Here is a 113,215-nt window from a genome sequence, read left to right on the forward strand (position 1 = left end):
TTACCGTGGTCGACGTGACCCATGACGGTCACGACGGGCGGACGGGTGACCAGACGGTCCTCGTCCACCGCGGCGTCGAGGTCGATGTTGAACTGCGCGAGCAGCTCACGGTCCTCGTCCTCGGGGCTGACGATGCTCACCGTGAAGCCCAGGTGCTCACCGAGCAGCAGCAACGTGTCGTCGGAGCACGACTGCGTGGCCGTCACCATCTCGCCCAGGTTGAACATCTCCTGGACCAGCGAGCCGGGGTTCGCGTTGATCTTGTCGGCGAAGTCGGAGAGCGACGCGCCGCGGGAGAGCCGGATCTCCTGACCCTGACCACGCGGGGCGCCCGAGCTCATCTGCGGAGCCGACAGGTTGTCGAACTCCTGACGCCGCTGCTTCTTCGACTTGCGACCGCGGGTCGGCCGGCCACCGGGACGCCCGAAGGCACCCGCGGCACCGCCGCCACGACCGCGACCGCCACCACCGGGACGACCCGGAGCACCACCGGCCGGAGCACCGCCACCGGGGCGGAAACCGCCACCGGCACCGGCACCGCCGCCGCCACCGGGGCCGCCACGGTAGCCACCGCCACCGCCGCCACCACCGGGACCGCCACGGTAGCCACCGCCACCGCCGCCGCCACCAGCGCCGCCGGGACGGAAACCGCCACCGCCGCCACCGGGACCGCCACGACCGCCGCCGGGACCACCGGGACGACCGGCGCCACCGCCGGGACCGCCACGGCCGGGACCGGCCGGGCGCTGCGCCGGCATGGACGCGGGGCTGGGCCGCGGCGGCATGGACGCCGGGCTCGGCCGCGGCGGCATGCCGGGCTGGTTGGGCCGGGGCATCGCGCCGGGCGTGGGACGAGTCCCACCGCCGGACACCCCGAACGGGTTGTTACCGGGACCGCGCTGCGGCGGACGCGGAGCGCCACCACCGGGTCCGGGACGCGCCCCACCCGGAGCACCGGGAGTCGCGGGACGAGCCGCGGGCGAACCCGGGCGCGGCGGAACCGAGCCGGGGCCCGGGGTGCGCGGACGCGAGCCACTGTCGGCCGGCGGCTGCTGGGCGCGACGCTCGGCGTCGCGGGTGCGGGCGGCCTGTGCGGCCTTGACCGCGGCCTCCTGCTCGGCCTTGAGGGCCGAGGCACGGGCCTCGGCCGCCGCGACCTCGATGTCGTGGGCGCTCGCCGGCTTGGCGACCGGACCGGGCCTGGGACCCGGCCGGGCGGCCGACGGCTTGGGACTGGCGAAGGGACCGGGTGTCGGCGCCGGGGACGTGGGGGCGCTGGGCGCACCCTCGGCCGGGGCGGCGGTGGGCCGACGGGGCGGCTGGGGCCGCATGCTCGGCGGGGCCGGGCGAGCGGAGGCGGGCGCGGATGCGGGGGCAGCCGCCGCGGCGGGAGCCGCCGGAGCGGAACCTGCCTCGAGGGCACCACGCAACCGCCGGGCCACCGGGGCCTCGACCGTGCTGGATGCGGACTTGACGAACTCGCCCATCTCCTTGAGCTTGGCGAGAACGGTCTTGCTGTCGACCCCGAGCTCCTTCGCGAGCTCGTGTACGCGGGCCTTTCCTGGCACTGCACTCCTCACTTCGAGGTCGTGCGAGCGCACCCGCAACGACCTCACTCGTGCACTAGAAGCCTGTTCATTTCAGGGACTTCATCGTGTGCTCATCTTGGTCGTCCTACCTTGCTGGGTCGTGATGCGGCCACCATGGCCACATCATCGGTCGTTCCGTGAGGCATGGCCCCACGGATGTGCTCGGCCAGCAATCCGGTGTCAGCAACACCGGTGAGTCGCAGCGCTCGCCCGAAGGCTCGACGCCGCTCCGCCAGCGCGAAGCAAGCCGGATCAGGGTGCAGATGCGCTCCCCGGCCCGGCAGTCGGCGGCCCGGATCGGGCTGGAGCCGGAGGTCAACCCCGGAACCGGCCACGACGAACCGAACCAACTCGGTGGCCGGCGCCCGCTTGCGGCAACCGACACACGTCCGCATGAAAAGACCGCGCGTCAGGCCGACCACTGGAAAGTCTACCCCTCGTGCGTCCGGAACGCGTATCCGGTCAGCTTCCGGCCTCGGCCGCATCGCGGTCACCCGAGGTCGGAGGGCTCGCCGGCTCGTTGTCGGGGCGGATGTCGATGCGCCAGCCGGTGAGCCGGGCGGCCAGCCGGGCGTTCTGCCCCTCGCGGCCGATCGCCAGCGAGAGCTGGAAATCGGGCACCGTGACCCGGGCGGTGCGGGTGGCCGCGTCGACCACCTCGACCCGCAGGGCCTTGGCCGGGGAGAGCGCGTTGCCGACGAACTGGGCCGGGTCCTCCGACCAGTCGATGATGTCGATCTTCTCACCGTGCAGCTCGCTCATCACGGCCCGGACGCGCTGACCCATCGGGCCGATGCAGGCGCCCTTGGCGTTGACCCCGGGCACCTTGGAGTGCACCGCGATCTTGGTGCGGTGTCCGGCCTCCCGGGCGATGGCGGCGATCTCGACGGTGCCGTCGGCGATCTCCGGCACCTCGAGCGCGAACATCTTCTTGACCAGGGCCGGGTGTGACCTGGACAGGGTCACCTGGGGACCGCGGAAACCCTTGGCCACGTGCACCACGATCGCCCGCAGCCGGGTGCCGTGCTGGTAGGGGGCCTCGCCGGGCACCTGCTCGGACTGCGGGAGCACGGCCTCGATCTTGCCCAGGTCGACCAGCACGATGCCCTTCTCGGCCCGCGCCGCGTCGGCCTGCACGATGCCGGTGACCAGGTCGCCGTCGCGTCCGGCGTACTCGCCGAAGTGCTGCTCGTCGGTGGCCTCACGCAGCCGCTGGAGGATCACCTGCTTGGCGGTCATGGCGGCGATGCGGCCGAAGTCGTGGGGGGTGTCGTCCCACTCCCGGTCCACCGTGCCGTCGGCGTCGAGCTCCTGCGCCAGCACCGACGCGACACCGGTCTTGCGGTCGATCTCGACCCGGGCGTGGCTCTGCGCGCCCTCGGTGTGCCGGTAGGCGGTCAGCAGCGCCGTCTCGATGGCCGCCAGAATGGTCTCGAACGGGATCTCCCGCTCGCGCTCCAGGGCGCGCAGCGCCGCGAGGTCGATGTTCATTCCTCGCCCTCCCCTTCGTCTTCGTCGTCTTCTTCGTCGTCGCCGAAATCGGCTTCGTCCAGCCGCTTGAACTCGATCTGCACCTTGCCGGCGCCGAGCTCGTCGAACCGCAGCTCGCGGGGCTTGCCGTCCACGTCGAGCACGATGCCCTCGTCGTCGGCGGAGGTGATCCGGCCGGTCAGCCCGTTCACCGCGACCAGCCGGCCGCGGTTGCGCCGCCAGTGGCGGGGCAGGGTGAGCGGCCGGTCGATGCCGGGCGAGCCCACCTCGAGCTGATACTCGCCGGCCAGCACCTCGGCCCCGCCCTCCTCGGCCGCGTCGAGCGCGCCCGAGATCTCGCGGGAGACGACGGCCACGTCGTCCAGGCTGATGCCACCATCGGTGTCGACCAGCACGCGCACCAGGTGGCGGCGGCCGGCCCGGGAGACGGTCACGTCCTCCAGGTCGTAACCGGCCGCGGCGACGACCGGCTCGATCACCGTGCGCACCCGGGCCCGGGCCGCGGTCAGATCGATCCGCGGGGCCGCGGGGGCGCGGGATTCCTGGGCATCGCCCGGCTCGGCCGCTTGCCCACGGCGCCCACCGGGGCGCTGTCCAGGCCGGGCGCCGGCGCGACCACGCTGCGTCATCGGTGCTCGACCTTCCTGCAGAAATCGGACAAACGACTTTATGCCGCCGGGCCGGATCGGCCCCGCGGCTGAGACAGAGCGTAACGCGCCCCGGTGAGGGCGGGTCCGGCGCCGCACCGATTCGGCGCCATCCGCAGCTCACAGCCGGTAGCTCATGGTGTTGACTGGCGCGGTGCGGATGAGTGGGACGCGACACAGCCGGAGGCGGGTGCTCGGCACCGTCGCCGGCCTCGGTGCCGCCGGCCTGGCGGGCTGCGGGCTCTTCGACGACGATCCTGAGCCGCCCCGGGTGCCCGACCCGTTGCAGCCGCTGCTCGACGAGGCGATCGCGCTGGCCGCGTCCTACGATCGGGCGATCGTGACCCAGCCCGGCCTGGCCGCCCGGCTCGCTCCGCTGGCCGACGACCACCGCGCCCACGCCACCGAGCTGGCCCGCCTGATCGGCCAGGCGCTGCCGTCGACCGGGCCCGCGAGCGCCCCGGCCGCGAGCGCCCCGGCCGAGGCGGCGGCTCAGACAGTGGCCACCCTGCGCGCGGCGGAGCAGGCGGCGCAGAAGTCGGCGGTCACCGCGTGCAAGGCCGCGCCGCCCGAGCGGGCGGCCCTGGTGGGCTCCATCGCCGCCTGCCGGGCCACCCACGCGGAGGCGCTGAGGTGATCCCGCAGCTGGGCGCGGCACTGGCCGCCGAGGAGGCCGCCATTTACGCGTACGGGGTGATCGGGGTGCACCTCAACAGCCGGGGCGACGAGACCGAGGCGCGCACCGCCGAGCAGGCCCACCGCGGCCGCCGCGACTACCTGGTGGCCCGCCTGTCCCAGCTGAAGGCCAGCTCCGCGCCGTCGCCCGCGGGTTACGAGCTGCCCTTCCCGGTGACCGACCGGGCCACCGCCCTCAAGCTGGCGATCCGGATCGAGGACGGCGTGGCCCAGTCCTGGCGGCCGGTCCTCACCGTGACCACCGGTAACGACCGCGGCACGGCCCTGGCCGCGATGACCGGGGCCGCCGTGCGCGCCACCCGCTGGCGGCGCCTGGCCGAGGTGACCCCGGTGACGCTCGCCTTCCCGGGACGTCCCTGACACCGAGCAGGTCGGGGGAGCCGGCCCTCAGGTGGGGCGGGCCGGTCACGCGTCAGACCCCGATCAGCACGCCAATCCCGTACGTGGCCACCGCGGCCAGCGCACCCAGCGCCAGCTGACGCAGCCCGCCGAGCCACCACGGCCGGGCTGTGAAGCGCCCGATCAGGGCGCCGGCCACGAAGAGGCCGAACCCGCCGACTCCGAGAGCGAGCCCCAGGCTGTCGAAGCCGAGCAGATAGGTGAGCAGCGGGATCAGCGCGCCGAGAGCGAAGCACACGAACGACGAGCCCGCCGCCGTCCACGGGCTGGGCAGCTCGTCCGGCACCACGCCCAGTTCCTCCTGGGCGTGCACCCGGAGCGCCTGGTCGGGGTGCACCTTGAGGATGTCGGCGACCTGGCGGGCCAGCGACTCGGGCAGCCCGCGGGCGACCCACCGCTCGACCTGCTCGTCGGCCTCGCCCTCCGGGTTCTGGGTGAGCTCGCGCAACTCCTTGGCCAGCTCGGCCTCGACCTGCTCGTTCTGGGTCCGCACGCTGGTGTACTCGCCGATGCCCATCGAGATCGCGCCGGCCACCAGACCCGCCACCCCGGTCAGCACCAGGACGTGCCGCCCGGCTCCGCCACCGCCGACGCCGGCGATCAGTGCGATGTTCGTCACCAGGCCGTCCATCGCGCCGAAGGTGGCCGCCCGCAGCCACCCGCCGGAGACGTCGGCGTGGTGGTGCTCGCGCACCGGTGTCACGGGAGGGTCAGGATCTCGTAGCCGTCGTCGGTGACCACCAGGGTGTGCTCGAACTGGGCCGTCCACCGGCGGTCCTTGGTGACCACCGTCCAGCCGTCGCCCCACACCTCGTACTCGTAGGTACCCAGCGTGATCATCGGCTCGATGGTGAAGGTCATGCCGGTTTCCATCACCGCGTCGAGGCGCGGGTTGTCGTAGTGCGGGATGTAGAGCCCGGAATGGAACGTCTCACCGATGCCGTGACCGGTGAAGTCGCGGACCACGCCGTAGCCGAACCGGCGGGCGTACGACTCGATGACCCGCCCGATCACGTTGATCGGCCGGCCCGGCGCGACGGCCTTGATACCCCGCATCATCGCCTCATGGGTGCGCTCGACCAGCAGTCGCGCCTCGTCACTGGGCTCGCCCACCAGGAAGGTGGCGTCGGTGTCGCCGTGCACCCCGTCGAGATACGCCGTGACGTCGACGTTGATGATGTCGCCGTCCTCGAGCACCGTCGAGTCGGGGATGCCGTGGCAGATGACCTCGTTGAGCGAGGTGCAGCACGACTTGGGGAAGCCCTTGTAGCCCAGGGTCGACGGGTAGGCGCCGTGGTCGCAGAGGAACTCGTGCACCACCGCGTCGATCTCGTCGGTAGTCACGCCGGGCTTGCAATGCTCCCCGGCGAGCTGGGTGGCCTGCGCGGCCAGCCGCCCCGCGACCCGCATCTTGTCGATGGTCTCGGCAGTCTGCACATGCGACCCGCGCCACTCTTTCGGGCGCTTCTTGCCGACATACTCCGGCCGGACGATCGGCGCCGGGACCGCCCGCCAGGGCGACTGCTTTCCCGGCGCCAGCGGGGCGCGAACGGTCATGGCTGAACCTCCTGGGGCATGCCCTCCTGGCCCTCGCCTGCGAGGCCGTAGGTGTGCGCGGCCGTGTGCCGCTCGGTGCAGTCGGTCATACCGAAAGCCTATAGCCGCCCGGACGACCCGCTCGGTGTGCCGCCGGTCGCACCATAACGGCTTCATCGAGCCTTATCGGCCGGTTCTTGCCGCTCCCGGGCCCCTGTGTAATCGTGTCAGCGTGGATCAAGAGCAAGCGGACGAGAACTTCACGGCCACGTCGGCCGTGGAGGGAAGCCGGGTCGTCGTGACCGTGGCCGGCGAGGTGGACATGTCCACCGCGGACGCGATGTATCAGGCGGGCACCAAGGACGGGGTGCCGGCGGCGACGCTCGACCTGCGGGAGGTCACGTTCTTCGACTCGGCCGCGATCCACGCGCTGCTGCGCCTGGCCGAGCACTACGGCGACCGGTTGATCGTGCGTCCCTCGTCCCAGGTCCGGCGGGTGCTCGAGATCTCCGGGCTCTCCACCCAGCCCTGGCTCAGGGACTGAGCCGCCGGTTCAACGTCACCGACGTGCCCGCCTCGGAGCGCGTCACCGACAGCTCGGTGAGCGCGCCGATCAGCGCCAGCCCGCGCCCGCGGAACCCGCCCGACTCGCTGGGACGCCAGGTGCCGGTGTCACGCACGGTGACGATCACCGATTCCCCGGTCACCGCCGCCTCCACGGTGACGATCGCCTCGGCCGGCTCGATCGGGTGCTCAATCGCGTTCGCCGCCGCCTCCGACACGGCCACCGTGAGGTCGAAGACGTCCGCCTCGGGCACGTCGTTGCCGGTCAGGAAGTCCTCCAGCCGGCGGCGCAGCACGCTGAGCCGGGCCGGCTCGGCCGGCAGCCGCAGCACGAGCTCCCGGGGCTCGGTCGCTTCCATCGCGAGCAGCGCGATGTCGTCCCGCCGGGGCCGGCGGGCGGCCTTGGTCAGCAGCGCGTCCAGGAGGTCCTCCACGTGTTCGGCCGGCTTCGCGGCGTCGTTGATCAGCTCGGCCAGTCCGGCATCGATGCCGACCTGCCGATCCTCGACCAGGCCGTCGGTGTAGAGCAGCAGTCGCGAGTTGCCGGGCAGGTCGGCCGCGAGCGTCGGATAGTCGACATCGCTGAGCGCACCGATCGGCGGTCCGAGCGCCGACGCGTACAAGAACGAGCCGGCCTGGCCGGGCGGTACGAGCACCGGGGGCGGGTGACCGGCCGACGAGTAGTGCAGCCGGCGCCGCCGGGGGTCGAAGCGCACGCAGACCACGGTCGCGAACTGCCGCCGGCCCAGGTTGTCGACGAGCCGGTTGAGCCTGGTCAGCGCGGCCCCGCAGTCGAAGCCCTCGAGGATGTAGGCCCGTAGCGCGTTGCGGAGCTGACCCATGACGGCGGCCGCCTGCACGCCCTTGCCGACCACGTCGCCGATGACCAGGAACAGCTGGTCGTCGGCGACCGCGATCACGTCGAACCAGTCACCGCCGACCTCGGCCTCACTGCTGCCGGGCAGGTAACGGCTGGCCACGACGGTGCCCGGCACCCGGGGCAACGTCTCCGGCAGCAGGCTGTGCTGCAGCGTGCTGGCGATCCGGTGCTCGGCCTCGTAGAGCCGCGCGTTCTCCAGCCGCAGCCCGATCAGGCGGGCCAGCTGGGTGAGCACCGCCGGCTCGGGCGTGCCCTGCGGGGAGGCCCAGACCCGCAGCTCGCCGACGGTCGCGCCGGCGGTGTCGGGCAACGGCAGCACCACCTCGGGCCGGGTCCGGTGGTCGGCCCCGCCGTCCACCTCGGCCCGGGCGCCGGGCACGGTGATCACCACCCGGCCGGCCGTGGTCATCTCGCGGACGTGCTGGGCCGCGACGTCGAGCACCTCGGCCGTGGTGCGCACGGTGTTGACCGCGGCAGCCGTGTCGACCAGGCCCCGGAGGCGGCTGATGATCTCGCGCCGGGCCTGACCGAGGTCGAGGTTGGCCCGCACCCGGGCGGTCAGATCACGCGCCGAGAACGGCTTGACCAGGTAGTCGTCGGCGCCGGCGGCCAGGCCCTCGCTGGACGCCTCCTCGCCCGCCCGCGCCGAGAGCACCACGATCGGCACCTCCCGGGTGCGCTCGTCGGCCCGCAGCGCGGCGATCAGGCCGAAGCCGTCCAGCCGCGGCATCATCACGTCGGTCAGCACCAGGTCGAAGTCGTGCTGCCCGGCCAGGTCGAGCGCGGCCCGGCCGTCGACCGCGGTGGTCACGTCCCAGATCGGGCGCAGCAGCCGGGCCAGGTGGTCACGCAGGTCGGCGTTGTCGTCGACGAGCAGGATCCGGCCGCGGGGCCGGCCGGTGGTGTCGGCCGCGAACGGCAGCGGCGGCTCGTCACCGGTCCACCAGTGCTCGGCCTCCTCGACGTAGGGCCGGGCGTCGATCGCCGGCGCCGGGCGCTCGCCACCCTGGGCTATCCGGTCGGCCGGCAGGTGGGCCGTGCCGAACGGGACGGTCACGGTGAAGACGCTGCCCTGGCCGGGCTCGCTCTCGGCGCCCGCCGAGCCGCCGTGCAGCTCGGCCAGCTCGCGGACCAGGGCCAGGCCGATGCCGGTGCCCTCGTGGCTGCGCGACCAGGCCCCGGTGACCCGGTGGAAGCGGTCGAACAGCAGCGGCAGCTGATCGGCCGGGATGCCGACCCCGGTGTCGTGGACGCTGAGCTCGGCGCCGCGGTCGGCGGCCCGGACGCGGACCGTGACGCGCCCGTGCGGGGTGAACTTGACCGCGTTGGAGAGCAGGTTGAGAACGATCTTCTCCCACATCTCGCGGTCGACGTGGACCGGTGCGGGCAGCGGCGGCGCGTCGACCGTCAGCTCGAGCCCGGCCCGCTCGGCGGCCGACCGGAACGTGCTGGCCAGCCGGGCTGTGTAGTCGGCGAGGTCGGTGGGGCGGTAGGCGGCACGCAACCGGCCGGACTCCAGCCGCGAGAAGTCGAGGACCGTGTTGACCAGCTTGAGCAGCCGCAGGCCGTTGCGCTGCATGGTCATCAGTCGCTCGCGCTGACCGGCCGGCAGTTCCGGGTCGTCGAGCAGGTCCTCGAGCGGGCCCAGGATCAGGGTCAGCGGGGTACGGAACTCGTGGCTCACGTTCGAGAAGAAGTTGGTCTTCGCGCGGTCGAGGGCGGCCAGCTCGACGGCCCGGGCCCGCTCCTGCTCGTACGCCCGGAGGTTGCCCACAGCCCGCGAGATCTGCGCGGTGGCCAGCTCCAGGAAGTCGCGGTAGCCGCCACCCAGGGCCAGGAAGCGGCTCACCCCGACGACCAGGGCCCCCGCCCGCTGGGTGCCCACGGTGACCGGCAGCACGAGCGCGCGGTCGGCCGCCGCCGGGGGCGCGTCGGTGATCTCGCGCAGGATGACCGTGCCGGGCTGCCCGGTCGCGATCACCCGGCCGACCGCCGGATGGCTCACCGGCGGCTCGTCGTCGTCACCGTCGAGGATCAGGCGGGCGTACGGGACGTCGGCCGCGTTCCCGGCGAAGACCGCGGACACCTCGGCCGCCAGGGCCGCCTGGTCGGGGCAATCGGCCAGCCGCGAGCCGAGCGCGCTCAGCGTGCGCACCCGCCGCTCCCCCAGCACCCGGGCGGTGGTGTCGCTGACGATGCACAAGATGCCGTCGATCCGGCCCTCGGCGGTGCGGATGGGGTCGTACGAGATGTCGAAGTACGTCTCTTCGAGAAAGCCGTGCCGCCTCAGCATGAACGGGTGGTCGCCGGCCCAGAAGGCCTCGCCGTCGGCGCGGACGCCGTCGAACAGCTCCTCGAGCACCGACCAGGCCTCGGCCCACATCTCACGGCCCGGCCGGCCCAAGAAGGCGGGGTGCTTGTCGCCTATCGCGGCGATGTAGGCGTCGTTGTAGAGAGCGCAATACTGCGGGCCCCAGAAGACCACCATCTGGGCCCGGGAGGCCAGCATGGTGGCGACCGCGCTGCTCAGCTCGGGCGGCCACTGGCCGGGGTGACCCACCGGACTGGCCGACCAGTCGAGGTCGAGCATGCGGCGGCCCATCTCGCCGCCGCGCTCGAACGCCACGCGCAGCCGGCTCGGGAGGACACCGTCCGAGCTCTCGCTCATGACCCTCCCACGTGCTCAACTCCGCCTTCGGTTGAGCACCGTAACACCGTGGCCGGATCAGGCGGCGAAGGCCGGCTTCAACCCGGAGCGCTTCGCGGCCGCCTCGACCAGCGCGGCGAAGACCCGGAGATCGCGGGTGCGCTCGGGGTGCCACTGCACACCCAGGGCGTACGCGTAGGACGGGTCCTCGATGATCTCGATGACCCGGTCGTCCGGGCACCAGCCGGTCGCGGTGAACGAGCCCGGGTCGTCGACCGCCTGGTGGTGGAACGAGTTCACGACGGTGTGCGACCCGAGCAGGTCGCGGGCGATCGAGCCGGGCTCGGTGATCAGGTCGTGCCGCCCGTACGCGGAGGCGTCCGCGGCCAGCGGGTCGGTGCCCGCGGCGGCCCGGTGCCGTTCGTGGCCGATCACATCGGGCAGGTGCTGGTGCAGCGAGCCACCGCCGACGACCGCCATCACCTGCATGCCCCGGCACACGCCGAGCAGCGGCAGGTCGGCCTCGAGCGCGGCCCGCATCAGCATGATCTCGGACTCGTCGCGCTCCTTGTCGACCTCGGTCTCGGGGTGGCGCTCGGCTCCCCAGTACGCGGGATCGATGTCGTTGCCGCCGCAGAAGACGATGCCGTCGAGCGAGTCGAGGACGTCGGTGCCGGGGTCGTCCGGAGTGATCAGCACAGCGCGACCGCCGACGGCGTGGACGGCTCGCACGTACGTCATGGGGAGCATGCCCGCCACGAGGTCGTTGCTGTTGTATTGCACTTGCTGGGCGTACGCCGTCATGCCGATCAAGGGCCTGCGCATATGGTGCTGTCCTCCTCGTGTTCGTTACTGACGTGCCGCTTCGATGAGTGCGCCGAAGAGTCGTTCGTCGCGGACGACCTCGGGGTGCCACTGCACACCCAGGACGAACCGCCGGTCCGGATCCTCGACTGCTTCGGCGAGTCCGTCCTCGGCGCGTCCGGTGACTGTGAGCTTTCCGGCATCCGCGACGCCCTGGTGGTGGAAGCACCGGATGGCGAGGTCGTCGCCCATCAGGCCGGCGATGCGGCTGCCGGGCACGAACGACGCGTCGTGCTCGCCGTAGACGCCGGGCGCCGGGCGGTGCTTCTCATGTCCGAGGACGTCGGGCAGGTGCTGGTGCAGGGAGCCGCCGGCGGCGGCCACGAGCAGTTGCATGCCACGACAGATGCCGAGAAGGGGTACGTCTCTGTCCAACGCCCGGCGGACCAGGAGCATTTCCGCCCGGTCCCGATCGGGGTGGGTGACGGTCAGCGGTCCGGGCTCGGCGCCATAGAGCTCGGGGGTCAGGTCGGGACCGCCGGTCAGCACCAATCCGTCGAGCACGTCCAGCACATCGGTGTCGTCGTGCGGAGGGATCAGGACCGGTCGGCCACCCGCCTGGGTGACCGCCTCGGTGTAGTCGTGCGGGACCAGAGTGGTGGGCAGATCCCGCCAGACACCCCAGGTGGCCGGTTCCACATAGGTCGTGATGCCGATGATCGGACGCATCACTTCACCGTATCCGGATCGTGTTTCGGATCAACCGCTGAACGGAGGAGGGAGGGGTGCGCGGCGTCGCTCTCGAGGAGAACGGCGCCGCGCCCAAGGTCCCTCTGTCCCACCCGCACAGGGATCGACCTGCGCGGGCGGGGATTCGACCCCTTCACCCGGCGATTCGGGTGTAAGGGGACGGTTCCCGTGTAAACGGAGTCCTAAACAATCACAGCGGAGTTACATAGGCTCCGGTGATTCCGCCGTCGACCACGAACTGCGATGCGGTCATGAACGAGGCGTCGTCGCTGGCCAGGAAGGCGACGGCGGCGGCGATCTCGGCGGGCTCGGCGAACCGGCCCATCGGCACGTGGACGAGCCGGCGGGCGGCCCGCTCCGGATCCTTGGCGAACAGCTCCATCAGCAGCGGGGTGGCCACCGGCCCGGGGCAGAGCGCGTTGATCCGGATGCCCTCGCGAGCGAACTGCACGCCCAGCTCCCGGGTCATCGCCAGCACCCCGCCCTTGCTCGCGGTGTAGGCGATCTGCGAGGTCGCGGCGCCCAGCAGCGCGACGAAGGACGCGGTGTTGATGATCGAGCCCTTGCCCTGCCGCTGCATGTGCGGGATCGCGTACTTGCAGCAGAAGAAGACCGAGGTGGTGTTGACCTTGAGCACCCGCTCCCAGGCGTCGAGGCCGGTGACCAGGATCGAGTCGTCGTCCGGGGGTGAGATCCCGGCGTTGTTGAACGCGATGTCGACCCGGCCGTGCCGCTCGGCGACCCCGTCGAAGAGCGCCTTGACCTGCTCCTCGTCGCTGACGTCGCAGGCCACGAACTCCCCGTTGACCTCCTTGGCCACGGCCGCGCCGGCGTCCTCCGAGATGTCGACGGCGATGACCTTCGCGCCCTCGGCGGCGAACCGCCGGGCGGTGGCCAGCCCGATTCCACTGCCGGCGCCGGTGATGACGGCGACCCGGTCCTGCAAACGCTCCACTTAATCTCCCATGGCCAGGAACACGTTCTTGACATCGGTGAAACTGAGCAGCGCGTCGGGCCCCAGCTCGCGGCCCAGCCCGGACTGCTTCATGCCACCGAACGGGGTCCAGTAGCGCACCGACGAGTGGCTGTTGACGCTGAGCGCGCCGGTCTCGACGGCCCGGGACACCCGCAGCGCCCGGCCGAGGTCCCGGGTCCACAGCGAGCCGGAGAGCCCGTACTCGGTGTCGTTGGCCAGCCGGACCGCGTCGGCCTCGTCCTTGAACGGCAGCACCGAGAGGACCGGCCCGAAGACCTCCTCGCGCCAGTGCCGGTCGCCGGTCGAGTGCGCGAGCAGCACGGTCGGCGGGAACCACCAGCCGTCACTGTCCGGCGACTGCCCCCGGAAGGCGACGTCCGCCCCCTCGACGTACGAGGCCACGGCCGCCCGATGACCGGCGGAGATCAGCGGCCCCATCTCGGCCGTGTCGTGCGACGGCTCCTCGACGCGGAACGCCCGCACCGCGGGCTCGAGCAGTGACAGGAACTTGTCGTAGACCGACTCCTGCACCAGCAGCCGGGACCGGGCGCAGCAGTCCTGCCCGGCGTTGTCGAAGACGCTGCCCGGGGCGGAGGCGGCCGCCTTCTCGAGGTCGGCGTCGGCGAAGACGATGTTCGCGCTCTTCCCGCCCAGCTCGAGGGTCACCCGCTTCACCTGGTCGGCCGCGCCCGCCATGATCGACTTGCCGACCTCGGTCGAGCCGGTGAAGCAGACCTTGCGGACGGCCGGGTGGGTGACGAACCGCTGCCCCACGACCGAGCCCTTGCCGGGCACGATCTGGAACACGTCCTCCGGGAGGCCGGCCTCGAGCGCCAGCTCGCCCAGCCGGATCGCGGTGAGCGGGGTCAGCTCGGCCGGCTTGAGGACGACCGTGTTGCCGGCCGCCAGCGCCGGGGCGAACCCCCAGCCGGCGATCGGCATCGGGAAGTTCCACGGCACGATGATGCCGACCACGCCGAGCGGCTCGTGAAAGGTCACGTCGAGGCCACCGGCGACCGGGATCTGGCGGCCGCTGAGCCGCTCGGGCGCCCCGGCGTAGTAGTCGAGCACGTCGCGCACGTTGCCCGCCTCCCAGCGGGCGTTGCCGATGGTGTGACCGGAGTTGCGCACCTCGAGCGAGGCCAGCTCGTCGAGGTGCTCGCCGACCACCGCGGCGAAGCGGCGCAGCAGCCGGGCCCGGTCGCCCGGGGCCACCGCCCGCCAGGCCGGGAACGCCCGGGCCGCGCGCTCGATCGCGGCGTCGGTCGCGGCCAGATCCAGCGACGGCACGGTGGTGAACACCGCACCGGTCGCCGGGTTGATCACGTCAGTCGTCATCACAGCCCCATGATCACATGCGTTCGAAGCCGCGGCGCAGCTCCCAGTCGGTGACGGCCGCGTCGAAGGCCGACAGCTCGACCTGGGCCATGTTGGCATAGTGGCCGACCACGTCGGCACCGAAGGCGGACTGCGCCACCTCGCTGCCCAGCCACAGCTGCTGGGCCTCCCGCAGCGTGGTCGGCACCCGGTCGGCCGCCGCGTCCTCGTACGCGTTGCCCGGCGTCTCCGGCTCCAGCTCGAGCTCGTTCTCGATCCCGTGCAGCGCCCCCGCCACCAGCGCGGCGATCGCCAGATAGGGGTTCACGTCGCCGCCCGGCACCCGGTTCTCCACCCGCATGCCCTGGCCGTGACCGGCGATCCGCAGCGCGCAGGTCCGGTTGTCGACGCCCCAGCGCAACGCGGTCGGCGCGAACGACCCGGGCTGGTACCGCTTGTACGAGTTGATGTTGGGCGCGAACAGCAGGCTGAACTCCCGCATGGTGGCCAGCAGCCCGGCCAGCACCCGCTGCCCGGTGTCGCTGAGGTGGGCCGGCCCGTCGCCCAGCATGGCCGACTTGCCGTCCCGCCCGCGCAGCGAGAAGTGGATGTGGCAGGAGTTGCCCTCACGCTCGTTGGGCTTGGCCATGAAGGTCAGCGCCATGCCCTCCTGGGCGGCGATCTCCTTGGCCCCGTTCTTGTAGATGACGTGGTTGTCGGCGCAGGTCAGCGCGTCGGCGTAGCGGAAGGCGATCTCGTGCTGGCCGAGGTTGCACTCGCCCTTGGCGCTCTCGGGGAGCAGACCGGCGCCGTACATCTCGTTGCGGATGCGGCGCAGCAGCGGCTCGACCCGGGCCGTGCCGAGCATCGAGTAGTCCACGTTGTACTGGTTGGCCGGCACCAGACCGCGGTAGGCCTTGGTGAACGCCTCCTCGTACGTGTCCTTGTAGAGCACGAACTCCAGCTCGGTCCCGGCGTACGCGGTCAAGCCGTGCTCGGCCAGCCGGTCGAGCTGCCGCTGGAGGATCTGGCGGGGTGAGGCGTAGACCGGCTCCCCGCCGGGCGTCTCGAGGTCGGCCAGCACCATCGCGGTGCCCTCCTGCCAGGGCACCCGGCGCAGCGTCGTGAAGTCGGGCTTCATCACGAAGTCGCCGTATCCGCTGGCCCACGAGGACATCGCGTAGCCGTCCACGGTGTTCATGTCGACGTCCACCGCGAGCAGGTAGTTGCACCCCTCGCTGCCGCCACCGACCACCTCGTCCATGAAATAGCGGCCGTGCAGGCGCTTGCCCTGCAGCCGCCCCTGCATGTCGGTCAGCGCCAGCAGCACGGTGTCGATGCTGCCGTTGTCGACGGAGACGTCCAGTTCCTCGAGATCCATCAGGGTGTCCCCTCGCAGGTGGAGAGGGGCCGGGCGGGTACCCGTCCGGCCCCTGGGTGCGTCATTCGGTGGGAAGCGTCGGCTCCCCGTGGGCAGCTTTCTCGATCAGGTTCTGCTTCGGTCCGGTGAACCACTTGCGGGCGCTCACGAACCACCAGATCGTGGCGAAGGCGATCACGATCAGCACGGCGAAGATCGTGTAGTTGAAGTTGCTCGCGGTGATCGGTCCGGCCGTCGGCAGCACGAAGAGCACGCAAATGATCACCACCCAGACGATCGCGATCCAGCCCACCGGCGCGCTCCACTTGCCCAGACTCCACGGCCCGGGCTGGAAGTCGGGGCTCATCCGGCGCAGGAACACCGGTCCGACGTACGCGATGTAGAGGCCGATCACCGCGATCGAGGTCGCCGCCAGGTAGGCCGTCGTGTTCCACAGCGACGGCAGGACCAGCAGGGTCGACAGGGTGACGCAGAGCCAGATCGAGTTCGTCGGCGTACCGGTGCGCGGGTTGACCTTCTTCCACAGCCGCGAGCCCGGCAACGCGCCGTCCCGGGCGAAGGCGTAGGACATCCGCGAGTTGGCGGTGACCGAGGCCATGCCGCAGAACCACTGCGCGACCATGCAGATGAACAGCAGGAACGTGCCGGTGTTGTGGCCGGCGGCGTCGATGAAGATCTGCGCGGGCGGCAGGCCGAGCTCGGTCGTGCGCTGGGCCTCGTAGTCCTGGATCGACCAGGTGATCGCGGTGAGCAGCACGAACCCGGCGATCACCGAGACGACGACGGAGAGCACGATGCCGCGCGGGGCGGCCCGGGCCGCGTCGTGCGTCTCCTCGGCCACGTGGGCCGAGGCGTCGTAGCCGGTGTACGTGTACTGCGCCATCAGGAGTCCGATGAGGACGGCGTAGACGCCTGCCCCGGCGAAGGTGAAGCCGGTGGCGTTCTGCACCTCGAAGAACACCTCGGAGATCGGCTTGTGGTTGTCCGGCACGATGGCCAGGACGCCCACGATGACCGCCACGCCGACGAGGTGCCACCAGGCGCTGACGTCCGACAGCAGCCGGACGAGGTTGACGCCGAAGGTGTTGAGCAGGCCGTGCACGATGATGATGACCAGGAAGATCAGGAACGTCCGGCCGGTGGTGACCTCCATGTCGAAGGTCAGGCTGAGGAAGGCCGAGGTCGTGATGGCCGCGCCGAAGTCGATGGCCGCGGTGACCGCGACCTCGCCGAGGAAGTTGAACCAGCCGATGAACCAGGCCCAGGCGGGTTTGTTGCGCTTCGCCAGCGCCGCCGCCCACCAGTAGAGCGCGCCGGCGGTCGGATAGGCCGAGCACACCTCGGCCATGGCGAGGGCCACGAAGGTCACCATGATGCCGACGAAGAGCCAGCCGAGGGTGATGGCGATCGGGCCGCCGGCGGTCATCGCGATGCCGTAGGAGGTGATCGCGCCGGCCAGGATGGAAATGATCGAGAAGGAGACCGCGAAGTTCGAGAAGCCGGACAGTCGGCGATGCAGTTCCTGCTCATAGCCGAGTTGGGCAAGACGTTCTTCGTCGGTGGTGGGTGCGGGGTTGACGCTCATGTGCGGCTCCCTTACCGAAGGGTGCTGTGACCGAGGCCACGCGTGCCGTGATGATCTACCCGCTGTGTTACGTCAGTCAATGCACTCGGTTAATTGCGTTGCCGGTCGATCGCCGGGCGCCGCACACTCATAGCCGGACGCGGGCCCTCGGCAGGCTCCGCGAGCACCTCGGGGCAGCCATCGGCGCCCCGGCCCGCGGCGGCGCGGGGCGCGGTCACCTCTCTCTCGCGGCATCGCCGCGGCACGCGCCCGCTCCGCGCCGCCGCTTCACCACACCACACTTCACCTGCAACAACTTTCATGCCTTCGGCGCTATGTCCGAAAAATCTGCAGCGGTGGTACTAGAAATTCGGCCGTCGTCGGAATAAAGTATGTGGCGTCGGCCACGCACAGCCGACACGCAACTGGCAATGACCCGGAGTTGGCTAAGGAGGACGAGATACCGCAGCAACGCGTAAGCGCAACGTCCCCGACCCGACAAGAGGTGATCGCAGCCGATGCCCATCACTCCGGTGGTCCGCTAGCGGCACGCAGGCGGACGACCGCATGCGCCGGCGACGGCCGGCACCAGAATTGAAAAGCCAGGGCCCCGGTTACCCGCCGGGGCCCTGGACTGTGCTCCGGTGATCCCGGACCCCTCGGCTTCCCCCCGGAAGGGCACGATGAGCACGACCTTCGACGACGCCGACTTCCCGGCGTACACGATGGGCCGCGCCGCCGACATGATCGGCGTGACGCCGGCCTTCCTCCGCAGCCTCGGCGCCGCGGGCTTGATCGAGCCCCAGCGCTCCCACGGCAACCACCGCCGCTACTCCCGCCACCAGCTGCAGCTCGCCCTGCGCGTCCGCCAGCTCCTCGACGAGGGCATTCAGCTCGGCGCCGCCTGCCGCATCGTCACCCTGGAGGACCGGCTGGACGCGGCCCACCGGCGCATCGTCGAGCTCGGCGGCACCCTGACGTCGTCCGACGACGCCGACCTCCCCACCCAGACCCACCCGGACATCGCCAAGACCCAGTACTTCCGCGCGCCCTGATGCCCAAGTGAGCGTTGTGGCAGCCTAGGGGCCATGCGCAGCCTCGACGACTGGCAACGGCCCGGCCCCACCCCCCGGCAGCGCCGCAACGACGTCGTCATCGCCCTCGTCGTGATGGCCGGCGCGCTGCTCAACGTGATGCTCAGCCGCAGTGTCGGCCAGTTCGTCTGGGGCGTCGAGCGCAGCGCGGCCGAGCAACTCGCCTTCGCGTTCGCGATCACGTTCCCGTTGATCTGGCGCCGCGTTCACCCCGACGTCGTCCTGGTCGTCTGTGCCGCGGTGTTCATCGCCGGCCAGGTGCGCGAGGCCCAGGAGATCCAGTTCGCGTCGGGCGCGATCTTCGCGGCGATCTACGCCGACGGCGCGTGGGGGCGGGATCGGGCGCGGTCGCGCTGGCTGCGGACGGCGGTCATCGGCGCGATGTTCGGCTGGCTCGCCATCGCCTGGCTGGTCGCCGTCGACACCATCGGCGAGAACGCCTTCCCGGACGCCACCGGTGAGCTGCCCCCGCTGCTCTCGGCGCTGGTCAGCCAGGTCCTGATGAACCTGGTGGTTTTCGGCTTCGCCTACTTCTTCGGCGAGACGGCCTGGCTGTCGGCCCGGCGCGAGGCCGTGCTGGTCGAGCAGACCGAGCAGTTGAGCCAGGCGCGGGTCGCCGCCGAGGAGCGCGCCGTCGTCACCGAGCGGCTGCGCATCGCCCGCGAGCTGCACGACGTCGTCGCCCATCACGTCTCGGTCATGGGCATCCAGGCCGCGGCGGCCCGGCGGGCGATGGATCGCAACGCCGGCACCGCGCGCGACGCGCTCACGTCGGTCGAGGAGAGCGCACGGACCGCGGTGGACGAGTTGCACCGCATGCTGGGCGCGCTGCGCACGGCCGACGAGCCCGCGCCGCAGCCGACGGCCGGGGTCGAGCGGGTCGGTGAGCTGCTCGACCGGGTCCGCGACGCCGGGCTCACGGCCGAGTTCGCGGTCTTCGGCGAGGCTGTCGCGCTGCCCGAGTCGACGTCGCAGGCGGCGTACCGGATCGTGCAGGAGGCGGTGACCAACGCGCTCAAGCACGCGGGCGCGTCCACTGTCGACGTCCGGCTGCGGTATCTGGCTCGCGAACTGGAGGTCGACGTGGCCGACGACGGGCGGGGCGCCACCACCACGACGAAAGAGGGCGGGATGGGGCTGGTCGGCATGCGGGAACGGGTGGCCCTGCTGGGCGGCACGGTCGAGACCGGCAACCGGTCGGCCGGCGGTTACCGGGTGCGGGCCCGGCTGCCGCTGATTCCCGCGCAGCGGGTCGGGGCGTCGTCGTGATCCGGGTCCTCCTCGCGGACGACCACCGGCTGGTCCGCACCGGCTTCCGGGTGATCCTCGGGCTCGAGGACGACATCGAGGTCGTGGGCGAGGCCGAGAACGGTGCCCAGGCCGTCGCGGCGACCGCCGAGCACCGGCCCGACGTGGTGCTGATGGACGTCGAGATGCCGGGCATGGACGGGCTCGAGGCGACCCGCCACATCGTCGCGGCCGGCGGTGGCCCGTCGGTGCTGATCCTGACCACCTTCGACCGGGACGACTACCTCTTCGCGGCGCTGGAGGCGGGCGCGAGCGGCTTCCTGCTCAAGAACAGCTCCCCGGAGTCGCTGGTCGAGGCCGTCCGGGTGGTGGCCCGGGGCGACGCGCTGCTGGCTCCCGAGATCACCCGGCGGGTCATCGCGGCCTTCGCCCGGCCGGGCGCCCCGCGGTCCGAGCCCCCGGCCCGTCTCGACGAGCTGACCCCGCGCGAGCACGAGGTGCTGGTCCAGCTGGCCGGCGGCGCCACCAACGCCGAGATCGCGCTGGCCCTGCACCTCGGCGAGACCACGGTCAAGACCCATGTGAGCCGGGTGCTGACCAAGCTGGGGGCCCGCGACCGGACGCAGGCGGTCGTCCTGGCGTACGAGCTCGGGGTGGTCCGCCCGGGCGGGTAGTCCTCCGCGCGGAGGACCCGGCGGATCGTGCCTCAGCCGGACGCTTTCGCCGGCCGTTCTCCGTAGCGTCGAAGGCATGCTGAACGTCGATTCCGTCAGCCGCAGCTTCGGTGACCGGGCGGTTCTGAAGAACGTCACGTTCCCCGTCGGGAGCGGCAAACTGACCGGCTTCGTCGGCGCGAACGGCGCCGGCAAGACCACCACCATGCGGATCATCCTGGGGGTGCTGGCCGCCGACACCGGCCAGGTGACCCTGAACGACAAGCCGCTGACCCGCGAGATCCGGCAGCGCTTCGGCTACATGCCGGAGGAGCGCGGGCTCTACCCGAAGATGACCGTGCACGACCAGGTCGTCTATCTCGGACGGTTGCACGGTCTGAGCAGCGCCGCGGCCGAGGAGCGCACGACGAAGCTGCTCGACCAGCTGGGGCTGGGCGACCGGGCCGGCGAGAAGCTGGAGAAGCTCTCGCTCGGCAATCAGCAGCGCGCCCAGGTCGCCGCCGCGCTGGTGCACGACCCGGAGGTGCTGGTGCTCGACGAGCCGTTCTCCGGCCTCGACCCGATCGCGGTCGAGACGATGGTCGACGTGCTCCGCGACCGGGCCGCCGCGGGTGTGCCGGTGCTCTTCTCGAGCCACCAGCTCGAACTGGTCGAGCGGCTCTGCGACGACCTGGTGATCATCGCGGACGGGTCGATCCGGGCCGCCGGCGACAAGGCCGCGCTGCGCGCCCAGCACGCGCTGCCGCGATACCAGCTGGTGGTCGACACCGACGCCGGCTGGCTGCGCGACGAGCCCGGGGTCACCCTGCTCGACCTCGACGGCCCGCGCGCGATCTTCGACCTCGACACCGGCGACGATCAGAAGGTGCTGCAGGCCGCGCTCGAGCGGGGCCCGGTGCGGGCGTTCGGCCCGGTCGTCCCGTCCCTGACCGAGATCTTCCGAGAGGTCGTCCGATGAGCACCTACGCCGCCGCCAAGATCGTGGCCGCCCGCGAGATCCGGGTGAAGCTGCGCGACAAGACGTTCATCTTCAGCACCGTGTTCTTCCTGATCTTCGCGATCGGCATCACCGTCCTGCCGGTCCTGTTCTCCGGCGGCCCGTCCTCGGTCGCGGTCGCCGACCAGGCCACCGCCGCGCGCCTGCAGCAGGCCGACCTGGAGGTGCGGGTGGTCGCCGACGACGCGGCCGCCGAGAAACTGCTGCGCGACGGTGACGTGGACGCGGCCGTGATCTCCGGCCCCGAGGTGCTGGCGATGGACGACACCCCGGGCTCGGTCGTCGACGCGCTGAGCACGGCTCCCCCCGTACGTCTGCTGGACCCGGCCGCGGTGGACCCGTTCCTGGCCTACATCGTGCCGTTCGCCCTGGCCTTCGTCTTCTTCTTCACGTCGTTCCTGTTCGGCCTGCAGATCGCCCAGAGCGTCACCGAGGAGAAGCAGACCCGGATCGTCGAGATCCTGGTCGCCAGCGTGCCGACCCGGGCCCTGCTGGCGGGCAAGGTCGCGGCGCTCGGCCTGCTGGCGTTCGTGCAGGTGGCGCTGATCGCGATCGTGACGCTGATCGGCGCGCGGCTCGCCGGGCTCGACCGGGGCGTGCTGCACCTGCTGGAACCGGCGATCGGCTGGTTCGTCGCGTTCTTCCTGATCGGCTTCGTGATGCTGGCCGCACTGTGGGCCGGGGTGGGCGCCCTGGCGTCGCGGCCCGAGGACCTGAACGGCGTCTCCCAGCCGGTGCAGATGGCGGTCATGCTGCCGTTCTTCGCGGTCATCTTCCTGGGGGAGAACGAGCTCGCGATGCGGATCCTGTCCTACATCCCGTTCTCGGCGCCGATCGCGATGCCGACCCGGATCTTCAACGGCGACGCGGCCGGCTGGGAGCCTTTCCTGGCGCTGCTGATCATGGCCGTGACCGCCGTCGTGCTGCTGGCCGTGGGCTCGCGGGTCTACGAGGGCTCGCTGCTGCGCACCAACGGCAAGACCTCGTGGGCCACGGCCTGGCGGTCGAGCACTACGTCGTAGTTCCGCCGGCCCGGCGCACGATCGCGAGCAGTGACTCCTCGACCTCCTCGATCGGGCGCTCGGGCATGAAGACCAGCCAGTCGACCGCCACCACCAGGCCCACCCCGAACAGGGCCGAGGAAGCGACCCGTACGTCCAGGCCGGCGGGCAGATCGCCGGAGTCGACGCCGGCCTGGACGGTCTCGGCGATCACCCCGATCGCCTGCTCGCGGAGCAGCAGCAGGGTCTGCTGCCACTCCCGGTTGGTGCGCCACATCTCGCTCAGCAGCAGCTGGGCGAAGGCACGGTAGCGGCGGATGTAGTCGAGCTCGCTGCGGACCAGCGCGGCCACCGCCTCGCGCGGCGGCAGCCCCCGCACCGCGGCCCGGAACTCGTCGGTCAGCAGCCCGATGCCGTGCCGCAGCAGCTCCTCGAAGAGGTCGGTCTTCGACTTGAAGTTGTAATAGACGGTGCCCTTGGCGACCTGGGCCCGCAGCGCGATGTCATCGACCGTCGTCGCCGAGAAGCCCTGCTCGGCGATGAGCTCGACCGCCGCCTCGAACAGCCGCTGCCGAGTGTCCTCCCGCCGCCGGGTCCGCCCGTCCGTCACCGGGACAGTCCACCACAGGCGCTCACAGCACCAGCTCCGGGTGCAGGTCGCCGGGGGTCAGGCGGCGGCTCCGGCGGGCGGTCAGCACGGTCAGGGCGAAAGCTCCCAAGCCGTACGCGACGAGCACCAGCACGCCTTGGACCACGGACCCCCACGGTCCCCCGTCGATGACGTGGCGGGCGGCCTGCACGACGTAGGTCATCGGCAGCACCGGGTGGATCGCCTGGAAGAAGCCGGGCGAGGTCTGCACCGGATAGGTGCCGCCGGACGACGTCAGCTGCAGCATGAGCAGGGCCAGGGCGGCGATGCGGCCCGGGGCGCCGAGGGCCGCGCCGAGCAGTTGCATGATCGCGGCGAAGACGGTCGCGGCCAGCCCGAGCAGGCCCCAGGTGGCGAGCGGATGCACCGGGTCCAGCCCCAGTGCGAAGTGCACCACCAGGAACAGCAGCGTGGCCTGCACCCAGCCGATCGCGACCGCGGGCAGCAACCCGGCCAGCGCGACCCGCGTGCTGGGCGCCTCCGAGACCAGATGGCGGCGGTTGAGCGGGCTCAGCACCATGAAAGTGATCATCGCGCCGACCCACAGAGCCAGGGCCAGGAAGTACGGCGCGAAGCCGACCCCGTACGTCCCGGCCGGATGCCGCACGCTGCGGTCGAGCGCGACCGGGTCGGCCAGCACGCCGGCGCGGTGACTGGGGTCGTCGCCGTAGCCGGGGATCTGACCGGCCCCGTCGGCCAGGCCCGAGGCGAGCTGCTCGGCGCCGCCCTGGAGCTGACCCAGGCCGTTCGCGAGCTGGTGACCGCCGCCGGCCAGCGTGCCGAGCCCACCGGACAACTCGCGCGCGCCCGAGGAGAGCCGATAGAGGCCACCCCGCAGGTCGACCGCACCCTGGTGGGCCTGGGCGGTTCCGGTACGCAACTGAGCCGCACCCGTGGCCAGCCGGTCGAGCCCGGCCGAGAGCTGATCGACCCGCGAGCGCGCGGCCTGCACGTCGTCGGCCAGGTGCGGGGCCGCGGCGGCGATCTGCCGCGCGGTGGCCGCGACCTGCCGTAGCTGGGTCCGCAGCGCACCGAGGTCGGAGTCGCTCACCGTGTCCCGGACGCGTTCGGCCGCGGTGACCAGCCGCGCGGCGAGCGCCTTGGCGTCGGCCAGGCCCTCGGTGCCGGCGGGCAGCTCGTTCAGATAGGACTGCAGCTGCCGGGCGTTGCGGACGGCCTGGTCGGCGGCGTTGTCGATGGCCCCGATGTTGGCGGCCAGGGTGTCGGCGCCGCGGGCGACCAGGGTGGCCGCGTTCGCGATCTGCCGGGCGTTGTCGCGCAGGAGCGGCTCCGCCTTGTCGGCCGCGGCGTCCACCGCACCGGCGAGTTGCCGGCCACCGGTGGCGGCCTGCTGGGTGCCGGTGGCCAGCTGCTGGGCGCCGGCGTTGAGCTGGGTCAGTCCGTCGGCCAGGTCATCGGCGCCCCGGCCGGCGGTGCCGAGACCACTCTGCAACCGGCCGGCTCCGCCGCGGGCGTCGTCCAGGCCGCCGGCCAGCCGGTCGGCTCCAGACCTGGCGTTGCCGGTGCCGTCCCGGAGCTTGGCCGCGGCGTCGGCGGCCTGCTGGGTCTGCTGCTTGAGGTCGGTGAAGCCGATCAGCATCTTGTCGAAGTAGCCGGCGCTGGCGCTCGTCGCGGCGGCCGCGCGCACCTCGTCGAACGCGGTGCGGGCGAAGACCCCGGTGAGGTAGTTGGTGGCGTCGTCGCTGACCGCGGTGAGCTGCGCGGCCTGCGGGTCCTCGGCCGCGTCGGGGCCGGTCACCAGGTCGGCCGAGAAGTCCCGGGGGATCCGCAGCAGCAACTGGTAACGGCCGTCGGTGAGGCCCTTCTCGGCGCCGGCCTCGTCGGTGACGTGCCAATCGAAGACCTCGCGGCTGATCAGCTGGTCGGCCAGGTCCTGACCCGCGTGCAGCTTGGTGCCGTCGCTCGCGGTGGTGGGCCGATCCTCGACGACGAGCGCGGCCGGGATGTGGTCGAGGCGCCCGTAGGGATCCCAGAAGGCGTAGAGATAAAGCGCGCCGTAGAGCAGCGGGATCACGGCCAGCGCGGCGAGGGCGGCCCGGGTGAGGTGGCCGCGCAGGAATCGCCGCAGCTCGTATCCGGCCAGGGACAAAGTGGACAGGAACGTCATCGCTGCGCCTCTTCCGCGCTCGTGCCGTCCGCCTTCTGCGGCGCCGCGGCAGCTTCCGACTTCGGTTCGACCTCCGGCACGGCGTCCGGCTTCGGCTCGGCGGCCGGCTCGGGCTGGGGCTGGGGCTGGGGCTGGGGCTGGGGCTGGGCGTCCAATTTGGGCTCAACGTCCAGTTCCGGTTCGGGCTCGGGGTCGGCGCTGAATGTGTACTCGGTGTCCGGTTCTGGCTCGGCCTCTGATTCCGGCTCGGCGTCCGGTTCAGGCGTGACGGCAGGCACGGCACCCGGATCGGAGTCGTCCGGGGGTGGGCCTGGGTCTTCGCCGAGGCGGATCACGGTGGTGACGAGGCTGGGGTCGATCTCGCGGACGGTGAGCACGACGGCGACGCCCCGGGCGGTGAGCTCGGTGATCAGCTGTAGCAGGGCGGCCCGCTCGCGGGTGTCGAGGCCGTCGTCGTAGCCGTCCAGCGCGATCACGGACGGCCGGCTGAGCTCCGCGAGGACCAGTCCGAGGACCTGTTTCTCGTACGGGGAAAGGTCTTGACCCCGCTTGTCCGGCTCGAGGCCGTGGAGCTCCACCCGCGCCGCTTCCGACCGCGACCGGCCGAGCAGCATGAGCCGCTCGCGCACGTGCTCAGTGACGGTGAAGACAGATTCGGGCCCGGAGACGTCGGGCACGTAGCCGAGTGACGCGCGGCCCTCGACCGAGCCCGCACTGAGCCGGAACCGGCCGGCCAGAGCGAGCAGCGTCGTGGTCCGGCCACTGCCGGGCGGCCCGACCACCGCGACCAGGTCACCGGCCTCGACCGTCACGTCGAGCCCCTGGAAGAGCCACGGGTCACGGCGACGCCGGCGGCGGACTCCCGCCCCGCGCGCGATCAGCACCGGCATGACAACTCCCGACTTGAACTGACTGGTCAGTGCAAAAACTTACTCCTCACATCGATCGATGCCACATCTTGGTGGTGGACCTCACCCCGTCGGCCAGGCAGGATCATGGTCATGTCGATGCGATGGGGCATGACCGTTCCGCTGAGCGGGATCCCGCTGTCCGAGCACGCCGAGGTCTTCCGGACGCTGGCCGACGCCGGCTTCACCGACCTGTGGACCTCCGAGGTGGCCGGGTCGGACGCCTTCACCCCGCTCACCCTGGCCGCGGCCTGGTCCTCGGGGATGCGGCTGGGCACCGCGGTCGTCCCGGTCTTCACCCGCGGCCCCGGCCTGCTGGCGATGACCGCGGCCGCCCTGGCCGAGATCGCACCCGGCCGCTTCCAGCTCGGCATCGGCGCGTCGTCGCCGGTCGTGGTCGGTGACTGGAACGCCGCCGAGTTCACCGAGCCCTTCCAGCGCTGTCGCGACATGCTGCGCTTCCTGCGTCCGGCGCTGGCCGGCGAGCTGGTCGACGGCCAGTTCGAGACCTTTTCCGTACGCCGCTTCAAGCTCGAGCGCCCACCCGCGACACCGCCGCCGGTGCTGCTCGCCGCGCTCCGCCCCGGCATGCTCCGGCTGGCTGCGGCCGAGGCCGACGGCGTGATCCTCAACTGGCTCTCGGCCCACGACGTCCACACGGCGCTGGCCGAGGTCAAGACCGACAAGCCGGACTTCGACGTGGCCGCCCGCATCTTCGTCTGCCCGACCGACGACGCCGAGCACGCCCGCCGCATCGGCCGCCGCATGATCGCGGCCTATCTGACGGTTCCCGCCTACGCCGCCTTCCACCGATGGCTGGGTCGCGACGAGGTGCTGACCCCCATGTGGCAGGCGTGGTCGGCCGGCGACCGCAAGGGCGCCTTGGCCGCCATCCCCGACAAGGTGGTCGACGACCTGATCGTCCACGGCTCGCCCGACCAGTGCCGCAAGCGGGTGGAGGCCTACGTGAGGGCCGGCGTCACCGTTCCCGCCATGGCCCTGCTGCCCACACCCACGCTGGACTCCGGCGACCCCGCCGCGATCCTGCAACTGCTGACCGCCCTCGGCCGCTGAACCGGCTCCGCCGGCGCGCGCACAACCGACCCGGCGCAGCGCAACCGACCCCGCGCAGCGCAATGACCCCCGCGCAGCGCAACCGACCCGGCGCAGCGCAACCGACCCGGCGCAGCGCGGCCGACCCGGCGCAGCGCAACCGACCCGGCGCAGCGCGGCCGACCCCGCGCAGCGCAACCGACCCGGCGCAGCGCGGCCGACCCCGCGCAGCGCAACCGATCCGGCGCAGCGCAACCGACCCGGCGCAGCGCGGCCGACCCGGCGCAGCGCACACGACCCCCGCGCACAAATCGGATTTATCCGGCTGTCCGTGGGAGCGTTCCCAGTTTTGGCTGGAAAGCGGCTGCCCGTGGCAAGCGCCGGGAAACTACGATGCCGCTCATGGCATTGATCCACAAGGCGACTCTGAGTCCCACCAAAGTTGAACTGCTGGCGGCGTGGCTCCCGGGCCGCCCGTGGTATCAGGGCGAGGCCGGCACCCCGGTCGAGCGGGTGGCGTCCTACCGTTTCGACGACCCCGAGGGCGCCGTCGGCATCGAGACCCTGCTCGTCAAGACCGGGAGCGGCCCGACCTACCAGGTGCCGCTGACCTACCGCGGCGCCCCGGTCGAGGGGGCCGACGAGTGGCTGGTCGGCACGATGGATCACTCGGCGCTGGGCCGGCGCTGGGTCTACGACGGCACCGGCGACATCGTCTATGCCGAGGCGCTCGCCCAGGCCCTGCTCACCGGCAGCGGCCAGGCGCAGGAGTTCATGGAGGTCGACGGTCACCTCGAGCCCCGCCAGCCCAGCATGGCCATCACGACCAGCAACATCTCGACCGACTTCGCCGAGGCGCGCGCCGTGATCGCCATCACCGGCACCACCACGGCCGACCCCACGGTCATCGAGACCGACAAGCTGACACTCACCATCCCCCGCCTGCTCACCCACGCCGTGTCCTTCCCCGGCGCCGTCCTCTTCGGAACGTGGCCGGGTCAGCCCGCCTCCATCCCGCTGGCGTTCGCCAACCCCCGCTGACACTCACGACCCCGCAACGCAGAAACGCACCCCGGAAACCGGGGTGCGTTTCTGCGTGCTGGGTCCGGGCTCACTCACCGTCGGCGAGGATGGCGTAAAGCTTGCGCTTCGTCTCGTTGAGGATCTCGAGAGCCCGCTGACGCTGCTCGGGCGTGCCGTTGAAGCCGACCTGCTTGAGAGCGCCCATGATGCCGACCGCGGCGTCCCGGAAATCCTGCACCTGCGACATCGTGTCGTCGCCGATGCTGGCCCACGGCGGGTTCTCCGCGGCGGTCTCGGCCTCGGCGCGGCCGGCGTCGGTCAGGTGGTAACTCTTGCGGCCACCCGCCGCCTCGGCCTCGATCAGGCCCTCGTCCTCGAGCAGCTGGAGCATCGGGTAGACCGAGCCGGGGCTGGGCCGCCAGATGCCGTTGGTGCGCGAGTCGAGCTCTTGGATCATCTCGTAGCCGTGCATCGGACGCTCGAGAAGGAGCGCCAGGACGGCGATGCGGACGTTGGGACGCGAGCCGCGTCCGCCGCGTCGTGGACCACGCTGGCCGGGGCCGAACGGGCCACCGGGGCCGAACCCGCCGGCGCCGCCACCGAAGTCGCCGGGGCCACCGAAGGGGAAGCCGGGCGGGAAGGTGAAGCCGCGGTGACGGAATCCGTGCGGGCCGTGATGAGGGTTCCTCATGACTGTCTCCGATCTGTTGTCGATAGTTAGACGATATATCGGCAATAGCTCGGCGGCAAGTGATTCTTCGCGAGGAAAGGGTCGCGACGGGTGTGGAGGGTCGGACATCTGGCAATGTGATACCTGTGCTGACGGTGCCGATTCGCCAGCTCGGTGAGTCCGAGCGCGCGCAGGTCGATAAAGTGCTCGACCGCGACCCGTACGCCGGCGCTCAGATCGCCGAGCGGGTGGCGGCCCACGGGCTGAGCTGGTGGCGTTCCGACGGGCGGATCTTCGGGTATGGTCCCGGCCGCCGGGTCGAGTCGATCATCTGGTCGGGCGCTCATCTCGTGCCGGTGTGCTCCACCCCGGCCGCGACCGCGGCGTTCGCCGAGCTGCTCGGGGCCGAGCCACGCATCTGCTCGTCGATCATCGGCCGGTCCGACGCCGTGCTCGACCTGTGGGACAGGCTGGGCGGGCAATGGGGCCGGGCCCGCGACGTGCGCCCCCACCAGCCGCTGCTGGTCGCCGATCGTGACCCGTCGATCGCGCCCGACCCCGAGGTGCGGCTCGTGCGGCCCAGCGAGGTCGACGCGCTCTTCCCGGCCGCCGTGGCGATGTATACCGAAGAGGTCGGCGTCTCGCCGCTGCTCGACGACGGCGGGCGCGGCTACCGGCGGCGGATCGCCGAATTGGTCAAGGGCAAGCGGGCGTACGCGCGTTTCGTCGGCGACCGGGTCGTCTTCAAGGCCGAGCTGGCGATCGTGACAAACCGGACCACGCAGGTGCAGGGCGTGTGGGTCGACCCGGAGTTCCGGGGTCAGGGCCTGGCGGCGCCGGCGATGGCCGCTGTGGTGCGCGACGCACTGCGACGTGTGTCACCCACGGTCAGCCTCTATGTGAACGACTACAACACAGCGGCGCGACGCGTCTACGCGAAGTGCGGCTTCGTGTCAGCCGGCTCGTTCGCCACGGTCCTCTTCTGAGCGACCCCGCCGCCGCCCACCTGCGCACGAGCCGCCGCCCTCCGAAGCGAACGCCGGCCCGGAGACGAAGAAGCCCCGCCGAGGCGGGGCTTCGTTCAGCCGTACGTCAGTGGACCGTGACCGTCGGGCCGGGGATCAGCTCGCGCAGCTCCTCGGGGAGGTCGGCCCCCATCTCGTCGGCCAGGCGCAGAGCCTCCTCGACCAGGGTCTCCACGATGATCGACTCGGGGACGGTCTTGATGACCTGACCCTTCACGAAGATCTGGCCCTTGCCGTTACCGGACGCGACACCGAGGTCGGCTTCGCGCGCCTCACCGGGGCCGTTGACGACGCAGCCCATGACGGCCACCCGCAGCGGCACCGGGAAGCCCTCGAGCGCCGCCGTCACCTGCTCGGCCAGCGTGTAGACGTCGACCTGGGCGCGACCGCACGACGGGCACGACACGATCTCGAGGCCGCGCTCCCGCAGACCCAGCGACTCGAGGATCTGGTTGCCGACCTTGATCTCCTCGACCGGCGGAGCGGACAGCGACACCCGGATCGTGTCACCGATGCCCTCGGCCAGCAGCGCACCGAAGGCCACCGAGCTCTTGATGGTGCCCTGGAACGACGGGCCGGCCTCGGTGACGCCGAGGTGCAGGGGATAGTCGCACTGCTCGGCGAGCTGGCGGTAGGCCCGGATCATGACGACCGGGTCGTTGTGCTTGACCGAGATCTTGATGTCGCGGAAGCCGTGCTCCTCGAACAGTGAGCACTCCCACAGCGCCGACTCGACCAGCGCCTCGGCCGTCGCTTTGCCATATTTCTCGAGCAGCCGCTTGTCGAGCGAGCCGGCGTTGACCCCGATGCGGATCGGCACACCCGCGTCACCGGCCGCCTTGGCGATCTCCTTGACCTTGTCGTCGAACTGGCGGATGTTGCCCGGGTTGACCCGGACGGCCGCGCAGCCGGCGTCGATCGCGGCGAACACGTATTTCGGCTGGAAGTGGATGTCGGCGATCACCGGGATCTGCGACTTCTTGGCGATCGCGGGCAGCGCCAGCACGTCGTCCTGCGACGGCACGGCGACGCGGACGATCTGGCAGCCCGAGGCGGTCAGCTCGGCGATCTGCTGCAGCGTGGCGTTGATGTCGGAGGTCAGCGTCGTCGTCATCGACTGCACGCTGACCGGGGCGCCGCCACCGACCGGCACGTTCCCCACCATGATCTGCCGACTGTGACGACGAGGGGCCAGCGGCGGCGGGGGCACGGCCGGCATACCGAGACTGATGGCGGTCACTTCTGCATCACCTGTTGAAGATCGTGATCGGGTTGATGATATCGGCGGTGGCGGTCAGCAAGGTGAACACACCACCGATCAAGATGACTGCGTAGGTGACAGGGCATCAGCTTGTAGTAGTCGACGCGGCCCGGGTCGGGCCGGCGCATCCGGGCGTACAGCCACGACCGCACCCGTTCGTACCAGGCGATCGCGATGTGGCCGCCGTCCAGCGGGAGCAGCGGCAGCAGGTTGAAGATGCCGATGAAGACGTTGAGCGAGATGAAGACGTTGAGGAACAGCTCGGGCACGCCGTACTGGAAGGCCTCGCCACCCAGGCGGCTGGCGCCGATCACGCTGATCGGGGTGTCGGGGTCGCGCTCGCTGCCGGTGATCGAGTGCCACAGCGCCGGGATCTTGTCGGGGATCCGCTTCAGGGCCGAGAACGTGTTCTTGAACAGGAACCAGCCGTAGTCGGCGGTCGCCGGGAACGCCTCGGCCGCGTTGTACTTGATCTGGGTCGGCAGGCTCTGGACGTCCCAGCCGAGACCACCCACCGAGACCGTGCTCGTCGGGCCGTCCTCGTCGGTGATCGGCTTGCGCTGGGCGGCGATCAGGTTGACCTCGGCCGTGCCGGCGACGCCGTCGCGCTCGTAGCGGAACGGGACCTGGCCGGCCGGGAGGGTCCGGACGATCTCGGTGAGCTGACCGTACGTGGTGATCTGCCGGTCGCCGACCTGGGTGATCAGGTCACCGTCGCGCAGACCGGCCGCATATGCCGGGCCGGCGACCCCGCCGTTCTGCCCGACCACGCAATCCTGCTGAGCGGTCGGGATCTCGATCCAGGTGCACTCGCTGACCGTGATGACCGGCTTTTCCTTGGCCTGGTCGGCATTCGTCTGCGGGTAGGCCGTGTTGGGCAGGCCGATCGAGATGGCGACGAACCAGGCGGCCACCGCGGCCAGCAGGAAGTGGGTGATCGAGCCGGCCGACATGACGACCGTGCGTTTCCACACCGGGAACCGCCACATGGCGCGGGGCTGGTCCTCCGGGGCGACGTCGTCGTCCTGGGGCGTCATGCCGACGATCTTGCAGAAGCCACCGAGCGGGATGAGCTTGAGACCGTACTCGGTCTCGCCGCGGTGGAACGAGAAGATCGTCGGGCCGAAGCCGACGAAGTACTTCGTGACCTTCATGCCGAAGCGCTTGGCCGTGATCATGTGGCCCAGCTCGTGCAGACTCACCGAGATCAGGATGGCCAGCGCGAACGCGGCGAATCCCAGCCAGTAGTACATCAAGCTCCCTTAGCCGCGATAGCGATCAACTGCTGCGCCTGGGCACGCGCCCACGACTCGGCGGCGAGCACTTCCTCGACGGTACTCGGCTCGGCAAAACCGGGGGCCGCGTCGAGGACCCGCTCCAACGTGTCGACGATGCCCAGAAAAGGTAGCCGACCGGCGACGAACGCGGCCACACACTCCTCGTTCGCGGCGTTGTAGATCGCCGGGAGGCAGTGGCCTGTCCGACCCGCGTGCTTGGCCAGGCGGACGGCCGGGAAGGCCTCGTCGTCCAGCGGCCGCAGCTCCCAGTTGTGCGCCTCCCGCCAGTCGACGCCGGCGGCAGCCCCCGGCACCCGCTCGGGCCAGGCCAGCGCGAGCGCGATCGGCAGGCGCATGTCGGGCGGGCTGGCCTGGGCCAGCGTGGAACCGTCGGTGAACTCGACCATCGAGTGCAGCACCGACTGCGGGTGCACCATCACCTCGATGTCGTCGTAGGGCACGGCGAACAACTCGTGCGCCTCGATCACCTCGAGCCCCTTGTTGACCATCGTGGCCGTGTTGATCGTGACGACCGGGCCCATGTCCCACGTCGGGTGCTTGAGCGCGTCCTCCGGTGTGACGTCGGTCAGCTCGGAGCGGCGACGGCCGCGGAACGCTCCCCCGCTGGCGGTCAGCACGAGCCGGCGCACCTCGCCGGCCGAGCCGCCGCGCAGGCACTGGGCGAGCGCGGAGTGCTCGGAGTCGACCGGGACGATCTGACCCGCCCGGGCGATGCGGCGCACCAGCGGGCCCCCGGCGACCAGGGACTCCTTGTTGGCCAGGGCGAGGACGCGGCCCTCCTCGAGCGCGGCCAGCGTGGGGGCGAGACCCAGGCTGCCGACCACGCCGTTGAGCACCACGTCACACGGCTGCCGCGCGAGCTCGGTCATCGCGTCGGGCCCGGCCACGATCTTGGGCAGCTTGAAGTCACCGGTCGCCCACCCGCGGCGCTGGGCCTCGGCATAGAAGGCGAGCTGCAGATCCTGCACCACCGACGAGCGGGCCACGCCCACCACGTCGACCGCCAGCTCGAGCGCCTGGGCGGCGAGGAGCTCGACGTTGCCCCCGCCCGCGCCGAGCGCCACCACCCGGAACTGCTCCGGGTTGCGCCGCACGATGTCGAGGGCCTGAGTGCCGATGGATCCGGTCGAACCGAGCAGTACTAGGTCGCGCATGCCGCCCATCCTCCCGGATCGTCGCCATCGCCCGGCGGCGGCCTGTGGACAGGCGGTATTCGATCTGTGGACAAGTGGGTAAGACGAGGCCATGCCGGGGTGGGTGGCGCGGGCGCGCCGAGTCGTGACTGCGCCGTTCCGGTCGTTGCAGGGGCGAGATCTGGCATTGCACGCGGCCGCGGTGACCTTCTATGCCGGGATCGCGGTGGTGCCGATCGCGCTGCTCGCCATCTGGATCACCGGGTTGATCGCGGGGGCCGACCGGGTGCGGCGGCTGACCGGGCACACCATCGCCGCTCTGCCGGATGCCATCGGCGCGCCCCAGGCGCTGTCGGCCCTGATCGAGGCCGGGTTGCAGCTGACGCCGTTGTTCGCGCTGGCCAGCCTGTTGCCGGCCACCCTTTACGGCGAGGGGCTCCGCCGCGCGTTCGTTTCCTTGCGTACGCCGGGGAACGAGCCCTTGGTCGGCTGGCGCGGGCGCCTGCTGTGGCTCCCGCTGATGGCCGCGGCCCCGGCCCTGCTGCTGGCCATGTTCCTGGCGCTGCCGTCGACGAGCTCGCTCTGGGTACGGGGTGGCTGGTACAGCGTTCTGGGCGTCGTGCTCTCGTTCCTCGCCGCCTGGATCGTGCTCACCCCGGTGGTGATCTGGGTCTACCGCTACGTGGCGCCGGGCCGGCCCCGGTGGCTGTCGACGATCCTGGTGGGGTCGTTCACCGCGGCCAACCTGTCGGGTTTCCTGCACGGCTTCGTGTTGTTCTGCTCGCTGCCGATCAATCTGGGTGCCCCGTTCGGCGGGTTCGACGAGATCGGCGGCACCGTGGCGGTGGGGCTCTGGCTCTATCTCTTCCACGTGATCGTGCTCGCCGGGTACGCCGCCACCCGCAGCGCGAGCGCTTTCCAGACCCGGCGCGAATCTTGAGCTGACCTGCTCACGTACGAACAGTTGAAGAAACTTCACATACCGGCGCGCTACCCTCAGTCGTCATGACCACCCTCCCCGCCCGGTCCGACGTAGTGATCATCGGAGCAGGCCACAACGGCCTCGTCTCCGCCATCCTGCTCGCCCGCGCCGGCCTGAGCGTCGTCGTCCTCGAGGCCACGGACGTGATCGGCGGCGCCGCCCGCACCGAGCACCCGTTCGCCCAGGCGCCCGGCCTCGGCCACTCCACCGGGTCCTATCTGTTGGGGCTGATGCCGCCCGAGCTGCTGCGCACGCTCGACGTGGACCTTCCCGTGCTCCGCCGTGACCCGCACTACTTCCTGCCCACGCCCGGTCCGGCCGGCTCGCCCTACCTGCTCTTCGGGCGCGACCACGCGTCCACCCGGGAGCAGCTCGAGCGCTTCTTCTCGCGCCGCGACCTGATCGCCGACGAGCAGCTCGCGGCCGAGATCGGCGCGCTCCGGGCCGACCTGGCTCCCGCCTGGCTCGAGGAGCCCGGCACGGTCGAGGAGACGGCCGACCGCTACATCCGCCCCCAGCTGCAGAGCACATTCATCGACCTCGTGCGCGGTTCGGTGGCCGACTACCTGGCCCGGTTCGGCTTCAAGAGCGAACTGCTGATGAGCATGTACGCCGTGACCGACGGCCTCTCCGGACTGAACGCCGGCCCCGACGACCCCGGCACGGGTCACAACTTCCTCGCCCACAACATGTGCCGCCTGCCCGGCTCGGACGGCACCTGGATGATCGCCCAGGGCGGCATGGGCACGGTCACCCGGGTCTTCGCCGACACCGCCCGGGCCGCGGGGGCCCAGATCGTGACCGGCGTGCCGGTCTCGTCCGTGACCGTCGACGCGGGCGCGGCCAGTGGTGTCGTCCTGGCCGACGGCCGATCGATCGACGCCCGCGTCGTGCTCGGCTCGTGCGACCCCTACCGGCTGATGGATCTGGTGCCGGAGGGCTCGCTGCCGGCCGAGCTGACGTCGCGGATGGCGGCGGTCAAGCGCACCGGTACGACGTTGAAGCTCAACCTGGCCCTGCGCGGCCTGCCCGAGTTCAGCTGCCTGCCGCCGGGCACCGCGTCCCCGTTCGGCTCGACGATCCACCTGCTCCCCGGCTCGGCCGGTCTGGCCGGCGCGCCCGGCACCGACTCCCCGATGGCGGCGTTGCGTGCCATGTGGGCCGACGTGCAGGCCGGCCGCCTGCCCGCGGAGCCGACCATCGAGTGGTATCTGCACACCACGGTCGACCCCTCGCTGCAGGACGCCGAGGGCCACCACTCGTCCGCGCTCTTCGTGCAGTCGGTGCCCTACGCCCCCGCCGGGTCGTCCTGGGAGGCCGAGCTGCCGGGTTACGTCGACAAGCTGCTCGACATCTGTGAGCGCTACGCGCCCGGGACCCGCGATCTGGTGGTCGACATGATGCCGCTCACGCCACCCGGCATCGAGAGGCACTTCGGCATCACCGGGGGCCACATTCACCACGTCGACAACACGGTCGCCTTCAACGAGCGCATGCCCTACGCCACCGGCCTCGACGGCCTCTACGCGGGCTCCGCGGGCGCCCACCCCGCCGGCAGCGTGATCGGCGCCGCCGGCCACAACGCGGCCCAGCGCATCCTCCGCGACCTCAACGCCTGAGCCCGACAGCCGAACAGCCGCATCCCGTCGGGATGCGGCTGTTTTGTCTTTTCGAGCGCGACCACTCACGCAGGCCGCCCGGGTGGGGTGAGCGCTCTGGACGCGCCAGCGGCCAGCTCGCCCCGCCCGGGCCCTCGGCGGGAGCAGCGATCTGTACCCACCGCCCCGCTACGACATCTCGCCCTTAGTTCTTCTCGGCTCGGATCTTATGACCCACGCTGGTCAGGCACCGCCCGCTCGGGAGGTCGAACTTCCAGCCGTGCAGCTGACAGGTCAGGACGTTGCCGTCGACCACGCCGAACCGGCTGAGATCGGCCTTGAGGTGCGGGCAGCGCCGCTGGACGGTCCAGTCACCGAACTGCGTGTCCTCGGCCTCCACGGCCTTCTCGTGCTCGTCGTACCAGCCCTCGGCATACTGCAGGCGCTCCTCGGAGAGGCACTTGAAGAACGCGTACACGTATTCGTTGTACTGCCCGATGCGGGCGGCGGAGAAGCGGCAGCTCAGGAACAGCGAGTTGACCCAGTCGCCCTCGTCGATGTGGATCAGGTGCTCGATCAGGGCGCGGCCGGTGCGGAAGCGGTAACGCACCTTCTCGTCGTTGTAGGGGCGCACCTGCTTGCCGGGGAAGTCGACCACAATCGACTCGACGACCTTGCCGTCGGTGCCGAACGAGTCGGTCAGGTCGAAGCGGACCGGGCCACCGACGCCCTGAGCCAGGTAGATCGACTCCTCGAGCAGCGGCTCGATGCGCTTCTTGAGCTCGCCGAGCACGTCGATCTCGGGGTGCCGCCAGGACTCCTTCTCGGCGGCGATGACCGGGGCCTTGCGCTCGCGCATCTCCTCGAGGTGCTCGCGCTTGTGGGCGAAGAACTCGTCGACCGGCGTGGGGTGCGTGGTCTCGGCGGACTTCTCGGACAACTCGGTCACGCTGCCCGGAAGGAGGACGATGCCGTTGGTGCCGCCGACCTTCGCGTACTCCTCCATGAACACCGACTGGTCGGGGAAGATGTTGCCCTCGTCACCGAAGATGTCGTTGAACTGCCAGAGCGAGTCGTCGAGGAAGCACGGCGGGCCGGCGATCGGGAAGACGTGGTCGGCCTTCAGGTCGTCGATGTAACGCCAGGTGCGGTCGAACTGGCGGTCGCGTTTCTGCTTGCCGAACGCGGTCTTGGCCGCCTCGGGCAGCTCGTAGACCATCGGATACCAGATCGCGCCGGAGAACTGCAGCATGTGGGCGTGCACGTGGCCGAGGTCGTTGAAGATCTGGAGGTCGGTCGGCCGGGCGTCGTTCTGATTGAGGACGCGGACGCCGTCGTGCTCGACCCAGAGTGACGAGTCGCCGATCGGGCCGTCGGTCGGGCTGATCAGCGCCTGGATCATCACCCGGAGGCCGCCGTCGAGCTCGTGCACCTCGTTCGACTTCGTCTTGAAGAAGCTGGTGAAGCCCAGGTCGCGCAGCTCGTCCTCGAGCTGACTGGTCGGGTACTCCGGGAGGAGCACCGTCGCCTTCTTGCTGATGAAGCTTTTCAGGTGCTCGGCGTCGAAGTGGTCGCGATGCAGATGCGACACGTAGAGGTAGTCGACGTCGCCCAGGGTCTCCCAGTCGAGCAGGGAGTTGTCGGGGAACGGGAACCACGAGGCGAAATACGCCGGATTGACCCACGGGTCGCACAGAATGCTGCCGGCGGCGGTGTCGATCCGCATGCTCGCGTGCCCAGTGCCTGTGATCCGCACCGTTTCACTCCCTCGATCCAAGAACCCGACCGCATCGAAGGTACCGGGTCCGGGTTGGTGGGCCGCGCGCGGAGGCGGCGTGCGAAACTGGACGCGATAAATGGCCCTGGAGAGGAAGGACTGAGGCGTGGCTGCCGATCAAGATCCGGTGTATGCCCCTGACCAGCTCAAGCCGGGCAACCGCAAGCGGGGCCGCAAAGCCGCCATCGTCTGCGCCGTGATCCTGCTGATGTTCTTCTGGGGAAACCACGAGGGCAACACCGAGAACGTCTGGATCATCCTCTTCGTGGTCGGCCTGATCGGCGCGCTCATCGTCGACAGCGTGCTGCGGCGTAACGGGCTGCGACCCGACGACCACTAGCTCCGGAACACGAAAAAGGCCCGCGCGGACGCGGGCCTTTTCCATGTCGTTCTTATCGGCGGCGGGTCAGGATGTCCTTGACCTCACGCAGGGCCGCGTCGACCTCGGCCTCGAAGTAGCCACCCGGCACCAGACCGAACTGCAGCATGTCGAGATCGTTCTCGGGTACCGGCATCGGGCCCCGGCCGGTCATGGCGCCCAGGATGCCCTCGAAGAGCCGGTCGACCTGGGCCGGGTCGTAACCGCTGCCGAAGCGTCGCGGCTGGAACGTGCGCCGCAACTGGTCGACCCGGTAGAGCTCGCCGCCCGGCTCGCCCATCGGCGGGGGCAGCTGGGGCTGCTGCGGCTGGCCACCATACGCACCGGGCGGGCCGCTCATCGGGGCGTTGCCCATCGGCGGGCCGCCCATCGGCGGGCCACTCATCGGCGGGGCGCCGTAACCGCCGCGCGGGTCCTGCTGCTCGCGCTGCGGCATGCGGATCTCGGCGGTCATGTCGGTCTTACCGTGCCGCCCCGCCTCGAAACCGTCGAAGCCGCCGGGCTGCGCGTCGAAGCCACCCGTGTTGTCGAAGCCGCCCGTGTTGTCGTAGCCCTGGTCGTACCCGCGCGCGTCGCGATCGTAGGACGGCGGCGCCGCCGGGCGCTGGGGCAACTGAGGCTGCGCGGGCTGGCCGTAGCCGGTCGGCTCGTCGTAGCGCCCGTAGCCCTCCGACGGCGGCATCTGGCCGCGCTGCGGGGGCTGCTGCTGGAAACGGTCGTCGCGCACCGGTGGGGCCGGCAGACGCTCGGTGGGCGGGGCCATCCGGCCACCCATGCCCTGACCGCCCATGCTCTGGCCGCCCATGCTCTGGCCGCCCATGCTCTGACCCATGCCCTGGCCACCCAGGCCGCCGCTCATCGCCGCGCCCAGGCCTTGCTTGGGGCCGCCGAAGCTGCCGGTGGAGAGACCGCCGCGCAGAGAGTCACGCATCGGGTCGGGGGCGGGCGCGCCCCGGCCGCCACGATCCTCGAGCTCGGCCAGCTGCCGCTCGACCCGGTCGAGGTGGAGGTCGACCTGCCACTCGTCGTAGCCGCCGAAGCGCACGCGGAAGACCACATCGTGCACCTCCTGGGCGCCGACGGGCGGGCCCACCTGCTCACCGGCGAGGGTGGCCTCGACGCGGTCGAGGAAGGTGTCGACCTCGTCGACCTTGTAGCCGCGGCGCAGCGCACGCCGCCGGAAACGCTGCCCCTGACTAGTCACAACGTCTCCCACTCCGCTCGCTGGGACCTGAGCCCAGTCACTGTGCCACCTCCGCTGCGGCGGCGGCGCCCCCAGCGCTCGCCTCCGTGAGCTCGCCCGCAGCCAGCTGGCCGCACGCGCCGTCGATCTCCCGGCCTCGGGTGTCGCGGACCGTCGTCGAAACTCCGGTCTCACGCAGCCGGCGGACGAACTCGCGCTCGACCGGTTTGGGGCTCGCATCCCACTTGCTGCCCGGGGTCGGGTTGAGCGGGATGAGATTCACATGCGCCAGCTTGCCGCGCAGAAGCTTGCCAAGGAGGTCGGCCCGCCAGGGCTGATCGTTGACGTCCCTGATCAGGGCGTACTCGATCGAGATCCGGCGTCCTGTCCGGGCCGCGTATTCGAACGCGGCGTCGAGCACCTCGGCCACCTTCCAGCGCTGGTTGACGGGCACTAGCTCATCGCGCAGATCATCATCGGGGGCATGCAGGGACAACGCAAGGGTCACGTTGAGGTCTTCGGCCGCCAACCGGCGCATCGCGGGCACGAGACCCACGGTGGAGACCGTGATGTGCCGTTGCGAAAGTCCGAGGCCCTCGGGCGCCGGGGCGGTGAGCCGGCGCACAGCCTCGATCACCCGGGGATAGTTGGCCAGCGGCTCGCCCATGCCCATGAAGACGACGCGGGACAGCCGCGGCGGTGACCCGGTGACCGCACCGCTCGCCGCCACCCCGGCCAGATAGACCACCTGGTCGACGATCTCGGCGATCGAGAGGTTGCGGGTCAGGCCCTGCTGACCGGTGGCACAGAACGGGCAGGCCATGCCGCAGCCGGCCTGGCTCGACACACACGCCGTCACCCGGTCGGGGTAGCCCATCAGGACACTTTCCACCAGCGCGCCGTCGTGCAGCCGCCACAGCGCCTTGCGGGTCGCGCCGTCGTCGCAAGCCAGCTCGCGGACCGGGGTGAGCAGCGTGGGCAGCAGGTCACCGGTGAGCCGGGCGCGCGCGGCGGCCGGCAGGTCAGTCATCTCGTCGATGTCGCGGACGAGCCGGCCGAAGTAGTGGGTGGAGAGCTGCTTGGCCCGGAACGCGGGCTCGCCGAGCGCGGTCACGGCCGCCTTGCGGGCCTCGAGATCGAGGTCGGCGAGGTGGCGCGGGGGCATCGACGGGCGGCGCCGGGTGGCTACTGCGTCGGGCTGGTCGGGGCTGGTCGGGATGACCGGAAGAATCGTCATGGCACAACCAGTCTCGCACGCTCGGCCGAGTACGTGCCGGTCACGTGTTCGCGCCGATCAGCGCGAAGAGCAGGTACGCGGTGGGAACGGCGAACAGGATGGAGTCGAGGCGGTCCATCAGGCCACCGTGACCGGGCAGCAGATTGCTCATGTCCTTGAGACCGAGGTCACGCTTGAGCATCGACTCGGCCAGGTCACCGGCCACCGCCACCACCGAGATGAGCGCGCCGAAGAGCAGGCCCCAGTAGAAGGGGATCTCCAGCAGGAAGTGGAGCAGCAGGGCGCTGCCGATGGCCGCCGAGAGCAGCGAGCCGGCGAACCCCTCCCAGGTCTTGCCGGGACTGATCGAGGGGGCCATCTTGTGCTTGCCGAAGAAGACGCCGACCGCGTAGCCGCCGGTGTCGGAAAGCACAACGGCCAGCAGCGTGCAGAGGACCCGCCAGCGGCCGTCCTCGCCCGCGTCGGGCAGTTGCAGCAGCACGCCGAAGCTGAGCAGGAACGGTACGTAGATCGCGATCATGACGCTGGCCACCAGGTCGCGACGGAACGCGGCCGCGCCGTCGGCGATGCGCCAGATCACCGCGGCGGCGATCGTCACCAGCAGCCCCAGCAGCAGCGCGTCGGGGCCGTCGTGCCAGGCCAGGCCCACCATCAGCAGGGAGCCGGCGATCAGCGGGATCAGCGGGGCGTCGGCGCCCGCGGCGCGCAGGGCGCGGACCATCTCGTAGACGCCGACGGCCGAGGCGACCGCGATCACCCCGAGGAACGCGTCGGGCCAGATGACCAGCGAGCCCAGGACGACCAGCACCAGGCCGACACCGACGCCGATGGCGGCGGGAAGGTTGCGGCCGGCCCGGCCGCCGGCGCGTCGTTTGCCCGGTTTCTGCTCGGTCGTGGGGGTCGGGGTGGGGGTGGGGGTGGGAACCAGGGGAAGCTGGCTCGTCTGGGCGTCCTCGCCCGCGTGCCAGGCCGGCACGCCTGTGTCGTCGCCGGCGCTCCGCCCGGCACGCGGATCGAGGTAGGACATCAGACTTCGAGCAGCTCGGCTTCCTTGTGCTTGACGAGCTCGTCGACGACGGACACGTACTTGTGCGTCGTGTCGTCGAGCTCTTTCTCGGCGCGGCGGCCGTCGTCCTCGCCGGCCTCGCCGTCCTTGACCAGACGGTCGAGCTGCTCCTTGGCCTTGCGGCGGACGTTGCGGATGGCCACCCGGCCCTCCTCCGCCTTGCCGCGCGCCACCTTGATCATCTCTCGGCGGCGCTCCTCGGTCATCTGCGGCAGGTGGATGCGCAGCTGGGTGCCCTCGTTGTTGGGGTTGACCCCGAGGTCCGAGTCGCGGATCGCCCGCTCGATGGGACCGAGCTGGGTCGCGTCGTAGGGCTTCACGATGACCATGCGCGGCTCCGGGACGCCGACCGAGGCCATCTGCGTCACCGGCGTGGGCGCGCCGTAGTAGTCCACCAGGATCTTGGAGAACATGGCGGGAGTGGCTCGGCCCGTACGGATCGCGGCGAACTCCTCCTTGGCGTGCTCGACCGCGCTCTCCATCTTTTCTTCGGCCTCGAAGAGGGTCTCGTCGATCACCGGCTCTTCTCGCCTCCTTGCTTTCTTCGGTGGTGCGGGGACGGTTGGGGAGATCAGGCGGTGATCAGAGTGCCGATCTTCTCGCCGCTGACCGCGCGGACGATGGTGTCGTCGCCCTGAGCGCCGAAGACCAGCATGGGCAGGTTGTTCTCCTCACAGAGGCTGAAGGCGGCCTGATCGGCCACCCGCAGACCCTGCTGGATCACGTCCTGGAAAGTGATGCGGTCGAGCTTCTTGGCATCGGGGTCGATGCGCGGGTCGGCGGTGTAGACGCCGTCGACACCGTTCTTGCTCATCAGCACGACGTCCGCGTGGATCTCGAGGGCGCGCTGGGCGGTGACGGTGTCGGTGGAGAAATACGGCATGCCGGCGCCGGCGCCGAAGATGACGGCGCGCCCCTTCTCGAGGTGGCGGATGGCCCGCAGCGGGATGTAGGGCTCGGCGACCTGGGCCATCGTGATGGCGGTCTGCACGCGGGTCTCGATGCCCTCCTTCTCCAGGAAGTCCTGGAGGGCCAGGCCGTTCATGACCGTGCCGAGCATGCCCATGTAGTCGGCGCGGTTGCGGTCCATGCCGCGTTTCTGCAGCTCGGCGCCGCGGAAGAAGTTGCCGCCGCCGACGACCACGGCGACCTGGATGCCGCGACGGATCACGGTGGCGATCTGCCGGGCGATGCCCTGCACGATGTCGGGGTCCACACCGACCGCGCCGCCGCCGAACACCTCGCCGGAAAGCTTCAGGACGACCCGCCTGGGCCGCGTGGACGGCGAGGTCGGATCGTCAACCGGGACTGCCTGCTCGGTCACCATCGTCATGAGACCCGCCTTCCCTTCCATGCTCAGCAGAGACCTTATGGGAGAAGGAGGCCGGACGCAGAATCGCGTACCCGGCCTCCCCTGCCTCCAACGGCGGCCCGGTTACTCCTGGCCGACCTCGAACCGGACGAAGCGGGTGATGTTGACCCCGGCCTCCGTCGCGATCTGCTTCACGGTCTTCTTGTTGTCGAGGACCGAGGACTGCTCGAGCAGGACGTAGTCCTTGAAGAAGGAGTTCACCCGGCCCTCAACGATCTTGGGCAGAGCCTTTTCGGGCTTGCCCTCCTCCTTGGCCGTCTCCTCGGCGATGCGGCGCTCCGACTCGACAACGTCGGCCGGCACCTCGTCGCGGGTGAGGTAACGCGGACGCATGGCGGCGATCTGCATGCCGATGCTGCGGGCGTCGTCCTCGCCGGCCTCGTCGCTCTTGCCCTCGTACTGCACGAGGACGCCGACCTGCGGCGGCAGGTCCTGCGCCTTGCGGTGCAGGTAGACCGCGACGGTGCCGTCGACGATCACGAAGCGGTTCAGGACGATCTTCTCGCCGATCTTGGCCGAGTACTCCTGAATCGTGTCGGCGACCGTCTTGCCGTCGGGCAGCGTGGCCTCCAGCAGAGCGGCGGCGTCGGCGATCTTGTTCTGCTCGCCGAGCTCGACCAGCTGCTGACCCAGCGCGACGAAGTCGGGGGTCTTGGCCACGAAGTCGGTCTCGCAGTTGAGTTCGAGCAGCGCGTTGCCGGAGTGGCTCACGATGCCGTTGGCCGCGGTGCGGCCGGCACGCTTGCCGACGTCCTTGGCGCCCTTGATGCGCAGGAACTCGACAGCCTTGTCGAAGTCGCCGTCCGCCTCGTCCAGCGCCTTCTTGCAGTCCATCATGCCGGCACCGGTCAGGTCGCGGAGCTTCTTGACGTCCGCGGCGGTGTAGTTAGCCATGACTCTCTCTCGATGTCAGCTTCGTCGGAGAATTACTCGGCGGGAGCCGCGGCGGCCGGCACGGGCTCGGCCTCGGGGGCCGCGGCGGCCGGAGCCTCAGCAGCCGGAGCCTCAGCGGCGGGCGCCTCGGCAGCGGGAGCCTCAGCGGCCGGAGCCTCGGCAGCGGGAGCCTCGGTGGCCGTAGCCTCAGCGGCAGGCGCCTCGGCGGCCTTCTTCTCGGCGCCCTCGTACAGGTCGCGCTCCCACTCGGGCAGCGGCTCGCCGGCGGCGACGGTGCCCGGCTCGGGCTTCTCGTCGGCGCCGCCACGGCCACGGCCGGAACGGGCGATCAGACCATCGGCGACGGCGGCGGCGATGACCTTGGTCAGCAGCTCGGCCGAGCGGATCGCGTCGTCGTTGCCCGGGATCGGGAAGTCGACCTCGTCCGGGTCACAGTTGGTGTCCAGCACCGCGATGACCGGGATGCCCAGCTTACGGGCCTCGTCGACCGCGATGTGCTCCTTCTTGGTGTCCACGACCCAGATCGCCGACGGCGTCCTGGTCATGTCCCGGAGGCCACCGAGGGTCTTGGTGAGCTTGGTCTTCTCGCGGTAGAGCTGCAGGGTCTCCTTCTTGGTGTACCCGGCGGCGGTGCCGGTCAGGTCACCCAGAGCCTCGAGCTCCTTCATGCGCTGCAGCCGCTTGTAGACGGTCTGGAAGTTGGTGAGCATGCCGCCCAGCCAACGGTGGTTCACGTACGGCTGGCCGACCCGCGTCGCCTGCTCGGCGATGGCCTCCTGCGCCTGCTTCTTGGTACCGACGAAGAGGATGTGGCCACCCTCGGCGACGGTGTCCCGCACGTAGGCGTACGCCTTCTCGATGTACTCGAGCGTCTGGCGCAGGTCGATGATGTAGATGCCGTTACGCTCGGTGAAGATGAAGCGCTTCATCTTCGGGTTCCAGCGCCGGGTCTGGTGCCCGAAGTGGACACCGCTCTCCAGCAGCTGACGCATGGTCACGACGGCCATGGTGGGTTACTCCCTGTGGTCCCTGGTTGTCACGCTCGCCGGCGGCAAGCGTCCTGGTGCCCGGTCGGCGGCCACGGTCGGACCCGAGTTGATCGAGACCAGGGAGGGCCGTCGCTGCAGGCCTGTGAAGGACCTGACAGAGGGCACGCGAGGTCGACCGCACTGGGCGGTCGCCATCAACCAGCATACGCCAAGCTTCGCCGACGAGTTTCAGGCGACTGCCAGGCCGGCCGCGACCAGCAGAATCAGGCCCGCCGGGAGGTACGCGACCGGTGGGCGCAGCCAGGCCTCACGAGCGATCGGACCGCCGCGGGCCACCGCGAACAAGCCGATGCCGGTGAGAGTGAAGCCGAGGGTGAGCAGGACCGCGGGGACGATGCCGCGGGCGGTCGGGTCGCCGGTGAAGGTGGCGTCAACCAGCAGCCGGACGACCGGGATCATCAGGACGACCATGACGATCGCGACGATGAACGACGTGACCGGACGACGGGTCTGATAGACGCTTTCCTTGCGCTCGCGGTCGGGAATCACCGGCGGGACCAGCGCGGTCGGCTCGGCCATGGGTGGCGGTACGGCGTCGCTGGTGGGCCGGATCGTCGGGTACTCGGGACCGCGTACCGGGACGCGCACGTCGGACTCGGGCGCACGGGCGTGGCTGCCGGCCGTGGTGACCGGGCGCTGCTCCGGGAGCCGGAAGGCACCGCTGGGCCGCTCATGGATGCCCGAGTCGTAGGGGTTGGCCGGGATCGAGCCCGACACCTCCGACTCGAGTGAACGGGAGTACTGGCCCTGCCCGGCATACCAACTGGGCTCGGCGTCATCGGCGTAACGGCGTCCTTCCACGATCTCGAAACTTAGGTGACGGCGGACACGGACGCCACCGCAGGACCCATAACACACCTGGACGGTGACAGAGCGGCTTTCCACAATCGCGCTCCGTCCACAGATCTGGCGACCGGCCGGGTGCGCGGCTCGTCCGGGCGGGCCAGGTTGTCCGGCATGACGACGCAAAGGCGGGCGGTAGGGGCGTACGGCGAACGAGTCGCGGCCCAGCACCTCCAGGAGCACGGCCTGGTGATCCTCGACCGGAACTGGCGCTGCTCCGACGGTGAGGTCGACCTCGTGCTGCGGGACGGCTCCGACATCGTGTTCTGCGAGGTGAAGACCCGGCGTGGCGACGCGTTCGGGTCGCCGGCCGCGGCGGTCACCTATCGCAAGGTGTGCAAGCTGCGGCAACTCGCGCTCCGCTGGATCGCCGAGACAGGCATCCGGCCGCGGGGGATCCGCTTCGACGTGGTCGAGGTCCTGATGCCCGCCCACGGCGCCGGTCAGGTCACCCACATCCGCGCGGCGTTCTGACCCGGGGTTGCGATGAGCTACGCGCGCGTCCTCTGTGTGGGTCTGCTCGGCATGACCGGGCACGTCGTCGAGGTCGAGGCCGACCTCTCCCCCGGCCTGCCCGCTGTCGTGCTGACCGGTCTGCCCGACACGGCTCTCCACGAGGCTCGCGACCGGGTGCGGGCGGCCGTGGTCAACTCCGGCCAGACCTGGCCCAACCGCCGGATCACGGTCAACCTGCTGCCCGCCGCGCTGCCCAAGCAAGGCAGCGGCTTCGACGTCGCCATCGCCGTGGCGATGATGATCAGCGCCGGCGAGTTGCCCCGGGGCGTGCTCGACGGGGTGGCGATCCTGGGCGAGCTCGGCCTCGACGGGGCTGTGCGCCCGGTGCGCGGGGTGCTGCCGATGGTGGCCGCGGCGGCCGGCGCGGGCGTGCGCCGGGTGATCGTGCCGCTGGGCAACGCGCGTGAGGCCACCGTCGTGCCCGGAGTGACCGTGGGAGCCGTCGACAGCCTGCGCCGGCTTGTCGACTTCGTCCGCAACGGCGGCGAGCTGCTGGAGCCGCCGCCGGCCGACCCCGCTCCACCGCCGGCCGGCCCCGACCTGGCCGACGTCGCGGGGCAGGAGATGGGACGGTACGGCCTGGAGGTCGCCGCCGCCGGCGGGCACCACCTGGCCCTGTTCGGCGCGCCCGGTGCCGGGAAGACGATGCTGGCCGAGCGCCTGCCGTCGATCCTGCCCGAGCTCGACGACGCCGCGGCGCTCGAGGTGACGGCCCTGCAGTCGATCGCCGGCGTCCTTCCACAAGATGGGCATCTGGTGCGCCGGCCGCCCTACCAGGCACCTCATCACACCGCCTCGCCCGCGGCGATCGTCGGCGGCGGCAGTGGACTGGCCCGGCCCGGCGCGCTCTCGCTCGCCCATCGGGGCGTGTTGTTCCTCGACGAGGCGGCCGAATTCCCGTCGGCGACGCTGCAGGCGTTGCGGCAGCCGCTGGAGAAGGGCCGGGTCGTGCTGGCCCGGGCGCGCGGCACGACCGAGTTCCCGGCCCGGGTCCAACTGGTGCTGGCGGCCAACCCGTGTCCGTGCGCCAGCCCGGCCGGCGATCAGCACTGCACCTGCGCGCCGGGCGTCCGGCGGCGCTACCTGGCCAAGTTGTCGGGTCCGCTGATCGACCGCATCGACATCCGGCTCACGCTCGCGCCGCTGAGCGCCGCCCAGCTGACGACGGCCACCACCGGGGCGACCTCGTCGGCCGAGGTCGCGGCGCGGGTGGCCGCCGCGCGGGTGGCCGCCGCCCGGCGTTGGGCCGAGGACGGGTGGCGGGTCAACGCCGACGTGCCGGGGCCCGTCCTGCGCCGGGCGCCGTGGCGGCTGCCCGCGCCCGACACGGCCGACCTGCGCGAGTCCCTCGACAAGGGGCTGCTGTCGGCCCGCGGATTCGACCGGGTTCTGCGCTTGGCCTGGACCATCGCGGATCTCGACGGCCGGGATCGCCCGGGGCGGTCCGAGGTCAGTGAGGCCATCCAGCTGCGAATGGGAGAGAGCCATGCCCTCTGACGACGAGGACCGCGCGGCCCGGGTCGCGCTCACCTGGCTGGCCGAGCCGGGCAACCGAGGCGTGTGGTCGCTGGTCGAACAGGACGGGGCGGCGGCGACCCTGACCCGGCTCCTCAGCGGCGACGTGCCCGACGGATCGCTGCGGACCGCGGCCAAGGCCCGATCGGCCGGCCTCGACCCGCGCCGGCTGGCCGAGGTGACGATGCAGCGGGCGGAGCGGCTGGGGGCGCGCATCGTTGTGCCCGCCGACCAGGAGTGGCCGATGCGGGTGGCTTCGCTGGCGACGCTCTCGCTCGAGGCGGCCGGGCGGGTCAACGAGGACGTGCGGCCGCCGCTGTGCTTCTGGGTGCGCGGCGACTGGCCGCTGGGTGAGGTCCTGGAGCGCTCGGTCTCGGTCGTGGGGGCGCGGGCCGCGTCCGGCTATGGCGTGCACGTGGCGAACGAGATCGCTTATGGCCTCGCGTCGCACGACTGGACGGTCGTGTCCGGGGGTGCGTTCGGTATCGACGCCGCGGCGCATCGGGCGGCCCTGGCGGCGGGTGGGCGGACGGTGGCCGTTCTGGCCGGCGGGGTCGACCGGCCCTACCCGGTGGGGAATTCCGCAATGTTCGAGCGGATCGCCGAGACGGGCCTGCTGGTCAGCGAGTGGCCGCCGGGAAGCGTGCCGCTGAGGCATCGATTCCTGATCCGTAACCGGGTGATCGCGGCGGCCACCGCGGGGACCGTTCTGGTCGAGGCCGCGGCGCGCAGCGGGGCACTTCAGACGATGGGCCGGGTGCTGGCGCTGGGCCGGCCCGCGATGGTCGTGCCCGGGCCGATCACCTCGGCCATGTCGGTGGGATGCCACGAGCTGCTGCGTGAGCGGCCGGACGCGACCCTGGTCACCGGGCTGGCCCACGTGCTGGAGGCGGTGGGCCGCATCGGGGAGTACCAGAGCGACCCGGCTCGCGGGCCGGAGCACCGGCGGGACGGCCTCGACGAGGAGTCGGCGCTGGTGCTGGAGGCGGTGCCCCGGCGGGGCACGGCGACCCCGGAGGAGTTGGCCGTCAAGGCGGGGCTGGCCCTGCGGATCGTGTTGCGGCGGCTGTCCCTGTTGGAGCTGGCCGGCCTGATCGAACGCCGGGACACCGGCGTGGCCCTCGTGCGGAAGCCGCGGTGACGCGTCATGGGCAGCATGAAGGAGGGCGCCTCGCGGTCGCCCGTGGTGCCGCGCTGCTCAGCGCCGCGCCTGTCAGTCCTCGGAGTCGTCCAGGTCACGACGGTGCACTTTCATCCACGCCTCGACGTCGTCGGTCGCCCACACCTTGCCCTGCGCGAGGTCGGCGACCGGCTTGGGGAAGTCGGCGCGGCTGGTGATCTGGTACGCACGCTGCCGGCTCACCCCACCCAGACGGATGCGGATCTCGTGCGCCCCCATGAGCCTGATCGGTTTCGCTGCCACATGATCGACCGTAGGCGTGAGACTATTAGTCAATCATCAAGTTGATAGGAGACAGGTAGTCGTATGTCATCTACAGTGTGCTCATGACTAGGCGTCGCCCGACTACCTCGCTCGTCCCCGTGGGACCCCGCCACCGACGTGCGTGGCGGTCGTTCTGGCGCCGCTGCAGCTGCGGGCTGACCGCTCCGTGCGTCGACGCCCTCGTCCCCGCCACACCCCTCCCCTTTCCTCCTCGGGGCGCCGCTCCCTTCCCCGGGTGCGCCGCCCCCTCTCCTGAGTGCGCCGCCCGCTCTCCCCAGCGCGCCGGCCGCCGACCGGGCCTTTCCCCGCCCTCACCAGCCCCCGTGACGGAAAGGAGGTACAGCCAGGACGAGACCCCCATGAGATCGGGCAGAACAGGGAGCGATCCCACCTTCCTGTCACGCTGTCCGCCCGGCGGCTCCCACTCTCCCGTGTGGAGACCCCAGAAGCCGCCGGGCGGCAGTCCGGGCCCCCTCGCCGCACCTCACGACCCGGCGTCAGCGGTGCCGGGTCTTTGCCGGCCCGAATGCAACGGGGGCGGCCGCCGCCGATGGGACTGCGGCGGCGGCCGTGCCACTCATGCGCCGGCCGGCCGAACGCCGCACGGCGAGCACGACGACATCTCGGTCCGCGTCGGGCCCTCTCCTTGAACGAGAGGTCACGAGGACAGGTCGGGCATCAGTTGGAGGCGGCTGACGCCCGAACCACCGGGCATCATCTGGGGGAACCGACATGACCAACAACGAGTTGCTGGACCACTTGAACGACCGGCCCAGCTGGGATTGCGTGGCGTGTGGACAACCGTGGCCCTGCGCCACGGCACAGGACAGACTGGTCGAGGAGTTCCAAGCGTTTCCGTCGGTGCTGACGATCTATATGACTGCTCAGATGTACGACGCCCTGAGCGATCTGATCTCTCAGGGCCGGATAGCGCCGGCTGACCTCTTCGAACGATTTCTGGCGTGGGCTCGACGGGCTGCCGTGCATCCGGACGGCGCCGAACGCTTCGACCTGGACACCATCTCGACGGTCGAGCCGAAGCGAGCGGTGACCCGCTGAACCGGGCGAACGCCGCCACTTTCCCGGCGGTCTGCGCCTGTCTCGACGGGAACGTGTCCGCTGCAGCAAGCGGAAGAACGGGCGACGGCTGCACCGTGCGCCGAGGCGCTCTGGGGCACCTCGTAGTGCGGCTTGACCGCCGCCCGTTCTGCCGCCCGATCGAGTCTCAGCCTTCTCAGTGCGGCAGAATTATCATACCTACATGGCTTCGTACGTACAATCCGATGGAGCATCGTGGTCACGTAGACTGGGTGGCATGATCGATCCCTCGGCGGACCGGGCAGTCTTCCGCCAGCTGGCTGACCTGTTGCGCAACCAGATCGAGTCGGGCGAGCTCGGCCCCGGCGAGCCCCTGCCCAGCGAGCTGCGCCTCGCACAGGAATATGGGATCAGCCGCACCACCGTCCGCCAGGCGATCGGCCAGCTCCGCACCGAGGGGCTGGTGACTGTCGACCGGCCGCGAGGCACCTTCGTCCGCGTGCCCGAGCCGACCGAGCTCATCACCCTGGCCCGTGGCGAACGCGCCGGCGCGCGCATGCCCACCGACGCCGAGCGCCGCAAATACCGGCTCGGCGAGGGCGTCCCGGTGCTCGTGGTGACCGCCACCGACGGCACCGAGACAGTCCACCCGGCCGACCGCGTGCAGCTCACCCGCCCATAGGGCGCCGAGTGTGCGTCAGAAAAGGGTGTAGCGAGACGAGGCAAGGCTGAAGCCGTGGCCGGTCTTCTCGTCCTTGCACGTCAGCCCGGCGTCCGAACTGTCGCAGCGGACGCTTCCGGCCCGCATGGCCTCGCCGTACGCCAGGGTGGTGTCCGATGTGCCCACCAGAGTGTCACCCGCGCAGGTGAAGATGGCTTTGCCGCCGGTGACCACCAGGCCGTTGCCCCAGTCGAGCTCGCAGTCGGCCGGCTTGGCCGGCGGCTTCCACGACTTGCGCACGATGTCGCACCGCACCTCCGACGGCGTCAGCGCGCAGGCGATGTTCTGCGAGGGGGTGCGAAACATCGCCTCGTCGACCACCGTCGCTTCGACCGGCGCGGGTTCGGGCCCGCCGAATCCGGCCTTGGCCGAGGGCACGGTCGAAGTCTTCGCCACGACCGGGCCGTCGTCGGACGGGGTACAGCCGGAGAGCGCGCCCAGCAGGGCCAGGGCCAGGAGGCCGCGGATCATCGGTGCCATGGTGAGCCGCAGTCTAGGAAGGTTTCGCAAGACGCGCGCGTGGCCGCTTGACGATCACCGGAGAAACGAAGACCGTCGACCCGATGGGTACCCGGGAACTGCACGAAGGGCTGCCGCCGGCGCTGCGCGAGGCGGTCGACGAGTTCGGCCATCACCTGGCCCGGGTCGACAACCGGTCGGTGCAGACGATTCGGGGCTACGTCGGTGATGTCATCTCGCTGCTCGACCACGCCGCCGACACGGGCGTGAGCACGCTCGCCGAGGTCGACCTGGTGCTGCTGCGCGGCTGGCTGGCCGCGCGCATGCGGCAGGGCGCGGCCCGCACCTCCCAGGCCCGGCGGGCTGCGGCCGCGCGCGCCTTCACCGGATGGGCCTTTCGCACCGGCCGCATCCCCTCCGACCCGGGCGCGCATCTCTCCAGTCCGAAGCCCCACCGCGGCCTGCCCACCGTGCTGCGCGCCGATCAGGCCGCTTCCCTGGTCGAGAGCCCCGAGGCGGTCGGTGCCGACGAGCCGGAAGGGGTTCGTGACCGCGCCGTCCTGGAGCTGCTCTACGCCACCGGTGTGCGGGTCAGCGAGCTCTGCGGCCTCGACCGGGCCGACCTGGACGAGGCGCGCCGGGTCGTGCGCGTCTTCGGCAAAGGAGCCAAGGAGCGGGCCGTGCCCTACGGCCTGCCCGCCCAGCGCGCGCTCGACGCCTGGCTCCGCCACGGTCGTCCGCACTTCGCCGCCGAGGCCAGCGGTGACGCGCTCTTCCTCGGGGTCAAGGGCGGCCGCCTGCAGCAGACGGTCGTGCGCCGCATCGTGGACGGCGCCGCGCGCGCCGCAGGACTGCCGCACACCAAGCCGCACGACCTGCGCCACTCGGCGGCCACCCACCTGCTCGACGGCGGCGCCGATCTGCGAGCGGTGCAGGATCTGCTGGGGCATGCCTCGTTGTCGAGCACGCAGATCTACACCCACGTGTCCACCGAGCGGCTCCGGGCGGCCTTCAAACAAGCGCACCCCCGCGCCTGAGACCGTACGATCGGAATGTGAGCGCCCCCGAACCGCCTGTGCCCCTTCCCGGCGCCCGCCTCCTGTTCTCGATCGATCCCGGCGTGTCCTATCTCAACCACGGTGCCTTCGGCGCCGTGCCGATCGGTGTGCAGCGCGCCCAGCAGCGCCTGCGCGACGAGATCGAGTCGAACCCGCTGCGCTTCTTTGCCCAGGGCCTACGCGACCGCGTCATCCACACCCGACGCCACCTAGCCTCTTTCCTGGGCGCCGACCCCGAGCTCAGCGCCCTCGTGCCCAACACCACGACCGCCACCTCCCTGGTGCTCAACTCGGTGAAGCTCGAGTCGGCCGACGAGGTGCTGCTCACCGATCACAGCTACGGCTCGGTGGCGATGGCGGCCCGCCGCCGCTGCCACCGATCGGGGGCGACCGTGCGGACCGTCGCGCTGCCGATGCCCGCCTCGGACAGCGAGCTGGTCAGCCGGATGCGCTCCGCACTGCGCCCGGGACGCACCAAGCTGCTGATCATCGACCAGCTCTCGTCGGCCACGGCGATGGCCTTCCCGGTCCGCGAGATCGTCGCGGCCGCCCATGAGCACGACATCCCGGTGCTGGTCGACGCGGCGCACGTCCCCGGCATGCTGCCCGTCGACGTGGCCTCGATCAAGGCCGATTTCTGGGTCGGCAACCTGCACAAGTGGGCCTTTGCCCCGCGCGGCACGGCGCTGATCTCGGTCTCCCCCGAGTGGCGGCGCAAAATCGAGCCGCTGGTCGTCTCGTGGGATCAGGAGCAGGGTTTTCCGCACGCCGTGGAGTCTCAGGGCACGCTCGACTACACCCCCTGGCTCGCCGCCCCGGCCGGCCTCTTCACGTTGCGGTCGCTGGGCTGGGAGCAGGTGCGGACCCACAACGCCGCGCTCGCCGCTTACGGCCAGCGGGTGGTGGCCGAGGCGCTGGGCGTGCCGGCCGGCGAGCTGCCCCGGCCGTCCGTCCCCGACGTCGCGATGCGCATCGTGCCGCTGCCGGCCGGACTGGCCACCACGATGCCCGAGGCGCACGCGCTGCGCGAGCACATCGCGGGCAAGCTGGCCGTCGAGACCGCGGTGAACGCGTGGGGCGGCCGCGGCCTGCTCCGGCTCAGCGCCCAGGTCTACAACCGGCCGGAGGAATACGACCGGCTGGCCGAGCACCTGCCCCAGCTCCTCCACGACTACCGCGCCTGATCGACCGGCAGCAGCCGCACCCGCCCGAGCCCGAGCAGCAGGAGCGGGTCGAAGTAGAGCTGCCCTTGCCGTAGCCCCCAGTGCAGACAGGCGGCCTGTGCACAGCCGACGTGACCCGCCTCGAGCCGCCCGAGCGGATCGCCGCGCACGACAACCGCTCCCACCCGGACCGAAGCGGTCACCGGCTCATAGGTGGTGCGTAGCCCACCGGCATGCCCGACAGTGACGACTCCCCGACCGGCGACCGGGCCCGCGAAGAGAACCGTGCCGGCGCCGGCCGACCGGATGACGGCCGACGGGGATGCGGCGATGTCGACCCCGCGATGACCCGGGAGCCACCGCTGGGCCGGCGGGTCGAAGGGCCGGACGACGGCCGGCGGCGCCACGGGCCACCCGAACGATGCGACAACCAACAGGATCAGCAGACGAAGCATGCCGACCAACCTGCCGGACCGGACCCGCGAAAAACGGGCCTGTGGAAAACTACGGCATCAACCGCCGAAGCCGGGCTCGTCGGGCAGCGAGATGTCGGGCTTCTCGAGCTCCTCGACGTTGACGTCCTTGAAGGTCATCACCCGCACGTTCTTGACGAACCGAGCCGGCCGATACATGTCCCAGACCCAGGCGTCGTGCATCTCGACCTCGAAATACACCTCGCCGTCGGAGTTACGCACGTGCAGGTCGACCTGGTTGGCCAGGTAGAACCGGCGCTCCGTCTCCACCACGTAGGAGAACTGTCGGACGATGTCGCGGTACTCCCGGTAGAGCTGCAGCTCCATCTCGGTCTCGTACTTCTCGAGATCCTCTGCGCTCATCGCTTCTCGCCCTCCATGGCCTCATCTTCCCCCACCGACGGCGACGGCTGAGGCTGGTCGTCCGACGCCACGCCGACGGTACTCCCAGGGGTCTCCGGTAGCACCACAGACGCGGTGGCGGATGCATCAAACAGTACTGGTTGGGCCGCCTCGGGTGACACACGCGGCACCGGTCGGCGAGCCCGTGGCGGACGGTTGCCGCGCCCGGAGGCGGCGGCCACGTTCACGTACGAGAACCGGTGCTCGGCGCACGGCCCGTGCTGCTTCAACGCGGCGCTGTGCTCGTCGGTGATGTAGCCCTTGTGCACGGCGAACCCGTAGGCCGGGAACTGCCCGTCCATCTCCACCATGATGCGGTCCCGGGTCACCTTGGCCAGCACGCTCGCGGCGGCCACACAGGCAGCCACCCGGTCGCCTTTCCACACGGCGAGCCCGGGCGTGCCCAGGCCGTCGACCGGGAAGCCGTCGGTCAGCACGTAATCGGGGCGGGTGGTCAACGACGCCAGGGCGCGGCGCATCGCCGCCAGGTTGCAGACGTGCAGCCCGCGCGCGTCGACCTCGGTGGCCGGGACGATCACCACCGACCACGCCAGCGCCCGCGCGACGACCTGCTCGTAGACGCGCTCGCGAGCGGCCGGGGTGAGCAACTTGGAGTCGGCCAGCTCGTCGATCTCGCCGCGCTTGCCCTCGGGCAGCACGGCGGCGGCGGCCACCAGCGGCCCGGCGCAGGCGCCGCGACCGGCCTCGTCGGCGCCGGCCACCTGGGTGAAGCCACGGCGCTGCAGGGCCCGTTCGAGGGCATAGAGGCCGCCTTCACGGCGGACCACGGTGCGGGGTGGGGCCAGCATCAGGACATCCGCCGCAACAGGCCGGGAAGCTCGGCCGGGAAGACGGACTCGGCCGAGGCCTCGATCTCGTCGGCCGACCACCACCGGTGCGCGGTGATGGTCGCCTTCTCCTCGTCGTCCATGCCGGCGAAGTCGACCTGCCAGCCGGGGACGCGCAGGAGGAAGAAATCCTGCTCCTGGCTGTATTGCCGGCCGCCGTAGCTGAACTCGGTGGTCTGGTGCCAGTAGGGTTCGCCCAGCAGTCCGGGGTCGACCTGAAGGCCGACCTCCTCGAAGAGCTCGCGGGCGGCGCCCTGCGCGGGCGACTCATCGGCCTCGAGCCCGCCACCGGGGGTGAACCACCAGCTGGTGCCGGGACGGGCCGGGTCGCCGCCATACAGCAGCAGCGCCCGTCCGGCCGGGTCGACCAGCAGCACACGGGCGGCGCGGCGTTCGACAACGGTCACGCGAGCAAGCCTATTGCGCGAAAGGTGGATCTTACGAGCGGGTGTTACTTCGGGTCCGGAATCTTGCTGTAGCCGTCCGGCACCGTCAGCCACGTCGCGCGCCCCACCGGCCAGAACACGGTGAAGGCCCGGCCGACGATCGAATCCTCGCTGATCGTCGCCTCCTGCACGTTGTCGCCGCTGTCGTTGAAGTGCTCGAGGGAGTCACCCGAGGCCGAGCGGTGGTCGCCCATCACCCAGAGCCGACCGGCCGGCACGGTCACCTCGAACTCGCGGCTGGCCGGCGGGTCCTGCTGGCCGTCCGCGTCGTGGTAGATATACGGCTCGTCGAGCAGCACACCGTTGATCGACAGCTTGTTGACGTCCGGATCGAACGAGATCTTGTCGCCCGGGATGCCGATGATCCGCTTGATGAAGTCCTCGCCCTCGGCGCCCGACTGCCACTCGGACGGCGCCTCGAAGACGATGATCTCGCCGCGGTGGGGATCGCGGAAGTCGTAGACGAGCTTGTTGACGAGCACCCGGTCGAGCACGTTGAGCGTGTGCTCCATGGACGGGGACGGGATGTAGAACGTCTGGAGCACGAACGCGCGCACCAGAACGGCAACCAGGACCGCCACGCCCAGGAGGATCGGAAGCTCGCGCCAGAACGAACTGCGCCGCTTTTCCGTCTGCTCGTCAATCACGAGGGGAGCCTACGTCGCCTGGTCCCGAACGGCAGTCCGGAACGCGCGGATAACGCCGCACTTAACAGAAAGGGAAAAGCGAAGATCTCGGTCGCCGGAGGCTGCTCGCGCACCGGCACGGTGCCCGGGGCGGCCGCCGTCGGGTGGTCGGCGGCATACGTCTTCCAGACGTCCGGCACGGACAGGCTGGTGAAGCGGTTGCTCGGCCAGACGATCACGAATGCCCGCCCGATGACGTTGCTGATCGGCACCGGCCCTTGGCAACGCGCGTCCTGGGAGACCGCGCGGTGGTCGCCCATGACGAACATCTCACCGGCCGGGACGATCACCTCGGTGAAGCGGCGGCTCGTGCACTGGTTGGGGTTGGGCGGCTGGTTGATGTCGGAGTTGAAGCCGTCGGCGATGTACGACTCGTCGATGCCCACCCCGTTCACCATGATCCGGCCCTTGGCGTCACAGCAGGCGACCTTGTCACCGGGCAGGCCGATCACCCGTTTGATGAAGTCGCGCTCCCCCGGACGGCTGACCCCGACCAGGTCGCCGATCGTGCGCCCGAGCTTGGCCACGAAGGTGTTGCTGACCGGCTCGGTCACCTCGGGCGTCCAGTTCTCGTCGCCGCGGAACACCACGATCTCGCCACGCACCGGGTCGCGCATGTCGTAGATGACCTTGTTGACCAGCACCCTGTCTTTGACCAGCAGAGTGTTCTCCATCGACCCGCTGGGGATGTAGAACGCCTGCACCAGGAACGTGCGGATCAGCACGGCCAGGCAGAACGCCACCACCAGCAGCAGCGGCAGCTCCTGCCAGAGCGGCATCTCTTTCCGCCGCCCCACCATCGACCGCCGCCGAGAGGCCGGGCCGTAGCCCTCCATCGGTTCCACGCTTCGCATCTCCCGCCGCCGACCGGCCGAACCACCCCGGATACAGCACTACCGCCCGAATGGCTCCTCTCGCGAGGACTTACGGGCGGTAGTACTGGAAGGGTTCACACTGATCCCATCCGGCACACGGCAAGAGTAATGCGCGGGTGCTCGAATCGATGGGTATCAGACGGTCTGCTTCTCCCGAAGCTCCTTGATCTTGGCCTTCTTGCCGCGGAGCTCGCGCAGGTAGTAGAGCTTGGCGCGGCGGACGTCACCACGGCTCACGATCTCGATCCGGTCGATCGCCGGGCTGTTGAGCGGGTAGGTCCGCTCGACCCCGACGCCAAAGCTGATCTTGCGGACCTTGAAGGTCTCGCGGAGGCCGGCGCCCTGCCGGGCGATCACGACGCCCTGGAAGATCTGGACGCGGGAACGGTTACCTTCGACAACTCGGGCGTACACCTTCACGGTGTCGCCGGCCCGGAAGCCGGGAATGTCGGTGCGCTGCGACTGGGCGTCGAGAGCGTCCAGCGTGTTCATCGCTGCATCCTCTTTTTGAAGCGCACCGGGAGTTCGATGCGCGGCTTGGGTAATTCTGACCCCCCGCGACTCCAGGGGATCCTCGACCTCACCCCGCGGCGCGGGACGAAATCGGCAACCTCCCTACTTTGCCACAGGAGGAGGCTTGATCAGAAATCCGCCCTCGTCCAGCGCCTTCCGGTCCGCCTTGTCCAACTGCTCAACCGGGTAGGTCTCCAGCATGTCCGGCCGCCGGGAGGCCGTCCGCAACAGGCTCTGATCCCGGCGCCAGCGAGCGATCCGCCCATGATCACCAGACCGCAGGATGTCCGGGACGTCCCGCGAGCGCCACGAGGCCGGCTTGGTGTAGACGGGCGCCTCGAGCAGCCCGGCCGCGTGCGACTCCTCGGTCAGCGAGTCCGCGTTCCCGAGCACCCCGGGCAGCAGCCGGACGATCGCTTCCATGATCACGATGACCGCGACCTCGCCCCCGAAGAGCACGTAGTCGCCGAGCGACACCTCCCGCACCGGCATCCGGGCGGCCGCGTCGTCGATGACCCGCTGGTCGATCCCCTCATAGCGCCCGCAGGCGAAGATCAGGTGGTCGAGCCCGGCCAGCTCGTGCGCGTCGGCCTGGGTGAACGGCTTGCCCACGGGCGACGGCACGATCAGGGTGCCCGCCCCCACCGAGTCCAGCGCCTGACCCCACGGCTCCGGCCGCATGACCATGCCGGGCCCACCGCCGTACGGCGTGTCGTCCACCGTGCGGTGCACGTCGGAGGTCCAGGTGCGCAGATCGTGCACGGCCACGTCGAGCAGCCCGGTCGTCCGCGCCTTGCCGATCAGCGACAGCTCGAGCGGGGCGAAGTACTCCGGGAAGATCGAGATGATGTCGACGCGCACTAGAGATCCAGCAGACCCTCGGGAAGATCCACCACGATCCGCCCGCCGGCCACGTCCACGGCCGGGACGATGGCGCTGACGAAGGGGATCAACGCGGTGCCGCCACCGGTCTTGTCGAGCACGATCAGATCGGAGGACGGCGCATGCTCGATGCGCTGCACCACGCCGTACGCCACGCCGTCGGCCGACTCGACCCGGAGCCCGACCAACTGGTGGTCGTGGAACTCGTCGGGATCGTCCGGCGGTGTCAGCTCCTCGCTGTCGACCTGCAGCAGCACGCCGCGCAGCTCCTCGGCGACGTTGCGGTCGTAGATGTTCTCGAACACTGCGATGCCGCGCCCCTGATGCCAGCGGATCGACTCGAGCACGAGTTGCTTGGGCACGTCGAAACGGACACCGGAGACGGCCGCCGGGCCGGTGCTCACGCGGCGGTCCCGGGGGACCTCCGTCACGAACACCGACCCGGGGACGAAACGATCTTCCGGTTCATCGGTCCGCACGACCACCGAGACCTCGCCCCGGATGCCGTGCGGCTTACCGATCTGACCGACTACCAGGAGCATCTCAGTACGCGTCGACGATGTCGACGCGGATGCCGCGCCCACCGATCGACCCGATGACCTGCCGCAGGGCCTTGGCCGTGCGTCCGCCGCGCCCGATGACCGTTCCCAGGTCCTCCGGGTGCACACGGACCTCGAGCCGCTTGCCGCGACGCGAGTCGACCAGTCGCACCCGGACGTCGTCCGGATTGTCGACGATGCCCTTGACGAGGTGCTCCAGCGCCGGCCGGAGCGCCCCGTCAGCTCGCGTCGGCGCCGGCACCGGCCGGGTCCTCTGCGGTCTCGGCGACAGCCTCACGGTTGGGCTCGGCCCGGTCGGCAACCTTGGTCTGGTCCGGCTTGGCCTCGGCGGCCTCCGGAGCAGCGGCAACCTTCTTGGCCGGCTTGGTGCTCTTGGCCGGGGTGTCGGCGACACCGGCGGCCGACTTGGCCTCGGCCTCGTACACCTCGGTGCGGCTCTGCTTCGGCTCCGCGACGAGCAGCGGCGGCGGGGCGGGAAGGCCCTTGAACTGCTGCCAGTCACCGGTCTTCTCGAGGATGCGCTGCACGGCCTCGCTCGGCTGGGCGCCGACGGAGAGCCAGTACTGCACCCGCTCGGACTTGACCTGGATGATCGAGGGGTGTTCCTTCGGCTGGTAGATGCCGACGTACTCGATGGCGCGGCCGTCGCGCTTGGTGCGCGAGTCGGCGACGACGATGCGGTACTGCGGGTTGCGGATCTTGCCCATCCGCAGGAGCCGGATCTTAACGGCCACGGTTCTCTTCGCTCCTGAATGACTACGAGGCGAGGCGGCGGCTCTCACGTGGGGACATGAGGAGCCGAAGCTTCATGGACTGGCGTCACCGAGGGGTTAGAGGGCGCCTCAAGCGAGCCGGATACCAGGGGACCATTCTGCCAGACGGGAGGGGGTTACTCCCAATCGGCCCGGGAAAAGGCAACTTCCAGGTCAAGAGCCGGTCGTAGCGGGGTGGTGGGTACGGACCACTGCTCCCGCCGAGGGTCGCTTCGCTCCACGTGCGTGAGCGGTTGCGCTCTCACAATCAAGATCAAATGCGGGCGACCACGGGGCGGTCCCAGCCCGGGGGCAGCTCGGTGGGGGTCGGCCAGGACCGGTCGGGCTGGAAGTCGCGCCAGGTGCCGTCGAACGGGAAGTCGCCGGCCTCGATGAGCTTGACGACCCGGCGGCCCTCGGCCCACACCGTGGCCTCGTCGGGGACCCAGTAGAGGTCGGGGCGGGCCAGGCGCTCGGCGAACTCGTCCTCGTCCTTCCAGTGCCAGGTCAGGTCGGGGAAGGCGACGATGTCCAGGTCCTGGTCGACGACGTCGATGCCGGCCGCGGGGCCGTCGTCCCAGCGGACGGCGGTCTCCTCGAGATTGACGTAGTAGTTCTTGAAGGCGCCGGCCTCGGTGCGGAACAGCCAGACGGAGTGGTCGGCGTCCGCGGGGAAGAAGCGCAGCAGGCCGGGGCCGCGCCATGTGGTGAACGTCATCGTCTTGGGAGCGGCTTCCCACGCCACGAAGGACGGCATGTCCCGGGGGCCGCGGCCGTCCGCCGTCGTCTCGATCGCGACGATCGAGCCGCGGGCCACCCAGAGGAGCAGCCCGCGCTCGTCGTCGGTGACCACCCGGGCCGGGTGGACGAAGCCGAGACGGCCGCGATGCGTGTCGCGGTGCAGGACGAGCCGGCCCGGCTCGAACGGCATCAGTAGGAACGCGCCAGGATGGCGATCAGGCCGGGCTCCTCGTCGGAGTCGGGCATCGTGCCGTCGGGGCGGGTCAGGCAGCGGACCGTGACCGCCTTGCCGTTCGCCTCCTTCTCACCGGCCTCGCCGACCGCCGACCACGGCACCTGGGCCCAGCCGGTCTGCGCCGCCTCGATCGCCTCGCCCAGCGTCTTGACCTCGACCGTGTTGGCCGCGCGGAAGGCCACCGCCTCGTCGTACAGCCGCTCCTGATCCGCCTTGAGCGCGCTCGTCACGGCGCTCAGCACCTCGGCGAGCGGGGTCGGGGTCTTGGAGCCGTCGATCCGGCGGGCGATCGTCACGCTGCCGTTGGCCAGGTCACGCGGACCGGCCTCGATGCGGATCGGCACACCCTGCAGCTCGGCGTCGATCGCCCGGCGGCCGAACGGGATGTCGGCCCGGTCGTCGAGCTTGACCCGCACACCGGCGGCCTTGAGCTCGTCGCGCAGCTTGCTCGCCGCCTCGACCACGCCCTCGCCCGCCTTGACCACCATGACCTGCACCTGGATCGGCGCCAGGCGCGGCGGGAGCCGCAGGCCGTTGTCGTCGCCGTGGACCATGATCAGGCCGCCCATCATGCGGGTCGACGTGCCCCACGAGGTGGTCCAGGCGTGCTCGACCGAGCCCTGCTTCGACGAATAGGTGATGTCGAAGGCCTTGGCGAAATTCTGACCCAGCTCGTGCGAGGTGCCCATCTGCAGCGCCTTGGTGTCACCCATCATGGCCTCGACGGTCATGGTGTTGGTGGCACCGGCGAAGCGCTCGCCCTTGGTCTTGCGGCCCGGCACGACCGGGATGGCCAGCATCTCCTCCATGAACGCCTGGTAGACGTTCTTGTGGATGTTGCGGGCGTGCTCGCGGGCAAGCTCCTCGGTGGCGTGCGCGTCGTGGCCCTCCTGCCAGAGGAACTCGGTGGTGCGCAGGAACGTGCGCGGGCGCAGCTCCCAGCGCACGACGTTGGCCCACTGGTTGAGCAGCAGCGGCAGGTCACGGTAGGAGTCGACCCACTTGGCCATGAACTCGCCGATCACGGTCTCGCTGGTCGGGCGCACCACGAGCGGCTCGGCGAGCTGCTTGCCGCCGGCGTGGGTGACCACGGCCAGCTCGGGCGAGAAGCCCTCGACGTGGTCGGCCTCGCGGCGCAGATAGCTCTCGGGGATGAAGAGCGGGAAGTAGGCGTTCTGCACGCCCTCTTCCTTGATGCGCAGGTCCATGTCGGCCTGCATACGCTCCCAGATGGCCCAGCCGACCGGCCGGATCACCATCGTGCCGCGCACCGGGCCGTTGTCGGCCAGCTGCGCCTTGGCGATCAGATCCTGGTACCAGCGGGGAAAGTCTTCCGCACGGGGAGTGAGCACACGGGCCATGAGGCGACATCCTAGTCGCGTCCCCGCGCAACCCACCGGGTGGGCAAGGCGTGTCCTGATGGGAAGGGCGGTGTGCGGTGAGAGCAACAGACGAGTTCGACGATTTCTACCGGGACACGTCCCGGCGCCTGGCCAGATATGCGTATGGCCTGACCGGCGACCCGGGCGATGCGCAAGACCTCGTGCAGGAGGCCTATGCGCGTGCCTGGCAGCGATGGAGGCGCCTGGCCGACTACGAGGACCGGGAGGCCTGGCTCCGGCTGGTGGTCAACCGGCTCTCCGCCGACCGGTGGCGCCGCCTGGGCGTCCGCCGGGCCCGCGCCGCCGCCGAGCCACCTCCACCCCACGCCGCCCCGCCCTCGGAGGACACCGTGCTGCTGATCCGCGCCATGCGCACCCTGCCGCTGGTGCACCGGCGCGCCTTAGCCCTGCATTACCTGCTCGACCGCTCGGTTGCCGAGATCGCCCACGAGACCGGCTCCTCGATCGGCACGGTCAAGTCCTGGTTGTCCCGCGGCCGGGCCGGGCTCGCGACCGCGCTCGGCGGCGACCACCCCACCTTCGTCACGAACGGAGCCGACGATGCCCACTGACCTCGACGACATCTTCGGCTCGCTGGGCCGGCAGGCCGACGTGATCCCGCTCGGCACCGCCGAGCAGGCCCGCCTGCGCGGCCGCGAGCGCAACCGCCACGGCGCACTGATCGCGGCGGCGGCCGCGGTCTGCTTGGTCCTGGCCGGCCTCGGCGTGCTGGTCCGCCCCCAGAGCCGGGCCGACCACCCCGTCGCCCCGGCCCCCTCGGCCGGCCCGCTGTCCATCGTGGGGTCGCCGATCGAGTTCGGCCGCTCGATTCAGGAGACGACTCCGGCCGTCGCCGACGGCAAGGTCTACACCGCCTGGCAGGCCGGCGACGGCAAGGTCACCGTGGTCGGCGCCGACCTGCACACGGGAGCGACCGAGTGGAAGGTGACCGGCATGGGTTTCGCCACCCCCGCCGTCCCGTACGGGGTGCGCGCCGTGAAACAGGGGGTCATGGTCGCCGTCGACGACCAGATCTACGTGTACGACCCGGCCCACGAGAACGCCAACGACTGGGTGCTCACCGTCGGCGATGAGGACGAGGTCGTGCCGCTCGAGAAAGCGCTCGTGCGCCGGTGGGCGATCAACGGGCAGGTCGACGCGCACGACTGGCGGACCGGCCGGAAGCTCTGGACGCTGGAACCCCCGGTCGATCCGGCCGTCCGGGTGATCGGGGTGCGGACCGCGAGCGACGACCCGGCGGGCGACAGCTACACCGACGGCCGCGTTGTGGTGGTGACCAAGACCGGCAAGGTACAGGTACTCGACGCGGGCAGCGGTGAGCTGCTCCGGACGATCACCCCCACGTCCCCCGCGCAGGCGTCCAGCATGTTCGTGGCCTCCGACGGGTGGCTCTACGAGGGTGGGCCGTCGTGTTGCGACACGTCGGCCTACCGCGTCTCCGCCATCGACCTCGGCACCGGTCAGTCCTCGGTGGTCCTCACCGGAAAGGTGGGGCACGAGCTGGGCGGGCTGGACGTCTGCGAGCCGGGCCGGGTCTGCGTGCTCGACGTGCAGGACAATGCCCTGAGCTCCATCTCGGCGGTCGATGTCGCCCAGCGCAAAAAGATCTGGACCGTGATCGGGCCGCCCGGCGCGGGATCGCTCTCGTCGGCCAACGGGACCATGCTGATCGGCGGCGGTCAGACCACCGACCTGCTCAACGCGAACGGCGAGACGTTGTTCCGCAGCAATGCCACCCACGTCGACTGGCTGGACCGCGAGCGCTTGCTGGTCCTGCCGATCACCGGGGCCGGCGACGTGTCCGTGCTGGACATCGCCACCCGCAAGCTGACCCAGCTCGGCACCATCCCGCAGCGCACCAACATGTGCGCCCACACCGCCGACCGCCTGGCCTGCCCGACCGCCACCGACCTCCGGATCTACAGCTTGACCGGCTGACCAACCACCCACGGCGGGCCGGCTCAGCGGATGACCCGGCCCTTGAGGACGATGCGGCTCGGCGCGCGGACCACTCGCAGGTCCGCGCGCGGGTCGGCCTCGTAGACAATCAGGTCGGCCAGGCCGCCCTCGACCAGGCCCGGGAATCCGAGCCATTCGCGGGCCCGCCACGAGGCACTGGCCAGCACCTCTTCGGCGGGCAGGCCGGCCTCCTGCAGGATCAGCATCTCCTCGGCCACGAGCCCGTGCCGGATCCCGCCGCCGGCGTCGGTGCCCACATAGATCGGCACGCCGGCCTCGTAGGCGGCGCGCACCACCGACGGGAACCGGTCGCGCAACGAGATCATGTGATCGGCGTACGTGTCGAACTTGCCCCGCGCCCGCTCGGCGATCCCGCCGAACGTCCGGATGTTGATCATCGTGGGGACCAAGGCTGTGCCCCGCCGCGCCATCTCGTCGATCAGGTCCAGCGACAGCCCCGTGCCGTGCTCGACCGAGTCGATGCCCGCGCGCACCATGATCTCGACGCCCTCCTCGGAGAACGTGTGCACCGCCGCCCGCACCCCGGCCGCGTGCGCCGCCTCGACCGCTGCCGCCATGGTCGCCGCGTCCCACGAGGGCGCGAGGTCGCCCTTGTCCCGGTGGATCCAGTCCCCGACCAGCTTCACCCAGCCGTTGCCGGCCTTGGCCTGCTCGGTGACGGCCGCCCGCACGTCGTCGACGCCGTCCACCTCGATGCCGACATCTCGCAGATACCGCATCGGCGGCGCCACGTGCCGCCCCGCCCGAGCCAGTCGCGGAATCCCGTCCTCGTCGTCCAGCTCCGGATACGGATAGGGCGACCCCGCATCGCGCAGCGCCAGCACTCCCGCGTCCCGATCGGTGACCGCCAGCTCCCGAGCCTGATCAACGCTGGTGATCGGCTTGGCCCCGAACGCGATTCCCAGGTGACAGTGCGCGTCCACCAGTCCCGGCACCACAAACCCACCGTCACTGATCGTCTCAGCGTCCCTGACCGGCTCGAATGTGACCCGGTCCCCCACCAGCCAAAGATCTCGCACATCCCCGTCGGGCAGCACAGTCCCACGCACATGCAACGCCATGCCCACAGTCCTACCGGACGGGGCGGCAATCAGCTCTTGTCGTCGTCCTTTTTCTGCTGCTTCATCAGCTTGTTGAAGTCGAGGTTGGGGAGGTTGAAGCCGCCCGCTCCGCCCGCACCGCCCAGGGCGTTGGGGTCGAGGCCCGGGGGCAGCTGGGGCATGCCGCCCGGGAAGCCGGCGGGCAGGCCGCCGCCACCGCCCGTACGCGGCCTGTTGTTTCCGCCCTTGGTGCCCTTGCGCTTGTTCTTCGGGCTCTTGGTGGCCTTGCGGCGGCCGCCGCCGGGCAGGCCCATCATGCCGCTCATCTGCTTCATCATCTTTTGCGCGTCGGCGAAGCGGTTGAGCAGTTGGTTGACGTCCATGACGGTCACGCCGGAACCGTTGGCGATGCGGGCGCGGCGGGAGCCGTTGAGCACCTTGGGGTTGGTGCGCTCGAGCGGGGTCATCGAGCGGATGATCGCGGCGACCTTGTCGAAGTGCTTGTCGTCGAGCTCGGCCAGCTGGTCCTTCATCTGGCCCATGCCGGGCATCATGCCCAGGATGTTGGCGATCGGGCCCATCCGCCGGACGGCGATCAGCTGGTCGAGGAAGTCCTCGAGGGTGAAGGACTCGCCGGCAAGCAGCTTGCCGGTCATCTTCTCCTTCTGATCCTCGTCGAAGGCCTGCTCGGCCTGCTCGATGAGGGTCAGCACGTCGCCCATGCCGAGGATGCGGCTGGCCATCCGGTCGGGGTGGAAGAGGTCGAAGTCCTCGAGCTTCTCACCGGTCGACGCGAAGAGGATGGGCTCGCCGGTGACCTGCCGGACGGAGAGCGCCGCACCACCGCGGGCGTCACCGTCGAGCTTCGACAGGACCACGCCGGTGATGCCGACGCCGTCCCGGAACGCCTCGGCGGTCTGCACCGCGTCCTGGCCGACCATGGCGTCGATGACGAACAGGACCTCGTCGGGGTCGGTGGCGTCGCGGATGTCGCGCGCCTGCTGCATCATGTCCTCGTCGATGCCGAGCCGGCCGGCGGTGTCGACGATGACGATGTCTTTGGCGGTGCGCTTGGCGACGTCGATCGAGTCCTTGGCGACCTGGACCGGGTCGCCGATGCCGCTGCCGGGCTCGGGGGCGTAGATGTCGACGCCCGCCCGGCCGGCGATGACCTGCAGCTGGTTGACCGCGTTGGGCCGCTGGAGGTCGGCCGCGACCAGCAGCACCTGGTGGCCCTGGCCCTTGAGCCAGCGGGACAGCTTGCCGGCCAGCGTCGTCTTACCGGCACCCTGCAGACCGGCCAGCATGATCACCGTGGGCGGCTGCTTGGCGAACTGCAGCCGCCGCCCCTCGCCACCGAGGATGTTGATGAGCTCCTCGTGGACGATCTTGATGATCTGCTGCGCGGGGTTGAGCGCCTGGGAGACCTCGGCCCCCCGCGCACGCTCCTTGAGGTTGAAGATGAAGGCCTTGACCACGGGCAGCGCGACATCGGCCTCGAGCAGCGCGAGACGGATCTCGCGTGCGGTGGCGTCGATGTCGGCGTCGGTGAGCTTGCCCTTGCCCCGGAGCTTGGTGAAGATGCCGGAGAGGCGGTCACTCAAAGTGTCAAACACGGTCAGACTTCCCGTTGGTCAGAGAGAGCGGCGAGGACCCCAAGCCTAGCCGCCCAGCGGAAGCCTCACCGGTTCCGCATCCGGTACGTCTTCGTCGCCGCCTCGATTCGCCGCTGCGTGCGGGTGCCGGGGGCGATCGACTTCTTGGCCTTCGTGTAGAGGTAATACCCGCCGCCGACCGCCAGGGCGCCCACGATCAGGTAGAACAGCACCGGGCCGATCAGCGAGCTGACCACCCAGCCGACGGCGATCACTCCGGCGATCAGTGCCACCAGAAATGCCACTGCCTTACCCATCTCGGCCTCCCCGAGTCGATACGTCGACCTCCACCATGACGCAGCCGGGCAAGCCCGCGCATCAGCCGTAACCCTGAGCGCCTCCCCGTAGGGGTCACCACGATTGAGTACACCAAAACGCCCATAACGCATCTAAGCGGATAGAGCCTCGCAACCCGCCAGGAAGGCCACCGTTGGGCGGTCCGTGAGTCACCGGATCCTTCAGTTGACGCCCTGGCCCGTCCGCCGGAGGCTGCTCGGCCAGCTGCAGCGCCGGCTCCTCCCCCTGGTTCCCGAGCCCCGCCGGCTGCGGGTGGCGCGGCGGATCGTGCCGCTCGGCCCCCGCCCGCGGCTCAAGCCGATCGCCGACGCGCCGGCGCTGCGGGTCCGCACGGCCGCCGGGCGCCTGACGGCCCGGCGGTCCCTCGACGCTTCCCCCGCGGCCGTACGCCGGGAGAACCTCGACCGGGTGCTCGACGCCCTCACCAGCGCGGGAATCACCTGGTTCCGCATCCCGGTGGACAGCCTCACGCGTACGGGGGTGGCCGTGGGCGAGGCCGACCGGAAGCGCGCCGTCGAGGTGCTGCGGGCGCTGGACAGCCGGGTGGAAGTGGCCGGCCCGGGCGTCCTGCGGGTCAGCCGGCCGGTCACCGACCCGCACGGCCGGCTGGTGCTGGGTCCGGAATACGGCTGCGAGGTCGAGTTCTGGCGCACCGAGGGCGGCAACCTGGCCGGCCCGCGCCGCAACCCGGTGGCCGACGTGGTGCCGGCCGACGAGCCCGAGATCGTGGTGGCCGAGCCGGTGTTCGGCCCGTTCGGCGCGCCCGGAAACACCCGCCGCTACCGCACCCGGGAGTTGTTCACGATGGTCAGCCCGGACCGTGTGGCCTTCCCGATCGACGCCGTCTACACCTGGGTCGACGGCGCCGACCCGGTCTGGCGGGCCCGCAAGACGCGGGCCCTGCGCGAGAACGGCTGGGTGGCCGGCACGAACCAGCAGGCGGCCAACGAGTCGCGCTTCATGTCCCGGGACGAGCTGCGATTCTCGTTGCGCTCGCTGCACGCCTTCGCGCCCTGGATCCGGCACGTCCACCTGGTCACCGACGGCCAGGTGCCGGCCTGGCTGGACACCACCCGCAGCGACCTCACCGTGGTCAGTCACCAGGAGATCTTCGGTGACACCGGGCGGCTGCCGACGTTCAACTCGCAGGCCATCGAGTCGCGGCTGCACCGCATTCCCGGCCTGTCCGAGCATTTCCTCTACCTGAACGACGACGTCTTCCTGGGCCGGCCGGTGGCCCCCGAGATGTTCTTCACGCCGGGCGGGCTGACCCGGTTCTTCCCCTCCGCGGCGCTGGTCGGCTCGGCGCCGCGCACACTCTGCGACCCGCCGGCCGACTCGGCCGGCAAGAACAACCGCGACCTCATCCAGAGCGCGTTCGGCCGGGTGCTCACGCGGAAGATGAAGCACACCCCGCACCCGTCCCGGCGCAGCGTGCTGACCGAGATCGAGCTGCGCTTCGCCGAGCACGTGGAGTCGACCGCCGGCCACCAGTTCCGGCATCCCGAGGACATCTCACTGCTCTCGTCACTGCAGCAGTACTACGCCTATCTGACCGGACGGGCCGCGCCAGGCCACATTCAGTACCTCTACACCGATCTGGCCGACCCGCGGACGCCGTTCCACCTGGCCCGCCTGCTGCACAATCGCGACGTCGACGCGTTCTGCCTCAACGACACACAGTCCGGGCCCGAGGCGATGGCCGAGCAGGTCGCGCTGCTGGACGAGTTCCTGCCGGCCTATCTGCCGTTCCCGTCGCGCTGGGAGCTGTCGGCGCCGCGGGCCGCCACGGTCTCGCTGCGGCAACCGGTCGCCGCGCGCCGCCCGGCCCGGGTCCCGCTGCCGGAGGTGGTGCGATGACCAGCGACGTCGTGATCCTCGGGCTGGGGTACGTGGGATTGCCGCTCGCCCAGCAGGCCGTGCGGGCCGGTCTGTCGGTCACCGGGTTCGATGTCCGGCCCGAGGTGGTCGCGGCGCTCGCCGCGGGCCGCTCCCACGTCGACGACCTGAGCGACGGCGACCTGGCCGCGATGCTGGCCGGCGGGTTCACCCCGACCACTGACGAAACGCTGATCGGCACGGCCCGGACCGCGGTGATCTGTGTGCCCACGCCGCTGGGCGAGGGCGACGGACCGGACCTGCGGGCCGTCACCGGGGCGACCGCGGCGATCGGCCGGAATCTCCGTACGGGAATGCTCGTCGTCCTGGAATCGACGACCTATCCCGGAACCACCGACGAGGTGGTGCGCCCGCTGCTCGAAGAACTCTCCGGTCTGACCGCGGGCTTCGACTTCCACCTGGCGTTCTCGCCCGAGCGCATCGATCCCGGCAACGAGCGGTTCGGCCTGCGCAACACCCCCAAGGTGGTCGGTGGTTTCACCCCGGCCTGCACGGACCGGGCAGCCGCGTTCTACGGCGAGATCGTGGACACGGTGGTGCGGACGCGGGGGACGCGGGAGGCGGAGACGGCCAAGCTGCTGGAGAACACCTACCGGCACGTGAACATCGCGCTGGTCAACGAGATGGCCCGGTTCTGCCACGAGCTCGGCATCGACCTGTGGGACGTGATCCACGCCGCGTCGACCAAGCCGTTCGGGTTCCAGGCGTTCTATCCGGGCCCCGGGGTGGGCGGTCACTGCATCCCGATCGACCCGAACTACCTGAGCCACAACGTCCGGAGCCGGCTGGGCTATCCGTTCCGCTTCGTCGAGCTGGCTCAGGAGATCAACGCGACGATGCCCTCGTACGTGGCCCGGCGTGCCCAGAATCTGCTGAACGCCGACGGCCAGGCCGTGCACGGGGCCACGATCCTGTTGCTGGGCGTCACCTACAAGCCCGACATCGCCGACCAGCGCGAGTCCCCGGCGACTCCCCTGGCCCGCCAGTTGTGCGCGCTGGGCGCGAACGTCGTCTATCACGATCCGCACGTTCCACACTGGATCGTCCCCCGGGTCGACGACCTCGAGGGCACGGCGGCGTCGGCCGACCTGGTGATCCTGGTGCAGAACCACCACACCTACGACGCCGATCACCTGGCCCGCCAGTCCAAGCGCTTCTTCGACACCCGGGGCGCCACCACCGTCCCGGACGCCCACCGCCTCTAGGCGCGACGGCCCAGCACCTGGCTGAGCGCGGCCCGCACCGTACCGGAAGGGTCTTGCGGCAGGTCGAAGCTGCGGAAGCAGACGTAGTTGTCGGGGCGCACCAGCACGCACCCGGCGTCGCCGACCTCGCGCAGGCGGGCCCAGTCGCCGTAGATGTCCTCGTAATCCGCGCCGGGGCCGATCGTGACCACGGTGACCGGCAGGCCTTCGACCGCCGCCACCCACGGCTCGCCGCCCACCCCGGTCACCAGCGTGAAGCGGCCCTGGCCACCGATGTCCAATGTCGACATCCGGTGCCGGTCGCGGCCGATCCAGGCGTGTGGCAGCTTGGCGCCCGGCCACGTGGTCGCGTGGTGGTAGAGCTCGTCGTCGCGCGGGTTCTCGGGCATCGGGGTGCCGTCGGGGACGATCGCCGCCGAGGTGTAGCGCTGGTTGAGCTCGACGCCGTGGGTGTTGAACTCGTAGTTCTTGAACTCGATGGCCTCGCGCAGCGCCTGCCGCTGCTTCTCGGCGGCCGGCGTGGGCAGCTTGCGCGCGTCCATGTTGCGCCGCAGCTGGGCCGGGTCGTCGGTCGAGAGCAGGCCGAGCGCCTCGAAGACGCGGGTGGTCTCGCCGATGCTGCGGTTGGCCCGGTCGACGATCTGGCGGCCGATCGGCGCGCGCTCGGCCGAGTACGAGTCGAGCAGGCTCGGTGCGGCCACCCCGGCCAGCACGAGGCGCAGTTTCCAGGCCAGGTTGTAGGCGTCCTGGATCGACGTGTTGGAGCCGAGCCCGTTCGACGGCGGGTGCCGGTGGACGGCGTCGCCCATGCAGAAGACGCGGCCGCTCTGATACGTCTCGGCGTACAGATGGTTGACCGTCCACGCCGAGGACGACTTGATGGTGACCGGCACCGTGTCGTCGCCGATCAGGTGGTGGGCGATGCGCCGGGCGTATTCCTCGGTGAGGTCCGGCGGCTCGCCGTTGATGTCGTAGCCCCAGACGATCAGCCACTCGTGCCACGGCCGGACGCAGCGGACCAGCCCCATCCCGATGCCACCCACGTCCGATCCGGTCTGCAGCACCCAGTAGAGCGTGCTCGGCCGGTACGCCGTGTACTCCGTCAGGTCGGCCTCGAAGACGATGTTGATGCTGCCCGCGACCCCCATCTGGCCGACCATGGGCAACCCGATGTCCTCGGCCACCTTGCTGCGCCCGCCGTCGGCGCCGATCAGATATTTGGCCCGGATCGTGTATTCGTCGCCCCGCAGGCGATCGCGCACGGTCGCCGTCACGCCGTCGGCGTCCTGGTCGAGGGAGAGATACTCGGTCTGGTAGCGGAACGCCGTCCCCCGGGCGATCGCGGCCGAGGCCAGCACCGGCTCCATCAGGTGCTGCGGCATGTCGCAGATGCTCGACGGCGACGCCAGCGCGTGGTCGGCCAGCCGGGACGGGTGGTTGTACCAGGTGTGCAGGCGGCCCAGCTCCTCACCGGCCAGGCTGGAGCAGAACGGGGTGTCGCCCATCAGGTGCTGCGGTGTGGCCAGCGCGACCACCTGCTCCTCGAGGCCGGCGTCGCGCAGCACCTCCATCGTGCGCTGGTTGGTGATGTGGGCCCGCGGGGTGTCGGAAAGGCTGCTGTACTTGGTGACCACGATGTTGGGCACGCCGTAGGTGCTCAACAGCATCGCGGCCGCCCCACCGGCCGGTCCGCTGCCGACGATCAGCACGTCGGTTTCCACGTCAGCCATCCGAAGCTCCCAACCTGAAGGTGAACTCGACCGTGCGCCCGCCGTCCGGGCCGGGTGGGAACTCGACGATCAGCTCGTCCTTGACTCCGAAGACCGCGTCGGAGTCGAGGTACTTCCCGCCGGCCACGAAGAGCTGGGTGACCAGCTTCCGGAAGCCGGGCGCGCTGATCATGAAGTGCAGGTGCGGTGCCCGGTACGGGTGCCGGCCGGTGGCCCGCAGCATCTCCCCCACCGGTCCGTCGTCCGGGATCGGGTATTCCGACGGCAGGATCGAGGAGAACCAGAGCCGCCCGTCGGCGTCGCTGCGCAGGCGCGCCCGCAGCACCGGGCCCTCCAGATCCGGCAGCTGCACGTCGTAGAAACCGTCCTGATTGGACTGCCAGACGTCGACGACCGCGTCCGGCACCGGCCGGCCGTCCAGGTCGGTGATCAGGACGTCGGCTCGCAGCGGCACCCCGGGCAGGCCTTCGGCGAGGTTGGCCCCCGACGCGACGGCCGGTGGCCCGTCGACGTAGAACGGCCCGAGCACGGCCGACGGCGTGGTGTCGGGGGAGCGGGAATTGGTCAGCAGGTCGACCGCGCTGGAGATGCCCAAAGTGTCGCTGAGCAACACGAACTCCTGCCGGGTGGGTGAGCACATCTGCCCGGCCCGGGTCAGGAAGCCGATCGCGGTCATCCACTCGTCCTCGGTGACGTCGTTGTCGGCCACGAAGCCGTGCAACCGGCGCACCAGGTCACCCAGCAGCCCGGCCACCCGCGGGTCGGACGCCGGGGAGAAACTGGCCACGACCTGCTCGGTGAGCCGGCTCAGATCGGGCTTCTCGCCGGCGGCGACCGGTCGATCACCGCGCCAGGCCTCGCCGAGCGCCTCGAGAACGCCGGGCGTGCCGGACTGCTCGGCCACCACGGGCAGGTCGGCCTCGGCCAGCCCGAGCTCGGCCAGCGAGCCCGGGGCACCGAGCCGGGTGGCCAGATCGAAGACCGCGGCCGGGGCGTCGGTCGCGCCGAGTGCGGCGGCGACGCGCCGCATCGCCTCCGGCGCCGACCCGGCCCGGTACGCCATCACGTGCGGCAGCAGCACCGCGTGCGTCTCGGCGTGCGGCAGCCCGAACGAGCCGCCCAGCACGTGGCAGAGCTTGTGGTGCGGCCCCATCGCGACCGAGCCGAGGCAGATCCCGGCCAGCCAGGCGCCGATCAGGGCGTCCGAGCGGGCCTCCGGGTCGTCCGGCCGCTCCGCGATCGACGGCAGGGCCCGGGCCAGCCGGGTGAGGGCGTCGACGGCGAACCGGTCCACGACCGGGTTGGCCTCCGGCGAATACAGCGCCTCGACGGCGTGCGCCATCGCGTTGAGCCCGCTGGTGACCGAGAGCCCGACCGGCAGGCCGAGGGTGAGCTCGACGTCGTAGAGCACGGTTTTCGGCAGCAGGGCCGGGTCCCGGCGGGTCCGCTTCTCGCCGTCCGCGGTCTCGCCCAGCACGGGTGTCACTTCCGAGCCGGCGTACGTGGTGGGGACCGCGATCTGCGGCAGGCCGGTGCGCGCGGCGAGGGCCTTGCCGAGTCCGGTGGCCGAGCCGCCGCCGATCGACACCAGGCAGTCGACGCCGTGCTCGCCGACCAGGCTCAGCGCGTCCTCGGTGACCTCGACCGGGGTGTGCATGGCGACGCCCTCGAAGCGCGCCACGGCCAGCGGCCCCAGCACCGCGGCCGCCCGATCGGTGCGACGGCCCAGCAGCAGCACCCGGGAGGCACCCAGCCGCTCGGTCTCGTCGCGCAACCGGCTCAGCGTCCCGGCCCCGAAGAGCACCCGGGAGGCGTGCGCGGTGTAGGTGAAGGACTCCACGGGCTCGGTCACCCGACCATGACACCATCAACGCGCGCGGAAGGTCCAGCGCGAGTTGAGGGCGTAGTTGACGGCCGGGATCGTGACCAGGGCGAGCGCCTGCACCATCAGGTAGGGCCCGGTCACCAGGCCCAGGATCGCGGTGTTGAGGGCGAACGCCACGGCGGTCACGGCGAGGAAGCGCCCGCCCGTGGTGACGTGCCCGGTCGAGGCGCGGAAGACCCAGGAGCGCTGGAGACCGTACGAGACCAGGACGCTCGCCGCGAACCCGGTGGCCGACGCCGTCACCGGTGGCACCTCGAGCCCCTCGGCCAGCAGGAGCCCCACGCTCAGGTGGGTCAGGGCGCTGGCGGCACCGCTCAAGCCGTACCGGAGAAGGCGGGACGCCTCAGCGCTCGGCACGCTCGGCTCGCACCCACTGCTCGGGGAGCGAAGCGACCGGCCCCGACCGTTCCTGCACCAGATAGCGCGGGCGGCCGCGGACCTCCTCGTGGATGCGGGCCAGGTACTCCCCGATCACGCCCAGACCGAGCAGCAGGAACGTGCCCATCACCAGCAGCAGCAGGATGACCGTGGGGAAGCCGGCCACCGAGTCCCCGCCGATCCAGCGGATCAGGGTCTGCGCGCCCAGCAGCACGGCGAAGGCGGCGAAGGCCAGCCCGACCATGGTCACCAGGTGCAGCGGCGCCGAGGTGAACGAGGTGAGGCCGTTGACCGCGAGCCGGAACAGCGAGCCGAACGTCCAGCGCGACCGGCCGCCCGCCCGCTCCTCGATGTCGACCTCGATCGTGCTGCGGCGGAACCCGATCCAGCTGCTGGTGCCACGGAAGAACGACGAGTGCTCGGGCAGCCGCAGCAGCGCGTCCAAGGCCGGCCGGCCGAGCAGCCGGAAGTCGGTCGCGTCGATCAGGTCGACCCGGGTGAGGCCGGTGAACGCCTTGTTGAACGCGCGCCCGCCGAGCCGTCCGACCACCCCTTGGCCGGTACGGTTGCGCTTGACCGCCTCGACCACGTGCGCGCCCTCCCGCCAGCGGCGCACCATCTCGGGGATGGCGTCCGGCGGGTGCTGCAGGTCGGAGTCGATGACCACCACGGCATCACCGGCCGCGTGCTCGAGCCCGGCCAGCACGGCCGGCTCCTTGCCGAAGTTGCGCGACAGCTTGAGGCCGCGCACGTGCTCGTCGAGGAGTGCCCGCGCGGCCACCCGGTCCCAGGAGTCGTCGGTCGAGCCGTCGTCGACCAGCACCAGCTCGAAGCTCAGGCCGGCGCCGGTGAGCACCTCGGTGAGCCGGTCGACGAAGCGGTCCACGCCGGCGCCCTCGTTGAAGATGGGCGCCACCACGGAGATCATCGGGCTCGATACCGTCACGCTCAGCCAACGACGGCGCTCGGGCAAAAGTTACAAACCTAGCGGAGCAGCTCGGCCAGGGTGGGTGGCTGGGCGCGATCAACGAAGATCGTTCGAGCCGCGCCGTGGTCGCGGTAGAGGCGGGACAACCGCTCCGAGAGCACGTCCTCCCACGACCGGTCGGGGCGGTGCTGCTCCCAGGTCTCGCGGTCGGGCAGGTATTCCAGCAGCACGCCCAGGTCGCGCAGCAGCGCGAACGACGAGCAGTCGGTCAGCACGACCGGGCGGTGGCCGGGCTCGACCCGCAGCCGCTCCCGCAGGGTCAGCACGAACTCGCGCAACGGCTCGAAGTCCAGCCCGATCACCACGTACAGGTGGACCGGCGCCGGGGTGGCCCGGACCGGACGAGCCGGGCGGCGGGCCGGGAAAAGCCGCTGCAGCACCGACGTACCGGCACGCAGCCGGTCGCGCTCCTGGCGCAGTCGCTCGCTCTTCCGGCGCTCGTCGGCCAGCCGGGTCTCGAGCGAGCGCAGGCGCCCGGCCATCGCGCTCAGCTCCCAGCGCGCCCGTTCCATCGCGTCAAGCGGCTCCCGCACCCGCACAGCCGTCTCCCGCACCTCAGCCTCCGATCTCGCGACGGGCGCCGAGCCCGCCCCACCAGGTCGTGCCGGGCTCGACCACCCGGTCGAACACCTCTTGTCCCTCGCCGCCGCCGGTGGACACCCAGACGACTCCGGGGTGGTCGCGGATCGCCTCGGCCAGCCCCGGGCGCGGCCCGCCGGCGACCGCCACGATCGCGGGCTGGTGCACCGCGATCAGATGGGCCAGACGGTCCCGAAGCACTGTCCGGGGCGGGATGTGCTCGATGAGGAAGCCCGGCGGCACCGCCGTGGCTCCCGGGGCCCATGAGACCAGCACCGCGGACAGATCACCGGGCACCTTCGCCGCGAGCCGGCCGAGGGCCTCCGGGTCGTCGCCGACGATCAGCATGCGGCGGCCGGGCGCGGGCCCTTCCCGGTGTGTCCGGGCCGGGAGGCTGATCCGCGGGCGGATGCCGAACCCGGCCAGCCAGCGCAGATGGGACCGCCCGGCCGCCTCGCCGGGATCGTCGACGGCCACGGTGCGCCCGGCCCGTACGGCCGGCAGGTCCTCGACGATCGGGCGCCGCCCCCGGATAACCAGCAGCCGGGCCGTCACCGGCTCGTCGTCGCGGGCCAGCACGGCCACCCCGTCGCGGATCAGGTCGCGGATGTCCGGGCCGAACGGCAGGGGCCGCCGGTCGCCGGGCAACGGCGCGTGCACCAGGACCGTGCTCAGCGCCGCGTCGGCCTGCGTGCGCACCTCGGGAGCCACCCGGGCATCGGGGAAGCGGAAGTCGGCCAGGATCGCCACGTCGTGAACGGTCGTCGCCATGGCCGATCCCCCTCTGAGCGCCTCTGGAAGGCCTAACGAGCACGGACACACTCCGTCACGGGACCGTTACGGAAACCGCATGACGGGGGGCCAACCGGACCGCAACCAGAGGGCATCGGGGTAGCTCCCAAGTCGGCGCGTCCGGGGCCGAACCAGGTCTGCGAGAGCCCCGGTAGCGACCGGGACCACTTACCGGAAGGCAGTCGATGCGTTCTTCGATCACCAAGCGTCTGGCCCTGATCGCGATGATCCCCGCCACCCTGCTCGTCGTGGTCGCGTTCGCTTCGTCCGCCCAGGCCGCCGTCACCGGCTCCGCGAAGCTGCAGAGCGACATCGCGGTGCTGACCAACAAGCAGCGCGCGGCCCACGGCTGCAAGGCCGTCGTCGTCAGCCCGGCCCTGACCCGCTCGGCCATGGGCCACAGCGCCTACCAGGCCCGCACCAACACCATGAGCCACACCGGCGCCGGCAAGTCGACCTTCATCACCCGGACGATCGCCGCCGGCTACAACCGCCCGCTCAGTGAGAACGTGGCGTTCGGCTTCAGCACCGGTGCCGCCGTTGTCGGGGCGTGGATGAAGAGCCCGGGTCACCGCGCGAACATCCTCAACTGCAAGGCGATCGCGGTCGGGGTCGGCGTGGCCTACGCCGCCAACGGCACCCCGTACTTCACGCAGGAGTTCGGTTACTGAGCTCCCGGACGACCCGCCGATAGGACAGCAGGGCCTCACCTTCCCGGGTGAGGCCTTCTGTCGTCTCCAGCCAGCGCGCGGCGGCCTCCGGGGCGCCGGCCAGGCAGACCGTCGCCGTGTCGGCCAGCACGGCGGTGAGCAGCCGCATGGTGGCGGCGGCGTCCGGGCCGGTCAGCAGATCCGTGCGCTCGACCACGAGCAGGCCGACGTCGCGCAGGTCGGCCAGGGCCTCCAGCGGCGCCTCGCGGATCTCGGCCACCCCGGCCAGAGCGTGGGCGGTCAGGCCGGCCCGGGTCCGCCCGGCCCGCGCGGCATCGTGGTCGAGCGAGACCAGCCGGCCACCGGCTTCCTCGACGGCATAGGCCATCCAGACCGTCGGGGCACCACCGCCCAGTTCGAGCACCACGCGCGGGCGCCGGGTGCGAATCAGGTGCAGCAGGTCGAGCAGCGGAACCGCCCCGCCCGAGGGCGGCATCGGCGCGCGCGGTGTGACCTGGTGGAAGAGCTGGACGAAAGCCTCGATCTCCCGGGTCTGGGCCGCGGCCCGGTCGGCCGCCTCCCGATGCCGGTCACCCGAGTGCAGGAGCAACTCCTCGAGCGCGCCCAGCATCCGGCGCTGGGTCTGGTCGAGCACGGTCCGGGCGTCGGTCTGCTGCCGCCGTTGCAGGCGCTGCAGCCCGGAGAGCCGCCGGGCCACCAGCAGCAGGCCGGCGAAGAGGATCGTGAAGAAGACCGCGAGCAGGGTGAGGGCCAGGCCGACGTTCCCGGTCAGCGCCGCCCCCGCCACCGCGGCACAGAGCACGCAGGCTCCGCCGGCCGAGACGATCTGACGGCGGGTCAGATTCCGGAACCGGCGCATCAGCTCTCCTCCACGATCGGGACAAACGCCGGTGGCGTCAGCCGGTTACGCCCGGGCAGAACGCGACGTCCGCCCGCTGCCGGGAGGCGATCTCCAGCGACTCGTCGAAACGCCGTACCGAGAACGGCGTGTCGGCGTGCAGTTGCACGAACTCGGCCCGCAGCGCGCACCGGCGGGCGGCGCCGGCGGAGGTCGGGTCGAAGTCGGCCATCTCGACCGCCACCCGGTCGGCGAGCCGGGCGGCCGGACTGGTCATCGCGAGGTCGCGCTGCCCTTTGTTGGCCGCCGCCGTGACGGTCGCCGCCGCCGCGAAGAGGACCACGGCCGCGATGAGGGCGCCCTGCCGCCGTACGAGATGAACCAGCGCCACCAGCAGCAGCGCCCCCGCCGTGGTGGTCACCGCCGAATCCCGCCAGCCGTATCCCCACCGGCCCGTCGTCACGAGCTGCTGCACGTCGGCGTTCAACGACCCCATCGCCGCCCCCAGCACCACGAGCGTCCCGGCGGTCACCGCCAGCGCGAGAGCCGGCCGCCGTCCGACCTGCGACATCCGCGGCAGATCACGGATCGCGGGCCGGGCCAGCGCCCCGATCACCACCACCGCGACGATCAGCACGAGCCCGCCCAGCCACGACCCTCGCGGTGCCGCCGCCGGCCACATCAGCGGCGGGAACCAGGCGATGGCTCGTACCGGAAGGGCCTCCAGCGTCTCCGGCCCGAACCGCACATCGGAGCCCTGGTAGCAGTTCCCGGCCGCGCAATAGCGGTGGATCACCACCCGCACGGCCAGGAAGATCGGCAGGAACCCGACCCAGGCCAGCCCGACCGCCCGGGCCGGCGCCGCCGTGAGCAACCGGACCGGCCGCAGGCCCAGCACCAGCCGGCTGCGGGCCAGGACGGCCACCGTGGCCAGCGGCAGCGCCAGGTAGGCGATCTCGTTGAACGCCGCCAGAGCCGCCCCGCCCAGCAGCAGCAACGGCATCCGCCACCACCGCAGCGGCCGTTCGGGGTCGATCCGGCACAGTGCCGCCGTCACCGCCAGGACCAGCGCGGCCGAGGCCAGATAGAGCCCGCCGAAGAGCACGATCGGACTGGACCCCCCGGCGGCGACGAAGCCCGCGGCGACGGCGAACGGGACGACAGCGGCCATAGTGGACGGTGCCCGGCGGAACAGCCGGCCCCGCGCGACGACGCTCTCGGCGAGCAGCACGGCGGTCACACACAACAGGATCGCCGAGAGGAACGAGACCAGCCGGAACCCGACGTTCACCGGCAGGCCCAGCACCTCGCTCACCGCGTAGGCGACCGTGTCCAGCGCCTTCTCCAGCATCCGCCCGAACAGCCGGAAGTTGCCCAGCCGCAGATAGCCCGGAAGCGAGCCGACGGTGTGCGGCACGATCCGCAGCGGGTCGTCGCGGAACAGTCCGCCGTGCCAGTAGAGGTTGAACCGATGATCGCGGCTCGGCGCCAGCGCGACCAGCGGCGCCAGCACGGGCAGCGGCACCAGCACGGCCCGCAGCAGGGCCCGCCGCCAGAGCGCGCCGACCGGTGGCCCCTCGACGACGAAGCGCATCCCGACACGCGGGGCGGCGGGGGCATCGATCGTCGAGGAACTCATGCCGAAGCCAACGACCCCACCCGTCGATCAGTGACGAGCAGCCGGGCCAGCGTCGGCGGATCACGCGGGTCGATCACGACGGCCCGGGTGACCCGGTGATCGCGGCAGAGCTGGGCGACCCGGCCGGCCAGCAGCGTCTCCCAGTCCCAGCCGGGCTCGTGCCGCGACCACGTCGCCGGGCCGGGCAGATATTCGAGCACGACCCCGGGAACCCGCAGGCTCCGCAGCGACTGCTGGTCGGTCACCACCACGGGCAGGTGGTCGGCGTCGACCAGCACCCGCTGGCGCAGCGCCCGGATCAACGCGCGCGACCCGGCCCGGGAGAGCCCGATCGCCACATAGACGTGGGCCGGCACCGCGGCCGGCGGCCCCGGGCGGGCCGGGGCGTCCGCCGGCTCGCGCCACCGCCGGGCCGCCCGGCCGGCGATCGCCGGGCCCTGGCGCACCGGGTCGCGGGCCAGGTCGACCAGCGCCCGGCCGAGGCGGTAGGAGCGGCTGCGCCGCAGGGCCAGCACCAGTTCGCGGTTGCGGTCGCGATCCCGCAGGGCGGCGTCGCGCTCGTCCTCGACACAGCGCAACCGCCCGGTCAACGTGGCCACCTGCCGGCGGGCGAGGGCCAGATCGGCCGCGTCCGGCTCATCGGACACTCTCGGCCTCCACTTCGGATCGTCGCTGACAATGCCCGGCCAGCCAGGCCGCGGCGGCCCCGGCCCCGTTGCCGAACGGCAGCTCGGCGCAGCGGCGGCTCAGCGCCTCGCGGGCGGCCGGGTCGGCCAGCCGTTCGAGGGCCGCCGCGGCCGCCTCGTCGTCGGTGGCGCAGACCGCGACGCCGGCCGCCGCCGCGAAACGGGCCCGGCTCAGCTCGTCGTCGGCCCCGTCCGGGTCGGGCACGAAGACCGTCGGCACCCGCGCCGCGAGCAGCTCGTGAAAGCTCGTGTAGTCGGCACGGGAGACGGCCAGCGCCGCCTCGTCCTCGACCACCGTGAAGCCGGGCAGGGTGGCCTCCACACCCCGGCAGAGCAGCGTCTTTCCCGCACCCCGGCGCAACGGCGGCCCCATGATCGGGTCGACCGTGCTCACCCCGGCCCGGGCGGTGGTCGTCCAGCCCTCGTCCCCGGCCGACGCGAACTCACCGGGCTCGAGGATGCCGGCGAACAACGGGCCTCGCGCCGCCCACTCGCCGCCGGTGCCCCGCCGCCACATCGCCGGTCGCAGCCACAGCCAGCGCGGGCCCGGGTTGTCGGTGATGGCAGCGGCGATGCCGTCGTGCGGCACCCCGCCGATCAGGACGGCCCGGGGCCCGTAGAGGTGGATCAGGTGCCGCAGCCGGTCGCGCACGAAACGGGTCCAGCGCTCCTCGGACACCCCGAGATCCGCGGCCGCCGGCAGATGTTCGGTGAGCAGGCCGGCCGCGCAGGCCTCGGCCAGGCCGGCCGGACCGGCGACCACGATCGGCTCGAGCCCGGCCGGCAGGTGGTGGGCGATCGCCTGAAAACGCGCGATGTCGTCCCCGACCAGCAGCACCCGGCGGGGCGGACGGGCGGCCGGGCGGACGGGATCCCGGGGCCGGGCACCGCGGGAGAGCACGCCCAGCGACGCCAGGCGGGTGATGTGCGAAGCCTCGTCGGCGATCTCGTGCCAGTCGGTCTCGGGCAGCGCCCACCCCGGCATCTCGTCACGCACCCGGCCGTTGACCGGCGCCCACACCACGCCCGGCCCGAAGTGGCGTTCGATGCGTTCACGGCCCTCGGCGAAGTCGGCCGGCGGCCGGTCGAGCACGACGATCGTGTGCTGGGACCGTACGCGCGGCACCACGGCCACGTCGTCGGTGAAGATCTGCGGTTGCCGGATCAGCAGGACCCTGGCCGCGAGATCGGTGTCGTCGTCGTGCGCCAGGTCGGCCAGCCCGTCGCGCAGGCAGGCCACGATCCGGCTCCGGAACGGCCGGGTGTGGTGCAGTTGCGGGGACGGCACATGGATCAGCACAGTGGTCAGCCCGGCCGCCGCCTGGGCCCGCACCTCGGCCACCAAGCTCGCCGCACCCCCGCCCGGATACCGCAGGTCGGACAGGATGGCGACGTCGTACACGGCTTGGTCAACGAGACTTACCATCAGGGCGATACGGACAATTCGCCCGGGTCGTTGATCACCTTGCACTGCTTCGTTCAAGGGGGATCATGCGCGACACCGGACCTCACCCGCTCGCCGTCGCGGCTCTGCAGGCCCGGTCGATCGCCGCGCGCGAACCGCTGGCCCAGCTCGCCGGCGACCCGTGGATCGCCGGCGAGCTGGCCCGCGTCATCGCCGTGCAGGACCTGCGCCCGGACGACCGGCGCGACGCGCTCGCCCTGCTCGCCGGGCTCCGCGACAGCGGCCGGATCGCGGGAGTCCACCAGGGACTGCACTGCCAGCTCGCCTACGCCTCGGGCGATCACGCGTCGGCGGCCGCCCTGCTGGCCGAATACCCCGACGTCCCCGCGCCGGTGCGGGCGGCCCTCGAAGCGGATCTGGGCGGACCGGCCGCTTTCGCCGCGTTGCTGCCACCGCCGCGGGTGTGGGTGACCGACGGACCCGGCGCGCCGCTCGACCGGATCACCACCGGTCCGGTGCAGCGCCGGGGCCACGCCCGCCGGATCACGAGCGTCATCACCACGTGGCAGCCCGGTCAGCCTCTGCTCACTGCGGTGCGCTCGCTGACCCGGCAGACGTGGACCAATCACGAGATCCTGGTCGTCGACGACGGCTCGTCGGGCGAGTTCGAACCGGTGCTGCGGGCGGCGGCCGCCCTCGACCCGCGGGTGCGGGTGATCCGGATGGTGGCCCGCGGCGGTCCCTTCGTCGCCCGCAACGCCGGTCTCGACGCGGCCACCGGTGACTTCGTGACCTTTCCGGAGTCCGGCGACTGGTGGCACCCGCTGTGCCTGGAACGGCAGGTGGCGCCGCTGCTGGCCGACGACCGGGTCTTCGCGGCCACGGTCACCACCCTGCTGGTCACGCCCGACCTGGTGGTGACCCGGCCCGGCCGGTCGGCGTCGGGCCGCTCGGCGCTGCTGATGCGGCGGTCGGTCGCCCTCGGCCGGGTCGGCCACTTCGATCCCGTACGCGAGGGAGCCGACCTCGAATACGCCGGGCGCGCCCGCGCGGTCCTCGGCGACCGGGCCGTCCAGCACCTGGACGGCCCGCCGCTGGCGCTGACCCGGCTGAGCCCCGAGCAGCCGGACCCGGCCCTGCGCTCCTACGGCTCGGCCTTCCGGCGGTGGCACACGCACGTCCGGGAGGGCCGCGAGCCGGCCCTGCGGACCCGAGCCTTCGCGGCGCCGCGCCGGCTGCGGGGTGAGTCCGGGGCCAAGGCGTACGACGTGGTGCTCGCGGGCGACTGGACCACGGCCGGCGGGGCCGGGGTGGCCGGGATCGGCCGGCTGCGGGCCCTCACCGCCCGCCGGCAGCGCGCCGCCCTGCTGCACCTGGACGTGCTGGCCAACCTGGGCGACGGTCCCCGGGACCTCGATCCAGCGGTCCAGGATCTGATCAACGACGGCGACCTGACCCAGGTCGAGCTGACCGACGACGTCCGCGCCCGGCTCGTGGTGGTCCGTTCGGCACAGGCGCTCGAGCACGCTCCCGAACGGGCCGGCGGCGTCCGGGCGCAGCGGGTGGTGATCGAGGACGCGGTGGTCGTCGCGGCCGCGGCCACCGCGGCCAGACGGCTCTTCGGCCAGCGGCCGCTCTGGGCCCCGGCCGGACCGGACGGACGGCGCCTGCTCACCCTGGCCGGTGAGTCCACAGTGGCCCCGCTCGACCTGCCCAGCACGCTCGACGCCGCCCGGTGGCGGCTCGACCGCCGGGGCCCCCGCGCCGACCGGCCGGTGGTGGGCCGGCAGTGCCGCGGCGGCCGCGCCGAATGGCAGCGTCTGCGCGACGAGTTGCCCGAGACGGCCCGGCTGGACGTCCGCCTGCTCGACGCGACCGGCAGCGCGGACCGCTCGTTCGGCCGGTCCGGGCCCCCGCGCAGCTGGCTGGTCTACGGCCCGGCCGACGTCAGCCTGCGCTCGTTCCTCGGCCAGATCGACTTCTATCTGCACCTGCCCCCGGACGACGAGCCGGCCGACCCGGTGGCGGACGTGCTCACCGCGCTGGCCGCCGGCTGCGTGGCCGTGCTCCCGCACCGCTATGCCTCCGCCTTCGGCGAGGCAGCGGTCTATTGCCGGCCCGACGAAGTGCACGACACCGTCCGCCGGCTCCACGCCGACCGGGAAGCACTACGCGACCAATCCGCCCGCGGCGCCGACTTCGTCCGCCGCCACCACACGCATGATCTGTTCGCGGAGCGCGCGGCCCATCTGGCCCTGCCCACTCCGGCAACGCAAGCGTGACCACTTGGCACCCACCGAATCGTCAACCCGGCCCCGGCGCGACCGATTCGTAAGGGCACAAGCAGCAAGCACCACAAAGATTCGGAGCGGCCCCCGCCGCCCCGTGAGCGGGAAGCACCACTCCCCCACCCGCGTGCCGCTACCCCGTCGTCCCCCGCGACGGGGTAGCGGTGTTTCTACACCGAGGTCGGTGCCGCCGCCTGCGGATGCGTCAGCGCGGTCCAGCGCCCGGCCAGCCGCTTGCGTCTGGTCAGGCCGAAACCGCCGCCCTGGCGCGGTGCCACCCGGGCCGGCTCGTCGTCGACCACCACGGCCGCGACCGGGCTCAGCCGGCGGCCCAGCACGTGCAGGGCCGGCGCCAGCGGGTCGGGCGCGGCCGGGGTCAGCGTCCCGTCGACCAGCAGCAGATCGATGTCGGTGAGGCCGTCCAGCGCGTCCACGTCGTACCAGTCGGCGGTGCGGCCGTCGACCGACAGCTCGGCCAGCGGCACGTGCCGCACCTCGACGCCGGCCAGCCCGTGCTCGGCCAGCCGGGCCCGCAACCGGGCGGCCCGCCCCTCGTCGTGGTCCACGGCGACCAACCGGCCGCCGGAGACGGCCAGCGCGTACCCCAGCCAGACCGTCGAGGCGCCGCAGCCCAGCGCCACCGTGAGCCCCGGGCGGCGCTCCCGGGCGACGTGCACCAGCCCGAGCAGGTCGGTCGGATGCAGACCGCCGCCGGTCGGCATGGGCGCCCGCGGGCTCACCGCCCGGAACAGCTGGAACATGGCCTCGATCTCCCGGCTCTGCTCGCGCAGCAGCAGCTCGGCGCCCCGGCCGGTCAGGCGCTCGGCCCGCGACAAGGTCTCGGTCAGCTCCAGGTGCCGGTCGCCCGCGGCCAGCCGTTCCTTCTCGACCGCGGCGACCACCCGGCGCTGCAGCTGGTCGATCGCGCCCCGCAGCTCGAGCACGGCCTCCTGGGTCGAGCGGTGCTGGCGGGTGAGCCGGCGGGACAGATGGACAACCCCGGCCGGCCCGGCCACCAGCAGCAGCGCCAGCAGGCAGGTGGCCACCACGGCCTGGCCCGCGGGCGACGCGATCGCCACCCCGGTCGCCACGAGCAGTCCGGCGACCAGGCCGGCGAGCTGCCGAGGGGACACCCCGCCCCGCCGCCGGAGGACGGTGTGGGCGAGCCTGAGCAGCCGAGTCATGCGCACACCGAGCACAACGCGCCGGCGACCCGGGCCGTTACGGGATCGTCAGCAACGCCGGCACCAGATCCCTGATCCGCTCGACGAAGCGGGCCGGGTCGTGGGCGGCGGCGACCACCCGGCGGGCCCGGCTGCTCTGCTCGGCGAACAGCGCCGGATCAGCCCGGTAGCGCGCGATCAGGGCGGCGGCCTCGCTGCGGGTGCAATAGACGGCCGCGTCACCGTAGAACGGCCGGTAACGCGGCGGCATCACCACCACGCAGCCCATCGCCGCGGCCTCCAGCGCCGGGCGGGAATACCACTCGGCCGACTCGCGGGGCGGGAAGTGCAGATAGAAGTCGAGCTGGTGCAGGAACGGCCGGGGGCCGAGATCGCCGGTCTGGTAGGCGAGCCAGGTCGCCGCGATGGTCACGTCACCGGTGCCGGCCGGCCGATCGGGCAGCCGGACCCGGACGTCGGCTTCGGGCAGTCGCCGGCACACGGCCAGGCTGTCGGCCGCGTCGGGCGGCCAGTTGGCGGCGTCGCACAGGTCGGTGCCGACGATGGCCGAGCCCCGGGTGCGGTCGGCCACCCAGCCGCCGGTCGCGAGGGTGACGGGCAGGTCCTCCGGTTCCAGGTTCCCCACCGTACGCAGGGCCGCCCGCACCCCCGGATCGCCGGGAACCCACGCCGGCTCGGCACCGAAGAGCCGCCGTACCGCCTCCGTGCAGATCTCCGGCTCATAGCGGTGGTCGCTCCCGTCGGCCCGCACCGGCGCGCGGTCGGCCACCACCAGTGCCCGGGCCGCTCGTACGCCGCTGGTCAGCCCCCCGGTGAACTGGACGACCGCCACCTGCCGCACCACCAGCAGGGCCGTCTCGACCCGGTCGTCGAGCGCCACCTGATCGACCGTGCCCGCGTTGACCAGGTCCTGCACCGGCGCCGCAAGCGGCATCCGCCGCACCTCCAGCGCCCGGTACGAATCGAGCTGGAGCACCGCGACCCGCAGCCCGGCCGCGCTCAGCGCCCGCAGCTCGTCGAGGGCTGTGCGCTGGGTGCTCTCCAGGAACCGCCAGTCGGCCACCATCACCACGTCGTACGCCCGGTCCCGCACCGTCCCGAGCAGGTGATCGGGCGCCGGGAAGGCCCGGTCGCCCCCGTCGGCCGGCCGGTAGGCCCCGGCCTGCCGGGCCGCGATCACCTGGTGGTGCCGCTGATAGGCCGACATGTAGGCGGTCCGCGCCGGGTGCATCCAGTGCGCCCGGATCTCCGAGCGGGACAGCGAGCCCGGCGAGAGCCGGATCAGTGCGAGCGGCGGCGAGTCGAGGTGCCGCACCCGGCCGGCCCCGAAGGCGGCCTGGATCCGGCCGATGTATTCGGAGTCGGCCGCCTTGCGCAGCCGGTCGAAATAGCCGGCCGTCCGCAGCACCGCGCTGCGCCGCAGCAGCAGCGACGACGGGTTGAACCGGCCGCTGCGCACCCCGGGCCGGGTGCAGAGCAGCTGGTCGGTCACGGCCAGTCCGTCCGAGGTGGTGGCGACCAGGCGCCGGTCCTCGAGCAGCGGCCGCACCTGCAGCTCGATCCGCCGCGGATGCGACCAGTCGTCGGAGTCCTGGAAGGTGGCGAACTCGCCGCCGGCCGCGTCCAGCCCGGCGTTGCGGGCCGCGTAGGTGCCGGAGTTGACCGGCATCCGGACCAGTTTGATCCGGTCGCCGAGGGCCACTGCTTCGCGCAGGACCGGCTCGAACTCCGGGGGTGAGGCGTCGTCCACGATCACCACCTCGGTGTTGGCCCAGCTCTGCGCGAGGATCGAGCGCACCGCGGTGATCAGCCCCCGGTCGGGACGGTAGGCGGTCACGATCACCGAGACGCGGTGCGGGCCGTCGACGCGCTCGGCCGATCCGGTCAGCCGGTCGAACGGCGGGCCGGTCCCCTCGGCCACCTCGCATCCGGGCATCAGGGCGTGGAACGCGGCCAGCCAGGGCGCGACGGGCCGGGCGGCCACGAACGGGTTGAGCAGGTCGGCCCGCAACCCGGCCCGCGTCGGCTCGGCGATCTTCAGGTAGCGGCGCAGCAGCTTGCGGACCCGGGCCGGGCTCTCGGCGGTCAGCGCCAGCTGGGCGTGCAGCGCCTGGTTGGCCGGGGAGAGCGCCCGGGCGCCACAGGCCCGGCGGGTGAGCTCGAACAGGGCGAGAGCATCGTCCCGGTCGGCCGGCCGCAGCTCCTGCAGGGCCAGGCTGTGCGCGAGGGCGGCGACCAGGCTCGGATCGATCTTGCGGCGCCGGCTGCGCAGCCATCGCCGGTCGCCCGCGCGGGCCGCCGCGAGCAGCCCGTCGAGGGTGCCGTGCTCGCCCAGCGCGGCCCGGGCCAGCAGCACCCGGGCGTCGAGCGAGCGGTTGCGGGCGGCGGTGGCGGTCAGCGCGAGTCTCAGCCGGGGCCCGGCCGCTGCGACATGATCATCGAGGAGGCCGGATGGGTGGGGCAGCATGCACCGTCAAACGGTGCCGTGGGCCCGCCGGTGACGACCGGGCTCAGACCGCGGCGAGCACGGCCGCGGTCACCCGGTCGCGTTCGGCGCTGTCGGCCCACGAGCCGACCAGGTAGAACGCGTCGACCACGTCGCCGCCGAGGGTGGAGATGCGAGCCGCGCGCACCTCGGCGCCGGCTTCGTCGAGCGCGGTCGCCACCCGGTAGAGCAGGCCCGGGGAGTCGGCCGCGCGCAGCTCGAGCACGGCCGCGTCGGTGGCCACGTCGCGCTGCCAGACCACCCGGGGCGAGGCGGTGCCGCCGCGGGCACTCATCGCCCGGGCCCGGACCCGCTGGGTCACCGAGACGTCCCCGGAAGCCACCCGGCGCAGGTCGGCGGCGAGCGCCACCGGGTCGTACGGGGTGCCGTAACGGGGCTGGGTGAAGAACTCGACGATGGCCCGGCCGCCCACCGTGGAGGCGTTCGCGCCGACCACGTCGAGGCGGTGCATGGCCAGGCAGGCGGCGACCGCGGCGAGCAGGCCCCGGCGGTCGGCCGCGGCCACGGCGAGGAGGTCCCCGTCCAGGTGGACGGCGGGCAGGTCGCCCTCGAGCAACTCGGGGTCGGGCGCCGGCGGCTCGGGCAGCTCACCCGTGTCGAGTGCGGTGTGCACCCGGGTGACCAGTTCCTGCATGAGCCGGCCCTTCCAGTCCGACCAGGCGGCCGGGCCGGTGGCCCGTGAGTCGGCGCGGGCGAGCGCGTGCAGCAGGTCGAGCGTGGTGCTGTCGCCGACCGCCTCGGCCACGCTCGTGATGGTCATCGGGTCGCTGAGGTCGCGGCGGGTGGCCACGTCGGGCAGCAGCAGGTGCAGGCGCACCATCTTCTCGACGGTGGCCACGTCGGCCGGCGGCAGCCCGATGCGGGTGGCGATGTCGGCCGCGATCGGGGCGCCGACGATGCTGTGGTCGCCGGGCAGGCCCTTGCCGACGTCGTGCAGGAAAGCGCCGATCAGCAGCAGGTCGGGGCGCTCGACCTCGCGGGTGTAGGCGGTGGCCTCGTACGCCGCCTGCACCAGGTGCCGGTCGAGGGTGAACCGGTGGATCGGGTGGTGCTGGGGCAGGCTGCGCATCCGCGCCCACTCGGGCAGCCAGGCGTCGATCAACCCGTAGCGATCGCAGGTCTCCCAGGCCGGCAGCAGGCCCGGACCCGAGCCGAGCAACGAGACCAGGGCGGCCCGGGCCGCCGGGGGCCACGGGGTGGGCAGGGGCGGGCTGAACGAGGCGAGCCACTCGCTGGTGGCCCGGGCGATCGGGAGCTGCACGATGGCCGCCGCGGCGGCGACCCGCAACGACAGGCTCGGGTCGGGCACGGGGCCGATGGCCGTCCGGGCCAGGACGAGCTCGCCGTCCTGCTCGACCACGTCCCGCGCCACCGGGCGGCGGACCGGCGGGCCCCCGGGCACCCCCCGGCGGCGTCCGTTGCGCAGCCGATCGGCGGCCCGCCAGGCGTCGTCCAGGGCGTGGGCCACGGTCCGGGCATCCCCCGCGACCCGGCGCAGCAGCGCGTCGCCGTCGTCGAGGTCGAGAAGCTCGGCCACCGCGGTCCGTTCCTGAGCCACCAGGCGGTCGATCCGGCGCCCGACCGCCAGGTGCAGCGCGTCGCGGGTGTCGAGCTGCCGCAGGTTCGCCGCGCGGACCGCCGGGCGCATCGTGTCGGCCACCCCGGCCCGGCCGATCGCCCGCAGCAGGGTCACGTCGCGCAGCCCGCCGGCGGCCTCCTTGAGGTCACCCTCGAGCAGGAACGCGAGCTCACCGTTGGTCGCCCAGCGGGTGGAGGTCAGTTCGCGGAGCTGGGGCAGCAGCCGCACCGCGGTGCGCCGCCACTGGTCACCGGCCGCCGCTATCAGCTCACCGGAGAGGACCGCGTCGCCGGCCACGTGGCGGGCGTCGAGCAGGCCGAGGGAGACCTTGACGTCGTCGTGCGCGACCGACAGCGCCTCCGGCAGCGTCCGCACGGAGTGGTCGAGGCCGAGCCGGGCGTCCCAGATCGGATACCAGAGGGAGGCGGCGATCCGGTCGATGCCGGCCGCGCCGTTGTGCAGCAGAACGAGGTCGAGATCGCTGTACGGCGCGCACTCGCGCCGGCCCAGCCCACCGACCGCCACCAGGCTGACGCCGGGCACGTGGCTGGGGAACATCCCCCGCAGCCAGACATCGAGCGCCGCGGCCCGTTCCTGCCGGGCGGCGGCGCCGATGTGCTCACGGAGCTTGTCCAGCGAACCGCCGACCGGCACCTGAGGCGGGGCCGGCGGTTCGCTGGGCAGGCGTGTCATCGTCAGGCTCAGAGCGCGTCGAGGCCGCGCTCGCCGGTGCGGACCCGGATGACGTCGTCGACCGACGTCACCCAGACCTTGCCGTCACCGATCTTGCCTGTCTTGGCGGCCGTGACGACGGCGTCAACAATCTTGTCGACGTCGATCTCGTCGGTGACCACCTCGACCTTGATCTTCGGCAGGAACTCCACCGTGTACTCGGCTCCCCGGTACACCTCGGTGTGGCCCTTCTGCCGCCCGTAGCCCTGTACCTCGCTCACGGTCAGGCCGCTGACGCCGAGGGCGTGCAGAGCCTCCTTCACCGCGTCGAGCTGGTACGGCTTGATGACGGCGGTCACCAGCTTCATGCTCAGTCCTTCCATCGGGGCAGTCATAGGGGTATTTAACCGGCGACCTTCTGGCTGACGTCGGCTTTGCCGTCCGCGTCCACGCCACCAGGCTTGAGGCCGGCCATGGCGAACGCGCTGCCGCTGCCGCTGGAACCGCCCGAGGGGGTGAGGTCGTAACCGGTCTCACCGTGGTCCGCGATGTCGATGCCGCCGACCTCGGCCTCCTCGCTGACCCGGCCGAGCTTGACGGCCTTGAGGATCAGGGCGAGCACCGCGGCGATCACGAACGAGTAGACCGTGACGGCCAGCGAACCGACGAACTGCCGGCCCAGCTGGGTCGCGCCGCCGCCGTAGAACAGGCCCTCCGACGCACCGAGCACGTCGGTGATGGCGCCGTTGACCTGGGTGGTGGCGAACAGGCCGATGAACAGCGAACCGATCCAGCCACCGACGAAGTGCACGCCGACGACGTCGAGCGAGTCGTCGTAGCCGAACCGGTACTTCAGGCCCACGGCCAGGGCGCAGACCGCACCGGCGATGAGACCGAGCAGCACGGCCGGCAGCGGGGCGATGAAGCCACAGGCGGGGGTGATCGCGACCAGGCCGGCGACCGCACCGGAGGACGCGCCGACCAGGGTCGGCTTGCCGTCGCGGATCCACTCCACGACGATCCAGCCGAGCAGGGCGGCCGCGGTGGCGAGCTGGGTGTTGACGAAGGCGACCGCGGTGGTGCTGTCGACGGTCAGCTCGGAGCCGGCGTTGAAACCGAACCAGCCGAACCAGAGCAGGCCGGCGCCGAGGGCGACGAACGGCACGTTGTGCGGGCGCATGTTCTCGCGCGGCCAGCCGATCCGCTTGCCGAGGATCAGCGCGACGGCCAGGGCGGCCGCACCGGCGTTGATGTGCACCGCGGTGCCACCGGCGAAGTCGAGCGCCTTGAGGTTGGCACCGATCCAGCCGCCGCCCCACACCCAGTGGGCGACGGGAACGTAGACCAGGGTGAACCAGCCGAACGCGAACAGGATCCAGCCGGCGAACTTGAAGCGGTCGGAGAGGGCACCGCTGATGAGGGCGACCGTGATGATCGCGAACATCATCTGGAAGGCCATGAAGACGTACGTCGGGATGCCGGTCTCGCCCCACATGTCGGAGACCCAGCTGGTGCTGGTGCCGGCGTAGCCCCAGTTTCCGATGATCTTGTTGACGCCTTCGCTGCCGTTGCCGCTGAAGGCGAGGGAGAAGCCGTACAGCGCCCACAGGATGGAGATGAGCCCGATACTCGAGAAGCTCATCATCATCATGTTCAGAACGCCCTTGGACCGGTTGAGGCCACCGTAGAACAGCGCCAGACCCGGGGTCATGAGCAAAACGAGTGCAGACGACAGGAGCAACCAGGCGGTATTGCCGGTATCGATCTCCACGCTGCCTCCTCTCGGAATGAAGGTGTCCTCGTTACACAGCCAAGGGCAGCGGTGCCGGTCGGCCGGTTTCGTGACGAGAGACTTCCGGTCCGAGGTTTCACGCACGGTCTACGCGCGATTTCCGGCGCGTGACGGACTGTTTCCTACGTGTGAAGAAACCCTCACAGGCTGTGCGTCGAAGCGGCACGAACCTGGGCAAACAACATCGAAAATCGTTCATCCCGGCGAAGCCGAAATGTCAACAGCGGATCACCGGAGTGCGTATTCGAGGGTGTGCCGCTCGTAATCGAGCAGCCGCAGATCACGCATCGGACGCCGGAGATGCCCCTTGTGCACGATGCGGACGAAGGCCGGGTCGCCGGACGCGGCCATCCGCCGGATGCCCTCGACGTGATCGACGATCCGCTTGCGGATCGTGCGCACCAGGCGGTGCCGGTCGCGCGGGATCAGGCCGTAGGCGTCGGCGAACAACCGCAGGCGGCGCGGGCGGTTGGGCCGCTTCCACCCCAGCGTGTAGGAGTCGCGGTCGCTGAACAGCGGCACCCACGTCCAGGCCGCGTAGGCCACGTCGTAGATGCGGGCTCCCGGCGAGGCCAGGTCGAAGTCGATCAGCGCGAGCGTGCCGTCGGGCCGCCAGACCACGTTGTGCGGGGCGGCGTCGTGGTGACAGATCACCTCGGTGTCGGGCGGCGGCGGGCCGAACGAGCGCCACACCGCACCCGGCGGGGGGACGAAGCCGTACTGCGCGTCGTGGAACATCCGCAGCATGGTGGCCACGGTGACCAGCGCTTCCTCGGTCACCCAATGGGGGGCCAGCGGATACTCGCCGCACTCGCCGTCGAGATACGACAACACCTCGCGGCCCTTGTCGTCCATGCCCAGCGCGTGCGGCGACCCGGTGAAGCCCACCCGCTCGAGGTGGTTGAGCAGGCCGTGCACGGCCGGCGTCCACGGCCCGGCGTTGCGCCGCACGGTGTCGCCGACCTTGGAGACGGTGCTGACGTTGCCGCCGTGCAGCGGAATCTCCCGCTCCTGCGTCACGTCGCACCACCCCCGTTCTCCGGCTGAGCTTCGAGATTACGCGGCGCTGCCAAGCAACGCCTCGACGAACGCGGCCGGCTCGAAGGGCGCCAGGTCGTCCGGGCCCTCGCCCAGCCCGACCAGTTTGACGGGAATGCCCAGCTTGCGCTGCACGGCGATGACGATTCCCCCCTTGGCGGTGCCGTCGAGCTTGGTCAGCACGACCCCGGTCACGTCCACCACCTCGGTGAACACCCGGGCCTGCTCGAGGCCGTTCTGCCCGGTGGTGGCGTCGAGGATGAGCAGGGTCTCGTCGACCGGCCCGTGCTTCTCGACCACCCGCTTGACCTTGCCCAGCTCGTCCATCAGGCCGACCTTGTTCTGCAGGCGGCCGGCCGTGTCGATGATCACGGTGTCGATGCCGGTCTCGATGCCCCGCTTGACCGCGTCGAACGCGACGCTGGCCGGGTCGCCGCCCTCCGGGCCGCGGACGGTCTCGGCGCCGACCCGCTCCCCCCAGGTCTGGATCTGGTCGGCGGCGGCCGCGCGGAAGGTGTCGGCCGCGCCGAAAAGCACCGAGCGCCCGTCCGCGATCAGCACCCGGCCGATCTTTCCGCACGTGGTGGTCTTGCCGGCCCCGTTCACACCGACGACCAGCATCACCGCCGGACGACCGTCGTGCGGGGTGGTCTTGAGCGTGCGGTCCATCTCGGGCTCGAGCGCCGCGACGAGCTCCTCGGCCAGCTGCTGACGCACGTCGCTGACGGTCCGGCTGCCGAGCACGCGGACCCGCTCGCGCAGCCGGGCCACGATGGCCTGGGTCGCCTCGACGCCGACGTCGGCGCTGATCAGGCTGTCCTCGATCTCCTCCCAGGCGTCCTCGTCGAGGTGGTCGCGGGAGAGAACGCTGAGCAGACCCTTGCCGAAGACGTTCTGCGAGCGGGAGAGCCGGGCCCGCAGGCGCACCATGCGGCCGGCCGTGGGCTCGGGCCGGTCGAGGGTCGGCGCGGCCGGCGGCGCCTGCTCGATGAGCGGCGGCAGCCCCTCGTCGACCTCGGCCGGGACGACCAGGGGCGGTGTCTGGACCCCCGGTTCCGCCGCGGACGGCCGCTCCAGCGTCGTGGTGTCGCCGCCGGTCGATGACGGCGGCAGCTCACGGCGGCGCATGCGCGGCACCACCAGGCCGACCGCGCCGGCCAGCAGAACGACTAGCAGAATGACTGCGGCGACCACGTATTCCATAGCCGAAATCCTGACAGATGGCCGGGCCGCCCGTGGCGTCGGCCGTGGAGTGGCGACTTGTGGCACATGTGGCGCAGGATTGAGCACCCCTGAAGAAAAGCGTGGAGGCTCTCCCATGCGCCTGACCCCGGCGTACCCCCAGTGACCGCTCAGCTGCTCGTCGGCCCCCTGCTCCGGCGGGTCACCGGCGACCGCGCCACGATCTGGGTCGAGACCTCCGAGCCGGCCTACGTGCACGTCGAGGCGGACGGCGGCGGCGCCGGCTCGGCCCCCACCTTCACGGCGTACGGGCACCACTACGCCATGGTCGTGGTCGAGGGCCTGCGGCTCGGCGCGTCGAGCGCCTACCGGGTGCTGCTCGACGATCGCCCGGTCTGGCCGAGCACCGAGTCGTCCTATCCGCCCCCGGCGATCCACACCCGGCCGGCCGACGACACGCAGACCCCGGTCCGGATGATCTTCGGGTCCTGCCGCGAGGCGACCCCCGGCGCCACCACGCGCAAGCTGCCGCCCGACGCGCTCGACGCCTACGCCCGGCGCCTGATGGCCGACCCGCAGGATCCCGAGCTGCGGCCCGACCTGATCGTGCTGCTCGGCGACCAGGTGTACGCCGACAACACCTCGGCCAAGGTCCGCCGCTTCCTGCGCCGGCGCCGCCGCGCGGGCCACGACGGCCCGGACGACCAGGTGGTGACGTTCGAGGAGTACACGAAGCTCTACCTCGAGTCGTGGCGCGACCCCGAGGTGCGCTGGCTGTTCGCCACCGTGCCGACGGTCATGATCTTCGACGACCACGAGATGATCGACGACTGGAACACCTCCGAGTCGTGGCGCACGGACATGGCCCGGCAGAGCTGGTGGGAGGAGCGCATCACCGGCGGCCTGGCCTCCTACTGGGTCTATCAGCACCTGGGGAACATGGGCCCCGACGAGCTGTCCGTCGACCCGCTCTTCCAGAAGGTCACCACGGTCGACGACGCCACCGACCTGCTGCACGAGTTCGGCCGGACGGTCGACGCGGCCGAGCAGCTCTACCAGTGGAGCTACTCGCTCGACATCGGCCGCACCCGCCTGGTCATGCTCGACAACCGGTGCAGCCGGGTGCTGACCCCCGACCGCCGCGAGATGCTGCCCGCCACCGAGTGGAACTGGTTCATCGACCAGGCCCACGGCGACTACGACCACCTGGTCATCGGCAGCTCGCTGCCCTGGCTGATGCCGCCGGCGATCCACTATCTGGAGGCGTGGAACGAGAGCACGGCCGCCTCGTCCCGCCCCTGGGTGGCGCGGAACGCCGAGAGGCTGCGGCGAGCGGTCGACCTGGAGCACTGGGCCGCGTTCACCCGCTCGTTCAACGCCCTGGGCGAGCTCTTCCGCCGCCTGGGCGAGGGCGGCACCGGCGCCCCGGGCCACCGGGTGGGCGCGGGCGGCGCCTACGCGGCCCCGGCCTCGATCAGCGTCCTCTCCGGCGACGTCCACCACTCGTACGTGGCCCAGGCCCGATTCGGCACCGCGATGGCCACCCCGGTCATGCAGCTGACCTGCTCCCCGGTCCACAACCAGGTGCCCGCGTTCATGCGCCCCCTGATGCGCTTCAGCTGGTCGCGGGCCGCGGCCCGGGCCGTACGAGGCGTGGCCCGCTCAGCCGGCGTCCGCCGCCCCGCCTGGACCTGGAAGCGCCTGGCCGGCCCGTATTTCGGCAACGCCATCAGCACCCTCACCCTGCACGGCCCGGACGCCACCGCCCGGGTCGAGGGCACCACCAAGGACGGCGACCTCTTCGAGGTGGCCGAGGTCCCCTACCCCCGCTAGCCGGTCAGGGTCGACGGGCCCACGTCGATGAAGTTCCAGCCGGTGGCTGGTTCCACGGTCATCGTGGGGCGGCTGCCGGCGCGCGGGTCCCAGCTGAGCCAGCGGCCCGATGCGACGCCGACGACGCCGTACGAGTCGTCGGGGCCGGCGCGCAGCTCGAAGCGCTGACCGGCGTCGGCCGGGGCGCAGCGGGCCGGCCCGAGGGAGCCGTCGGCAACGAGTACGAGGGTGACGGGGCGCCCGGTAGCGGCGCCGGGTCGTCGCGGTCGGGGTGGGCGACCGCGATGCCGACACCGAGCACCACGACCGCGACCGCGCCGGCCGCCGCGGCAGTGGCGTACCGCCGGTGGCGGCGTTTGTCTGCGCGCAGACGGACGCTCGCGGCCGGCTCGAGGCGGCCGGTGCGGGCCGCGTGCCGGGCCAGCGCGGCGAGGCCGTCATCGAGGTCAGGCATCGCGCGCCTCCAGGGAGTCGGAGAGATGGCCCGCCATCGCGCGGCGGCCCCGGGAGAGCCACGCCTTCACCGTGCCCGATTGCCGGTCATGGCATACACGTGACCGAGCACCCGCCGGGACGACGCCGCATAGAAGGCGTCGAATTCCTCGACGTCCCGCATCGGTAGCCCCCTTCGTCGAGGGGATGACGCCCGGCCCGCCCGGCCGGTTGCAGCGACGCCGCTAAATATCCAGCGCCTTGCGCAGATAGTCGAGGTGCTGGGGGCCCGACCAGCGGTAGGCCGAGAGGCCGGCGGCTCGGGCGCCGCGTACGGCCCGGTCGTCGTCGTCGATGAAGAGCACCAGGTTCGGCGGGAAGCCGATCAGGTCGCAGGCCTTCTCGAAGAACTCGGCGGCCGGCTTGTGGGCCTTGATCTCCCACGAGCTGATCACCACGTCGACCTCGGCGGCCAGGCCGAGCGCCTCCAGGTCGGGGCGCAGGCGGTCGGTGGCGTTGGTGGCCAGGCCGACCTTGCGACCGGCGGCCCGCACCTCGCGGACGAAGGCCAGCACCTCGGGGTCGGGCTCACCGCGGTACGACTGCCACTCGGCGACCGCGGCCCGGGCCACGTCCGCCTCGAGCGGGAGCCGCAACGCCACCTGTTCCATCCACTCGGCGTCGGTGATCTCGCCGGCCATCGCCGGGCGGTAGATGTCCCACGACATCGCCGTCTCCAGCAGGGCGGCCGGCTTGAGTCCGTGGGCCACCTCGACGGCGATCATCGGGGCCGGGTCCCAGCGGCGCAGCACGCCGTCCAGATCGATGAGCAGGGTCTGGGCGCGGTCGCGCGTCATGCGGCTAGTCCTCCGGTTCGTGCTTGAGCCGCTGGCTGATCACCTGGGTCACACCAGCGCGCATGGTGACGCCGTAGAGGGCGTCGGCGACCTCCATGGTGCGCTTCTGGTGCGTGATGATCAAAAGCTGGCTCTTCTCCCGCAGCTGCGCGAAGAGCGTAATCAACCGGCCGAGGTTGACGTCGTCGAGGGCCGCCTCAACCTCGTCCATGATGTAGAAGGGCGAGGGGCGGGCCCGGAAGATGGCGCACAGCATCGCCACCGCGGTCAGCGAGCGCTCGCCACCGGAGAGCAGTGACAGCCGCTTGATCTTCTTGCCCGGTGGCCGCGCCTCGACCTCGACGCCGGTGGCCAGCATGTCCTCCGGGTCGGTGAGCACCAGCCGGCCCTCGCCGCCCGGGAAGAGCACCTGGAAGACGGTCTCGAACTCCCGCGCCGTGTCCTCGAACGCCGAGGTGAACACCTCGAGAATGCGGTCGTCTACATCCCGGACGACGGTGAGCAGGTCCTTGCGGGTGGCCTTGAGGTCTTCGAGCTGGTCGGAGAGGAACTTGAAACGCTCCTCGAGCGCGGCGAACTCCTCCAGCGCGAGCGGGTTGACCTTGCCGAGCAGGGCCAGGTCGCGCTCGGCCTTGTTGGCCCGCTTCTCCTGGGTCGGCCGGTGGAACATGACCGGCTCGGGAACGGGCTTGCCGTCCTTCTCGGCCAGCGCCACCTCGGCCTGCGTCGGCGGCACAAGCTGCTCGGGGCCGTACTCGACGATCAGCGTGTCGACATCGAGCGAGAAGTCCTCGGCCGCCTTGGCCTCGAGCTGCTCGATGCGCATCCGCTGCTCGGCCCGGGCCACCTCGTCGCGGTGCACCTCGCTGGTGAGCCGCTCCAGCTCGGTGACCAGCCGCTTGGCGCCGGCCCGCACCTCCTGCAGCTCGGCTTCGCGCAGCGTACGGGCCTGGGCCAGCTCATCGCGGACCTCGACCGCCCCGGCCAGCGACACCCGGACCCGGGCCAGCGCGGCCGCCGCACCCAGCGCGACCGCCCGGGCGATCTCGGCTCCCCGGGCGCGTGCGGCGCGGCGGGCCGCGGCCCGTTCCCGGGCCTGCCGCTCGGCGTTGGCCTGCCGCATCAGCGAGTCGGCACGACCGGCGATCGAGGAGACCCGTTCCTCGGCGGTGCGCACCGCGAGCCGGACCTCCATCTCGTTCTGCCGGGCCTGGGGCACGAGGGCGGCGAGCCGGTCGCGCTCCTCGGTGGACGGTTCCTCGTCGATCGGGGTGGCCTCGGCCAGACGCAGGCGCTCCTCGAGCTCGGCCACCCGCATCAGGTCGGCCTCCCGGGCCGACTCGGCCTTCTGCCGGGCGGCACCGAGACGTTCGGTCTCGGCCTTGGCCGAGCGGGCGGCCGCACCGAGCTCGGCCAGCCGGCGGGCGGCGGCATTGCGCTCACCCTCGGCGGCCCGCTTGGCGGCGGCCGCGACGTTCACCGCCTCCTTGTGCCCGGCCACCTCGGCCCGGGCCGCGGCCAGCTGCTCCTTGAGCTCGCCGATCGACTCCTCGGCGGCGGCCCGGCGGGCCTTGGCCTCGTCGACTGCCGCCTGCACCTCGAGATAGCTGGTGCCCTTGCCCGAGCCACCGGCCGCGGCGTACGCCCCGAGCACGTCACCGTCGGGAGTGACGGCCCGCAGCTCCGCGTTCGATGCGACCAACGCCACCGCCGCGGCGTGATCCGGCACGAGTACGACGTCCCGCAGCGCCCGGTTGAGGGCCGGCCGCACATTATCCGGGCAGCCGATCACGTCGGGCGCCCACACCGCACCGTCGGGCAGGGCCGGGCGCAGCGCGTCGAGCGACCCCTGCATGCCGGGACCAGCCGGCGACGCGACGACCAGGGCGGCTCGCCCGGCGTCGGCGATCTTCAGCGTCCGCATGGCCTCGACGGCCTCGTCCACGCCGGACAGAGCGACCGCGTCGGCCAGCGAGCCCAGCGCCGCGGCCAGCGCCGCCTCGTGTCCGGGCCGGACGGTCAGGATCGAGGCCAGGCTGCCCAGCAGGCCCGGCACCTCGCCCGCCTTGGCCAGCAGCGCCCCGGCGCCGTCCTTGCGCTTGAGGCCCAGCGCGAGTGCCTCCTCGCGAGCCTTCCAGCTGGCCGCGTCCTTCTCGGCCGTCCGCTCGGCGTCCGAGAGCTCCTTGACCACCGCCGCCGCCCGGTCGTGCCGGGCCACCGCCTCGGCGTGCCGCTCGTCCAGCTCGACGTTGTCCCGGTCGGCCTCGGACGACTCGGCCGCGACCGCGTCCACCTCGCCCTGCGCGGCCTCGGCGCGCATCATCGCGTCGGTGTGCGCGGCGGCCAGGCGCTCGATCTCGTCGGTCGCGCCCTCGGTGCGGGCACGCGCCGCGTTGACGTTGCCGGTGAGCTTGGCCAGCCCCTCGCGCCGGTCGGCGATCGCCTTGGCCGCCGTCCGCAGCGCGCCCTCGGCCGCGGCCAGCTCGCGTTCGAGCTCCTGCCGGTGCTCGATCGCCTCGGCCAGGCGCATCTGGTCGTCGGTGAGCGCCTCGCGCAGCTCTTCCTCCTGCTCGCGCACCCGCTCGGCCTCGGCCACCAGCTGGTCGGGGTCGCGGCCGGGCCGTTCCTCGTCCGGCGTGGCGGCCAGGTGGCGCAGCCGCTCGGCGGCGAGCTGCTCGGTCGAGCGGAAGCGCTCCTGCAGGGCCGACAACTTGTACCAGGTGTCCTGGGCGGCCTGCAGAAGCGGCGCGTCCTCGGCGTGCGCGAGCTCGAGGTCGGCCAGGTGCCGCTGCACCTCGCGGTTCTCGTCCTCGACCTGACCGCGGCGGTCGCGCATGGCCGACTCGTCGGCGATCTCCTTGTCGAGGGTGGTGCGCAGCGTGTGCAGGTCGTCGGCGAGCAGCCGGAGCCGGGCATCGCGCAGGTCAGCCTGGATGCCGGCCGCGCGCCGGGCCACCTCGGCCTGCTTGCCGAGCGGCTTGAGCTGGCGCCGCAGCTCGGCGGTGAGGTCGGTGAGCCGGTTGAGGTTCACCTGCATGGCGTCCAGCTTGCGGATCGCCTTTTCCTTGCGCTTGCGGTGCTTGAGGACGCCGGCCGCCTCCTCGATGAAGGCGCGGCGGTCCTCGGGCTTGGCGTGCAGCATGGCGTCGAGCCGGCCCTGGCCGACGATGATGTGCATCTCGCGGCCGATGCCGGAGTCGCTCAGCAGCTCCTGGATGTCGAGCAGCCGGCAGGCATTCCCGTTGATCTCGTACTCGCTGGCGCCGTCCCGGAACATGCGGCGGGTGATCGACACCTCGGTGTACTCGATCGGCAGAGCACCGTCGTTGTTGTCGATCGTGAGCGTCACCTCCGCCCGGCCCAGCGGCGCCCGGCCGGACGTGCCGGCGAAGATGACATCCTCCATCTTGCCGCCGCGCAGCGCCTTGGCGCCCTGCTCGCCGAGGACCCAGGCGATGGCGTCGACGACGTTCGACTTGCCGGAGCCGTTGGGGCCCACCACGCAGGTGATGCCCGGCTCCAGCCGCAGCGTCGTAGCGGAGGCGAAGGACTTGAAGCCCTTGACCGTCAGGCTCTTGAGGTGCACGGATCTCCGGGGGTCGGTCGTCTTTCTGCTTCGGCGCAGACTACCCCCGGCACGCCTCAGCAGCCGTAACCGCCGCTCCGCGTCGGCGCGAAACCGGACAAAAAGATGCGCGCCGCCACGGAGTGGAGGCGCGCGATTTCGGGGTGCGTCTTTGGTGCGGGGATCTTTTGGTGCGGGGATCTTCGGTGCGAGGGGATTGCGGTGGCCGCCGTGGTCGTCAGCGTGGGTCACACAGCCGCAGCGGCCGGTGTGACTCAGGTCAGCGCGGGCTCGGTCAGCCGCGCGAAATCGTCTGCCTCAGCGGCTGCCGCCGCCAGGCGATCATTCTCCGCCCGGAGACGGGTGACCTCGAACTCCAGGGACTGAACCCGGGAACGCAGACGGGTGACCTCGTCGAGCAGACGCCGATCGGGCGCTGCACCTACGTGGCCGAAGAGGGCCTTCGCCATGGTGACTCCTTGAGAAGCACTGCTTCTTCTTGTGGATAGCGTTGCCGGAGAGGCCGACCAACGCGCGCTCAGCACGCACCGCGGACTGCACTCAAGGGCACGCTTGAGCACAGAATCATGCACCCTAGGAATGTTTCTCAAGGTGCAGATCTCTCGTGCCCGACTGGAACCGGGCACGAGTGGGCGCGACTGGCGACTCCTCCATAGTCCGCCGATACCCAACTTCCGTCAAGCGCTGCGGAGGCGTCCCGTCGTAGCGAGGCAGTGAATCATGCCACCCGGTCGACTGTCAGTAAGTCCTCAGGTACGGCGAGCCGGTCGTCGTCACGTGTTTGATCTAGGCCGTAGAAAGACTTTTAACGGACAAATAGGGCGGCAAATCGGGTAAATGTCGCGTAAATCTGTCGCCTACCCGACAGGCTCCCTCGCCTTGGGCACGCTGTTTCGTTGCCCCCATCGTGAATCCCACCCCGCCGCGCGAGCGCATCTGCATGCTGACCGGCGGCGGGTACCCGTACCGCCGGGACGCCCTGAGCGGATGGTGCCGCACCCTCGTCGAGGGGCTGCGCCGGTTCCGCTTCGAGTTGCTGACCGTGACGGACCGGGAGCCGCCGTCCGCCCCCGCCTATCCGCTGCCGATGAACGTCGGCTCGGCTCGCGCCGTCGCCGTGGGGCGGGACGCGGCCAAGATCGGGAAACCCGAGAACCGGAACGAGCGCCGGTCGGAGCGCAACGAGCGCCGCCGCGCCGAGGCCGAGCTGAGCAAGAACGCCGCCACGCTGCTGTGCCGGGGGCTGATCGGCGAGCGGTCCGACGAGCAGACCTTCGCCGACGGGCTGCGCCGGGTGGCCGAGCGCCCGTCCGCGCTGTCCGCGCTTCCGCTGGCCGACGCGCTGGTCGAGGCCTGGCGTACGGGTCACGCCGAGGACGGCGATCCGCCGCTGCCCCGGCTCAGCATGCGCGACGCCCGCACCGCGGCCACCCTGCTGCGGCACGCGCTCGGGGCGCTGACCGTCGACCTGCCCGAGTCCGACCTGGTGCACTGCATCGGGGGCACCACGCCGCTGCTCACCGCGCTGGCCGGGCGCTGGCGGCAGGGCGTCCCGCTGCTGCTCACCGAGGCCCGGACACCCGTCGCCCGGCACAAACCGCACGAGGAACGGCTGTCGCCAGCCGTGCGCACGGTGCTGCGCCGGTTCCGGGGATCGGTGGCCCGCACCGGTTACGCCGAGGCGGGACTGATCGCGCCGCTCAGCGCCTACCACCACAGCTGGGCCCTGCGGCACGGCGCCCAGGCGGCCAAGCTCGTGCAGGTCCCGGCCGGGGTCGACCCGTCGGAATACCCAGGGGTGGCCGAGCCCGAGTCGGACCCGGCGGTGGTCTGGGCCGGCAGCGGTGGCCCGGACAGTGGCCTGGCCGCGCTGCTGGCCGCGTTCGAGCAGGTCGTCGCGGCCGTGCCGGGCACGGTGCTGCACCTGGTCGGGGTGACGGCGGCCCACGAGGACTACTGCGCCGAGCTGATCGAGCGGACCGGGCTGGGGCGGACCGTACGCCTGCACCCGCTGCCGGCCGATCCCCGCGACCGATACACGCTCGGACACGTCGTGGCCCACGTGCCGGGGCCCGCCGACCCGCCGTACCGGCTGGTCGAGGCCATGATGTCGGGCCGCGCGGTGGTCGGGGTGGACGTGGGACCGGCCGCCGAGACGCTGGGTGACGCGGGCGTCCTGGTGCAGCCGGGCGACCCGGCCGAGCTCGCGATCGCCGTGGTCGGCCTGCTGCGGGCGCCGAACCGCCGCCGCGCCCTGGGTGACGCCGCCCGCCGCCGGGCGCTCACCCACTACACCAACGACCGGGTGGTCCGTGTCTACGGCGAGCTCTACGCCGATCTGGCGGCGCCGCCCCCGGCGGCCTCGTTCGAGCTGGCGCTGGCCGTGCCGGCCCCGCGCTGCGAGCCGCCGGTCACTCTGCGCTGGCTGGTCAGTGAAAGGCAGGACGGATGACCATCACCCCCGGACGGACACGCACTGCTTCCCGGCGTACGCGGTCACGCGTCCCGGCCCGGTCCCGGCACAGCCGGCCGCCCGCCCCGCCGAGGCCACCCTTCCTCGAGCCACCGGCCCCCGAACCGGTCGAAGTGCCGGAGACCGGCCTCGACGTCCGCTCCCACCGGGCCCCGGCCCGGCGCTCCTACCAGCGGGCCGCCTTGCTGCGTTGCGCCCTCTATCTGGGTCCGCTCAGCGTCGCCGCGGCCGCCGCCGACCCGCTCTCCCAGGTCGCCTGGCCCGTCCCGATGGTCACCCTGCTGCTCGGCTGGGCCGCCGCCCAGGCGCTGACCTGCACCGGCGTCGCGGCCGCGCGCCGGGCCGGACCGGCCGCCGCCGCCCGCCGGGTCGGCGCCGGCTTCGCGGCCACCGCCGGGCTGTGGTGCGCGCTGGTCTGGGTGGCGCCGGCCGCGGCGGTCGGCGCCGATCGGGGGCTGGCCCTGGTCGTCGGTCTGGGCGGGATCGGCACGCTGGCCACGGTCACCGCCGCCCTGGTGACGCGGACCGAGGCCGCCGTCGTCGTGTGGAGCCTGCCCTGCCTGCTGCTGGCCGCGTCGGCGCTGGCCGAGCCGCTGATCGGCCCGACCGCAAAGGTCGGCACCCTGCTCCCGGCGGCCATCGTGGTGGCTCTGGTCCGCGCGTTCCAGCCCGCCCTGCTCACCGACGGTCCCGGCCGCCGGCCCCGGCCCACCCCGGCCGAGCTGCGGCGGGCCGGCGGTTACCTGGTCATCGGGGCGTCCCAGGCGGTCTGCGTGGGGCTGGTCTGGCAGGCCGGCCCGTCCGGTTCGACCGCGCCCTTCTGGCTGCCGCTGCTGCTCGCGGTGCCCATCCTCGAGGCGCTGATCGGCTGGCACACCGGGCAGGTCGAGGCCGGGCTGGACACGGCCGAGAACGGCGCCGACTACCGCAAGCACGTGCGCGGCGTCACGCTGATCACGCTGGCCGGGCTGCTGCCGCCGTTCGCCGTGGGCGTCGCCCTGGCGCTGGCCGCCTATCAGCTGCCGGCCGCGAAGACCGCCGCCGTCGTGCTCGGGCTGGCCGGCGGCACCCTGCTGGGCGGGGTCTTCGCCGTCACCTACCTGCTGGCCGCGCGTTCCCGGACCGGTATCGCGGCCACCCTGGCCGCCGCCCCGCCCCTGGTCACCGTGGCCCTGCCGGTCCTTCCGCTGCCCTCGTCCGGTCCCCTGCCGGACGCCGTCGCCGTGCTCGCCGCCACCCACCTGGCCGGCCTGCTCATCGTCGCCCTGACCGCTCAACCCGCACCGACCGCCGACGACCCCCGGAGCACACCGTGAAGACCCTGTTCCCTCCGTACGCCCACCCGTCGCCCCAGCTCCCGCTCGACGGCGACACCTGGATCGTCCGCGAGGTGCCGGGCGAACGACGCTCCCTGCACCAGTCGCTGGGCCGCATCGACCTGGACTGGGGCAGCCGCTCGCTGGCCGACGTGCTGGCCGACGTGGACGCGTGGCGGGCCGACGGCGCCGAGGGGCTCTTCCTCGACCGGGCACCCGCGGGCTCGGGCGGGGTGGGCCCGGTCGCGCTGACCGTGCGCCTGGCCGCCCGCCGGGGACTGCACCGGGTGGTGCTCAACCCGGGGGTGCCGACCCATCCGCTCTACCGCGACCTGGGCGTGCGGATCTGCACGTTCGAGGGGCCGTGGTCGTCCTATCAGAACTGGGACGGCGACGGCTCCCGGCCCGGCGACGGGCACATCGTGCACGGTGTGCCGACCGCGATGCTCACCGCGGCCCGCCGGCTGATGGGGCGCCGCGGAGCCGGGTTCGGGCTGGCCACCGACGCCGGACCGTGCGTCAGCGCCGAATCGTACGCGGGCGGGGCTGGCAGCGGGGACAGCTGAACGAGGAGCGGTTCATGAACTGCTCGCGCCGGATCGGTGCGCCGCAGCGGTGGCACGGCTGCCCCTCGCGGCCGTACGCGTTGAGCGCACGGTCGAAGTAGCCGCTCTCGCCGTTCACGTTGACGTAGAGCTCGTCGAAGCTGGTGCCACCGGCGACGATCGCCTCGCCGAGCACGTCCCGGATGTGCGCGAGCAGACGCCGTACGGCGGGCCTGGTCAGTTGATCTGTCGGCCGCGCGCCGTGCAGCTGGGCCCGCCAGAGCGCCTCGTCGGCATAGATGTTGCCCACGCCCGAGATGAGGGTCTGATCGAGCACGGCCCGCTTGATCTCGGTGTGCTTGCCGCGCAGCCGGGCCACGAACGCCTCGTCGTCGAAGAGCGGGTCCATCGGGTCGCGGGCGATGTGCGCGATCTCGCCGGGCAGCTCGGCGCCACCCTCGGAGACGGACAGACCGCCGAACGTGCGCTGGTCGACGAAGCGCAGCTCGGCCCCGCCGTCGGTGAAGGTGAAGCGGATGCGCAGGTGCTTCTCGTCCTCGGCGTCGGACGGCTGCATGAGCAGCTGACCACTCATGCCGAGGTGGCCGATGATCGCGTCGCCCGAGTCGAGCGGCAGCCAGAGGTACTTGCCGCGGCGGGACACGTCGGTGATGGTCCGCCCGGTCAGCAGGGCGATGAAGTGCGCGTCACCGGTCAGGTGCCGGCGGATCGCGCGCGGGTGGTGCACCTCGACGGTGTGGATCGTGCGGCCGGCCACCCACTTGGCCAGCCCCTGCCGCACGGTCTCGACCTCGGGCAGCTCAGGCACTGCGTCTCCTCCGGACTCACAAGGTGTAGGGCCAGACGGTCACCAGATAGGCGCCGTACCAGAGACCGAACAAAGCCCAGGCCACGATCGATACCACCGCGACCCGCGGCCGGGCCCGGGCGGCGGCCACCGCGGCCGGGAGCAGAGTCAACAGTACGGGGGCCAGCAGGCGCGGCTTCGAGTGGTAGAACCCGGCCTGCCCATAGACCAGCACCATGGCGATGACGCCGTAGACGGCGAGCGGGGGCCACGGGCGCTGGGCCAGGGCGACCCCGGCCGCGGCCAGGGCGGCCAGCAGGATCAGGGCCACGCTGACCGGCACCCAGCCGTCGCCGGTGCTCAGCGTCGAGCTCACGAAGGACGCCGTGCTCGACCCTAAGTCGAAGGCGGTGCCCCAGCCCGCGGCCTGGATGCGGAACCACGCCGCCGGGTCACCGACCCGCCAGCCGACCCAGATGAGGAAGAGCGGCACTCCGGCCAGCGCCACCACCGCGGCGGTGATCGGCTGCCAGGCCTTCGCCCGCGACTCGCGGACCGCCAGCAGCGCGGCCACGGCCAGGGCGACGGCCGCGGCGGCGCCGGTCGGCCGGGTCAGTGCCGTGAGCAGTCCGAGGAGCCCGGCCGCCCACCACACACGCCGATGGGCGGCGACCAGCATCCCGGCCACCAGGGCCAGGAAGACCCCTTCCGAGTACGCCATCGAGAAGACGATCGCGACCGGGGCGCTGAAGCAGATGGCGACCAGCGCCCACCCGGTCCGCTTGCCGTAGAGCGACGTGCCGAGCAGGTGGACCGCGACGGCGGCCCCGATCGACGCCAGCCAGCTGACCATCAGGGCGGCCGTGGTGGCCGGGATGCCGAGCGCCGCCACCAGCCGGATGAGCATCGGGTAGACCGGGAAGAAGGCCAGCTCATTGCCCTGGAGCTGACCACCCTGATACGTGTAACCGTGCGGATAGCCGTCGACGGCGACCCGCAGGAACCAGCCCGCGTCCCAGACCAGCAGGCGGTCCCGGATGCCGATCGGGTCGTCGTCGGCCGCGTCGAGCCACCCCAGGATGATCAGCTGAGCCACGCGGGTCAGCGCGAAGATGCCGACCGCCAGGCCCACACCGCGCCAGGCGCCGGCCAGCTCCCAGAGCCGGGGGCGCTCGGCCTGTTCGGCTTCGTCCTCCACGGTCACGCTCACCGGCCGGCTTCGTCCCCGGGCTCGGCCTCGTCCCCCGGCTCGTCCCGCGGCTCGTCCCGCGGCTCGTCCCGCGGCTCGTCCCCCGGCTTGTCCCCCGGCTTGTCCCCGAGCTTGTCCAGCAGGCTGCCGTCGGGCTCGCTGGTGCGCTCGGTCAGGATCCGCCAGGCGGCCGCGGCGGCCCGCTGCTCGGCCTGCTTCTTGCTGCGGCCCTCGGAGCCGCCGTAGCGCTCGCCGGCCACCACCACCCAGGCGGTGAAGGTCTTGGCGTGGTCGGGGCCGGAATCCTCGATCACGTAGTCGGGCACCCCGAGACCGAGCGCCGCGGTGAGCTCCTGCAGGCTGGTCTTCCAGTCGAGCGCGGCGCCGCGACCGGCCGACTCGGCCATCAGCGGGTCGAAGAGCTTGTGGATCACCTCGCCCGCGACGTCCAGGCCGTGCTCCAGATAGATCGCGCCGAGCAGCGCCTCCAGCGTGTCGGCCAGGATGCTCGCCTTGTCGCGCCCGCCGGTCGTCTCCTCGCCCTTGCCGAGCAGCAGGTGCCGGCCCAGCCCGTACTCGCCCAGGCCGCGGGCCACGTCGGCCAGCGCGTGCATGTTGACCACGCTGGCCCGCAGCTTGGCCAGTTGCCCCTCGGGCAGGTCGGGGTGGTTGTGGAAGAGCGCCGAGGTGATCACGACGCCGAGCACCGAGTCGCCCAGGAACTCGAGGCGCTCGTTGGTCGGCAGCCCACCGTTCTCGTACGCGTAGGAGCGGTGGGTCAGGGCCCGCTCGAGCAGATCCGGCTCGAGGGGGACGCCGAAGGCCTCCTCCAGGGGCAGGGTCGGCGGCCGGCGGCGCTTGTCGTTCATAAAACACCTCGGTGTGTTTCGATCTCGGCCATCGCCGCGACCGCGGCTTGGCGATGAAGCTGGGCGGCGAAGGCGATCCCGGCGGCGAGCTCCGGGCCGGTGGCGGCACCGTGGCAGACGACCACGGTGCCCTCGACACCGAGCAGCAGGGCGGCGCGGACCGGGGTGTCGGGCTGTGGTGGGCCGAGTTCGGCGTACACCGTCTCCAGGCCCTTGAGCAGCACGTTCCCGGTGAAGCCGTCGGTCACGACGACATCGGCGACGGTGCCGGTGACCACGTCGTTGCCCTCGATCAGGCCGACGTAGCGGCCCCCGCCGGGCAGGTCGAGCTCGGCCAGCAGGGGTGGGAGGGCGCGGCGGAGGCGGTCGCCCTTGCCGCGCTCGGTGCCGATGGTGAGCAGTCCGACGCGGGGCTCGGCCAGGCCGTGGACCACCGACGCGTACGCGGAACCGAGCCGGGCGTGCATGGCGACGGTCTCCTCGTCGGGGTCGACCGACGAGCCCACGTCGAGCAGGACGATCCGCCCGGCCAGCGTGGGCAGCACGGCGGCCAGCGGGGGACGGCGCACGCCGGGACGGCGGCCCAGGCCGAGGGCGGCCGAGGTCACGGTGGCTCCGGTGTTGCCGGCCGAGATCACCGCGTCGGCCGCGCCCTGGGCGACGGCCAGCACGGCGGAGCGCACCCCGGACTCGACCCAGCTCTCCACCCGGTCACCGGGGGCGATGGGCAGCGTGCTGATCCTCGCGTGATCGGCCGGTGGGAGGGCGCCAAGAATCTCGTCGGCTGCTTCCAGCGGGCCGACGAGCAGCAGGTGCAGGGCCGGATCGGCCTGACAGGCGAGCAGAGCGCCGTCAACCACGACGGCGGGAGCATGGTCCCCGCCGAGGAGGTCGACGGCGATCCGCGCGGTGCCCGGCTGTCCGACAGTCACCTGTCGGGCAGCCGGGGCACCGCTCGGTCGCTGGTGCTCAGGCGCGACCCGCCCGTTCGGGCGAGTCACTTAGAAGAGGCTCAGACCTCGAGGACCTGGCGGCCGTTGTAGGTGCCGCAGACCCCGCACGCAGTGTGCGGCAGGTGCGGCGACTTGCACTGGGGGCAGGCCACGGTCTGGACCGCGGTCGCCTTCCAGTTCGCCCGGCGGGACCGGGTGTTGCTGCGCGACATCTTGCGCTTGGGGACGGCCACGGTACCTACTCCTCAGAATCTTGCTGCGGCGAAGCCGTTTGGGACGGCTCAGTCGAAATGGTGCGCAAAGCGGCCCAACGGGCGTCGACGACCTCGTGGCTGTGATCGGCCGGAAGGTCGTCGAAGTGCACCCCGCACTCGGGGCACAGGCCGGGACAGTCCGGCCGGCACAGCGGGTTGGTCGGCAGCATCAAAACCACCGCGTCCCGCAAAGCCGGCTCCAGGTCGAGCAGGTCGCCCTGCATCCGGCCCACCTCGTCCTCGTCCGTCGTCTCCTCGGTGGTGCTGTCCGCATAGGCGAACAACTCCGCGATCTTGACCTCGAAGGACTCGTTGATCTCGTTGAGGCAGCGACCGCACTCGCCGGTGAGCGAACCGCGGGCGCTACCGCTGACATAGACCCCCTCGGAGACCGACGTGAGCGTCATGTCGAGCTCGACGTCCGACCCCTCGAGGACCGAGATCAGCTCCAAGCCGAGGTCCTTCGGTGCCGGGATCACCCTTTTCAGGGCACGCGTCGCACCAGGCTGCCGTGGAAGTTTCGTCGTGTCGACGACGAGCGGCTGCCTGGGGTCCAGGTGTGACTGTGGTGACTTGGGCATCGTTATTCCTCAGCCATGGGTAGGCCGACAGGAAAGGTTACCTGAGCTGCCGCCGTACCGTCGAATCCGGGTCATGTGCGCCCGGACTCCTGACGGGCCGGGCTCTGTTAGAACGGCAGAGGACGCTCGCTGTCTTCCCCCTGGAAGGTTCCGATCTCGCGGAGCGCGTGCATTTTGTCGCGGCCGCGCTCTATCGAGGCCAGCGCCCTGGTCAGGAACTGCTCGAAGTTGGCCAGTGCGGTGTCGACGTAGTCGTCGACCTCCTCACGCAGGCGCTGGGCCTCGGTGCGGGCCTCGGCCACGATACGGGCGCCCTCGTGCTCGGACGAGACGGTGATCTCGTTGACCGAGACCAGCCGGGCGTGTTCGGTCTCACCCTCGCTGATGATGCGGTCGGCCTCACGGCGGCCGGCCTCGATGATCCGGTCGCGCTCCTCGAGCACCGCGGCGGCCTTGCGCAGCTCGGACGGCAACTCGGCACGCAGGTCGTCGAGACGTTCGATCATCTCGGCCCGGTCGTACATGAAGTTGGTCCGCGACATGGGCACGGAGCGGGACTCCTGCACGATTTCGATGATCTCGTCGATGCGGTCGAGCGGATCCACCGGTGCTCTCCTGTCCTGAACTCGCCCTTGACCTGAACTCGCCCTTGGCCTGAACTCGCCACGCAGGGTGGTGCGATCACGTTACTGCGTCACCGCCGTGGCCGCGTCGGGCACGCCGAGCGGTCAATTCTGCTTGAGGCGGGTGACCAATCGCTCGCCGACGAAGTCCGGCACGTACGCCGAGGCGTCGCCACCCCACTTCACGACATCCTTGACGAGGCTCGACGAGAGGAAAGAGTAGAGCGGGTTGGTCGGCATGAAGAGGGTCTCCACGCCGGAGAGCCCGATGTTCATCTGCGCCATCTGCAACTCGTAGTCGAAGTCGCTGACCGCCCGCAGGCCCTTGATCACCACGGCCGCGCCCTGGGACCGGCAGAAGTCGACGAGCAGGCCGTGGAACGAGGCGACCCGGACATTCTCGTACGAGGCGGTGGCCTGGCCGAGCATCTCGATCCGTTCCTCGATCGTGAAGAGGCCGGTCTTCGACTGGTTGATCAGCACGCCGATGATCACCTCGTCGAACAGCCGGCTGGCCCGGCCGACGATGTCGAGGTGGCCGTTGGTGACCGGGTCGAAGGAGCCGGGACACACCGCTCGTCTCATGATCGGCGACCGTACCAAAGTGTGGTCTCGCCGTAACGGCGACTGCGGTCCGCAGTGATGCCGTCCACCCAGGTCACCGCGCCTCCGCGGGTGGCCCGCTCGAGGACGATCACCGCGCCGGGAGCCAGCCAGCCGAAGTCGATCATAGATTGCTGCACGTCGATGAGGTCGCGGTCGGTCACGTCGTACGGCGGGTCGGCGAACACGACGTCGTAGGCACCGCCGTCGGGCGGGCCGGCCACCACCTGGGCCACCTTGCCGGTGATCAGCCGGGCGGCGTTGCCGACCCGGAGCGTCACGATGTTGTCGCGGATCGTGCGCGCGGCGCGGGCGTCGGCCTCGACCAGAAGGGTGTGCGCGGCCCCCCGGGAGAGCGCCTCGAGACCGACCGCCCCCGAACCGGCGTAAAGGTCGGCGAACCGGACGTCCTCCAGGTCGATCATGGAGTCGAGCGCACTGAAGAACGCCTCGCGGACCCGATCCGTCGTCGGGCGAGTCAGCGCACCGGCCGGTGCGGACAGTCGGCGGCCGCCGTGCGCGCCCGCGATGATCCTGGTCATGAGCCCTCGCGTGGGTCTGCGGTGAACACGACTCGAAGCTACTTCACTGCTTACCGACCGCGACCGCCGAGTGAACAATTCCGCATCGGACGGCGACTGTGAGCATCGATCCGATTCCGTTCGGTCCATGGAAAATCACGGATCCGCATCAAGACCTTTAAGGGGCTCTGAGGGATTTCCCAGATTCCCGTAAGTCGTTATGGTCAGGCGCTGTTGCCGACACTCCACCGATTGTCGGCCGACGACGCGGGGAGGCGTCGTCGCAGGCCATCGCCCCTTTACCGCCGGCGACCGGCCCGCGCCGCTTCCTTGTGCCGTACCCCTGATTTCCCCAGACAGGAGTAGGCGTGAACCTGCTGAAGTCCAAGCTGCGGCGCGCAACCGCCGTGGTCGCGGGAACGCTCATCGGCTTTGCCGGTGTCGCGTTCTTCGCCGCGCCCGCGAGCGCCCACAGCAGCGATGTCAAGGGCACCCCTTGGTGCGACACGGCGACCGGTGAGTGGGTCGTCGACTGGGAAGTGAACACCGACAACGGCAACGAGCGGGGCGCCGAGAACTACCGGTTCCTGCTGGTCGAGTCGAAGCCGACGCCCGTCGAGGGCATCGTGCACACCCCGGACGACGCCGACCCGGCCTTCCCGCACAAGAGCAACGAGCCGCTCAAGGGCGTCCAGCGGGTTCCCGGCGACACCCGGTTCGCGAAGCTCGAGGTCCAGGTCAAGTGGAGCGACGAGTGGATCGAGTACGAGCACCGCAAGGGCTTCGTCAAGTTCCGCGGCACCTGCTCCAAGGAGGAGACGCCGACCGCCGAGCCGGACGCGTCGCTCGCCTCGACCTGTGACGGCGTGACCGTCACCCTGACCAACGGCGAGGACGCCAAGGCCGACGCCGAGTTCACGGTCAAGGGCTCGAAGGGCTTCGAGAAGACCGTGACCGTCAAGGCCGGCGACAAGCCCGCCACCCTCGACATCCCGGCCGAGAACGCCGCGAAGGTCGTCGTCACCGAGAAGTCGAGCGACAAGCCGATCCTCGAGGGCAAGTGGGAGAAGCCGGCGGACTGCACCCCGCCGTCCGAGGGTCAGACCGAGATCGGGTACGAGGTCACCTGTGACTCGCTGATCTTCGGCATCGACAACACCGAGGGCACCGAGACCTTCACCCTCGTGCTCAAGTCCAACAAGGGCGCGACGAAGACCCTGGTCGCCAAGGCCGGCGAGGAGAAGACTCTCACCGTCAAGGGTGAGAAGGGCCTCGTCATCAACGCCACCATCAACGGTGAGGCGCAGGAGCCCCTCAAGTGGGACGAGCTGAAGAAGCCCGAGGACTGCGA

108 protein-coding genes and 1 pseudogene (2 of these 109 running past the window's edge) are annotated in these 113,215 nt (G+C 71.5%); 32 read left to right on the forward strand and 77 right to left on the reverse strand.

Annotation, left to right across the window (positions count from 1 at the left end):
* From infB to rimP, 4 genes are all read right to left on the reverse strand, one after another.
* Nucleotides 1-1,568, reverse strand: the 5' portion of a protein-coding gene (infB, locus tag NAG42_RS00525; protein WP_250027216.1) for a translation initiation factor IF-2. Its footprint begins 1,489 nt before the window's first position; 1,568 of the gene's 3,057 nt are visible here — the first part of the coding sequence; its start codon is at nt 1,566-1,568; the stop codon falls past the left edge of the window.
* 92 nt (nt 1,569-1,660) lie between these two features.
* Entirely contained in the window at nt 1,661-2,074 is a 414-nt protein-coding gene (locus NAG42_RS00530) for a YlxR family protein (RefSeq protein ID WP_438872332.1), read from the reverse strand.
* Nucleotides 2,052-3,080 (reverse strand): transcription termination factor NusA, encoded by a 1,029-nt coding sequence (gene nusA / locus NAG42_RS00535; protein WP_250027217.1) that lies wholly within the window; start codon nt 3,078-3,080, stop codon nt 2,052-2,054. The genes NAG42_RS00530 and nusA overlap by 23 nt, the downstream gene beginning before the upstream one ends.
* Nucleotides 3,077-3,709: a ribosome maturation factor RimP gene (gene rimP, locus NAG42_RS00540; RefSeq protein ID WP_250027218.1), complete on the reverse strand. Its 633-nt coding sequence runs from the start codon at nt 3,707-3,709 to the stop codon at nt 3,077-3,079. The genes nusA and rimP overlap by 4 nt, the downstream gene beginning before the upstream one ends.
* 178 nt (nt 3,710-3,887) lie before the next feature.
* Here rimP and NAG42_RS00545 point away from each other — a divergent pair, with 178 nt between their 5' ends.
* Together NAG42_RS00545 and NAG42_RS00550 are read left to right on the forward strand one after the other, a co-directional pair.
* Nucleotides 3,888-4,364 (forward strand): hypothetical protein, encoded by a 477-nt coding sequence (locus NAG42_RS00545; protein ID WP_250027219.1) that lies wholly within the window; start codon nt 3,888-3,890, stop codon nt 4,362-4,364.
* Nucleotides 4,361-4,783: a ferritin-like domain-containing protein gene (locus NAG42_RS00550; protein WP_250027220.1), complete on the forward strand. Its 423-nt coding sequence runs from the start codon at nt 4,361-4,363 to the stop codon at nt 4,781-4,783. Before NAG42_RS00545 ends, NAG42_RS00550 begins: the two co-directional genes overlap by 4 nt.
* Before the next feature lie 52 nt (nt 4,784-4,835).
* Here NAG42_RS00550 and NAG42_RS00555 read toward each other — a convergent pair whose 3' ends face one another.
* Both NAG42_RS00555 and map read right to left on the reverse strand, forming a co-directional pair.
* Nucleotides 4,836-5,525, reverse strand: coding sequence for a VIT1/CCC1 transporter family protein (locus tag NAG42_RS00555; protein ID WP_250027221.1), 690 nt, complete (start codon nt 5,523-5,525; stop codon nt 4,836-4,838).
* Nucleotides 5,522-6,379, reverse strand: a complete 858-nt coding sequence (gene map / locus NAG42_RS00560; protein WP_250027222.1) for a type I methionyl aminopeptidase — start codon at nt 6,377-6,379, stop codon at nt 5,522-5,524. Before map ends, NAG42_RS00555 begins: the two co-directional genes overlap by 4 nt.
* A 211-nt stretch (nt 6,380-6,590) precedes the next feature.
* Between map and NAG42_RS00565 the strand changes: the two genes are divergently transcribed.
* Nucleotides 6,591-6,902 (forward strand): STAS domain-containing protein, encoded by a 312-nt coding sequence (locus NAG42_RS00565; protein WP_250027223.1) that lies wholly within the window; start codon nt 6,591-6,593, stop codon nt 6,900-6,902.
* Here the strand turns inward: NAG42_RS00565 and NAG42_RS00570 are convergent.
* The 7 genes from NAG42_RS00570 to NAG42_RS00600 form a co-directional block, all read right to left on the reverse strand.
* Nucleotides 6,892-10,470, reverse strand: a complete 3,579-nt coding sequence (locus tag NAG42_RS00570; RefSeq protein ID WP_250027224.1) for a SpoIIE family protein phosphatase — start codon at nt 10,468-10,470, stop codon at nt 6,892-6,894. The two genes, NAG42_RS00565 and NAG42_RS00570, sit on opposite strands and share 11 nt — an antisense overlap.
* Nucleotides 10,471-10,527: 57 nt before the next feature.
* A complete protein-coding gene (locus NAG42_RS00575) occupies nt 10,528-11,274 on the reverse strand; it encodes a gamma-glutamyl-gamma-aminobutyrate hydrolase family protein (RefSeq protein ID WP_250027225.1) in 747 nt (248 codons plus the stop codon).
* A 24-nt stretch (nt 11,275-11,298) separates the two neighbouring features.
* Nucleotides 11,299-11,982 (reverse strand): gamma-glutamyl-gamma-aminobutyrate hydrolase family protein, encoded by a 684-nt coding sequence (locus NAG42_RS00580; protein ID WP_250027226.1) that lies wholly within the window; start codon nt 11,980-11,982, stop codon nt 11,299-11,301.
* Between the two features lie 211 nt (nt 11,983-12,193).
* On the reverse strand, nt 12,194-12,958 hold the full coding sequence (locus NAG42_RS00585) for a 3-oxoacyl-ACP reductase (protein ID WP_250027227.1): 765 nt from the start codon (nt 12,956-12,958) through the stop codon (nt 12,194-12,196).
* Nucleotides 12,959-14,317, reverse strand: a complete 1,359-nt coding sequence (locus tag NAG42_RS00590; protein ID WP_250027228.1) for an aldehyde dehydrogenase family protein — start codon at nt 14,315-14,317, stop codon at nt 12,959-12,961. It abuts the gene before it with no gap.
* A gap of 13 nt (nt 14,318-14,330) precedes the next feature.
* Complete coding sequence (locus tag NAG42_RS00595; RefSeq protein WP_250027229.1) at nt 14,331-15,677, reverse strand: glutamine synthetase family protein; 1,347 nt, start codon at nt 15,675-15,677, stop codon at nt 14,331-14,333.
* A gap of 61 nt (nt 15,678-15,738) precedes the next feature.
* Nucleotides 15,739-17,262 (reverse strand): amino acid permease, encoded by a 1,524-nt coding sequence (locus NAG42_RS00600; RefSeq protein WP_250027230.1) that lies wholly within the window; start codon nt 17,260-17,262, stop codon nt 15,739-15,741.
* A gap of 662 nt (nt 17,263-17,924) precedes the next feature.
* Here NAG42_RS00600 and NAG42_RS00605 point away from each other — a divergent pair.
* From NAG42_RS00605 to NAG42_RS00625, 5 genes are all read left to right on the forward strand, one after another.
* Complete coding sequence (locus tag NAG42_RS00605; protein ID WP_250027231.1) at nt 17,925-18,296, forward strand: helix-turn-helix domain-containing protein; 372 nt, start codon at nt 17,925-17,927, stop codon at nt 18,294-18,296.
* 33 nt (nt 18,297-18,329) lie between these two features.
* Nucleotides 18,330-19,604 (forward strand): sensor histidine kinase, encoded by a 1,275-nt coding sequence (locus NAG42_RS00610; RefSeq protein WP_250027232.1) that lies wholly within the window; start codon nt 18,330-18,332, stop codon nt 19,602-19,604.
* Nucleotides 19,601-20,257, forward strand: a complete 657-nt coding sequence (locus tag NAG42_RS00615) for a response regulator (protein WP_250027233.1) — start codon at nt 19,601-19,603, stop codon at nt 20,255-20,257. The genes NAG42_RS00610 and NAG42_RS00615 overlap by 4 nt, the downstream gene beginning before the upstream one ends.
* Nucleotides 20,258-20,333: 76 nt before the next feature.
* A complete protein-coding gene (locus tag NAG42_RS00620) occupies nt 20,334-21,215 on the forward strand; it encodes an ABC transporter ATP-binding protein (protein WP_250027234.1) in 882 nt (293 codons plus the stop codon).
* Nucleotides 21,212-22,276 (forward strand): ABC transporter permease, encoded by a 1,065-nt coding sequence (locus NAG42_RS00625; RefSeq protein WP_250027235.1) that lies wholly within the window; start codon nt 21,212-21,214, stop codon nt 22,274-22,276. Before NAG42_RS00620 ends, NAG42_RS00625 begins: the two co-directional genes overlap by 4 nt.
* Here NAG42_RS00625 and NAG42_RS00630 read toward each other — a convergent pair.
* Genes NAG42_RS00630 through NAG42_RS00640 form a run of 3 tightly spaced genes read right to left on the reverse strand, consistent with a single transcriptional unit; the run spans nt 22,266 to nt 25,922 of the window.
* Entirely contained in the window at nt 22,266-22,865 is a 600-nt protein-coding gene (locus NAG42_RS00630; RefSeq protein WP_250027236.1) for a TetR/AcrR family transcriptional regulator, read from the reverse strand. The genes NAG42_RS00625 and NAG42_RS00630 overlap by 11 nt on opposite strands.
* A 22-nt stretch (nt 22,866-22,887) precedes the next feature.
* On the reverse strand, nt 22,888-25,032 hold the full coding sequence (locus NAG42_RS00635; protein ID WP_250027237.1) for a YhgE/Pip domain-containing protein: 2,145 nt from the start codon (nt 25,030-25,032) through the stop codon (nt 22,888-22,890).
* Nucleotides 25,029-25,922 carry an ABC transporter ATP-binding protein gene (locus tag NAG42_RS00640; RefSeq protein WP_250027238.1) on the reverse strand — a complete coding sequence of 298 codons (894 nt, stop codon included), beginning with the start codon at nt 25,920-25,922 and terminating at the stop codon, nt 25,029-25,031. Before NAG42_RS00640 ends, NAG42_RS00635 begins: the two co-directional genes overlap by 4 nt.
* A gap of 111 nt (nt 25,923-26,033) precedes the next feature.
* Between NAG42_RS00640 and NAG42_RS00645 the strand changes: the two genes are divergently transcribed.
* A complete protein-coding gene (locus NAG42_RS00645) occupies nt 26,034-27,014 on the forward strand; it encodes an LLM class F420-dependent oxidoreductase (RefSeq protein ID WP_250027239.1) in 981 nt (326 codons plus the stop codon).
* A 381-nt stretch (nt 27,015-27,395) separates the two neighbouring features.
* The gene (locus NAG42_RS00650) at nt 27,396-28,034 is read left to right on the forward strand and encodes a CG0192-related protein (RefSeq protein WP_250027240.1); all 639 of its coding nucleotides are present in this window, start codon (nt 27,396-27,398) and stop codon (nt 28,032-28,034) included.
* Nucleotides 28,035-28,104: 70 nt separating this feature from the next.
* Here NAG42_RS00650 and NAG42_RS00655 read toward each other — a convergent pair whose 3' ends face one another.
* Nucleotides 28,105-28,707, reverse strand: coding sequence for a PadR family transcriptional regulator (locus tag NAG42_RS00655; protein WP_250027241.1), 603 nt, complete (start codon nt 28,705-28,707; stop codon nt 28,105-28,107).
* A gap of 125 nt (nt 28,708-28,832) precedes the next feature.
* Here NAG42_RS00655 and NAG42_RS00660 point away from each other — a divergent pair, with 125 nt between their 5' ends.
* Entirely contained in the window at nt 28,833-29,672 is an 840-nt protein-coding gene (locus NAG42_RS00660) for a GNAT family N-acetyltransferase (RefSeq protein ID WP_250027242.1), read from the forward strand.
* 106 nt (nt 29,673-29,778) lie between these two features.
* Here NAG42_RS00660 and ispG read toward each other — a convergent pair whose 3' ends face one another.
* The 3 genes and pseudogenes from ispG to dxr all read right to left on the reverse strand — a co-directional run bounded on the left by ispG (nt 29,779) and on the right by dxr (nt 33,424).
* Entirely contained in the window at nt 29,779-30,951 is a 1,173-nt protein-coding gene (gene ispG, locus NAG42_RS00665) for a flavodoxin-dependent (E)-4-hydroxy-3-methylbut-2-enyl-diphosphate synthase (RefSeq protein WP_250027243.1), read from the reverse strand.
* A 7-nt stretch (nt 30,952-30,958) separates the two neighbouring features.
* A pseudogene (locus NAG42_RS00670) lies at nt 30,959-32,225 on the reverse strand (M50 family metallopeptidase).
* Nucleotides 32,225-33,424: a 1-deoxy-D-xylulose-5-phosphate reductoisomerase gene (gene dxr / locus NAG42_RS00675; RefSeq protein ID WP_438872333.1), complete on the reverse strand. Its 1,200-nt coding sequence runs from the start codon at nt 33,422-33,424 to the stop codon at nt 32,225-32,227. Before dxr ends, NAG42_RS00670 begins: the two are co-directional and overlap by 1 nt.
* A gap of 91 nt (nt 33,425-33,515) precedes the next feature.
* On the opposite strand from dxr, the gene NAG42_RS00680 reads away from it, so the two are divergent.
* Together NAG42_RS00680 and NAG42_RS00685 are read left to right on the forward strand one after the other, a co-directional pair.
* Entirely contained in the window at nt 33,516-34,343 is an 828-nt protein-coding gene (locus NAG42_RS00680; protein WP_250027245.1) for a YhjD/YihY/BrkB family envelope integrity protein, read from the forward strand.
* Nucleotides 34,344-34,408: 65 nt separating this feature from the next.
* On the forward strand, nt 34,409-36,004 hold the full coding sequence (locus tag NAG42_RS00685) for a phytoene desaturase family protein (protein WP_250027246.1): 1,596 nt from the start codon (nt 34,409-34,411) through the stop codon (nt 36,002-36,004).
* Between the two features lie 184 nt (nt 36,005-36,188).
* Here NAG42_RS00685 and NAG42_RS00690 read toward each other — a convergent pair whose 3' ends face one another.
* Nucleotides 36,189-37,739, reverse strand: coding sequence for a Rieske 2Fe-2S domain-containing protein (locus tag NAG42_RS00690; protein WP_250027247.1), 1,551 nt, complete (start codon nt 37,737-37,739; stop codon nt 36,189-36,191).
* A gap of 127 nt (nt 37,740-37,866) precedes the next feature.
* Here NAG42_RS00690 and NAG42_RS00695 point away from each other — a divergent pair, with 127 nt between their 5' ends.
* The gene (locus tag NAG42_RS00695) at nt 37,867-38,100 is read left to right on the forward strand and encodes a DUF2631 domain-containing protein (protein WP_250027248.1); all 234 of its coding nucleotides are present in this window, start codon (nt 37,867-37,869) and stop codon (nt 38,098-38,100) included.
* 52 nt (nt 38,101-38,152) lie between these two features.
* Here NAG42_RS00695 and NAG42_RS00700 read toward each other — a convergent pair whose 3' ends face one another.
* From NAG42_RS00700 to NAG42_RS00735, 8 genes are all read right to left on the reverse strand, one after another.
* Nucleotides 38,153-39,343, reverse strand: a complete 1,191-nt coding sequence (locus NAG42_RS00700) for a DivIVA domain-containing protein (RefSeq protein WP_250027249.1) — start codon at nt 39,341-39,343, stop codon at nt 38,153-38,155.
* Between the two features lie 37 nt (nt 39,344-39,380).
* Entirely contained in the window at nt 39,381-40,559 is a 1,179-nt protein-coding gene (gene rlmN / locus NAG42_RS00705) for a dual-specificity RNA methyltransferase RlmN (RefSeq protein ID WP_250027250.1), read from the reverse strand.
* Nucleotides 40,560-40,599: 40 nt separating this feature from the next.
* Nucleotides 40,600-41,586 (reverse strand): phosphatidate cytidylyltransferase, encoded by a 987-nt coding sequence (locus NAG42_RS00710; protein WP_250027251.1) that lies wholly within the window; start codon nt 41,584-41,586, stop codon nt 40,600-40,602.
* Entirely contained in the window at nt 41,586-42,143 is a 558-nt protein-coding gene (frr, locus tag NAG42_RS00715) for a ribosome recycling factor (RefSeq protein WP_250027252.1), read from the reverse strand. Before frr ends, NAG42_RS00710 begins: the two co-directional genes overlap by 1 nt.
* Nucleotides 42,144-42,196: 53 nt before the next feature.
* Complete coding sequence (gene pyrH, locus NAG42_RS00720; protein ID WP_250027253.1) at nt 42,197-42,958, reverse strand: UMP kinase; 762 nt, start codon at nt 42,956-42,958, stop codon at nt 42,197-42,199.
* A 102-nt stretch (nt 42,959-43,060) separates the two neighbouring features.
* Nucleotides 43,061-43,891, reverse strand: a complete 831-nt coding sequence (tsf, locus tag NAG42_RS00725; protein ID WP_250027254.1) for a translation elongation factor Ts — start codon at nt 43,889-43,891, stop codon at nt 43,061-43,063.
* 32 nt (nt 43,892-43,923) lie between these two features.
* A complete protein-coding gene (gene rpsB / locus NAG42_RS00730) occupies nt 43,924-44,898 on the reverse strand; it encodes a 30S ribosomal protein S2 (protein WP_250027255.1) in 975 nt (324 codons plus the stop codon).
* Between the two features lie 210 nt (nt 44,899-45,108).
* Complete coding sequence (locus NAG42_RS00735; RefSeq protein ID WP_250027256.1) at nt 45,109-45,741, reverse strand: hypothetical protein; 633 nt, start codon at nt 45,739-45,741, stop codon at nt 45,109-45,111.
* Between the two features lie 156 nt (nt 45,742-45,897).
* On the opposite strand from NAG42_RS00735, the gene NAG42_RS00740 reads away from it, so the two are divergent.
* The 3 genes from NAG42_RS00740 to NAG42_RS00750 are packed head-to-tail and all read left to right on the forward strand — an operon-like array spanning nt 45,898 to nt 48,955.
* Entirely contained in the window at nt 45,898-46,257 is a 360-nt protein-coding gene (locus NAG42_RS00740) for a YraN family protein (RefSeq protein WP_250027257.1), read from the forward strand.
* A 12-nt stretch (nt 46,258-46,269) separates the two neighbouring features.
* Nucleotides 46,270-47,796 carry a YifB family Mg chelatase-like AAA ATPase gene (locus NAG42_RS00745; RefSeq protein WP_250027258.1) on the forward strand — a complete coding sequence of 509 codons (1,527 nt, stop codon included), beginning with the start codon at nt 46,270-46,272 and terminating at the stop codon, nt 47,794-47,796.
* Entirely contained in the window at nt 47,786-48,955 is a 1,170-nt protein-coding gene (locus NAG42_RS00750; RefSeq protein ID WP_250027259.1) for a DNA-processing protein DprA, read from the forward strand. The genes NAG42_RS00745 and NAG42_RS00750 overlap by 11 nt, the downstream gene beginning before the upstream one ends.
* 72 nt (nt 48,956-49,027) lie before the next feature.
* On the opposite strand, the gene NAG42_RS00755 is transcribed toward NAG42_RS00750, so the two are convergent.
* Nucleotides 49,028-49,213, reverse strand: a complete 186-nt coding sequence (locus NAG42_RS00755; RefSeq protein ID WP_215784742.1) for a DNA-binding protein — start codon at nt 49,211-49,213, stop codon at nt 49,028-49,030.
* A 777-nt stretch (nt 49,214-49,990) separates the two neighbouring features.
* Between NAG42_RS00755 and NAG42_RS00760 the strand changes: the two genes are divergently transcribed.
* Together NAG42_RS00760 and NAG42_RS00765 are read left to right on the forward strand one after the other, a co-directional pair.
* Nucleotides 49,991-50,317, forward strand: coding sequence for a hypothetical protein (locus tag NAG42_RS00760; RefSeq protein WP_250027260.1), 327 nt, complete (start codon nt 49,991-49,993; stop codon nt 50,315-50,317).
* 256 nt (nt 50,318-50,573) lie between these two features.
* Entirely contained in the window at nt 50,574-50,978 is a 405-nt protein-coding gene (locus tag NAG42_RS00765) for a winged helix-turn-helix domain-containing protein (RefSeq protein ID WP_097318771.1), read from the forward strand.
* Between the two features lie 15 nt (nt 50,979-50,993).
* Here the strand turns inward: NAG42_RS00765 and NAG42_RS00770 are convergent, their stop codons facing one another.
* Entirely contained in the window at nt 50,994-51,488 is a 495-nt protein-coding gene (locus tag NAG42_RS00770) for a DUF6636 domain-containing protein (RefSeq protein WP_250027261.1), read from the reverse strand.
* Between the two features lie 92 nt (nt 51,489-51,580).
* On the opposite strand from NAG42_RS00770, the gene NAG42_RS00775 reads away from it, so the two are divergent.
* On the forward strand, nt 51,581-52,513 hold the full coding sequence (locus NAG42_RS00775) for a tyrosine recombinase XerC (RefSeq protein WP_250027262.1): 933 nt from the start codon (nt 51,581-51,583) through the stop codon (nt 52,511-52,513).
* 17 nt (nt 52,514-52,530) lie between these two features.
* Nucleotides 52,531-53,718 (forward strand): aminotransferase class V-fold PLP-dependent enzyme, encoded by a 1,188-nt coding sequence (locus NAG42_RS00780; protein ID WP_250027263.1) that lies wholly within the window; start codon nt 52,531-52,533, stop codon nt 53,716-53,718.
* Here NAG42_RS00780 and NAG42_RS00785 read toward each other — a convergent pair.
* The 13 genes from NAG42_RS00785 to proS all read right to left on the reverse strand — a co-directional run bounded on the left by NAG42_RS00785 (nt 53,706) and on the right by proS (nt 62,471).
* Nucleotides 53,706-54,152, reverse strand: a complete 447-nt coding sequence (locus tag NAG42_RS00785; RefSeq protein WP_250027264.1) for a M23 family metallopeptidase — start codon at nt 54,150-54,152, stop codon at nt 53,706-53,708. The genes NAG42_RS00780 and NAG42_RS00785 overlap by 13 nt on opposite strands.
* A gap of 57 nt (nt 54,153-54,209) precedes the next feature.
* Entirely contained in the window at nt 54,210-54,533 is a 324-nt protein-coding gene (locus NAG42_RS00790) for a DUF2469 domain-containing protein (protein ID WP_067505225.1), read from the reverse strand.
* Nucleotides 54,530-55,381 (reverse strand): ribonuclease HII, encoded by an 852-nt coding sequence (locus tag NAG42_RS00795; RefSeq protein ID WP_250027265.1) that lies wholly within the window; start codon nt 55,379-55,381, stop codon nt 54,530-54,532. Before NAG42_RS00795 ends, NAG42_RS00790 begins: the two co-directional genes overlap by 4 nt.
* The gene (locus tag NAG42_RS00800; RefSeq protein WP_250027266.1) at nt 55,381-55,827 is read right to left on the reverse strand and encodes an NUDIX hydrolase; all 447 of its coding nucleotides are present in this window, start codon (nt 55,825-55,827) and stop codon (nt 55,381-55,383) included. Before NAG42_RS00800 ends, NAG42_RS00795 begins: the two co-directional genes overlap by 1 nt.
* A gap of 44 nt (nt 55,828-55,871) precedes the next feature.
* Nucleotides 55,872-56,513 (reverse strand): signal peptidase I, encoded by a 642-nt coding sequence (gene lepB, locus NAG42_RS00805; protein WP_250027267.1) that lies wholly within the window; start codon nt 56,511-56,513, stop codon nt 55,872-55,874.
* Nucleotides 56,510-57,406 carry a signal peptidase I gene (gene lepB, locus NAG42_RS00810; RefSeq protein WP_438872334.1) on the reverse strand — a complete coding sequence of 299 codons (897 nt, stop codon included), beginning with the start codon at nt 57,404-57,406 and terminating at the stop codon, nt 56,510-56,512. The genes lepB (NAG42_RS00805) and lepB (NAG42_RS00810) overlap by 4 nt, the downstream gene beginning before the upstream one ends.
* A gap of 156 nt (nt 57,407-57,562) precedes the next feature.
* On the reverse strand, nt 57,563-57,919 hold the full coding sequence (gene rplS / locus NAG42_RS00815) for a 50S ribosomal protein L19 (protein ID WP_250027268.1): 357 nt from the start codon (nt 57,917-57,919) through the stop codon (nt 57,563-57,565).
* Between the two features lie 123 nt (nt 57,920-58,042).
* Nucleotides 58,043-58,801 carry a tRNA (guanosine(37)-N1)-methyltransferase TrmD gene (trmD, locus tag NAG42_RS00820; RefSeq protein WP_250027269.1) on the reverse strand — a complete coding sequence of 253 codons (759 nt, stop codon included), beginning with the start codon at nt 58,799-58,801 and terminating at the stop codon, nt 58,043-58,045.
* The gene (rimM, locus tag NAG42_RS00825) at nt 58,801-59,364 is read right to left on the reverse strand and encodes a ribosome maturation factor RimM (protein ID WP_250027270.1); all 564 of its coding nucleotides are present in this window, start codon (nt 59,362-59,364) and stop codon (nt 58,801-58,803) included. Before rimM ends, trmD begins: the two co-directional genes overlap by 1 nt.
* A gap of 1 nt (nt 59,365) precedes the next feature.
* The gene (locus tag NAG42_RS00830; protein WP_014447131.1) at nt 59,366-59,623 is read right to left on the reverse strand and encodes an RNA-binding protein; all 258 of its coding nucleotides are present in this window, start codon (nt 59,621-59,623) and stop codon (nt 59,366-59,368) included.
* Complete coding sequence (gene rpsP, locus NAG42_RS00835) at nt 59,601-60,116, reverse strand: 30S ribosomal protein S16 (protein ID WP_250027271.1); 516 nt, start codon at nt 60,114-60,116, stop codon at nt 59,601-59,603. The genes NAG42_RS00830 and rpsP overlap by 23 nt, the downstream gene beginning before the upstream one ends.
* Nucleotides 60,117-60,408: 292 nt before the next feature.
* Nucleotides 60,409-61,065, reverse strand: a complete 657-nt coding sequence (locus tag NAG42_RS00840) for a ribonuclease FAU-1 family protein (RefSeq protein WP_250027272.1) — start codon at nt 61,063-61,065, stop codon at nt 60,409-60,411.
* Nucleotides 61,065-62,471, reverse strand: coding sequence for a proline--tRNA ligase (gene proS, locus NAG42_RS00845; protein WP_250027273.1), 1,407 nt, complete (start codon nt 62,469-62,471; stop codon nt 61,065-61,067). The genes NAG42_RS00840 and proS overlap by 1 nt, the downstream gene beginning before the upstream one ends.
* Before the next feature lie 77 nt (nt 62,472-62,548).
* Here proS and NAG42_RS00850 point away from each other — a divergent pair, with 77 nt between their 5' ends.
* Both NAG42_RS00850 and NAG42_RS00855 read left to right on the forward strand, forming a co-directional pair.
* A complete protein-coding gene (locus NAG42_RS00850; protein WP_250027274.1) occupies nt 62,549-63,064 on the forward strand; it encodes a SigE family RNA polymerase sigma factor in 516 nt (171 codons plus the stop codon).
* Nucleotides 63,054-64,451 (forward strand): outer membrane protein assembly factor BamB family protein, encoded by a 1,398-nt coding sequence (locus tag NAG42_RS00855; RefSeq protein ID WP_250027275.1) that lies wholly within the window; start codon nt 63,054-63,056, stop codon nt 64,449-64,451. Before NAG42_RS00850 ends, NAG42_RS00855 begins: the two co-directional genes overlap by 11 nt.
* A 23-nt stretch (nt 64,452-64,474) precedes the next feature.
* Here the strand turns inward: NAG42_RS00855 and NAG42_RS00860 are convergent, their stop codons facing one another.
* From NAG42_RS00860 to NAG42_RS00870, 3 genes are all read right to left on the reverse strand, one after another.
* Nucleotides 64,475-65,554, reverse strand: a complete 1,080-nt coding sequence (locus tag NAG42_RS00860; protein ID WP_250027276.1) for an amidohydrolase family protein — start codon at nt 65,552-65,554, stop codon at nt 64,475-64,477.
* A gap of 29 nt (nt 65,555-65,583) precedes the next feature.
* Nucleotides 65,584-67,149, reverse strand: coding sequence for a signal recognition particle protein (gene ffh / locus NAG42_RS00865; RefSeq protein ID WP_250027277.1), 1,566 nt, complete (start codon nt 67,147-67,149; stop codon nt 65,584-65,586).
* A 65-nt stretch (nt 67,150-67,214) separates the two neighbouring features.
* Entirely contained in the window at nt 67,215-67,445 is a 231-nt protein-coding gene (locus tag NAG42_RS00870) for a PTS system mannose/fructose/sorbose family transporter subunit IID (RefSeq protein WP_250027278.1), read from the reverse strand.
* Between the two features lie 184 nt (nt 67,446-67,629).
* Here NAG42_RS00870 and NAG42_RS00875 point away from each other — a divergent pair, with 184 nt between their 5' ends.
* A complete protein-coding gene (locus NAG42_RS00875) occupies nt 67,630-69,345 on the forward strand; it encodes a stealth family protein (protein WP_250027279.1) in 1,716 nt (571 codons plus the stop codon).
* The gene (locus NAG42_RS00880; protein ID WP_250027280.1) at nt 69,342-70,589 is read left to right on the forward strand and encodes a nucleotide sugar dehydrogenase; all 1,248 of its coding nucleotides are present in this window, start codon (nt 69,342-69,344) and stop codon (nt 70,587-70,589) included. Before NAG42_RS00875 ends, NAG42_RS00880 begins: the two co-directional genes overlap by 4 nt.
* Here the strand turns inward: NAG42_RS00880 and NAG42_RS00885 are convergent.
* The 6 genes from NAG42_RS00885 to NAG42_RS00910 are packed head-to-tail and all read right to left on the reverse strand — an operon-like array spanning nt 70,586 to nt 76,920.
* Nucleotides 70,586-72,319 carry an FAD-dependent oxidoreductase gene (locus tag NAG42_RS00885; RefSeq protein WP_250027281.1) on the reverse strand — a complete coding sequence of 578 codons (1,734 nt, stop codon included), beginning with the start codon at nt 72,317-72,319 and terminating at the stop codon, nt 70,586-70,588. The genes NAG42_RS00880 and NAG42_RS00885 overlap by 4 nt on opposite strands.
* Nucleotides 72,312-74,171, reverse strand: a complete 1,860-nt coding sequence (locus NAG42_RS44765) for a maleylacetate reductase and hydroxyquinol 1,2-dioxygenase domain-containing protein (RefSeq protein ID WP_250027282.1) — start codon at nt 74,169-74,171, stop codon at nt 72,312-72,314. Before NAG42_RS44765 ends, NAG42_RS00885 begins: the two co-directional genes overlap by 8 nt.
* Nucleotides 74,172-74,186: 15 nt before the next feature.
* Nucleotides 74,187-74,561 carry a GtrA family protein gene (locus NAG42_RS00895; protein WP_250027283.1) on the reverse strand — a complete coding sequence of 125 codons (375 nt, stop codon included), beginning with the start codon at nt 74,559-74,561 and terminating at the stop codon, nt 74,187-74,189.
* Nucleotides 74,548-75,510: a glycosyltransferase family 2 protein gene (locus NAG42_RS00900; protein WP_250027284.1), complete on the reverse strand. Its 963-nt coding sequence runs from the start codon at nt 75,508-75,510 to the stop codon at nt 74,548-74,550. The genes NAG42_RS00895 and NAG42_RS00900 overlap by 14 nt, the downstream gene beginning before the upstream one ends.
* A gap of 56 nt (nt 75,511-75,566) precedes the next feature.
* The gene (locus NAG42_RS00905; protein WP_250027285.1) at nt 75,567-76,124 is read right to left on the reverse strand and encodes a hypothetical protein; all 558 of its coding nucleotides are present in this window, start codon (nt 76,122-76,124) and stop codon (nt 75,567-75,569) included.
* Nucleotide 76,125: 1 nt separating this feature from the next.
* A complete protein-coding gene (locus NAG42_RS00910) occupies nt 76,126-76,920 on the reverse strand; it encodes a hypothetical protein (RefSeq protein WP_250027286.1) in 795 nt (264 codons plus the stop codon).
* Between the two features lie 206 nt (nt 76,921-77,126).
* On the opposite strand from NAG42_RS00910, the gene NAG42_RS00915 reads away from it, so the two are divergent.
* Nucleotides 77,127-77,612 (forward strand): CAP domain-containing protein, encoded by a 486-nt coding sequence (locus NAG42_RS00915; RefSeq protein WP_250027287.1) that lies wholly within the window; start codon nt 77,127-77,129, stop codon nt 77,610-77,612.
* Here NAG42_RS00915 and NAG42_RS00920 read toward each other — a convergent pair.
* The 4 genes from NAG42_RS00920 to NAG42_RS00935 are packed head-to-tail and all read right to left on the reverse strand — an operon-like array spanning nt 77,590 to nt 82,201.
* Nucleotides 77,590-78,471: an O-methyltransferase gene (locus NAG42_RS00920; RefSeq protein ID WP_250027288.1), complete on the reverse strand. Its 882-nt coding sequence runs from the start codon at nt 78,469-78,471 to the stop codon at nt 77,590-77,592. The genes NAG42_RS00915 and NAG42_RS00920 overlap by 23 nt on opposite strands.
* A gap of 37 nt (nt 78,472-78,508) precedes the next feature.
* On the reverse strand, nt 78,509-80,044 hold the full coding sequence (locus NAG42_RS00925) for a hypothetical protein (protein WP_250027289.1): 1,536 nt from the start codon (nt 80,042-80,044) through the stop codon (nt 78,509-78,511).
* Nucleotides 80,045-80,085: 41 nt separating this feature from the next.
* Complete coding sequence (locus tag NAG42_RS00930) at nt 80,086-80,736, reverse strand: hypothetical protein (RefSeq protein ID WP_250027290.1); 651 nt, start codon at nt 80,734-80,736, stop codon at nt 80,086-80,088.
* Nucleotides 80,726-82,201 (reverse strand): hypothetical protein, encoded by a 1,476-nt coding sequence (locus NAG42_RS00935; RefSeq protein ID WP_250027291.1) that lies wholly within the window; start codon nt 82,199-82,201, stop codon nt 80,726-80,728. Before NAG42_RS00935 ends, NAG42_RS00930 begins: the two co-directional genes overlap by 11 nt.
* Before the next feature lie 65 nt (nt 82,202-82,266).
* Between NAG42_RS00935 and NAG42_RS00940 the strand changes: the two genes are divergently transcribed.
* Nucleotides 82,267-84,462 carry a glycosyltransferase family A protein gene (locus NAG42_RS00940; RefSeq protein WP_250027292.1) on the forward strand — a complete coding sequence of 732 codons (2,196 nt, stop codon included), beginning with the start codon at nt 82,267-82,269 and terminating at the stop codon, nt 84,460-84,462.
* A gap of 176 nt (nt 84,463-84,638) precedes the next feature.
* On the opposite strand, the gene NAG42_RS00945 is transcribed toward NAG42_RS00940, so the two are convergent.
* From NAG42_RS00945 to ftsY, 7 genes are all read right to left on the reverse strand, one after another.
* The gene (locus NAG42_RS00945) at nt 84,639-85,652 is read right to left on the reverse strand and encodes a class I SAM-dependent methyltransferase (RefSeq protein ID WP_250027293.1); all 1,014 of its coding nucleotides are present in this window, start codon (nt 85,650-85,652) and stop codon (nt 84,639-84,641) included.
* Nucleotides 85,653-85,689: 37 nt separating this feature from the next.
* Nucleotides 85,690-88,119 carry a glycosyltransferase gene (locus tag NAG42_RS00950; protein WP_250027294.1) on the reverse strand — a complete coding sequence of 810 codons (2,430 nt, stop codon included), beginning with the start codon at nt 88,117-88,119 and terminating at the stop codon, nt 85,690-85,692.
* 43 nt (nt 88,120-88,162) lie between these two features.
* The gene (locus NAG42_RS00955; protein WP_250027295.1) at nt 88,163-90,430 is read right to left on the reverse strand and encodes a [protein-PII] uridylyltransferase; all 2,268 of its coding nucleotides are present in this window, start codon (nt 90,428-90,430) and stop codon (nt 88,163-88,165) included.
* An 8-nt stretch (nt 90,431-90,438) separates the two neighbouring features.
* On the reverse strand, nt 90,439-90,777 hold the full coding sequence (locus tag NAG42_RS00960) for a P-II family nitrogen regulator (protein ID WP_221376040.1): 339 nt from the start codon (nt 90,775-90,777) through the stop codon (nt 90,439-90,441).
* A gap of 35 nt (nt 90,778-90,812) precedes the next feature.
* A complete protein-coding gene (locus NAG42_RS00965; RefSeq protein ID WP_308201092.1) occupies nt 90,813-92,180 on the reverse strand; it encodes an ammonium transporter in 1,368 nt (455 codons plus the stop codon).
* A gap of 249 nt (nt 92,181-92,429) precedes the next feature.
* Nucleotides 92,430-93,221: a phosphotransferase gene (locus tag NAG42_RS00970; RefSeq protein ID WP_184955390.1), complete on the reverse strand. Its 792-nt coding sequence runs from the start codon at nt 93,219-93,221 to the stop codon at nt 92,430-92,432.
* 36 nt (nt 93,222-93,257) lie between these two features.
* A complete protein-coding gene (ftsY, locus tag NAG42_RS00975) occupies nt 93,258-94,442 on the reverse strand; it encodes a signal recognition particle-docking protein FtsY (RefSeq protein ID WP_250027296.1) in 1,185 nt (394 codons plus the stop codon).
* 141 nt (nt 94,443-94,583) lie between these two features.
* Here ftsY and NAG42_RS00980 point away from each other — a divergent pair, with 141 nt between their 5' ends.
* Nucleotides 94,584-96,254, forward strand: a complete 1,671-nt coding sequence (locus NAG42_RS00980; RefSeq protein ID WP_250027297.1) for an alkaline phosphatase D family protein — start codon at nt 94,584-94,586, stop codon at nt 96,252-96,254.
* Nucleotides 96,255-96,312: 58 nt separating this feature from the next.
* On the opposite strand, the gene NAG42_RS00985 is transcribed toward NAG42_RS00980, so the two are convergent.
* From NAG42_RS00985 to NAG42_RS01000, 4 genes are all read right to left on the reverse strand, one after another.
* On the reverse strand, nt 96,313-96,708 hold the full coding sequence (locus NAG42_RS00985; RefSeq protein ID WP_250027298.1) for a hypothetical protein: 396 nt from the start codon (nt 96,706-96,708) through the stop codon (nt 96,313-96,315).
* A gap of 223 nt (nt 96,709-96,931) precedes the next feature.
* Nucleotides 96,932-97,543, reverse strand: a complete 612-nt coding sequence (locus NAG42_RS00990; protein WP_250027299.1) for an HAD family hydrolase — start codon at nt 97,541-97,543, stop codon at nt 96,932-96,934.
* A 4-nt stretch (nt 97,544-97,547) separates the two neighbouring features.
* A complete protein-coding gene (smc, locus tag NAG42_RS00995; RefSeq protein ID WP_250027300.1) occupies nt 97,548-101,129 on the reverse strand; it encodes a chromosome segregation protein SMC in 3,582 nt (1,193 codons plus the stop codon).
* 254 nt (nt 101,130-101,383) lie between these two features.
* On the reverse strand, nt 101,384-101,578 hold the full coding sequence (locus tag NAG42_RS01000) for a hypothetical protein (protein WP_097318386.1): 195 nt from the start codon (nt 101,576-101,578) through the stop codon (nt 101,384-101,386).
* Nucleotides 101,579-102,036: 458 nt separating this feature from the next.
* On the opposite strand from NAG42_RS01000, the gene NAG42_RS01005 reads away from it, so the two are divergent.
* From NAG42_RS01005 to NAG42_RS01015, 3 genes are read left to right on the forward strand one after another with little or no spacing between them, the layout of a single operon-like run.
* Nucleotides 102,037-103,581, forward strand: a complete 1,545-nt coding sequence (locus NAG42_RS01005; protein ID WP_250027301.1) for a DUF3492 domain-containing protein — start codon at nt 102,037-102,039, stop codon at nt 103,579-103,581.
* Nucleotides 103,578-104,918: a hypothetical protein gene (locus NAG42_RS01010; protein WP_250027302.1), complete on the forward strand. Its 1,341-nt coding sequence runs from the start codon at nt 103,578-103,580 to the stop codon at nt 104,916-104,918. The genes NAG42_RS01005 and NAG42_RS01010 overlap by 4 nt, the downstream gene beginning before the upstream one ends.
* The gene (locus tag NAG42_RS01015) at nt 104,915-105,484 is read left to right on the forward strand and encodes a spherulation-specific family 4 protein (RefSeq protein WP_250027303.1); all 570 of its coding nucleotides are present in this window, start codon (nt 104,915-104,917) and stop codon (nt 105,482-105,484) included. Before NAG42_RS01010 ends, NAG42_RS01015 begins: the two co-directional genes overlap by 4 nt.
* On the opposite strand, the gene mutM is transcribed toward NAG42_RS01015, so the two are convergent.
* The 9 genes from mutM to rsmD form a co-directional block, all read right to left on the reverse strand.
* Entirely contained in the window at nt 105,438-106,292 is an 855-nt protein-coding gene (mutM, locus tag NAG42_RS01020; protein ID WP_250027304.1) for a bifunctional DNA-formamidopyrimidine glycosylase/DNA-(apurinic or apyrimidinic site) lyase, read from the reverse strand. The two genes, NAG42_RS01015 and mutM, sit on opposite strands and share 47 nt — an antisense overlap.
* 16 nt (nt 106,293-106,308) lie before the next feature.
* Entirely contained in the window at nt 106,309-107,481 is a 1,173-nt protein-coding gene (locus NAG42_RS01025; RefSeq protein ID WP_250027305.1) for a hypothetical protein, read from the reverse strand.
* Nucleotides 107,478-108,329 (reverse strand): ribonuclease III, encoded by an 852-nt coding sequence (gene rnc / locus NAG42_RS01030; protein ID WP_250027306.1) that lies wholly within the window; start codon nt 108,327-108,329, stop codon nt 107,478-107,480. Before rnc ends, NAG42_RS01025 begins: the two co-directional genes overlap by 4 nt.
* On the reverse strand, nt 108,326-109,261 hold the full coding sequence (locus NAG42_RS01035) for a phosphate acyltransferase PlsX (RefSeq protein ID WP_250027307.1): 936 nt from the start codon (nt 109,259-109,261) through the stop codon (nt 108,326-108,328). Before NAG42_RS01035 ends, rnc begins: the two co-directional genes overlap by 4 nt.
* Before the next feature lie 80 nt (nt 109,262-109,341).
* Nucleotides 109,342-109,515: a 50S ribosomal protein L32 gene (gene rpmF / locus NAG42_RS01040; RefSeq protein ID WP_097318372.1), complete on the reverse strand. Its 174-nt coding sequence runs from the start codon at nt 109,513-109,515 to the stop codon at nt 109,342-109,344.
* 5 nt (nt 109,516-109,520) lie between these two features.
* Nucleotides 109,521-110,117 carry a YceD family protein gene (locus NAG42_RS01045; RefSeq protein ID WP_250027308.1) on the reverse strand — a complete coding sequence of 199 codons (597 nt, stop codon included), beginning with the start codon at nt 110,115-110,117 and terminating at the stop codon, nt 109,521-109,523.
* Nucleotides 110,118-110,224: 107 nt separating this feature from the next.
* Nucleotides 110,225-110,722 carry an ATP synthase subunit B family protein gene (locus NAG42_RS01050; RefSeq protein ID WP_250027309.1) on the reverse strand — a complete coding sequence of 166 codons (498 nt, stop codon included), beginning with the start codon at nt 110,720-110,722 and terminating at the stop codon, nt 110,225-110,227.
* 123 nt (nt 110,723-110,845) lie between these two features.
* Nucleotides 110,846-111,325, reverse strand: coding sequence for a pantetheine-phosphate adenylyltransferase (gene coaD / locus NAG42_RS01055; protein ID WP_250027310.1), 480 nt, complete (start codon nt 111,323-111,325; stop codon nt 110,846-110,848).
* Nucleotides 111,322-111,885, reverse strand: a complete 564-nt coding sequence (gene rsmD, locus NAG42_RS01060; RefSeq protein ID WP_250027311.1) for a 16S rRNA (guanine(966)-N(2))-methyltransferase RsmD — start codon at nt 111,883-111,885, stop codon at nt 111,322-111,324. Before rsmD ends, coaD begins: the two co-directional genes overlap by 4 nt.
* A gap of 347 nt (nt 111,886-112,232) precedes the next feature.
* Here rsmD and NAG42_RS01065 point away from each other — a divergent pair, with 347 nt between their 5' ends.
* A protein-coding gene (locus NAG42_RS01065) for a cell wall anchor protein (RefSeq protein WP_250027312.1) crosses the window boundary here: on the forward strand, nt 112,233-113,215 show its 5' portion. Its footprint extends 175 nt past the window's final position; the window shows 983 of its 1,158 coding nt (coding positions 1-983); the start codon lies at nt 112,233-112,235; its stop codon lies off the right edge, out of view.

The sequence above is a fragment of the Paractinoplanes maris genome (assembly GCF_023544465.1).
GTDB classification, from domain to species: domain Bacteria; phylum Actinomycetota; class Actinomycetes; order Mycobacteriales; family Micromonosporaceae; genus Actinoplanes; species Actinoplanes maris.

Coding starts and splice junctions, on each gene's coding strand:
- NAG42_RS00920 (WP_250027288.1), bottom strand. CDS start 78,471: ATGCGCCGGTTCCGGAATCTGACCCGCCGTCAGATCGTCTCGGCCGGC.
- NAG42_RS00590 (WP_250027228.1), bottom strand. CDS start 14,317: ATGACGACTGACGTGATCAACCCGGCGACCGGTGCGGTGTTCACCACC.
- rplS (WP_250027268.1), bottom strand. CDS start 57,919: ATGAACACGCTGGACGCTCTCGACGCCCAGTCGCAGCGCACCGACATT.
- NAG42_RS00610 (WP_250027232.1), top strand. CDS start 18,330: ATGCGCAGCCTCGACGACTGGCAACGGCCCGGCCCCACCCCCCGGCAG.
- NAG42_RS01000 (WP_097318386.1), bottom strand. CDS start 101,578: ATGGCGAAGGCCCTCTTCGGCCACGTAGGTGCAGCGCCCGATCGGCGT.
- NAG42_RS00745 (WP_250027258.1), top strand. CDS start 46,270: ATGAGCTACGCGCGCGTCCTCTGTGTGGGTCTGCTCGGCATGACCGGG.
- ftsY (WP_250027296.1), bottom strand. CDS start 94,442: ATGGAATACGTGGTCGCCGCAGTCATTCTGCTAGTCGTTCTGCTGGCC.
- proS (WP_250027273.1), bottom strand. CDS start 62,471: ATGGCCCGTGTGCTCACTCCCCGTGCGGAAGACTTTCCCCGCTGGTAC.
- NAG42_RS00620 (WP_250027234.1), top strand. CDS start 20,334: ATGCTGAACGTCGATTCCGTCAGCCGCAGCTTCGGTGACCGGGCGGTT.
- dxr (WP_438872333.1), bottom strand. CDS start 33,424: ATGCGCGACCTAGTACTGCTCGGTTCGACCGGATCCATCGGCACTCAG.
- NAG42_RS00795 (WP_250027265.1), bottom strand. CDS start 55,381: ATGCTGGCCCCACCCCGCACCGTGGTCCGCCGTGAAGGCGGCCTCTAT.
- NAG42_RS00860 (WP_250027276.1), bottom strand. CDS start 65,554: ATGGCGTTGCATGTGCGTGGGACTGTGCTGCCCGACGGGGATGTGCGA.
- NAG42_RS00680 (WP_250027245.1), top strand. CDS start 33,516: ATGCCGGGGTGGGTGGCGCGGGCGCGCCGAGTCGTGACTGCGCCGTTC.
- NAG42_RS00580 (WP_250027226.1), bottom strand. CDS start 11,982: ATGCGTCCGATCATCGGCATCACGACCTATGTGGAACCGGCCACCTGG.
- NAG42_RS00575 (WP_250027225.1), bottom strand. CDS start 11,274: ATGCGCAGGCCCTTGATCGGCATGACGGCGTACGCCCAGCAAGTGCAA.
- NAG42_RS00635 (WP_250027237.1), bottom strand. CDS start 25,032: ATGACGTTCCTGTCCACTTTGTCCCTGGCCGGATACGAGCTGCGGCGA.
- rnc (WP_250027306.1), bottom strand. CDS start 108,329: ATGAACGACAAGCGCCGCCGGCCGCCGACCCTGCCCCTGGAGGAGGCC.
- NAG42_RS00960 (WP_221376040.1), bottom strand. CDS start 90,777: ATGAAGCTGGTGACCGCCGTCATCAAGCCGTACCAGCTCGACGCGGTG.
- nusA (WP_250027217.1), bottom strand. CDS start 3,080: ATGAACATCGACCTCGCGGCGCTGCGCGCCCTGGAGCGCGAGCGGGAG.
- NAG42_RS00685 (WP_250027246.1), top strand. CDS start 34,409: ATGACCACCCTCCCCGCCCGGTCCGACGTAGTGATCATCGGAGCAGGC.
- NAG42_RS00840 (WP_250027272.1), bottom strand. CDS start 61,065: ATGCCGTTCGAGCCGGGCCGGCTCGTCCTGCACCGCGACACGCATCGC.
- pyrH (WP_250027253.1), bottom strand. CDS start 42,958: ATGACGATGGTGACCGAGCAGGCAGTCCCGGTTGACGATCCGACCTCG.
- NAG42_RS01010 (WP_250027302.1), top strand. CDS start 103,578: ATGACCATCACCCCCGGACGGACACGCACTGCTTCCCGGCGTACGCGG.
- NAG42_RS00870 (WP_250027278.1), bottom strand. CDS start 67,445: ATGGGTAAGGCAGTGGCATTTCTGGTGGCACTGATCGCCGGAGTGATC.
- NAG42_RS00885 (WP_250027281.1), bottom strand. CDS start 72,319: ATGGCTGACGTGGAAACCGACGTGCTGATCGTCGGCAGCGGACCGGCC.
- NAG42_RS00545 (WP_250027219.1), top strand. CDS start 3,888: ATGAGTGGGACGCGACACAGCCGGAGGCGGGTGCTCGGCACCGTCGCC.
- NAG42_RS00750 (WP_250027259.1), top strand. CDS start 47,786: ATGCCCTCTGACGACGAGGACCGCGCGGCCCGGGTCGCGCTCACCTGG.
- NAG42_RS00955 (WP_250027295.1), bottom strand. CDS start 90,430: ATGACACGCCTGCCCAGCGAACCGCCGGCCCCGCCTCAGGTGCCGGTC.
- NAG42_RS00755 (WP_215784742.1), bottom strand. CDS start 49,213: ATGGGGGCGCACGAGATCCGCATCCGTCTGGGTGGGGTGAGCCGGCAG.
- NAG42_RS00985 (WP_250027298.1), bottom strand. CDS start 96,708: ATGCCTGACCTCGATGACGGCCTCGCCGCGCTGGCCCGGCACGCGGCC.
- NAG42_RS00900 (WP_250027284.1), bottom strand. CDS start 75,510: ATGATCTCCGTGGTGGCGCCCATCTTCAACGAGGGCGCCGGCGTGGAC.
- NAG42_RS00770 (WP_250027261.1), bottom strand. CDS start 51,488: ATGATCCGCGGCCTCCTGGCCCTGGCCCTGCTGGGCGCGCTCTCCGGC.
- NAG42_RS00650 (WP_250027240.1), top strand. CDS start 27,396: ATGGCATTGATCCACAAGGCGACTCTGAGTCCCACCAAAGTTGAACTG.
- NAG42_RS00785 (WP_250027264.1), bottom strand. CDS start 54,152: ATGCTTCGTCTGCTGATCCTGTTGGTTGTCGCATCGTTCGGGTGGCCC.
- NAG42_RS00645 (WP_250027239.1), top strand. CDS start 26,034: ATGTCGATGCGATGGGGCATGACCGTTCCGCTGAGCGGGATCCCGCTG.
- NAG42_RS00940 (WP_250027292.1), top strand. CDS start 82,267: ATGCGCGACACCGGACCTCACCCGCTCGCCGTCGCGGCTCTGCAGGCC.
- NAG42_RS00990 (WP_250027299.1), bottom strand. CDS start 97,543: ATGACGCGCGACCGCGCCCAGACCCTGCTCATCGATCTGGACGGCGTG.
- NAG42_RS00765 (WP_097318771.1), top strand. CDS start 50,574: ATGATCGATCCCTCGGCGGACCGGGCAGTCTTCCGCCAGCTGGCTGAC.
- NAG42_RS00935 (WP_250027291.1), bottom strand. CDS start 82,201: ATGGTAAGTCTCGTTGACCAAGCCGTGTACGACGTCGCCATCCTGTCC.
- NAG42_RS00605 (WP_250027231.1), top strand. CDS start 17,925: ATGAGCACGACCTTCGACGACGCCGACTTCCCGGCGTACACGATGGGC.
- NAG42_RS00790 (WP_067505225.1), bottom strand. CDS start 54,533: ATGAGCGCAGAGGATCTCGAGAAGTACGAGACCGAGATGGAGCTGCAG.
- NAG42_RS00760 (WP_250027260.1), top strand. CDS start 49,991: ATGACCAACAACGAGTTGCTGGACCACTTGAACGACCGGCCCAGCTGG.
- NAG42_RS00625 (WP_250027235.1), top strand. CDS start 21,212: ATGAGCACCTACGCCGCCGCCAAGATCGTGGCCGCCCGCGAGATCCGG.
- rlmN (WP_250027250.1), bottom strand. CDS start 40,559: ATGACGATTCTTCCGGTCATCCCGACCAGCCCCGACCAGCCCGACGCA.
- lepB (WP_438872334.1), bottom strand. CDS start 57,406: ATGCGAAGCGTGGAACCGATGGAGGGCTACGGCCCGGCCTCTCGGCGG.
- NAG42_RS00655 (WP_250027241.1), bottom strand. CDS start 28,707: ATGAGGAACCCTCATCACGGCCCGCACGGATTCCGTCACCGCGGCTTC.
- NAG42_RS00880 (WP_250027280.1), top strand. CDS start 69,342: ATGACCAGCGACGTCGTGATCCTCGGGCTGGGGTACGTGGGATTGCCG.
- tsf (WP_250027254.1), bottom strand. CDS start 43,891: ATGGCTAACTACACCGCCGCGGACGTCAAGAAGCTCCGCGACCTGACC.
- NAG42_RS00740 (WP_250027257.1), top strand. CDS start 45,898: ATGACGACGCAAAGGCGGGCGGTAGGGGCGTACGGCGAACGAGTCGCG.
- rimM (WP_250027270.1), bottom strand. CDS start 59,364: ATGCTCCTGGTAGTCGGTCAGATCGGTAAGCCGCACGGCATCCGGGGC.
- map (WP_250027222.1), bottom strand. CDS start 6,379: ATGACCGTTCGCGCCCCGCTGGCGCCGGGAAAGCAGTCGCCCTGGCGG.
- coaD (WP_250027310.1), bottom strand. CDS start 111,325: ATGAGACGAGCGGTGTGTCCCGGCTCCTTCGACCCGGTCACCAACGGC.
- NAG42_RS00915 (WP_250027287.1), top strand. CDS start 77,127: ATGCGTTCTTCGATCACCAAGCGTCTGGCCCTGATCGCGATGATCCCC.
- NAG42_RS00945 (WP_250027293.1), bottom strand. CDS start 85,652: ATGACTCGGCTGCTCAGGCTCGCCCACACCGTCCTCCGGCGGCGGGGC.
- NAG42_RS00775 (WP_250027262.1), top strand. CDS start 51,581: ATGGGTACCCGGGAACTGCACGAAGGGCTGCCGCCGGCGCTGCGCGAG.
- NAG42_RS00910 (WP_250027286.1), bottom strand. CDS start 76,920: ATGGCGACGACCGTTCACGACGTGGCGATCCTGGCCGACTTCCGCTTC.
- NAG42_RS01045 (WP_250027308.1), bottom strand. CDS start 110,117: ATGCCCAAGTCACCACAGTCACACCTGGACCCCAGGCAGCCGCTCGTC.
- NAG42_RS00530 (WP_438872332.1), bottom strand. CDS start 2,074: ATGCGGCCGAGGCCGGAAGCTGACCGGATACGCGTTCCGGACGCACGA.
- NAG42_RS00600 (WP_250027230.1), bottom strand. CDS start 17,262: ATGAGCGTCAACCCCGCACCCACCACCGACGAAGAACGTCTTGCCCAA.
- NAG42_RS00595 (WP_250027229.1), bottom strand. CDS start 15,677: ATGGATCTCGAGGAACTGGACGTCTCCGTCGACAACGGCAGCATCGAC.
- NAG42_RS00950 (WP_250027294.1), bottom strand. CDS start 88,119: ATGCTGCCCCACCCATCCGGCCTCCTCGATGATCATGTCGCAGCGGCC.
- NAG42_RS00710 (WP_250027251.1), bottom strand. CDS start 41,586: ATGTCCTACCTCGATCCGCGTGCCGGGCGGAGCGCCGGCGACGACACA.
- NAG42_RS00855 (WP_250027275.1), top strand. CDS start 63,054: ATGCCCACTGACCTCGACGACATCTTCGGCTCGCTGGGCCGGCAGGCC.
- NAG42_RS00640 (WP_250027238.1), bottom strand. CDS start 25,922: ATGCCGGTGCTGATCGCGCGCGGGGCGGGAGTCCGCCGCCGGCGTCGC.
- NAG42_RS00570 (WP_250027224.1), bottom strand. CDS start 10,470: ATGAGCGAGAGCTCGGACGGTGTCCTCCCGAGCCGGCTGCGCGTGGCG.
- rpsB (WP_250027255.1), bottom strand. CDS start 44,898: ATGGCCGTCGTGACCATGCGTCAGCTGCTGGAGAGCGGTGTCCACTTC.
- NAG42_RS00925 (WP_250027289.1), bottom strand. CDS start 80,044: ATGCGCTTCGTCGTCGAGGGGCCACCGGTCGGCGCGCTCTGGCGGCGG.
- rimP (WP_250027218.1), bottom strand. CDS start 3,709: ATGACGCAGCGTGGTCGCGCCGGCGCCCGGCCTGGACAGCGCCCCGGT.
- rsmD (WP_250027311.1), bottom strand. CDS start 111,885: ATGACCAGGATCATCGCGGGCGCGCACGGCGGCCGCCGACTGTCCGCA.